Origin of the sequence: Xanthomarina sp. F1114, assembly GCF_026410255.1 — a bacterium.
Classification (GTDB): domain Bacteria; phylum Bacteroidota; class Bacteroidia; order Flavobacteriales; family Flavobacteriaceae; genus Xanthomarina.
The window spans coordinates 57,672-173,014 of record NZ_JAPMLL010000005.1; the positions used below are offsets into that span (position 1 = coordinate 57,672).

General features: G+C 32.6%; 100 protein-coding genes (2 of these 100 cut by a window edge). 38 read left to right on the forward strand and 62 right to left on the reverse strand.

All coding sequences use genetic code 11. The features are described from left to right. Positions 1-847, forward strand: the final stretch of a protein-coding gene (locus tag OS188_RS05140) for a DUF5916 domain-containing protein (RefSeq protein WP_267147758.1). Its footprint begins 1,580 nt before the window's first position; the window shows 847 of its 2,427 coding nt (coding positions 1,581-2,427); the start codon falls outside the window, past its left edge; it ends in the stop codon at positions 845-847. 59 nt (positions 848-906) lie between these two features. Next, on the forward strand, positions 907-1,569 hold the full coding sequence (locus tag OS188_RS05145; RefSeq protein ID WP_267147759.1) for an ABC transporter ATP-binding protein: 663 nt from the start codon (positions 907-909) through the stop codon (positions 1,567-1,569). A 17-nt stretch (positions 1,570-1,586) separates the two neighbouring features. Here the strand turns inward: OS188_RS05145 and OS188_RS05150 are convergent, their stop codons facing one another. Continuing rightward, complete coding sequence (locus OS188_RS05150; RefSeq protein ID WP_323370445.1) at positions 1,587-4,616, reverse strand: aminotransferase class III-fold pyridoxal phosphate-dependent enzyme; 3,030 nt, start codon at positions 4,614-4,616, stop codon at positions 1,587-1,589. Positions 4,617-4,738: 122 nt separating this feature from the next. On the opposite strand from OS188_RS05150, the gene OS188_RS05155 reads away from it, so the two are divergent. Then, positions 4,739-5,497 (forward strand): TIGR02757 family protein, encoded by a 759-nt coding sequence (locus OS188_RS05155; protein WP_267147760.1) that lies wholly within the window; start codon positions 4,739-4,741, stop codon positions 5,495-5,497. A 59-nt stretch (positions 5,498-5,556) separates the two neighbouring features. Next, positions 5,557-7,038: a S10 family peptidase gene (locus tag OS188_RS05160; protein WP_267147761.1), complete on the forward strand. Its 1,482-nt coding sequence runs from the start codon at positions 5,557-5,559 to the stop codon at positions 7,036-7,038. A gap of 130 nt (positions 7,039-7,168) precedes the next feature. Here OS188_RS05160 and OS188_RS05165 read toward each other — a convergent pair whose 3' ends face one another. After that, a complete protein-coding gene (locus tag OS188_RS05165) occupies positions 7,169-9,058 on the reverse strand; it encodes a M61 family metallopeptidase (protein WP_267147762.1) in 1,890 nt (629 codons plus the stop codon). 136 nt (positions 9,059-9,194) lie between these two features. Between OS188_RS05165 and OS188_RS05170 the strand changes: the two genes are divergently transcribed. The 5 genes from OS188_RS05170 (at position 9,195) to OS188_RS05190 (ending at position 14,526) form a co-directional block, all read left to right on the forward strand. Further along, the gene (locus OS188_RS05170; protein WP_267147763.1) at positions 9,195-10,202 is read left to right on the forward strand and encodes a glycosyltransferase family 2 protein; all 1,008 of its coding nucleotides are present in this window, start codon (positions 9,195-9,197) and stop codon (positions 10,200-10,202) included. Positions 10,203-10,367: 165 nt separating this feature from the next. After that, positions 10,368-12,290, forward strand: a complete 1,923-nt coding sequence (locus OS188_RS05175) for a BatA domain-containing protein (protein WP_267147764.1) — start codon at positions 10,368-10,370, stop codon at positions 12,288-12,290. Beyond that, positions 12,287-13,540: a dihydroorotase gene (locus tag OS188_RS05180; protein WP_267147765.1), complete on the forward strand. Its 1,254-nt coding sequence runs from the start codon at positions 12,287-12,289 to the stop codon at positions 13,538-13,540. Before OS188_RS05175 ends, OS188_RS05180 begins: the two co-directional genes overlap by 4 nt. A 4-nt stretch (positions 13,541-13,544) precedes the next feature. Continuing rightward, entirely contained in the window at positions 13,545-13,871 is a 327-nt protein-coding gene (locus OS188_RS05185; RefSeq protein ID WP_267147766.1) for a DUF4870 domain-containing protein, read from the forward strand. A gap of 13 nt (positions 13,872-13,884) precedes the next feature. Beyond that, the gene (locus OS188_RS05190) at positions 13,885-14,526 is read left to right on the forward strand and encodes an alpha/beta hydrolase (protein WP_267147767.1); all 642 of its coding nucleotides are present in this window, start codon (positions 13,885-13,887) and stop codon (positions 14,524-14,526) included. Between the two features lie 5 nt (positions 14,527-14,531). On the opposite strand, the gene OS188_RS05195 is transcribed toward OS188_RS05190, so the two are convergent. Next, positions 14,532-15,056, reverse strand: coding sequence for a hydrolase (locus OS188_RS05195; protein ID WP_267147768.1), 525 nt, complete (start codon positions 15,054-15,056; stop codon positions 14,532-14,534). Then, positions 15,056-15,817 (reverse strand): MBL fold metallo-hydrolase, encoded by a 762-nt coding sequence (locus tag OS188_RS05200; RefSeq protein WP_267147769.1) that lies wholly within the window; start codon positions 15,815-15,817, stop codon positions 15,056-15,058. The genes OS188_RS05195 and OS188_RS05200 overlap by 1 nt, the downstream gene beginning before the upstream one ends. Before the next feature lie 93 nt (positions 15,818-15,910). Here OS188_RS05200 and OS188_RS05205 point away from each other — a divergent pair, with 93 nt between their 5' ends. Beyond that, positions 15,911-17,362 carry a TonB-dependent receptor gene (locus tag OS188_RS05205; protein WP_267147770.1) on the forward strand — a complete coding sequence of 484 codons (1,452 nt, stop codon included), beginning with the start codon at positions 15,911-15,913 and terminating at the stop codon, positions 17,360-17,362. 97 nt (positions 17,363-17,459) lie between these two features. Here OS188_RS05205 and bcp read toward each other — a convergent pair whose 3' ends face one another. Beyond that, positions 17,460-17,912: a thioredoxin-dependent thiol peroxidase gene (gene bcp / locus OS188_RS05210; RefSeq protein WP_267147771.1), complete on the reverse strand. Its 453-nt coding sequence runs from the start codon at positions 17,910-17,912 to the stop codon at positions 17,460-17,462. Between the two features lie 42 nt (positions 17,913-17,954). Between bcp and OS188_RS05215 the strand changes: the two genes are divergently transcribed. Beyond that, positions 17,955-18,614: an endonuclease III domain-containing protein gene (locus OS188_RS05215; RefSeq protein ID WP_267147772.1), complete on the forward strand. Its 660-nt coding sequence runs from the start codon at positions 17,955-17,957 to the stop codon at positions 18,612-18,614. A gap of 265 nt (positions 18,615-18,879) precedes the next feature. Here the strand turns inward: OS188_RS05215 and OS188_RS05220 are convergent, their stop codons facing one another. After that, positions 18,880-19,464, reverse strand: a complete 585-nt coding sequence (locus OS188_RS05220) for an RNA polymerase sigma factor (protein WP_267147773.1) — start codon at positions 19,462-19,464, stop codon at positions 18,880-18,882. A gap of 236 nt (positions 19,465-19,700) precedes the next feature. Here OS188_RS05220 and uvrA point away from each other — a divergent pair, with 236 nt between their 5' ends. Continuing rightward, on the forward strand, positions 19,701-22,484 hold the full coding sequence (gene uvrA / locus OS188_RS05225) for an excinuclease ABC subunit UvrA (RefSeq protein ID WP_267147774.1): 2,784 nt from the start codon (positions 19,701-19,703) through the stop codon (positions 22,482-22,484). Here uvrA and OS188_RS05230 read toward each other — a convergent pair. Then, complete coding sequence (locus tag OS188_RS05230) at positions 22,481-23,548, reverse strand: DUF3667 domain-containing protein (RefSeq protein WP_267147775.1); 1,068 nt, start codon at positions 23,546-23,548, stop codon at positions 22,481-22,483. The genes uvrA and OS188_RS05230 overlap by 4 nt on opposite strands. 221 nt (positions 23,549-23,769) lie before the next feature. Between OS188_RS05230 and OS188_RS05235 the strand changes: the two genes are divergently transcribed. Then, positions 23,770-24,927 (forward strand): hypothetical protein, encoded by a 1,158-nt coding sequence (locus OS188_RS05235; protein ID WP_267147776.1) that lies wholly within the window; start codon positions 23,770-23,772, stop codon positions 24,925-24,927. A gap of 74 nt (positions 24,928-25,001) precedes the next feature. Here the strand turns inward: OS188_RS05235 and OS188_RS05240 are convergent, their stop codons facing one another. From OS188_RS05240 to OS188_RS05255, 4 genes are read right to left on the reverse strand one after another with little or no spacing between them, the layout of a single operon-like run. Next, positions 25,002-26,465 carry a lipopolysaccharide biosynthesis protein gene (locus OS188_RS05240; RefSeq protein ID WP_267147777.1) on the reverse strand — a complete coding sequence of 488 codons (1,464 nt, stop codon included), beginning with the start codon at positions 26,463-26,465 and terminating at the stop codon, positions 25,002-25,004. After that, a complete protein-coding gene (locus OS188_RS05245; protein WP_267147778.1) occupies positions 26,453-27,745 on the reverse strand; it encodes a glycosyltransferase family 4 protein in 1,293 nt (430 codons plus the stop codon). The genes OS188_RS05240 and OS188_RS05245 overlap by 13 nt, the downstream gene beginning before the upstream one ends. Before the next feature lie 29 nt (positions 27,746-27,774). Beyond that, the gene (locus OS188_RS05250) at positions 27,775-30,210 is read right to left on the reverse strand and encodes a YfhO family protein (protein ID WP_267147779.1); all 2,436 of its coding nucleotides are present in this window, start codon (positions 30,208-30,210) and stop codon (positions 27,775-27,777) included. Positions 30,211-30,239: 29 nt separating this feature from the next. Then, the gene (locus OS188_RS05255; protein WP_267147780.1) at positions 30,240-30,527 is read right to left on the reverse strand and encodes a DUF4834 family protein; all 288 of its coding nucleotides are present in this window, start codon (positions 30,525-30,527) and stop codon (positions 30,240-30,242) included. Positions 30,528-30,716: 189 nt separating this feature from the next. Here OS188_RS05255 and OS188_RS05260 point away from each other — a divergent pair, with 189 nt between their 5' ends. Beyond that, positions 30,717-31,703, forward strand: coding sequence for a transporter (locus OS188_RS05260; protein ID WP_267147781.1), 987 nt, complete (start codon positions 30,717-30,719; stop codon positions 31,701-31,703). Positions 31,704-31,721: 18 nt separating this feature from the next. Then, positions 31,722-32,843, forward strand: a complete 1,122-nt coding sequence (locus OS188_RS05265; RefSeq protein ID WP_267147782.1) for a GTP cyclohydrolase — start codon at positions 31,722-31,724, stop codon at positions 32,841-32,843. Positions 32,844-32,898: 55 nt separating this feature from the next. Here the strand turns inward: OS188_RS05265 and capB are convergent, their stop codons facing one another. The 3 genes from capB to OS188_RS05280 form a co-directional block, all read right to left on the reverse strand. Next, on the reverse strand, positions 32,899-34,158 hold the full coding sequence (capB, locus tag OS188_RS05270) for a cysteate-C-fatty acyltransferase (RefSeq protein WP_267147783.1): 1,260 nt from the start codon (positions 34,156-34,158) through the stop codon (positions 32,899-32,901). Between the two features lie 126 nt (positions 34,159-34,284). Beyond that, positions 34,285-35,331, reverse strand: coding sequence for a cysteate synthase (capA, locus tag OS188_RS05275; RefSeq protein WP_267147784.1), 1,047 nt, complete (start codon positions 35,329-35,331; stop codon positions 34,285-34,287). Between the two features lie 68 nt (positions 35,332-35,399). After that, entirely contained in the window at positions 35,400-37,460 is a 2,061-nt protein-coding gene (locus tag OS188_RS05280) for a S9 family peptidase (RefSeq protein ID WP_267147785.1), read from the reverse strand. 84 nt (positions 37,461-37,544) lie between these two features. On the opposite strand from OS188_RS05280, the gene OS188_RS05285 reads away from it, so the two are divergent. Next, positions 37,545-37,868: a YbaB/EbfC family nucleoid-associated protein gene (locus OS188_RS05285; RefSeq protein ID WP_267147786.1), complete on the forward strand. Its 324-nt coding sequence runs from the start codon at positions 37,545-37,547 to the stop codon at positions 37,866-37,868. Between the two features lie 76 nt (positions 37,869-37,944). Here the strand turns inward: OS188_RS05285 and OS188_RS05290 are convergent, their stop codons facing one another. Continuing rightward, on the reverse strand, positions 37,945-38,883 hold the full coding sequence (locus OS188_RS05290) for a hypothetical protein (RefSeq protein ID WP_267147787.1): 939 nt from the start codon (positions 38,881-38,883) through the stop codon (positions 37,945-37,947). Between the two features lie 28 nt (positions 38,884-38,911). Beyond that, on the reverse strand, positions 38,912-39,937 hold the full coding sequence (locus OS188_RS05295) for a threonine aldolase family protein (RefSeq protein WP_267147788.1): 1,026 nt from the start codon (positions 39,935-39,937) through the stop codon (positions 38,912-38,914). 95 nt (positions 39,938-40,032) lie between these two features. Here OS188_RS05295 and prfB point away from each other — a divergent pair. From prfB to OS188_RS05310, 3 genes are all read left to right on the forward strand, one after another. Next, a protein-coding gene (gene prfB, locus OS188_RS05300; RefSeq protein ID WP_267147789.1) for a peptide chain release factor 2 occupies positions 40,033-41,143 on the forward strand; the annotation gives its coding sequence in 2 pieces (ribosomal slippage) (positions 40,033-40,095 and positions 40,097-41,143; 1,110 coding nt in all). 68 nt (positions 41,144-41,211) lie between these two features. Then, entirely contained in the window at positions 41,212-41,553 is a 342-nt protein-coding gene (arsC, locus tag OS188_RS05305; RefSeq protein WP_267147790.1) for an arsenate reductase (glutaredoxin), read from the forward strand. Between the two features lie 128 nt (positions 41,554-41,681). Beyond that, positions 41,682-44,147, forward strand: coding sequence for a TonB-dependent receptor (locus OS188_RS05310; protein WP_267147791.1), 2,466 nt, complete (start codon positions 41,682-41,684; stop codon positions 44,145-44,147). Between the two features lie 219 nt (positions 44,148-44,366). Here the strand turns inward: OS188_RS05310 and OS188_RS05315 are convergent, their stop codons facing one another. Then, positions 44,367-44,546 carry a hypothetical protein gene (locus OS188_RS05315; RefSeq protein WP_267147792.1) on the reverse strand — a complete coding sequence of 60 codons (180 nt, stop codon included), beginning with the start codon at positions 44,544-44,546 and terminating at the stop codon, positions 44,367-44,369. 66 nt (positions 44,547-44,612) lie between these two features. After that, positions 44,613-45,938: an APC family permease gene (locus OS188_RS05320; protein WP_267147793.1), complete on the reverse strand. Its 1,326-nt coding sequence runs from the start codon at positions 45,936-45,938 to the stop codon at positions 44,613-44,615. Between the two features lie 172 nt (positions 45,939-46,110). On the opposite strand from OS188_RS05320, the gene fumC reads away from it, so the two are divergent. The 3 genes from fumC (at position 46,111) to hutI (ending at position 50,331) form a co-directional block, all read left to right on the forward strand. After that, entirely contained in the window at positions 46,111-47,508 is a 1,398-nt protein-coding gene (fumC, locus tag OS188_RS05325) for a class II fumarate hydratase (RefSeq protein WP_267147794.1), read from the forward strand. Between the two features lie 51 nt (positions 47,509-47,559). After that, positions 47,560-48,996 carry a T9SS type A sorting domain-containing protein gene (locus OS188_RS05330; protein WP_267147795.1) on the forward strand — a complete coding sequence of 479 codons (1,437 nt, stop codon included), beginning with the start codon at positions 47,560-47,562 and terminating at the stop codon, positions 48,994-48,996. Between the two features lie 99 nt (positions 48,997-49,095). Next, the gene (gene hutI / locus OS188_RS05335; protein WP_267147796.1) at positions 49,096-50,331 is read left to right on the forward strand and encodes an imidazolonepropionase; all 1,236 of its coding nucleotides are present in this window, start codon (positions 49,096-49,098) and stop codon (positions 50,329-50,331) included. A gap of 143 nt (positions 50,332-50,474) precedes the next feature. On the opposite strand, the gene OS188_RS05340 is transcribed toward hutI, so the two are convergent. After that, on the reverse strand, positions 50,475-51,356 hold the full coding sequence (locus tag OS188_RS05340) for a DUF8428 domain-containing protein (RefSeq protein WP_267147797.1): 882 nt from the start codon (positions 51,354-51,356) through the stop codon (positions 50,475-50,477). A gap of 88 nt (positions 51,357-51,444) precedes the next feature. Here OS188_RS05340 and OS188_RS05345 point away from each other — a divergent pair, with 88 nt between their 5' ends. Next, positions 51,445-52,467, forward strand: coding sequence for a formimidoylglutamase (locus OS188_RS05345; protein ID WP_267147798.1), 1,023 nt, complete (start codon positions 51,445-51,447; stop codon positions 52,465-52,467). After that, positions 52,457-52,921 carry a GNAT family N-acetyltransferase gene (locus OS188_RS05350; protein ID WP_267147799.1) on the forward strand — a complete coding sequence of 155 codons (465 nt, stop codon included), beginning with the start codon at positions 52,457-52,459 and terminating at the stop codon, positions 52,919-52,921. The genes OS188_RS05345 and OS188_RS05350 overlap by 11 nt, the downstream gene beginning before the upstream one ends. A 54-nt stretch (positions 52,922-52,975) precedes the next feature. On the opposite strand, the gene OS188_RS05355 is transcribed toward OS188_RS05350, so the two are convergent. Together OS188_RS05355 and aceB are read right to left on the reverse strand one after the other, a co-directional pair. Next, a complete protein-coding gene (locus OS188_RS05355) occupies positions 52,976-54,607 on the reverse strand; it encodes an isocitrate lyase (protein WP_267147800.1) in 1,632 nt (543 codons plus the stop codon). Positions 54,608-54,679: 72 nt separating this feature from the next. Further along, entirely contained in the window at positions 54,680-56,278 is a 1,599-nt protein-coding gene (gene aceB, locus OS188_RS05360; RefSeq protein ID WP_267147801.1) for a malate synthase A, read from the reverse strand. Between the two features lie 120 nt (positions 56,279-56,398). Here aceB and OS188_RS05365 point away from each other — a divergent pair, with 120 nt between their 5' ends. Continuing rightward, positions 56,399-57,874 carry a helix-turn-helix domain-containing protein gene (locus tag OS188_RS05365; protein WP_267147802.1) on the forward strand — a complete coding sequence of 492 codons (1,476 nt, stop codon included), beginning with the start codon at positions 56,399-56,401 and terminating at the stop codon, positions 57,872-57,874. Positions 57,875-58,066: 192 nt separating this feature from the next. Beyond that, positions 58,067-58,309: a hypothetical protein gene (locus OS188_RS05370; RefSeq protein ID WP_267147803.1), complete on the forward strand. Its 243-nt coding sequence runs from the start codon at positions 58,067-58,069 to the stop codon at positions 58,307-58,309. Positions 58,310-58,549: 240 nt separating this feature from the next. Here the strand turns inward: OS188_RS05370 and ettA are convergent, their stop codons facing one another. The 7 genes from ettA to OS188_RS05405 all read right to left on the reverse strand — a co-directional run bounded on the left by ettA (position 58,550) and on the right by OS188_RS05405 (position 63,224). After that, entirely contained in the window at positions 58,550-60,241 is a 1,692-nt protein-coding gene (gene ettA / locus OS188_RS05375) for an energy-dependent translational throttle protein EttA (RefSeq protein ID WP_267147804.1), read from the reverse strand. Positions 60,242-60,310: 69 nt separating this feature from the next. After that, the gene (locus OS188_RS05380; RefSeq protein ID WP_007651202.1) at positions 60,311-60,493 is read right to left on the reverse strand and encodes a CAL67264 family membrane protein; all 183 of its coding nucleotides are present in this window, start codon (positions 60,491-60,493) and stop codon (positions 60,311-60,313) included. Positions 60,494-60,593: 100 nt separating this feature from the next. Continuing rightward, positions 60,594-61,313: a pirin family protein gene (locus tag OS188_RS05385; protein WP_267147805.1), complete on the reverse strand. Its 720-nt coding sequence runs from the start codon at positions 61,311-61,313 to the stop codon at positions 60,594-60,596. Positions 61,314-61,474: 161 nt separating this feature from the next. Continuing rightward, on the reverse strand, positions 61,475-61,912 hold the full coding sequence (locus OS188_RS05390; protein WP_267147806.1) for a MarR family winged helix-turn-helix transcriptional regulator: 438 nt from the start codon (positions 61,910-61,912) through the stop codon (positions 61,475-61,477). A gap of 137 nt (positions 61,913-62,049) precedes the next feature. Continuing rightward, positions 62,050-62,334, reverse strand: a complete 285-nt coding sequence (locus OS188_RS05395) for a GNAT family N-acetyltransferase (RefSeq protein ID WP_267147807.1) — start codon at positions 62,332-62,334, stop codon at positions 62,050-62,052. A 1-nt stretch (position 62,335) separates the two neighbouring features. After that, complete coding sequence (locus tag OS188_RS05400; RefSeq protein WP_267147808.1) at positions 62,336-62,866, reverse strand: NADPH-dependent FMN reductase; 531 nt, start codon at positions 62,864-62,866, stop codon at positions 62,336-62,338. 1 nt (position 62,867) lies between these two features. Further along, complete coding sequence (locus tag OS188_RS05405) at positions 62,868-63,224, reverse strand: DoxX family protein (RefSeq protein ID WP_267147809.1); 357 nt, start codon at positions 63,222-63,224, stop codon at positions 62,868-62,870. A gap of 144 nt (positions 63,225-63,368) precedes the next feature. Here OS188_RS05405 and OS188_RS05410 point away from each other — a divergent pair, with 144 nt between their 5' ends. Beyond that, a complete protein-coding gene (locus tag OS188_RS05410; protein ID WP_267147810.1) occupies positions 63,369-64,997 on the forward strand; it encodes an acyl-CoA carboxylase subunit beta in 1,629 nt (542 codons plus the stop codon). A 169-nt stretch (positions 64,998-65,166) separates the two neighbouring features. On the opposite strand, the gene OS188_RS05415 is transcribed toward OS188_RS05410, so the two are convergent. Genes OS188_RS05415 through OS188_RS05425 form a run of 3 tightly spaced genes read right to left on the reverse strand, consistent with a single transcriptional unit; the run spans position 65,167 to position 68,285 of the window. Further along, positions 65,167-66,243, reverse strand: a complete 1,077-nt coding sequence (locus OS188_RS05415; RefSeq protein ID WP_267147811.1) for an AMP-binding protein — start codon at positions 66,241-66,243, stop codon at positions 65,167-65,169. A 5-nt stretch (positions 66,244-66,248) separates the two neighbouring features. Continuing rightward, on the reverse strand, positions 66,249-67,247 hold the full coding sequence (locus OS188_RS05420; protein WP_267147812.1) for a CPBP family intramembrane glutamic endopeptidase: 999 nt from the start codon (positions 67,245-67,247) through the stop codon (positions 66,249-66,251). 3 nt (positions 67,248-67,250) lie between these two features. Further along, a complete protein-coding gene (locus tag OS188_RS05425; protein WP_267147813.1) occupies positions 67,251-68,285 on the reverse strand; it encodes an o-succinylbenzoate synthase in 1,035 nt (344 codons plus the stop codon). A gap of 62 nt (positions 68,286-68,347) precedes the next feature. On the opposite strand from OS188_RS05425, the gene OS188_RS05430 reads away from it, so the two are divergent. Together OS188_RS05430 and OS188_RS05435 are read left to right on the forward strand one after the other, a co-directional pair. Next, entirely contained in the window at positions 68,348-69,283 is a 936-nt protein-coding gene (locus OS188_RS05430; RefSeq protein WP_267147814.1) for a sterol desaturase family protein, read from the forward strand. Further along, positions 69,280-70,071, forward strand: a complete 792-nt coding sequence (locus OS188_RS05435; protein WP_267147815.1) for an SDR family oxidoreductase — start codon at positions 69,280-69,282, stop codon at positions 70,069-70,071. Before OS188_RS05430 ends, OS188_RS05435 begins: the two co-directional genes overlap by 4 nt. A 3-nt stretch (positions 70,072-70,074) precedes the next feature. Here the strand turns inward: OS188_RS05435 and OS188_RS05440 are convergent, their stop codons facing one another. From OS188_RS05440 to OS188_RS05455, 4 genes are all read right to left on the reverse strand, one after another. Beyond that, positions 70,075-70,830 (reverse strand): GIN domain-containing protein, encoded by a 756-nt coding sequence (locus tag OS188_RS05440; protein WP_267147816.1) that lies wholly within the window; start codon positions 70,828-70,830, stop codon positions 70,075-70,077. Positions 70,831-71,010: 180 nt separating this feature from the next. Beyond that, on the reverse strand, positions 71,011-71,688 hold the full coding sequence (locus tag OS188_RS05445; protein ID WP_267147817.1) for a metal-dependent hydrolase: 678 nt from the start codon (positions 71,686-71,688) through the stop codon (positions 71,011-71,013). Positions 71,689-71,891: 203 nt separating this feature from the next. Beyond that, a complete protein-coding gene (menA, locus tag OS188_RS05450) occupies positions 71,892-72,797 on the reverse strand; it encodes a 1,4-dihydroxy-2-naphthoate octaprenyltransferase (protein ID WP_267147818.1) in 906 nt (301 codons plus the stop codon). 23 nt (positions 72,798-72,820) lie between these two features. Next, a complete protein-coding gene (locus tag OS188_RS05455) occupies positions 72,821-73,660 on the reverse strand; it encodes a 1,4-dihydroxy-2-naphthoyl-CoA synthase (protein WP_267147819.1) in 840 nt (279 codons plus the stop codon). Positions 73,661-73,793: 133 nt separating this feature from the next. Between OS188_RS05455 and OS188_RS05460 the strand changes: the two genes are divergently transcribed. Continuing rightward, complete coding sequence (locus tag OS188_RS05460) at positions 73,794-74,219, forward strand: hypothetical protein (protein WP_267147820.1); 426 nt, start codon at positions 73,794-73,796, stop codon at positions 74,217-74,219. A gap of 1 nt (position 74,220) precedes the next feature. Beyond that, positions 74,221-74,673 (forward strand): hypothetical protein, encoded by a 453-nt coding sequence (locus OS188_RS05465; RefSeq protein WP_267147821.1) that lies wholly within the window; start codon positions 74,221-74,223, stop codon positions 74,671-74,673. Here OS188_RS05465 and OS188_RS05470 read toward each other — a convergent pair. From OS188_RS05470 to OS188_RS05490, 5 genes are all read right to left on the reverse strand, one after another. Beyond that, positions 74,645-75,475, reverse strand: coding sequence for a CvfB family protein (locus OS188_RS05470; RefSeq protein WP_267147822.1), 831 nt, complete (start codon positions 75,473-75,475; stop codon positions 74,645-74,647). The two genes, OS188_RS05465 and OS188_RS05470, sit on opposite strands and share 29 nt — an antisense overlap. A gap of 92 nt (positions 75,476-75,567) precedes the next feature. Beyond that, positions 75,568-75,909: a DUF2853 family protein gene (locus OS188_RS05475; protein ID WP_267147823.1), complete on the reverse strand. Its 342-nt coding sequence runs from the start codon at positions 75,907-75,909 to the stop codon at positions 75,568-75,570. 159 nt (positions 75,910-76,068) lie between these two features. Beyond that, positions 76,069-77,829 (reverse strand): 2-succinyl-5-enolpyruvyl-6-hydroxy-3-cyclohexene-1-carboxylic-acid synthase, encoded by a 1,761-nt coding sequence (gene menD, locus OS188_RS05480; RefSeq protein WP_267147824.1) that lies wholly within the window; start codon positions 77,827-77,829, stop codon positions 76,069-76,071. Between the two features lie 50 nt (positions 77,830-77,879). Next, positions 77,880-79,019 (reverse strand): chorismate-binding protein, encoded by a 1,140-nt coding sequence (locus tag OS188_RS05485; RefSeq protein WP_267147825.1) that lies wholly within the window; start codon positions 79,017-79,019, stop codon positions 77,880-77,882. Then, a complete protein-coding gene (locus tag OS188_RS05490) occupies positions 79,019-79,444 on the reverse strand; it encodes a PaaI family thioesterase (protein WP_267147826.1) in 426 nt (141 codons plus the stop codon). Before OS188_RS05490 ends, OS188_RS05485 begins: the two co-directional genes overlap by 1 nt. Positions 79,445-79,484: 40 nt before the next feature. Between OS188_RS05490 and OS188_RS05495 the strand changes: the two genes are divergently transcribed. Beyond that, complete coding sequence (locus OS188_RS05495; protein WP_267147827.1) at positions 79,485-80,120, forward strand: alpha/beta hydrolase; 636 nt, start codon at positions 79,485-79,487, stop codon at positions 80,118-80,120. A 198-nt stretch (positions 80,121-80,318) separates the two neighbouring features. On the opposite strand, the gene OS188_RS05500 is transcribed toward OS188_RS05495, so the two are convergent. From OS188_RS05500 to dnaK, 5 genes are all read right to left on the reverse strand, one after another. Continuing rightward, positions 80,319-81,338: a TQO small subunit DoxD gene (locus OS188_RS05500; protein ID WP_267147828.1), complete on the reverse strand. Its 1,020-nt coding sequence runs from the start codon at positions 81,336-81,338 to the stop codon at positions 80,319-80,321. Positions 81,339-81,396: 58 nt separating this feature from the next. Then, positions 81,397-81,774 carry a hypothetical protein gene (locus OS188_RS05505; RefSeq protein ID WP_267147829.1) on the reverse strand — a complete coding sequence of 126 codons (378 nt, stop codon included), beginning with the start codon at positions 81,772-81,774 and terminating at the stop codon, positions 81,397-81,399. Between the two features lie 193 nt (positions 81,775-81,967). Continuing rightward, entirely contained in the window at positions 81,968-82,729 is a 762-nt protein-coding gene (locus OS188_RS05510; protein ID WP_267147830.1) for a CDP-alcohol phosphatidyltransferase family protein, read from the reverse strand. Positions 82,730-82,889: 160 nt separating this feature from the next. Next, positions 82,890-83,837: an NAD(P)H-dependent flavin oxidoreductase gene (locus OS188_RS05515; RefSeq protein ID WP_267147831.1), complete on the reverse strand. Its 948-nt coding sequence runs from the start codon at positions 83,835-83,837 to the stop codon at positions 82,890-82,892. A 257-nt stretch (positions 83,838-84,094) separates the two neighbouring features. Further along, on the reverse strand, positions 84,095-86,002 hold the full coding sequence (gene dnaK / locus OS188_RS05520; protein ID WP_267147832.1) for a molecular chaperone DnaK: 1,908 nt from the start codon (positions 86,000-86,002) through the stop codon (positions 84,095-84,097). A gap of 270 nt (positions 86,003-86,272) precedes the next feature. Between dnaK and OS188_RS05525 the strand changes: the two genes are divergently transcribed. The 4 genes from OS188_RS05525 (at position 86,273) to OS188_RS05540 (ending at position 90,604) form a co-directional block, all read left to right on the forward strand. Further along, positions 86,273-87,352, forward strand: a complete 1,080-nt coding sequence (locus OS188_RS05525) for a BamA/TamA family outer membrane protein (protein ID WP_267147833.1) — start codon at positions 86,273-86,275, stop codon at positions 87,350-87,352. A gap of 124 nt (positions 87,353-87,476) precedes the next feature. Then, positions 87,477-88,901, forward strand: coding sequence for an L-serine ammonia-lyase (locus OS188_RS05530; RefSeq protein ID WP_267147894.1), 1,425 nt, complete (start codon positions 87,477-87,479; stop codon positions 88,899-88,901). Positions 88,902-89,054: 153 nt separating this feature from the next. Beyond that, a complete protein-coding gene (gene panB, locus OS188_RS05535; RefSeq protein WP_267147834.1) occupies positions 89,055-89,873 on the forward strand; it encodes a 3-methyl-2-oxobutanoate hydroxymethyltransferase in 819 nt (272 codons plus the stop codon). A 35-nt stretch (positions 89,874-89,908) separates the two neighbouring features. After that, positions 89,909-90,604, forward strand: coding sequence for an RluA family pseudouridine synthase (locus tag OS188_RS05540; RefSeq protein WP_267147895.1), 696 nt, complete (start codon positions 89,909-89,911; stop codon positions 90,602-90,604). A gap of 86 nt (positions 90,605-90,690) precedes the next feature. Here OS188_RS05540 and OS188_RS05545 read toward each other — a convergent pair whose 3' ends face one another. The 6 genes from OS188_RS05545 to OS188_RS05570 all read right to left on the reverse strand — a co-directional run bounded on the left by OS188_RS05545 (position 90,691) and on the right by OS188_RS05570 (position 95,737). Continuing rightward, complete coding sequence (locus tag OS188_RS05545) at positions 90,691-91,518, reverse strand: sensor histidine kinase (RefSeq protein ID WP_267147835.1); 828 nt, start codon at positions 91,516-91,518, stop codon at positions 90,691-90,693. Further along, positions 91,502-92,215, reverse strand: a complete 714-nt coding sequence (locus OS188_RS05550; RefSeq protein ID WP_267147836.1) for a hypothetical protein — start codon at positions 92,213-92,215, stop codon at positions 91,502-91,504. The genes OS188_RS05545 and OS188_RS05550 overlap by 17 nt, the downstream gene beginning before the upstream one ends. 364 nt (positions 92,216-92,579) lie before the next feature. Next, complete coding sequence (locus tag OS188_RS05555) at positions 92,580-92,843, reverse strand: hypothetical protein (RefSeq protein ID WP_267147837.1); 264 nt, start codon at positions 92,841-92,843, stop codon at positions 92,580-92,582. A gap of 15 nt (positions 92,844-92,858) precedes the next feature. Beyond that, positions 92,859-93,578 carry a hypothetical protein gene (locus OS188_RS05560; protein WP_267147838.1) on the reverse strand — a complete coding sequence of 240 codons (720 nt, stop codon included), beginning with the start codon at positions 93,576-93,578 and terminating at the stop codon, positions 92,859-92,861. Between the two features lie 3 nt (positions 93,579-93,581). Next, positions 93,582-94,082 (reverse strand): hypothetical protein, encoded by a 501-nt coding sequence (locus tag OS188_RS05565; RefSeq protein ID WP_267147839.1) that lies wholly within the window; start codon positions 94,080-94,082, stop codon positions 93,582-93,584. 116 nt (positions 94,083-94,198) lie between these two features. Continuing rightward, entirely contained in the window at positions 94,199-95,737 is a 1,539-nt protein-coding gene (locus OS188_RS05570) for a YifB family Mg chelatase-like AAA ATPase (RefSeq protein ID WP_267147840.1), read from the reverse strand. Between the two features lie 147 nt (positions 95,738-95,884). On the opposite strand from OS188_RS05570, the gene OS188_RS05575 reads away from it, so the two are divergent. Further along, the gene (locus OS188_RS05575; protein ID WP_267147841.1) at positions 95,885-96,862 is read left to right on the forward strand and encodes an NAD(P)H-dependent flavin oxidoreductase; all 978 of its coding nucleotides are present in this window, start codon (positions 95,885-95,887) and stop codon (positions 96,860-96,862) included. A gap of 321 nt (positions 96,863-97,183) precedes the next feature. On the opposite strand, the gene OS188_RS05580 is transcribed toward OS188_RS05575, so the two are convergent. From OS188_RS05580 to OS188_RS05620, 9 genes are all read right to left on the reverse strand, one after another. Continuing rightward, complete coding sequence (locus OS188_RS05580) at positions 97,184-98,143, reverse strand: YheT family hydrolase (protein WP_267147842.1); 960 nt, start codon at positions 98,141-98,143, stop codon at positions 97,184-97,186. A gap of 3 nt (positions 98,144-98,146) precedes the next feature. Beyond that, a complete protein-coding gene (gene ade, locus OS188_RS05585) occupies positions 98,147-99,766 on the reverse strand; it encodes an adenine deaminase (protein ID WP_267147843.1) in 1,620 nt (539 codons plus the stop codon). A gap of 164 nt (positions 99,767-99,930) precedes the next feature. Then, complete coding sequence (locus OS188_RS05590; protein ID WP_267147844.1) at positions 99,931-100,641, reverse strand: response regulator transcription factor; 711 nt, start codon at positions 100,639-100,641, stop codon at positions 99,931-99,933. Between the two features lie 5 nt (positions 100,642-100,646). Continuing rightward, the gene (locus OS188_RS05595; protein ID WP_267147845.1) at positions 100,647-102,188 is read right to left on the reverse strand and encodes a sensor histidine kinase; all 1,542 of its coding nucleotides are present in this window, start codon (positions 102,186-102,188) and stop codon (positions 100,647-100,649) included. Between the two features lie 113 nt (positions 102,189-102,301). Further along, a complete protein-coding gene (gene coaE / locus OS188_RS05600) occupies positions 102,302-102,889 on the reverse strand; it encodes a dephospho-CoA kinase (RefSeq protein WP_267147846.1) in 588 nt (195 codons plus the stop codon). Next, positions 102,886-103,854, reverse strand: coding sequence for a YbbR-like domain-containing protein (locus OS188_RS05605; RefSeq protein ID WP_267147847.1), 969 nt, complete (start codon positions 103,852-103,854; stop codon positions 102,886-102,888). Before OS188_RS05605 ends, coaE begins: the two co-directional genes overlap by 4 nt. Next, positions 103,848-104,861 (reverse strand): glycosyltransferase family 2 protein, encoded by a 1,014-nt coding sequence (locus OS188_RS05610; protein ID WP_267147848.1) that lies wholly within the window; start codon positions 104,859-104,861, stop codon positions 103,848-103,850. The genes OS188_RS05605 and OS188_RS05610 overlap by 7 nt, the downstream gene beginning before the upstream one ends. 80 nt (positions 104,862-104,941) lie before the next feature. Continuing rightward, on the reverse strand, positions 104,942-108,043 hold the full coding sequence (locus OS188_RS05615; protein WP_267147849.1) for a fibronectin type III domain-containing protein: 3,102 nt from the start codon (positions 108,041-108,043) through the stop codon (positions 104,942-104,944). A 396-nt stretch (positions 108,044-108,439) separates the two neighbouring features. Continuing rightward, on the reverse strand, positions 108,440-111,670 hold the full coding sequence (locus OS188_RS05620) for a T9SS type A sorting domain-containing protein (RefSeq protein WP_267147850.1): 3,231 nt from the start codon (positions 111,668-111,670) through the stop codon (positions 108,440-108,442). Positions 111,671-112,069: 399 nt separating this feature from the next. Here OS188_RS05620 and OS188_RS05625 point away from each other — a divergent pair, with 399 nt between their 5' ends. Continuing rightward, positions 112,070-113,056 carry a hypothetical protein gene (locus tag OS188_RS05625; protein WP_267147851.1) on the forward strand — a complete coding sequence of 329 codons (987 nt, stop codon included), beginning with the start codon at positions 112,070-112,072 and terminating at the stop codon, positions 113,054-113,056. An 86-nt stretch (positions 113,057-113,142) separates the two neighbouring features. Here the strand turns inward: OS188_RS05625 and OS188_RS05630 are convergent, their stop codons facing one another. Further along, positions 113,143-113,964 (reverse strand): enoyl-ACP reductase FabI, encoded by an 822-nt coding sequence (locus OS188_RS05630; protein WP_267147852.1) that lies wholly within the window; start codon positions 113,962-113,964, stop codon positions 113,143-113,145. An 86-nt stretch (positions 113,965-114,050) separates the two neighbouring features. Further along, positions 114,051-115,343, reverse strand: the 3' portion of a protein-coding gene (recN, locus tag OS188_RS05635) for a DNA repair protein RecN (RefSeq protein ID WP_267147853.1). The gene runs 360 nt beyond the window's last position; the window shows 1,293 of its 1,653 coding nt (coding positions 361-1,653); its start codon lies beyond the right edge, outside the window — the gene reads right to left on this strand; it ends in the stop codon at positions 114,051-114,053.

A 115,343-nucleotide genomic window follows, 5' to 3' on the forward strand; every position in this document is an offset into this window, starting at 1 on the left:
GCTTTGGTATAACTATAACATGTTGTACAATCCAAGTAAATACACAGGAAACAACATAGGAAGCCGTATTACTCTTGAGAATAAAAATCTACTTAGTTATGGAGCCAGAATTAATTATGAGATAGGCAAGCAATACGACTATTACGAAGCGAGAACAGAAGGACGTTATTTTATTTACGAAAACTTTTTAAGTACTAGTGGATGGGTTTCATCTAATTATAACAAAACTTTTGCCTTAGATGCAGAGCTTGGAATTGAGACCATGTTTGAAGATGATCGAGACGTTTTTAATTTCGAATTTTCTCTTAGCCCTAGAATTAAAGTTAACGACAGACTGACATTAATTTATAGTTTAGACTATTTTCAGGCCATTGGAGACAGAGGATTTATTCAGGATCTTGGAACCGATATAATTTTTGGACAAAGAGATCAAAATACACTTGTTAATACCATTACCGGAAATTATAATTTTAATGTATTTCATGCCTTATCTTTATCTTTTAGAAACTATTGGAGTGTAGTTACATACAACAATCAACTATATACACTGGAAGAAAATGGACGTCTAAGTACAGACAATGGTTATACCTTAGACGATATAGGTAATCCGGATGTCAACTTTAATACATGGAATTTAGACTTTGGATATTCTTGGCAATTTGCTCCTGGCAGTACGTTAACAGCATTATATAGAAACAGTTTGTTCGATTTTTCTAATGCCTCTAGAGACACTTATTTTGATAGTGTAAACAACCTTTTTAAGCAACCCATAGATCATAATTTTTCAATTAGATTGGTTTATTATATTGATTACAACCAATTAAAAAATATTTTTACTAAGAAGTAGAGCTTATAATTGTACACAAGCACTTATTGTATTAAATTCACCACTTCTATAGTTTTTATATGATTCAAGCAAAAAACATTCACAAGTACTTTAGCGATTTACACGTTTTAAAAGGGGTAGATTTAGACATCAAAAAAGGCGAAATAGTTTCTGTTGTAGGTGCTTCGGGAGCTGGAAAAACAACGTTACTTCAAATTCTGGGTACTTTAGACAAACCGTCGTCTAAAGAAAAAAGTGATTTTGTAATAAATGGTACAAATATCAGTTCGTTAAGCGATAAAGCTTTGGCCAAATTTAGAAACGAACATATTGGGTTTATTTTTCAATTTCATCAGTTATTACCAGAGTTTACAGCTTTAGAGAATGTTTGTATTCCTGCTTATATCAAGAAAACTAAAAGATCTGATGCCGAAAAACGCGCTAAAGAATTACTTGATTTTCTAGGTCTAAAAGATAGATACGAGCATAAACCAAGCGAACTTTCTGGAGGCGAACAACAACGTGTTGCTGTTGCCAGAGCCTTAATAAATAATCCAGAGCTTATTTTTGCCGATGAACCGTCTGGAAATTTAGATAGTGAATCTGCTGAAAACTTACATCAGCTATTTTTTAAACTTCGTGACGAATTTGGTCAAACCTTTGTAATTGTTACTCACAACCAGGAATTAGCCGACATGGCAGATAGAAAACTCACCATGGTTGATGGAAAAATTATATATTAAACACTTAAAATAAGAGACTAAAACTTCATAAAATCTTCTTGAAAGATTTGCTTTAACCTAGTTAACAACTCATCTGCATTATCCATTGAAAAAACCATTGGAGGTTTAATTTTAAGCGCATTATTATCTTTTCCATCTGTACTCATTAAAATCCCATAATCTTTCATTCTATTGGCTAAATACGAGGCTTTTTCAGCCAATGGATTTTTGTTTTTATCAACCAGTTCAAAACCTAAAAACAATCCTTGCCCTCTAACATCGCCAATTATGGGAAACTTTTTTTGTAGGCTTATTAATTCTTTTTTTAAATAATTTCCGACTTTTAAAGCATTCTCTTGAAGCTTTTCATCTTTAATAACCTGCAAAACTTCTTTTCCAATAGCACAAGACACTGGATTTCCTCCAAACGTATTGAAGTATTCCATGCCATTTGCAAAAGCATTAGCAACTTCTTGTGTACAAACCACAGCAGCTAATGGGTGACCATTGCCAATAGGTTTTCCAATAGTTACAATATCTGGAATCACATCGTGTAACTGAAATCCCCAAAATGTATGTCCTACTCGGCCACAACCTGTTTGCACTTCGTCTGCAATGCAAAGTCCGCCCGCTTTTCTAACAGCTTGATAAGCTAATTTTAAATAATTTTCAGGAAGTTCCACTTGTCCGCCACAACTAATAATACTTTCACATATAAAACCCGCTAGATTTCTGTCTTTTTCATGAATATTCTCTATCTGTTCATCAATATGTTTAGCATAATTTTCAGCTGTATTTTCACCTTGATACAAACCTCTAAACATATCAGGAAGTGGCACAATATGCGTGTGTTCTGGAGCTCCCTGCCCACCTTTGCCGTCAAACTTGTACGAACTAATATCAATACAGGCATTCGTGTTACCGTGGTAGCCAATTTCCACAGCAATCATATCTTTGGCTTTGGTAAAAGCTTTAGTCATCCGCAAAGCTAATTCGTTGGCTTCACTACCCGAATTTACAAAATGCACAACAGATAATTCCTGTGGAAACGTTTCCAACAACTCTTTTGCAAAACCATTAATATTATCATGTAAATAGCGTGAATTCGTATTTAAAACAGCCATTTGTTCTTGTCCAGCTTTTACCACTCTTGGATGTTCATGCCCAACATGAGCTACATTATTTACGGTATCCAGATATCTCCTTCCAAAAACATCTATTAAGTAAACTCCTGCACCTCGTTCCATTTTTAATGGTTGTTTATAGGATAAACTCAAACTTTTTCCAAGGTGTTTTTTTCTAAAATCAAGAAGCTCTTTATTGGACTTATTTTGATGGGAATCCATACCATCATATTTAAATAGTACATTCGGATTTGGGCATAAACTACTCCATACAGACACATTATTCGGAAAAGCAACACCGGGAAAATCCTGTTGATAGTCCAACATATCTAACATGATTTGAAAATGTAAATGTGGCGACCAACTACCATTTTCATTGATATTTCCTACATAAGCCATCAAATCTCCTTTGTTGATTTTCTGTCCTTTTCTTACTAAGTTCAAAATACTTTCAGAGAGATGTCCGTACAAAGTATAAAACGGAATACCATTATCGGTTTTGTGTTCTAAGATTAAAGTTGGCCCATAATCTTTATTATTTCCATTGTTATAAATGCTATATACCTGCCCGTCAAATGGTGCATGAATAGGTGTGTTTTTATTCACCCAAAAATCTACACCCAAATGCATGGTTCTATATTCCAAGCCTGAATTTCCTTCCTTCTGATAAGCTTTGGTACTGTAAAATGGTCTGGTTTCTAAATATCCCCCAGCAAATAATGTATTTGGCTTTTCGACTTGGAGTCTGTTAATTTTAAAGGTAGTTAATTCTATATCGTTGTATTCGGTCTCATGTCCCAGCCAAGTACTTCCTACATGCATATCCAAACTAAATACCTGATTGAAGTCAAGACTAGGAAATAAATTATTTAAAGAAACATCTTGTGTTTTAGCCCAATTTAGAAAAGCTATTTCATCAGGATGTGCAGAGAAACCACAAGCTCCTCTAAAATTAAAATGAACCAGGTTTGCATCTAATTCCTGCCATCTTTTTAATACATCCCAGGCGGGTTTCTCACTAATTAACAAATAAGTGTTATCCGGTTCTTTTTGTTTGTTTAAAGCAGATTTAGTCACACTAATAATCAAACGCATAGCAACCAAATGGTATAAAAATGGGAGCTCTTCTTCCAGTAAAGAAAACTCTTTGTGATATCCAGAAACTATGGGTAAAGCAGCAGCCAACAAATCTGGTTTGCCCATTATGGCATAAGCTATGGCAACAGCTAAGTCGTTTATAGGTTGACTATAAATAGCATCTCCATAATCGATTATGGCTGTAACCGTTGGATCTATCAAATTATCTGATACCAGAATATTATTATCGTTAGCATCGTTATGGATGACGGTTTTTCGGAGTTTTTTGTAGTCTTTTTGGAAGCTCTCAAATGACTTTTGAAAGTAAGAAACAATTTCCTGTTGTTCTTTAGAAAATAGTTCTAAATACTTAAAAGTCCATTCAGATTGGGCGATATCCCAATCGAATGATCTGTGAACTTTTGAATGCTTAAAACCTTCTAAAGCCTTTGCTATTTTTCCAGCTTCCCTTCCTAAACTAAAAAGTAACTCGCCTTTTATGGGATTAACCGAAGACCATAACCTGCCATCAATCCAAGAAAGTAAACGGACATATCTGGTGTTTTCTTCAGCATCTTTTATAGAACTGATGTATTTACCATGGATATCAGGAAAAACCTTAGGTGCATTCAAATTACTATTAGAAACATAATTGAGAATTTCTTGCTGGAATTCTAAATACTCTAAATCCTCATCTGGTCTGCCTATTTTTAAAATATAGCTTTCTGTTTTGGTTTTAAGTCTGAAATTAAAATCTAATTCTCCTGGTAAACTTTTTATTTCACCTTCAAGATTATAGAGATTTTTTGCAATTTCTTTGGCTTGTTCCGGAAGTACTTTTATATGGGAATAATCGGCAGACATCATGTATATTTTATTTAAAAAATAAGAATAACGAAGTTAGTTTTTTTTAAATGAATAATTAGAACGAGATTCCTCATATTTCTAAAAATTGATTCATATTTTTATGGATTATAATACCAAAAACATTGAACAAAACAGAATTAAAAGAATTTTTAGATGCCAAGGTCATTCAATATAATCGACTAGATTTTATTGAAAGCGATCCCATTCAAATTCCACATCTTTTTAGTAAAAAAGAAGATATTGAAATTGCAGGCTTTCTCAGTGCAACCATTGCCTGGGGAAATAGAAAAAGCATTATAAACAATGCTAGTAAAATGATGGAACTACTAGATCATTCGCCGTATGAATTTGTAATAGATCACCAAGAACAAGATTTAGAAGCTTTGCTCCCATTTGTACATAGAACGTTTAATGGCACAGATTTTATCACTTTTATAAAGGCTTTACAGCATATTTACAAAAATCATGAGGGTTTGGAGGCTATTTTTTCAAGTGAAACAGATTCGTTACAAAATTCCATTCATCATTTTAAAAAGGTGTTTTTCGAAATTGAGCATTTACCAAGAACTCAAAAACATATAAGTGATCCGTTAAAGAACTCGGCTGCTAAAAGAATTAATATGTATTTAAGATGGATGGTTCGCTCGGATAATACGGGCGTAGATTTTGGGATTTGGAAGCGTATCTCTCCTTCAAAATTATCCTGTCCTCTAGATGTACATTCTGGAAACGTAGCCCGAAAACTAGGTTTATTAAAACGCAAACAAAACGATGCAAAAGCTTTAGCCGAGCTCGACAAAGCCCTGCGAAAACTAGATTCCAACGACCCTGTAAAATACGATTTTGCACTCTTTGGCTTGGGTGTTTTCGAAGGATTTTAACAATTTATAAAAATGACTTACAATAAAACAATTTATCTTTAAGCTTTTAAATAAATATTATGAAACACCTCTTTTTACTACTTGCTACATTTTCAACGAGTTTGCTTTTTTCGCAAGCCATTAAAATTCCTTTAGATACTACGGTTGTTACCAATCATACAATAGCTATTAACGGACAAAACCTGTCTTATCGAGCCACGGCTGGGACACAACCTGTATGGAACAAAAAAGGCGAACCTATTGCGACTTTATTTTATACGTATTATAAAAAAAGTAATAGTGATAAGGAAAAACGTCCCATTATTTTTTCATTCAATGGTGGTCCAGGTTCGGCATCTGCATGGATGCATATTGCCTACACAGGTCCTGTAGTATTGAATATTGATGAAGAAGGTTACCCAATTCAACCCTATGGTGTAAAAGATAATCCGCACTCTATTTTAGATGTAGCAGATATTGTTTTTATAGATCCCGTAAATACGGGATATTCAAGAATGGTTGCAGATAAAGAAGGAAAGTTACCAGATAGAAAAACATTCTTTGGAATTAATGCTGATATAAAATATCTGGCTGAATGGATGAACACTTTTGTTTCTAGAAATAACCGTTGGGAATCTCCAAAATATTTAATTGGCGAAAGCTATGGAGGTCCAAGAGTGATGGGCTTGGCAAAAGAATTACAGAACAAACAATGGATGTACTTAAATGGAGTGATTTTAGTATCGCCAGCCGATTATAAAATATATTCAACCAATCAGCCCATATATTCTGCCTTAAACTTGCCATATTTTACGGCAGCAGCTTGGCATCAAAAGGCACTTCCTAGCTCATTACAACAAAAAGATTTATTAGAGATTTTACCAGAAGTTGAAAGTTATGCCATTAATAATTTAATGCCAGCTATTGCAAAGGGTGGTTTTATTTCAGCTGAAGAAAAAGAAAGTGTTGCCGAAAAAATGAGTCTGTATTCCGGCTTGGATAAGAAAACCATTTTGGATCATAATTTAAATGTTCCAACCAGTTTTTTCTGGAAAGAATTGTTACGTGATGAAGGATTCACTATTGGTAGGTTGGATTCTCGCTATTTAGGAATTGATAAAATGACAGCAGGAAACTCTCCAGATTTTAATTCGGAATTAACGTCTTGGCTGCACTCTTTTACACCTGCAATCAATTATTATCTTCGTGAAGAGCTTAAATTTAAAACAGACATTAAATACAATATGTTTGGCGATGTCCATCCATGGGACAGACAAAATGATAATACGCGTGAAGGTTTGCGTTTAGCTATGGCTCAAAATCCATATTTAAAAGTATTGGTGCAATCTGGTTATTACGATGGAGCAACTACTTATTTTGCTGCAAAATATACCGTAGGACAAATGGATCCGAGTGGAAAAATGAAAGATAGGTTTTCTTTTAAAGCCTATAGAAGTGGCCATATGATGTATTTAAGAAAAGACGACTTAAAAACAGCAACAGAAGATATTAGACAGTTTATAAAAGATTCAGGCTCTAAAGGTAAAGCTGCTAAGTATTAGTTGTTAATTGTGTTATAATCAAAATGCAACCTGTTTTGGTTGTAATAAAAGCATAAAAAAAGCACCGAATGAAAATTAATCATTTGGTGCTTTTTTAATTTCTAAATCGTCAATCAACGATCAACAATATCTAGCCTTTTAACCAAGCTTTACGTATAGATTTTTGAGTTTCGTTTGCCTTAGGGTTTTCAACTAAAGTTTTTCCTAAAGTATACGATGTTTCAACCGTTGCTTTAATAACAACCTCTTCGCCATCTCTATTTACTTTTACTTCAATTTCTTGTCCTGGCTCCCACATAAATACTTTCTGGAAAATAGCGTTAGCACTCATGATATTAACTTCCTCACCATTTACTGCTTTAATAACATCGTTTGGTTTTACACCATTGTCATGCCAAAAACTATTCTGACTTACCAAGCTATTAAAGAAGATGCTTCCATCTGCCTGGTTTGCTCCAAAAATTAAAGCGCCGCTATTTTGTAACAGATTCGTTTCTACACGACTCTCTCCCATTTCAAGGCCTACCTTTTCAAAGAACTTATTGTAATTAATTGGAACATCTCCAACCACATGTGTATTTAAAAACTCTCCTACTGAAGGATAAGTCATTTCAGTAATTTCATCAATTAACTTGTCATCTTCAAACGGTTTGTTTTCTCCATATTTTTGAGAAAGTTGCTTCATTAATGAAAGAATTCCTCTGTTTCCATTACTTTCCTCACGCATTAATATATCGATACACATTCCAATTAAAGCACCTTTTTGGTAAACGTTGTAATACTGACTTGCATAAGGTTCATCTAAAACGTTTTCACTCATAATAGTAAAACTCATGGCGTCGTTCATTCCTGAAGCTGTTTGAATTTTTTCAGTAATCTTCGCATAAAACTCGTCTTCAGAAATTAAATTCTGATCGACTTGAAATAAAGTCGCAAAATATTCGGTTACCCCTTCGTACATCCATAAATGCTTAGAAAATGTTGGATTGTTATAATCGAAATAATGCACGTCTTCAGAATGTACGCTTAAAGGTGTTACAATATGAAAAAACTCATGTGAAACCACATCAATCATACTCTCTGCTAAAGCTTCAAACGGGATCGCTTCTGGCATTACTACAACTGTAGATGTGTGATGTTCTAGAGCACCAAAACCTTTTGGCGACTCTTCATCTCCACGAGATAAATACAAGTAAATATCATATCTAGGTGTGCTGTTAATATCTCCTAAATATGCTTTTTGAGCTTCCATCATGGTTTTCATAGTCTCTCCAATAGCTTTTGCTGTATGTACTTGGTTTGGAGAATATACACTTAAAACAATTTTTATACCTCCTACTTCAAATTCTTCTACATCAAGATTTCCATACATCATTGGGTTATCTGTAATATCAAAATATCTAGGTGCAAAATAACTTGTAGTGACCGTTTTTCCATCTTCACTCATTTTTTCAGCTACATTTTGTAAAGCTGAAGTTCTTATAAAATCTGCTGGAGCCGTAACATCTAAAGTATATTGGTTGTTTTTTAAAGAATCAAAATACCCAATAAATCCGTGTAAGTTTAAAACATAGTTATCTGGTTCAATATTTGTTCCTGCAGGCGAAAAAGGCGTATCTCCACCAATACCTCCGGTTTCTTCAACGTCGAAAGTATCGTTCACCATATATGTAATATAGTCAAGTGCTGTTGCATTGCTAATAGTCCATGAGTTTGTGTCGATTTTACTTACTGAAAGTTCGTTACCTTCGTAATCAAAGGCTTTTAAATCTTCCACATATTTTCCAAAATCGCTCACAGAATAAGTTCCTTGAACTACTTTAGGTAATCTATAAGTAACTGTTTCAGCTGTAAATCTTCCAGGATTAATAACTACCGGAACCTGATCGTTAGTTACTTTTGTTAAATCAATAGTTGTTACAATGGGTGTACTTACTGCTAAATCGGCAGAAGTTTTTGTCGATGTACCACAAGCAACGAGTAAAAAACTGATGCTAAAAATGGTTAATAATTTTTTCATTTTAATAGTTTAATGGTTTTAATTAATAGTTGTAGGTATGACGACCAAAAATACAATGTGTTACATATATATGCCTTAAGTTTTTGTTAAAATCTAATACATTAGACACTTAGAACTTTAATATTATCTTCGCCTTATGCAAAACATTTTAATAAGCATTTTAACTCCTTTTAAAAACACAAACAAGTTTTTATATGATTGTATAGAATCTATACAAAATCAGACCTATACAAATTGGGAATTACTTATTATCGATGATAGTTCTACAGATAATAGCTACCAGATAGTCCATGAGTTTACCAAACATGACAAGAGGATTAAGCTTTTAAAAAATCCAGGTGAAGGGATTATCGAAGCCCTGAGATTTGCTTTTAAAAATAGTTCTGGAACTTATATTACCAGAATGGATAGTGATGATATTATGCCTCCAAATAAATTAGAAGTACTTTTAAATAATTTACAAAAACACGGTAAAAAGCATGTGGCTACAGGCTTGGTTTCTTATTTTAGTGAAGATGGAATTAATGATGGATATAGAAATTACGAAACATGGTTAAATAAACTTACTCGAACCGGAAGTAATTATTCTGAAATCTATAAAGAATGTGTCATCCCTTCTCCGTGTTGGATGGCGCATAAGAATGATTTATTAGCTGCCGATGCTTTTAACCCAAACGATTATCCTGAAGATTACGATTTAGCCTTTAGATTCTACAAACAGCAATTAAAAGTAATTCCATGTAACCAAGTTTTACATCTTTGGCGAGACTATTGTACAAGAACTTCCAGAACCCACGAACATTATGCACAAAACTACTTTTTAGAAATAAAGTTGAAATATTTTCTGGAATTAGATTTCGATGCTTCAAAACAATTAGTTATTTGGGGAGCTGGTTTTAAAGGAAAAACCATTGCAAAATTGTTAATCGAACGTCAAGTAAAATTTATCTGGATTTGTAATAACCCAAAGAAAATTGGAAAACACATTTACGGGCAGGAATTATATAGTTATACTTATTTAACCGAATTGAAACAAACCCAATGTATTATTACTGTTGCCAATAAACAATCTCAAAAAACGATTAGATCCTTTTTTGAGAACAAGAATAAAATAGCAATGACAGATTATTTTTTCTTTTGTTAAATTTTCTATGATATAATGAGGTTATCTTATAAAAGTTAAACACAAAATTTTAAATCTAGATTTTTTTAAAGAATTTAGTGGTTTGATAACTAAATAATTTAATTTGTTGTTAAAAGGTTTTCTATTTCAGAGTAAACCTTATTTTTGTAATTAAACTAACAAGGAATGCAGTTTAAACATCCCGAACTTCTTTACGCATTATTTGCGCTGCTTATCCCGATTCTTATTCACTTATTTCAACTTAGAAAGTTTAAAAATCAAGCTTTTACAAATGTTGCATTTCTAAAAAAAGTAACTGCTCAAAGTAGAAAAAGCTCTCAAATTAAAAAATGGCTTGTTTTATGTACTAGAATGCTGGTATTTGCAGCTTTAGTTATTGCTTTTGCCCAACCATTTACTTCAAAAACAAATGCCTTAAATACTGAAAAAGAAACCGTAGTATATTTAGATAATTCTTTCAGTATGCAGGCCAAAGGCCCAGAAGGCGAATTGTTAAAAAGAGCTGTACAAGATCTTATTGAAAACCTGGATAACACAGAGAACATTTCGGTGTTTACAAATAACTATACTTTTAAAAATACAACTATTGGAGCTATAAAAAACGAATTACTACAATTAGACTACGCCTCAAATCAACTTAATTATGAAGCCGTTCTATTAAAAGGAAAAAACCTATTTAAAACAACTTCAGAGAACTTACAAGAACTCATATTGGTATCAGATTTTCAAACTAAAGAAACAGTGTTTAATCCCGTTTTAGATTCTGTAATTAGTACTAATATTGTTCAGTTAAAACCTGTCAATACGAATAACTTATCTATAGACAGTTTATATATATCGAACAAAACACCATTAAATATAGAACTTACAGCAAGCATTTCTAATCAAGGAAAAACGCTTAAAAATATTCCTGTCTCTTTATTTAATAAGCAGAATTTATTGGCAAAAACTACCATTGACATAGAAAAAAATACCACTGCTGTTTTTACTATTAATAATGAAGAAAGTATAGAAGGCTATATAATTATTGATGACGAAAATCTAACATTCGACAATACCTTGTTTTTTAGTATTAACAGAGCAAATAAAACCAAAGTCCTTTCTATAACGGAAGATGATGACCAGTTTTTAAAACGAATTTATACAGAAAAAGAGTTTCAGCTTACTTCCGAAAGTTTAAGTAAACTCAATTATAGTGATCTTGAAAATCAAAACCTCATTGTTTTAAACGAGTTAGAAAGCATACCAAATTCTTTAACAACAGCTTTAAAAGCTTTTACCAGCAAAGGTGGGTTTCTTGTAATTATTCCTTCAGAAAAAAGTGATTTACAAAGCTACAACGACTTACTATTATCTTATAATATACGTTTTAATGCATTAAACCCTTCAGAAAAGAGAGTTACTACCATCCAATATTCGCACCCACTTTATAAAGATGTGTTTAATAAAGAGGTTTCTAATTTTCAGTATCCAAAAGTTGAAAGTTATTATACACTAAATAGTTCTAATGCTAGTACACCTTTAAAGTTTGAAGATGGCAAAGCGTTCTTAACTAAAAGTGGCCAGGCTTATGTATTTTCTGCATCCTTAAAGACTAAAAATTCAAACTTTAAAAATTCTCCGTTAATTGTTCCCACACTTTATAATATTGGGAAACAGAGTTTAGAAACTTCGGCGTTGTATTATAATATTGGCGAAGAAAATAAATTTGATATTCCTATTAGCTTGCAGCAAGACGACATTTTAACCTTAAGTTTAGAGGATAATAGTTTTATTCCACAACAACAATATTTTAATAATAAAGTAAGCATTATTACTTCAGAATCACCAGCTATTGCTGGAATATACAAAGTAACCAATAAGAACAATTTTATAGAAAACATTAGTTATAATTATAAAAGAGATGAAAGTGTGTTGCAGTACCAAGATCTTTCAGGTATAAAACACATTAACTTATCTCAATCCTTACCTGATTTATTAGGAAACTTAAAAAGTGACTCGAAAATTAACGAGCTATGGAAATGGTTTGTTATTTTTGCATTAGGCTTTCTAGCCATTGAAATGCTCATCTTAAAATATTTTAAATGAACGTACTCTTAAAATCGGCCACAATTATTGATCCAAAAAGTGATTTTCATAATCAGACGGTCGATATTTTAATTGAAAAAGGCGTGATTACCGAAATTTCAAGCACACTAAAAAACACAAAAAACGTTAGAGAAATAGATTTAGATAATCTGCATGTATCTCAAGGATGGTTTGATAGTAGCGTAAGTTTTGGAGAGCCTGGTTATGAAGAACGGGAAACCCTTGATAACGGACTAAAAACGGCTGCGCTATCTGGTTTTACAGCTGTGGCATTAAATGCAAATACTTATCCAGTTATCGATTGCAATTCAGACGTGTCTTTTCTTAAATCTAAAGCTAAAAAACATGCCGTAAACCTCTTTCCTATTGGTGCTTTAACCAAAGAAAGTAAAGGTGTCGATCTGGCTGAATTATACGATATGAAAAACGCTGGAGCCATTGCTTTTGGCGACTATGAAAGACCTATAGAAAACCCGAACTTACTTAAAATAGCCCTTCAATATGCCACTAATTTTGATGGCTTAGTCCTTTCCTTTCCTCAAGAAAATAAAATCTCCGGAAAAGGTGTGATGAACGAAGAGCTAACAAGTACATCTATTGGCTTAAAAGGGAACCCGAATATGGCAGAAGAATTACAAATTGTTAGAGATTTATTTATTCTGGAATATACTGAAGGTAAACTTCATATTCCAACTATTTCTACAGCAAAATCAGTTGCTTTAATTCGTGAGGCAAAACAAAAAAAACTAAATGTAAGTTGTAGTGTTGCCATACATAATCTTGTTTTAACAGATGAAGCTTTAACAAGTTTCAATACAAACTTTAAAGTACTGCCTCCCTTACGTACTCAAGAAGACATTAATGCCTTAAGAGATGGTTTAAAAGATGGTACTATAGATATGATTACTAGCGACCACAACCCTATAGATATTGAGCATAAGAAGATAGAATTCGATTTGGCTAAATATGGAACTCTTGGTTTAGAATCTGCTTTTGGTATCTTAAATTCCCATTTTAGCACTAAAAAAACCATTGACTATTTAACCAAAGGAAAATCGAGGTTTGGAATAGATTCTCAATCCGTTAGTATTGGAAATAAAGCGGATTTAAGTTTGTTTAACCCTAAAGGAAAACAGAAATTTACAAAAGATAATATCTTATCAACCTCGAAAAATGCTATCTTTTTAGACTGCGAAACAAAAGGGAAAGTATACGGTATTATTGCTAATAATAAACTTATTTTAAATTAATAACATGACAAATCAAACCGTTCAAGAAGGAAAAACTATGGCTATAGTTTGTTATTTTACCTTTATTGGATTAATAATAGCTATTATAATGAATCTTGAAAAAAGAAATCCTTTTACTTTTTTTCATGTTAGACAGATGTTGGGTTTAATTATCATGCTTCTTTTTTCAAATTTAGTTGAAGAGTATGTAAATAGCTGGTTAGGAACCAGCTTCTGGATAATTACTTTCGTTTGCTGGATTTTTAGCATTTTTTATGCTGCAAAAGGCGAAGCAAAACCAATTCCTGTTCTTGGAGAGAAATTCCAAGAATGGTTTAAAAATATTAATTAAAAAACATAGAACATTGAGCTTATCTTATATTACCAGACCTTCTACTTTAAAAGAAAACGCACCCTTACTAATTATGTGTCATGGTTATGGAAGTGATGAAAACGATTTATTTTCCTTTGCATCAGAACTACCAGAAGAGTTATTTATTATTTCACTAAAAGCACCCTATAAATTAGAGCCTTATGGCAATGCCTGGTATGCTATTAATTTTGATGCTGAACAAAACAAATGGAGCGACGACGAGCAGGCTAAATCTTCTAGAGATTTAATTGCTAATTTTATAGATGAAGCATGTAGTAAATATCCGGTTAATAAGGACAATGTGACTATTCTAGGTTTTAGTCAAGGTACTATTCTAAGTTATGCTGTAGCTTTAACTTATCCTGAAAAAGTGAAGCAAGTTATAGCCTTAAGTGGTTATATTAATCCAAATATTATTCCAGAAGATTTTTCAGAAAAAGACTATTCACATTTAAGCTTTTATTGTTCCCACGGAAATGTAGATCAAGTGCTACCGGTAGAATGGGCTAGAAAAGCACCTAAATTCTTAGATGCTTTAAATATTGAGAATCAGTATTCTGAATTTCCTGTAGGACATGGAGTAGCTCCACAAAATTTTTATGAATTTAAAAAATGGTTAGTCGATAGAATATAACATTTTTATTGGGTTGGATATAAAAACGAATCTATCAGTTTAAAATTCAATTGTTCGTCTTCGGTAATTTCGTAATTGATTAATAATTCTCCCCAATATTTTCCATCAGAGAAATTAGCTATAATCCATTTGTGATTTAAAAGTCGGATCGAGTTTATTAGCATCTTTCCTCCGGACATAGACGCATAAGGAATTAAGGCGTGCTCTTCTCCCGGAAGCGCATTCAGTTCGTAAATTTCGTCTTTAATAAAAGGAATTAACTCTGATATATTAAAACCACGAGCTTCAAAATAAGACATAGCAGCTTCAGTTTGGTCTAGTTTAAATTCTGATAAATCTAAAATTTGATCCTCTAGATTAGAAACTTTGTCTTCAAGTACAGCAATTTCATCTTTATTACTTTCCTTAATTTCCAAGCATTTTTCATATTTCACATTATAAGCCTCCAAAATATTTTTAGAGTTTACATATTGAAAAACAACAAGTAAAAGTGTGAAAATAAACAGGTACATAAATATTTTATTCTTCATTATATAGTAATTTGTAAGTTATCGTAAGCCAAAAAAACGTTTTCTGGTAAGGTTTGTTGTACATCGTTATGAAATCCCATTAAATGACTAATATGTGTTAAATAGGCCTTTTTAGGATTTACTTTTTTTATAAAATCTAAAGCTTCTTCTAAATTAAAATGCGTGGCATGCGGCTGCTGTCTTAAAGCATTAATCACTAATACATCTAAGTTTTGTAATTTCTCAATTTCCTTATCTTCTACAGTTTTCATATCTGTTAAATAGGCAAATTTATCAAATCGGTAACCAAAAACCTGTAGGTTGTAATGCATACCATCAATTGGAACAACTTCCATGTTTGCAAGAGGAAAAGCTTCATTTTTAACCTCATTCATTATCACGCCTGGCGCACCTGGATACTTGTTTTCAGTTTCGAAAATATAATCAAATCTACGCGTCAATTCACCTAAAACGCGTTTATGAGCATACACAGGAATTGGTCCTTGTCTAAAAAAGTATGGTCTAATATCGTCTAAACCTGCTGTATGGTCAGAATGCTCGTGCGTAAAAAGTATTCCATCTATTTTATTACAAGAACTCGTTAGCATTTGCTGTCTAAAGTCTGGACCACAATCTATAACATATACGTAAGAATCCCATTCAATAAGAACGGAAACTCTTAAGCGTTTATCTTTAGAGTTTGTGCTTAAACAAACAGGATGAGTACTTCCAATAACTGGAATTCCTTGAGATGTTCCTGTACCTAAAAATGTCACTTTCAAACCTTAATATTTTGAAACAAAAATAAGGTTATTTTTTTGTTTAACCTGCTAATTAAGTACCTTTGTAGTTAAGATTTAATCCAAGAATTTAGAATGGAAATAACCCTAAAAGGAGATAAGCAATTTGATGATATTCCTTCGTTAAAGACAAAAGCCCTTCGTATAAATTTAAATGAGCATATTTATGGGACTTTCGCCGAGATTGGTGCAGGTCAAGAAACAGTAAGACATTTTTTTAGAGCTGGGGGTGCTTCTGGAACTATAGCTAAAGCTATGTCTGCATACGACAAGGATTTTAGTGATGCGATATACGGGGTTGAAAGTGATGGACGCTATGTTACCGAAGCACGTTTACGTAAAATGTTGCATCACGAAATTGGCCTAATAGAGAAACGTCTAACAAGAGATAAGCACCCTAATAAAATGTTTTTTTCTTTTGCCAATACGGTAACTACCATTGATTTTGCTAAGCAATACAAAGGTCATGGTTGGGTTGGAATTCGTTACCAAATAGATCCTACCAAAGAATATAACGAAATTATGCTGCATCTAAGGTTCAAAGAAAATGATGCTAGATTACAACAAGAAACCTTAGGAATTTTAGGAACTAATCTTATTTATGGAGCCTATTATAAATATAAAAAACCTAAAAATTTACTTCGTTATTTATACGATCATTTAGATAAAGATCAACTAGAAATTGATACTATAAATTTTTCGGGTCCTGTTTTTGAAGATGTGGACAACAGATTAATGAGTTTACAATTGGTTAAAAATGGAATGACCGATGCTGTAATGTTTTCTCCCGATGGTAACAACGTTCTACCTGCTAAAGTGTTATACAAAAAGAACATTTTAGCTTTAAGAGGAAGTTTTAGACCCGTAACCAAAGTAAACATGGATATGTTCCATAGATCTTACGACATGTTTATTAAAGAAAATAAGGTTGAAGAAGAAAGAACTCAAGTTGTTTTTGAAATTACTCTCTCTAATCTCCGTGCCGAAGGTGAAATTGATGAACAAGACTTTATGGATAGAGCGAAGTTGCTTTGTTCTTTAGGTCAAACCGTTCTAATTTCTAATTTTCAAGAGTATTACAAATTAGTAGAATATTTTTCTCAATATACTAAGAGCAGAATGGGACTTGCCATGGGAGTAAATAATCTGGTGGATATTTTTGATGAAAAATATTACCGCCATTTAAGTGGTGGAATACTAGAAGCTTTTGGAAAGTTATTTTTTAAAGACTTACGCGTTTACCTCTACCCTATGGATAATGGAGATGGTACCATTACAAATAGCGAGAATCTAAAAGTACACCCTAGAATGAAAGAATTGTACAAATTCTTTAAATATAATGGCAAGGTTATAGACATTACAGATTACGATGAAGAGATTTTAACCGTATTTTCTAGAACTGTATTTAAAATGATTAATGACGGTCAGGAAGGCTGGGAAGCCATGCTTCCTGAAGGTGTATCGAAATTAATTAAAGAGAAAAGTTTATTTGGTTGTGAAACCGAAGAACCTTTTAGAAATGAATAGGTTTTATAAAAAGTTATAAATAATAAAAGGCGACCAAATTGGTGGCCTTTTATTATTTTACTTAGAAGTATAATATTTGTTCTATTCTATAAATTATCTACTTCAATATTTGAGCTGTATGCTCTTTCGTTTTCACCTTAGAAATTACGTCTTCAATAATTCCATTTTCGTCAATAACAAAAGTTGTTCTATGGATGCCTTCATATTCTCTACCCATAAATTTTTTAGGTCCCCAAATGCCATAAGCTTCAATCACAGCTTTATCTTCGTCTGCCAATAAAGGATAAGGGAAGTTATATTTATTTTTAAAATTACTCTGTCTTTTTGCGCTGTCTGCACTAGCTCCAAGAATTTCGTATCCTGCTTTTTGAAATTTTGAATAATTATCGCTTAAATTACAAGCTTCAGCCGTACAACCTGGGGTACTTGCTTTGGGATAAAAAAACAATACCAATTTTTTTCCTTTATAATCTTTTAAAGAAATGGAGTTTCCATCTTGGTCTTTTGCAGTAAAATCTGGTGCTTTATCTCCTGGTTTCAAATTTGTCATAGTATCTTTGTTTATAATTCAATTTCTGTAAAAATACAACTTATGACCAAGCAAGAAAAGGTAGAATTCGTTATAAAAACGTTAAAGGAACTATACCCAACTATTCCGGTGCCTTTAGACCATAAAGACCCCTATACGTTATTGATTGCTGTTTTAATGTCTGCGCAAAGCACAGATGTACGTGTCAATCAAATAACTCCTAAATTATTTGCTAAAGCAGATAATCCGTACGATATGATAAAACTGAGTGTAGAGGAAATTAGAGAAATAATTAGGCCAGTAGGCTTATCTCCTATGAAAAGTAAAGGTATTTACGGACTATCTCATATTTTAATTGATAAACACAACGGACAAGTACCTAAAACTTATGAAGAATTAGAGGAATTACCAGCTGTAGGACATAAAACGGCTGCTGTGGTTTTATCTCAAGCATTTGGTATACCAGCATTTCCTGTAGATACACATATCCATAGATTAATGTATCGCTGGGGTTTTACAAACGGGAAGAATGTGGTGCAAACAGAAAAGGATGCCAAGCGCCTATTTCCTAAAGAATTATGGAACGAATTGCATCTTCAGATTATCTGGTATGGCCGTGAATATTCTCCAGCAAGAGGTTGGGATTTAGAAAAAGATATCATTACCAAAACCATTGGTAGAAAAAGTATTTTAAAAGCACACCCTCAATACAAAGCTCAATAGAATTCTAAAGTCACTAAAAGCAAAAAAGTCCTAACGACTAATTAGGACTTTTTCAAAGTTTAGTTGAGAAGCGCTTCAAACTTCATCTTATTACAATTTATAACACTTAAAGCCTTTGAATAATCAAGAAGAAACTTTATAGTTTCGTCTTTTGGGTTTAGATCAAGTTGCGTTTGGGGATTTTTTTTAGAGTAAAGTTTTGCCATTTATAATATTTTAATTGGTTCATTTACAATCTAAAACGTAACAGTCTGATTAATATTGTTTAATTGGTTAAAATTATATTATGCTTGTCAATTATTTTTCTCATATTAATTAATGCGTAACGCATTCTTCCCAATGCTGTATTGATACTAACACCAGTTTTATCGGAAATCTCCTTAAAACTCATATCATTATACATACGCATTACCAAAACTTCTTTTTGATCGGCTGGAAGTTCTTCAATTAGCTTTCTAACATCAGATTCTACCTGCATTTTAATCAAAGTTCGTTCGGCATCTAAAGCTGTATCACTCAAAACAGAAAAAATATTGAAATCGCCAGAATTGCTAAATTTCGGCATTCTATTATTTCGTCTAAAATGATCTATTACCAAATTATGAGAAATACGCATGACCCAGGGTAAAAATTTACCTTCTTCGTTATATTTTCCTCTTTTTAAGGTTTTAATAACCTTAATAAAGGTGTCTTGAAAAATATCTTCAGCAATATCTTTATCTAAAACTTTGGAATAAATAAAACTATAAATTCGTTGTTTGTGTCTCTTTATTAAAACCTCTAACGCAGGCTCTTCGCCTTTAATGTAGTTACTAACTAATGTAGCGTCTGTGATAAGTTCGTTTTGCATAATCATTACTTTGCACACAAAGTCTCCTTTATGTTCGGGGTTAAAAACTGATTTAAAGTAATTTTATGCTATAGGCTAGACAAGTGATTTTAAGATTAGTAAGTTCCAAATATAACAACATTCTTTGTTCTTTTACAAATTAATTAACAATAATTCAAAAAAAACATTCGATAAGATTCTATTTTCTTGGATGATTTACTTATAGTATCTTTGCATTATTATCGCCTATACAACTTATGACACTAAACATTTCCGAAGTAAATCCGAAAGATAACATCATTATAAAAGATGCCAGTCTGCACAATTTAAAACATATTGATGTTGTAATTCCCAGAAATAAATTAGTTGTTATTACAGGTTTATCGGGCTCTGGGAAATCTAGTTTAGCTTTCGATACACTTTATGCCGAAGGACAACGTAGATATGTGGAAAGTTTGTCTAGTTATGCCAGACAGTTCTTAGGGAGACTCAACAAACCTAAGGTTGAATACATAAAAGGTATTGCTCCTGCAATTGCTATTGAGCAAAAGGTAAACTCTACCAATCCGCGCTCTACAGTTGGAACTTCTACAGAAATATATGATTATCTAAAACTCCTATTTGCCAGAATTGGAAAAACCTATTCTCCAAAATCTGGAAATGAAGTTAAAAAAGATACGGTTGCAGATGTTCTAAATTATATTAAAACTTTTGATGAGGGTGAAAAACTCCTGCTCCTCGCTCCTATTTATTTAGAAGAAGGTCGAACTATGGAGGATAAACTAAAAGTCCTTCAGCAACAGGGTTATGCCAGAATTAAAGTTGATGATAAGGTTCAAAGAATTGAAGAAGTAAAAAGCATTTCTATAACTGAACCGGTTTATTTAGTGGTTGATAGAATAATTACTAAAAACGAAGAAGATTTTTATAACCGTTTGGCAGATGCTATTCAAACTTCATTTTTTGAAGGGAAAGGTGAATGTTATGTAGAGTCTTTAAAAGATAATAAGCAACGATCTTTTAGCAATAAATTTGAATTGGATGGCATGGATTTCTTGGAACCTAATGTACATTTATTCAGTTTTAATAATCCGTATGGCGCCTGTCCAAAATGTGAAGGTTACGGAGATATTATTGGTATAGATGAAGATTTAGTTATTCCAAACACGGCTTTATCTGTTTATGAAAATGCCATTTTTGCGTGGCGAGGCGAAAGTATGAGTTGGTATCGAGATCAATTGGTAAACAACTCGCATAAATTCGATTTTCCCATTCACAAACCCTTTTTTCAATTAAATAATGAGCAAAAGCAACTTATTTGGGATGGCAATAAGTACTTTGAAGGTTTGAATTCTTTTTTCGCCGAATTAGAGTCCAAAGCGTATAAAATACAAAACCGTGTGATGCTTTCCCGTTACAGAGGAAAAACCAAATGTAAGGCATGTGGAGGAAAACGTTTAAGGCCAGAAGCAGACTATATAAAGATTGCCGATGCTACTATTACCGATTTAGTAGATTTGCCCTTAGATAAATTATCTGCTTTTTTTAAAAATTTAGAATTAAACAAATACGATCTAAAAATTGCCAACCGCCTACTTAAAGAAATAAACAACCGTTTGTTATTTTTAGAAAATGTAGGTTTAAATTATCTGACTTTAAACCGAAAATCAAATACACTTTCTGGAGGTGAAAGTCAGAGAATTAACTTAGCAACTTCTCTTGGAAGTAGTTTGGTTGGCTCTATGTATATTCTAGACGAACCTAGTATTGGTTTGCATCCAAAAGACACCGAAAGGTTGATTGGCGTATTAAAATCTCTTAGAGACTTAGGCAATACGGTGATTGTGGTGGAGCACGACGAAGATATTATGAAAGAAGCCGACGAGGTTATTGATATTGGCCCGGAAGCAGGAACTCTTGGTGGCGAAGTTGTTGCCACCGGAACATTTAAAGATATTCTGGCTTCAAACTCTTTAACTGCTCAGTATTTAAATGGTAAACTTGAGATTAAAGTTCCTGAAAAACGAAGAACTTCTAAATATCAAGTAAATATTCTTGGCGCTAGAGAGAACAACTTAAAAAATATAGATGTTACCATTCCGCTTGGAATGCTTACCGTTATTACTGGAGTTTCCGGAAGTGGAAAAAGTACTTTAGTTAAGAAAATACTATATCCAGCACTTCAAAAACAACTCACAGATTTTGGAGATAAACCCGGGCAGTTTTCAGAATTAACTGGAAACTTTAGCAATATTAAACAGATTGAGTTTGTAGATCAAAACCCTATCGGTCGTTCGTCTCGTTCCAATCCAGTTACATATATAAAGGCCTACGACGATATTCGTGCCTTATATGCCAGTCAGAAATTGAGTAAGATTAGAAACTATCAATCCAAGCATTTTTCTTTTAATGTGGATGGTGGACGTTGTGAAACTTGTAAAGGTGAAGGCGAAGTAACCATCGAAATGCAATTCATGGCAGATGTGCATTTAACCTGTGAAACCTGTAACGGAAAACGTTTTAAAAAAGAAGTTCTAGAAGTTACATTTAATGAGAAAAATATTGATGACATTCTAAATCTGACCATTGATGATGCCATTAACTTTTTTGAAAAGTCTGAGCAAACTAAGATTAAAGGCAAATTACAACCATTACAAGATGTAGGTTTAGGTTATGTTACCTTAGGTCAAAGCTCATCTACCCTTTCGGGTGGAGAAGCACAACGTATAAAATTAGCATCATTTCTAGGAAAAGGAAGCAAGAGCGATAATACTTTGTTTATTTTTGATGAACCAACAACGGGATTACATTTTCACGACATTCAAAAACTCTTAAAATCTTTTAATGCCTTAATAGAGAAAGGACATTCAATTTTAGTGGTAGAACACAATTTGGAATTGATAAAATGTGCCGACTATATTATCGATTTAGGTCCTGAAGGTGGTGAATATGGTGGTCACTTAGTGGCTTCAGGAACACCTGAAGAAATTGTTGCCAATAAAAAATCTATTACCGGTTCATATTTAAAAGAAAAACTCTAATAAAACATAAAGGCGAAAAATGCCACTCCTACAGCAACTAAGCTAACTATAGGAAAAAACAAAAGTGTTATCAGGCTACATTTAAAATAGCTTTTTAACCAACTTTGTTTGTAAAAACGTTTAAGGGCAATAAATAGATATATAAATATGGATAATACGATTATTGTATCTATCCAATCAGGAATATCTACAATTAGATTTATCCCAACAATTAAACTAAATACAGTAAATATAAAGGCGAAAAAGTAAAAGCTAAACACCAGATGATGTGCATAGCGCCCACTTTTTCTATAAAATAGCTTTAATAATAAAGCAAATAGTGGCAAAACAAAGAACATGGCAATGGGTACGGTATCATAAAAAGTTTGTAGAATACTTCCTCCCTGTTTAGACTTCAGAAACTTCAAAGCTTGTGCATATAAACGTTTTTTAAACGCACTATCGGTTTCTTCCAAACCCATGGAAGTTAAAATCTCTTTATCTGGAGCGTTTATTTTTATTAAGGAATCTACTTCTGTACCAGCAAAACTAATGTCATTTTTTTTAGAATTAAAATTTTTATCTGAAACTAATGAGTCTATTTGCTTTTCGGTCATTCCAGAAAATACAGCCGTTTTTTTAAGAGCAATCCTCGCTTCTTCTCTATCTAAAGAATCTTTTAATTTAAAAGCTAAAGCTTCTTCTTCTGAAAGCGAATTTATATCAACATGTTCTTCAAAAGCACTAGCAAGACCTTTATCCATATCACTTGCTTGTTCATTGGCTTTAAACGAAAACAAAAAGAAAAAAACAATAGCAACAAACAGATACATCTGTGCTGGATGTAGATATAATAAACGTTTACCTTCTATAAACTTCCTTGCTAAATATCCAGGTTTTATTAATAAAGGAATAAAACTTTTAAAAAAACGCGCATCGAAAGAAAAGTAATTACTTATTGTATTATAAAATAAAACACCTAAGGTTAGCTCATCTTTGTCTTTCTGACCACAATGAGGACAGAATTTAAAATCGCTATCAAAAGAGTTTTCACAATTTTTGCAAATAGTTTGGTTGGTTGACATTACTTTTAAAATTGGTTCTATAAATGTATAAAAAAGAGAGTATTTATTACTTTTTTAAATATAATTTAATAGATATGCGCTTGTTAAGAGTTATAACTTTTAAACAAAACAAAATCTAAGCAACTTATTAACAAGGTTTTACGTATAAATAATTCTAAAAATCAGATTTTGGCATGTTGTTTGTTTTATACTTGACACGTTTCATTTAAAATCTAACAATTATGAAAAAATTTATGTTTTTAATAACAGCTTTAGTCCTGGGTGGGCTAACTGTTAGCGCATCAACTACCAACAAACCAAGTTCTATTGATAATACAACAGCTTTGAGAGGTTATGGTAATTCTTTCATATTTGTTGAAAATGGAGTTGAGTTCTCGATATTCCCAGATGGACAGTTCGATTTTTATATGCCATCTTACGGTCCAAATGTAAGTGTTTATAGTCCTGGAATAAGTATCAGTTTTAACTCTGGATACAATTATAATCCGTTTTTACAATACGATGAATTCGGAGCCATTATTCAAGTGGAACACGTACCAGTTTATTACGATTATTATGGTCGTGTAAATCAAATTGGAAATGTGTTTATTAATTATAACAGTTTTGGAAACGTATCGAGAATTGGAGGACTATATATTCACTACAACTCTTATAGAAGATATGCTTACTATACCGGGTATATCAATGCGTTTAATCCGTACTACGTTTACAGACCTTGGCATGGATATTACCGGGTTCCAGCTTACAACCACTGCGTTGTTTACCACAGACCTTATAGACAATATTACACGCCTATTAGATATAATTACAACAGACCTTATACAAACAATTACAGACGTTCTACTGCTGTTGCAACAAGACGAGGTAATACAATTAAGAGAAGAACTGAGTTAGCTACTAGACCAACTCAAGCAAATAACACTCCTAGACGAGATGTTGGAAGTACAAAACCTAGAACTAAGAATCAACTTACTGCGCAACCTAGAAATACTGAGAACAGTGTAAGGCCACGTACTGGTTCTCAAGCTAATTTACCTAGATATAATAATCAGGTAGCACCAAAGCCTAGAACCGCAACAAATATGGTTAGACCAGGAAAAGATTTAAGTAATAACACACCTAAATCCAACAATCAGGTAGCGCCAAAACCTAGGACCATTACTAACACTGTAAGACCTAGAACTAATTCTCAAATGAATTCTCCTAGGTCTAAAAGCCCAACAGTTTCAAAGCCTAGGACTCAAACTAGAGGAAATTCAGCAAGACCTGAGTTTAAACAGAATGTAGCTAGCAGAAAACCAAAGCAAGTAAATAATCGTACATACAGTAAAGATCGCAATAAGAATCAAATGGCTTCAAATAATAGAAGCAGAAGATAATTAGATTTTGGTTGGTTAGTTGGAAAGTCCTGCAAGTAGTTTGCCTCAAAGCAACTTTGTGGGATTTTCCTTTTTTACTTTTTATAGATTCTAAAAATCTTATTTAATAAAGTAGAAATATCATCAGATAAATTAAGTGTATAAACCAAAGCTCCATAACTAATGGTAATAAGTGTACTTTTTAGAGCAATATTTACTATAGGATGAAATGGAAAATCCCAAAAATAAAACACGCCTAAACCTACTAATAACAGTACAATAACTTTTACTGTATTAACAGAAAAAGGAAGCATTCTGAATTTAACATACACAAACATTATTTTTGAAATATTATAAAATAAAATAGCAATAAATGTAGCAAAGGCGGCTCCATTAATTCCGTAAATAGGAATAAATACTATATTTAAAACCACTGTTAAAACAGCTAATAAAACTCCTAAAACAAGAACCATTCGATAATAATCGCTATTAAAAAGAATGGCATTATTATTCCCCAACAAACTATCTAACAGCTTTGTAATTCCAATTATAAAAACAACTATCAACCCATCCACATAGTTTTCATTAATTAATTTATATAGTTCGTTAATATTTAAAATAATTATAAGAAATATAAACGCCGAAATTATGAATAAGGTTAAGGAGCTTTTTTTATAAAGAATCTTTAATTCTGTTTTATTTTTTTCGTTTAATAACTTAGCAGTTAATGGGTTTACAATTTGATGCATAGACCTATATGGCACACCAATTACTGTAGCAATATAAATAGCTACACCATAGTAAGCTACGTTTTCAATGGCTTCGTAGCGATTAATCATAAATTTATCTATTTCTAGAATGACGTTCGCTACAGAACCTGCAATAATTATTAAAGTGGTGTATTTTAAAATTGCGTTAAGATTCGGAATTCTTCCAAATTTTAACTTTGGAAAACGAAGACTAAAAGCATATAACTTCATCACAACCAATCGAAGTATATAAGCGCCAACAATACAATTAATAAACTGATCTACTGTTAGATAATCAGCATATAATAATAGCAACAAAATGGTTGTGCAGACTCTATGAAATACTTCTTTCATAAAGTTACCAAATACCGTTTGCATTTGAACTTTAGACCAAGCATAAAAAACTTCAAAATATGCAAAGCTAATGGCTGTAATATAGATAAGCCAAACATAATCTGCTACAATAATATTGTCTCCAGCTAACCAGGAACTGATAAAGGAAAATGCAAAGTATCCTATTAGTCCAAAGGGTATAATTACCAATAAAGGTAAAAATAACATTAGGGTTAAAAAGCTATTTTGAGATTGTTTTGTTTTAAAAGAAGAGTAGAATTTTATAATAGTATTATGAACTCCAAAAGCCATAAGTGGCATCATAATATTAGCTGTTGAAAGTAAATAACCTACCAAACCGAAGTATTCATCACTTAAAAAAGAAGTATATAGAAATAGCACATTTATAGCTCCAATTCCAAAGCCTAAATAAGTAACAAGTGTATTTTTTATCGATTGATTTACTACAATTCCCATAAAATCAATTTAGATAAAGATTCGGTTAAAGCTTTTCGACTATACTTTTGTAATCCAATAGCATGAGATTTTAAATTTCCTTCTTGATATGATTTATAAAAAATTAAGAGGGTCCTTTTTATGGCATCGTGATCTTGATAATTAAAATAGGATCCTGTATTGGTTTCTTTTATAATAGTTTCAATATCTGAATCTTTTGGACCAATAGCTAAAATAGGTCTGTTAGAAACCATATACTCAAACAGTTTCCCAGGAATAATACATTTTGTTTCCTCAGAATCTATTTCAATTAACAATAAAACTTGAGATTTTTTTTGAAATTCAATCGCCTTATTATGTGTTACATAACTATGATTATTTATATAAGAACTTAAACCATATAATTTTAAAGATTCTAATACATCTGCACTAACTGAACCTATAAAATGAAGTTCTAAATCTTTAGCAAAATCTGCATGCTCCTCTATAAGTTCTTTTAAAACTTGCCAGAGTACTTCTGGGTTTCGTTTAGACAATAAAGAACCAATATGGGCTAAAGTAAACTTTTTATCGAGTGGTGGATTCCCAACCGAGTTTCTATCGTAACCATTAGTAATTACCAAAATGGGCTTGTCTGTAATATTTGAAAACTCCTTTTTTGTTACTTCGCTAGTCACTATAATTTGATTGGCCTTTTGAAGAACTTCTTTTTCTAACGCCTTGTGTTTCTGTTTAGCGTAGTTAGTCAGTTTTAATTGTTTATGATATCCTATAGTTGTCCAAGGATCTCTAAAATCTGCTATCCATTTAACTCCTGAACTTTTTTGTAATTCGAGCCCAATAAGATGCAAACTATGTGGAGGTCCTGTTGTAATAACAGTATCTATATTATAATCTGATATATAGGTATCCAAATATCTAAATGAAGGCTTTACCCAACTCTTTCTGGCATCTGGAATAAAAAAGTTTCCGCGTACAAAAAGCAGTAATTTATCTATAGTTGATTGTTGTTTTTCCTTTGGAATAATCCCTTTACTTATAGTCTTGGACTTGGATTTAGATAAAAATCCTGCAAATCTATAAGGTTCTTTTATGGGTTGTTTTAGGATAGTAATATTATCTGAAACTTCCGCTAAAAGAGTTTCATCTATAATAGGATAACTGGGATTTGATGGTACATATACAACTGGTTCTATACCAAATTCTGGTAAATATTTCACAAACTTCAACCAACGTTGCACTCCTGGACCTCCAGCTGGTGGCCAATAGTACGCGATTATAAGAACCTTGGTTTTAGTCATTTTTACAGTCGTAAAGTCTTAGAAAGAGTTTAAGCTTTATCTTCCTTCTTAAAATTATAAAACAAACCTCCAATAAGCAATAAAACAAATACTATAGAGCTTGCCAAAGCAATATTACTACCGGTTTTAATAACCTGTGGTTCGAATTTAAATTCTATGTCATGATTTCCTGCAGGAATATGCATCCCTCGTAAAACGTAATCTACACGTGTATGTGGACTTAATTGTCCATCTATATAAGCATTCCAACCATCTTTATAATAAATTTCCGAAAACACAGCAAAACCATCAACAGCACTAGAAGATTTATATTTTATGTAATTAGGCTTATAGGTTTCAACTTTAATCGTAGCTGTAGTATCTATCATAATATCTTCCTTTAAGAAAGAAGCATATTCATTATCAGACATCATAACCGCTACTTTTTTAGTATCTAAACTATCAAGAGCTTTTATTTCTTCGTTTGCCGAGTTAACAAACCTAATATTTTCAACAAACCACGCATTTCCATTGGCATCTGGATTGGTGTAAGGAAACGGCTTTCCTTCTTCATCTTCGGCAATAATATACTTGGTATTCAACATGTTTAACACGTCGATATTATTTTTTGAAATATAGAAATCATACAATTCATCATAACGCTTTAATTTGGCTGCATGATAACCCGATAAAGAATTGTAAAAATAAGAAGCTTTCGCCGGAGCTCTAGAAACCAAATCGAAGACTCTAAAGTTTTCAGGATCTTGCATGATGACTTTATCAACTTCAGTAGCTTGATACGGTTTATTCATTCTAATTGATGGCACAAAAGAATCGTTGTTAACATAGCGTCTATCTACGCCAACTAAGTCGATTAAAATAAAAACGGCAAAGGCTAAAATAACCTTGGTTTCTGAAAGTTTCTTTTTCAAAAACAAAAAGATGGTTCCGGCAGATAGAAGTACTAAAACTAAGGTTCTAAACGTATCTGCCGTAAAAAAGGCTTTTCTATCTGCAATTAAGGCGTCCATAAATTGTTGTCCAAAATTCTGACGATAGTAACCATCGCTTCCTCCAACAAAATTAAATAAGGTAGATTTAAATACTAAGAAAACTACAGCCAACCCAGCCGTTATAATCACCGTATATTTTAAGGCTTTTAGTTTTTCTTCTTCTTTATTAAAATTATTAAAAAGCTTTACAAGTCCGAAAATAGCTAAAACAGGAATACATAATTCTAAAATGACCTGAATGGAACTTACAGCTCTAAATTTATTGTAAAATGGTACGTAATCTATAAAAAAGTCTGTTATAAACTTAAATGGCTGACTGTCTCCATAAGATAAAATTAAGGATAATAAACTCCCTCCTACAAGCCACCATTTTAAACGGCCTTTTACTAAAAACAGCGCAAATACAAATAAGAAAATTACGACTGCTCCTATATAAGCTGGAGCTTCCACAATAGTTTGTTTCCCCCAATACGTTGGTGTTTGTTTGGTATATTCTCTGGCTTCCAATGGCGGAACCCCTTGCTTTAAAAAGAACTGGTAAGACTCCGAATCCTTTCCAACATCTTCATGACTGCCACCTCCCATAAATCTAGGAATATACAAATTGAAGGTCTCTAATATGCCATAACTATATTCTGTAATATAATCTCTATCAAGACCTGTAGTAATTTCTTTAGGAGAACCATCTGCATTTATGGTTAATTCACTAGGTCCTCTGGTACTTTCTTTGGCGTACTCTTGAGTTGCTAAAATATTTGTTGCGTTAAGTCCGATAGCTAATAAAACCGCTAAAGACAAAACTCCAACAGCTTTAAAGAAATGAGGTAATTCTTGCTTTTTATATGCATCTACTAAATAAGCTAGACCTAAAATTAGCACTAAAAACAACAAGTAATAAGTCATTTGAAAATGATTGGCCACTAATTCTAAAGCCATGGCAACGGCGGTAAGTAAAAACCCAAAAACATAACGTTTTCTAAAGGTTAATAAAATTCCACTTAAAACCAAAGGCATATAAGCAATAGCATGCGCTTTACTATTATGTCCAACTCCCAGTATAATAATTAAATAAGTAGAGAAACCAAAGGCAAGTGCCCCAAGTGCTGCTAATTTATAATCTACTTTTAAAACTAATAATAGAATATAAAAACCTATAAAATAAAGAAAAAGATAATCTGCTGGTCTAGGTAAAAATCGGAGTGTTAAATCCAACTTTTTAATATAATTATTGGGATAATGCGCTCCTAGTTGATAAGTTGGCATGCCACCAAACGCACTATTTGTCCAATAAGTTTCTTCTCCTGTGGCTTGTTTAAAATCCTTTTGTTGCTTAGACATGCCAATATAATGCACAATGTCGCTTTGATAAATAGATTTTCCTTGAAGTACAGGGCTAAAATAAGTTAAGGAAATAATCACGAATCCTATAAAAACAAGGATGTGAGGGAGAAATTTTTTAAATGAAATAGACATGAAAATATGTTATACTATGAAAGCGAAAATTAATCAATTTCTTCGTAATCTACATATTCTCCTACATTTTTATTTGAAGTTGTTCTTTGAGGTGCTTTATCTATAGATACTTCGCCCTCTTTATTTTTTTCTTGCGTAGTTTGTTTAGGCTGTTGATATTGCCCAAACTGCCCGCCAAAACGCTCTTCTGCCTTTTTTGCAACATATTTCATTAATAAAGGCGCAAATAATCGGGATAATATTTTTATTCCATAATAAATTAATAGAATAATTAAAACAACCCTTAAAACGCCCGTTATAGATGCATACTGTAGCATAGATATAATTTTATACAAAAATACGAATCTCCTGATTTAAAAACTGAAATAATTACTTAAAAAAAATATAAAATCTATATATTTGATTCCATCTAAATAGCATAAAACACATATTTTATGTTATTACCATAAGAATCTATAAAAGAGATTGTTATAAAATTAAAAGCTCCAACAAAATATCTTTTACATATGAAACTCTTAAAAACCTATGTATTCCTTTTAGCTTTTGCTTTTACCATAAATGGTTATTCGCAATACACCGAAGTAATTAATTCTAACAGACCTGGCGTATCTCAAAGTGCTTTCTCAGTAGGAACTAACGTCGTTCAATTTGAAGCTGGACCTTATATGCTAAATGAAAAACATCAGCTTCTTGATAGAGATGATAAAAGTTTTGGTGCCGATTTTGCCGTAAGATATGGTTTGTTATGGCCACAATTAGAGCTAAATTTAGAAGGAACTTTTCAATCCACTAAAAGAGAGTATACAAATACAGTTCCAAACGAAAGTAAATTTAGCGATTTTAAAACCTTAACCATTGGTGCTAAGTACTTAGTTTACGATCCTTTTAAAAATGCAGAAGAAGAAAAACCAAATTTATACAGTTGGAAAGCCAACAATAAATTTAAATGGAAATACTTAATTCCTGCTGTTGCAGTTTATGCGGGTGCTAATTTTGACACTAAAGACAACCCTTTTACAGCTGCCGGTATTGAAGGATTTAGTCCGAAAATTATGATTTCTACACAAAATAACTTTTCTGGCGGTTGGGTATTTGTTATGAACTTTATTAAAGACAGAATAGGCACTGACCAATCTGACTTTTCTTTTATTTTAACTCTTACCAAGTCTATAGCAGATCAATGGGCCGTTTTTGCCGAATCTGAAAATATTAGTAGCGACTTTTATGCAGATAATCTTATTCGTTTTGGAACGGCTTATTTATGGACCAGAAACCTTCAGGTAGATGCTGCGGCTACTTTTAACACTAAAGACACACCTTCTGTATTTGGAGTTGCTATTGGAGCTTCTTATCGATTAGACTTTCATAAAGACAAAGAAGAGAAAGATGGCACCTCAGCAAAAGAAGAAATTGAAAGAAGAGAAAATAAAGCTCGTGGAGAGAAGAAAAATAATAGAAAAAAAGAAGATATAGATTTTGACTCTGATCTTTAAATTGATGTTGTTGTACCTATGATTACACTTAAAGAAGTAAAAAACAAAAAGGAATTAAAAACATTCGTAACCTTTCCTTTTCAATTATATAAGAATTCAAAATATTGGGTACCTCCTATTATTTCTGATGAAATGGCAACTCTTAGCTCGGATAAAAACCCTGCATTTCTACACGCCGATGCTCAGTTTTTCCTAGCTTATAAAAATGATAAAATAGTTGGACGTGTTGCTGCCATTCTAAATTGGGCAGAAATTAAGACACAAGGTGTTAAAAAGATGCGTTTTGGATGGTTTGATACTATAGATGATATTTCTGTAACTAAAGCTTTGTTAGATAAGGTTAGCGAAATAGGAAAGACAAATAATCTAGAATTTGTTGAAGGCCCTGTAGGTTTCTCAAATTTAGATAAAAATGGAGCTTTAACTTTTGGGTTTGATCATATCGGAACAATGGCAACTTGGTATAACCACCCGTATTATATTACACATTTTGAAGAACTAGGATATCTTCCTGAGAAAGAATACATAGAGAGCAAATTTCCTTTTAATACTATTCCTGTAGAACGTTTTAAAAGAGTAAATGAAATTATTACCAAACGTTTTAAGTTAAAACCTAGTCAATTTACTAAAACAAAACAAGTGGTTCCGCATATAGATAGTATGTTCGATTTGTTTAATAAATCTTACGCCAAGCTGCCCACATTTGTACCTGTAACCGACGAACAGAGGGATTACTTTAAGCAAAAATTTATCAATTTTATCAATCCAGAATACATCAAGTTTGTTTTTGATGAAAATGATAATATGGTAGCCTTTGCAATTGTTTTACCATCATTCTCTCATGCGCTCCAAGAAGTAAATGGGAAATTATTTCCTTTTGGATTTTTAAAATTATTAAAAGCAAAAAAACATAGTAAAACTGTATTATTTTATTTAATTGGTGTGGAGCCACACTACCACAACAAAGGAGTAACAGCTATAATTTTTAATGAATTTTATAAAACTCTGAAAAAGCAAAATATAGAAACCTGTATCAGACTACCAGAATTAGTAGACAATCTGGCTTCACAGCAAATTTGGAAGGATTTTGATTGTGAAATTATCAAACGACGAAAAACCTTCAAAAAGAAATTGAAATAAAAAAAATCCGATGGTGTTCAGCTATCGGATTTTTTAATATAAACTAAGGTTTATTTTATTTATCTACGGATGCAGTAACAGAAGCAGAAAGCCTCTTATACGTTCCATTTACTAATCTCTCTCTAATTGCTTCAAAAGCATCTAAAGTTTCGGTAACATCGTCTAAAGTATGTGTTGCCGTAGGAATTAAACGCAATAAGATTAATCCTTTAGGAATTACTGGATAAACAACGATAGAACAGAAAATACCATGATTTTCTCTTAAGTCTCTTACTAAAGCCATAGCTTCAGGAATACTACCTTCCAGGTAAACAGGTGTTACACAACTTTGAGTGGTACCAATATCGAAACCTCTTTCTCTAAGTCCAGATTGTAAAGCATTGGTGTTTTCCCAAAGTTTATTTTTTAATTCTGGCATAGTTTTAAGCATATCTAAACGCTTTAAAGCTCCAACAACCAATTGCATTTGCAAAGATTTTGCAAACATTTGCGAACGCAAATTATATTTTAAATAGTCAATTATTTCTTGGTCGGCTGCAATAAATGCTCCTGTACTTGCTAAAGATTTAGCAAAGGTTGCAAAATACACATCAATACCATCTTGAACACCTTGCTCCTCACCTGCACCTGCTCCAGTTTTACCTAAAACACCAAATCCATGAGCGTCGTCCACTAAAAATCTAAAGTTGTATTTTTTCTTTAACTCAACTATTTCTTTTAAGCGTCCTTGTTCTCCTCGCATTCCAAACACACCTTCAGAAATTACTAAAATTCCTCCTCCAGTTTGTTCGGCCATTTTAGTAGCTCTTTCTAAGTTTTTTTCTAAACTTTCAATGTTATTATGTTTATAGGTGAAACGTTTCCCCATATGTAAACGAACTCCGTCAATAATACATGCATGAGCGTCTACATCATAAACTATAATATCATCTTTTCCTACTAAGGCATCAATAGTAGAAACCATTCCTTGGTATCCAAAATTCAACAAATAAGCCGATTCTTTACTTACAAATGCTGCTAATTCTTGTTGTAATTTCTCGTGTAACTCTGTGTGTCCAGACATCATTCTAGCTCCCATTGGATAAGCAGAACCGTATGCAACTCCTGCTTCTGCATCTACCTTCCTAACCTCTGGGTGATTTGCTAAACCTAAATAATCATTGATGCTCCAAGTAATTACATCCTTCCCTTGAAACTTCATTCTGTTCGAGATTTGACCCTCCAACTTAGGAAATACAAAATATCCTTCGGCCTGAGAAGCCCATTTTCCTAATGGTCCTTTATCTCTGTAAATTTTATCGAATAAGTCTTTCATATAAGCTATTAATCATGATTTTAAAGTGCAAAATTAGAGTTTTTAATGCTCAATACATAATCTTTTTTCACACTCTTGTTAACAAAAACATGTTACTAAAATTAGTAACATGCTTCAATATTGTAGTTATTTAATATATTGTATACTTTCTGTTGCTTCTTCGGGTTCATGTAGATGGTCAAAAAAGCCTTGCTCGTTCATCCAAGCATCATTATATATTTTACTCATATATCTAGATCCATGGTCTGGAAAAACAACAACAATATTAGAATCCTCATCAAAGCATTCTTCTTCATTTAATTGTTTTACAGCCTGTAAAGCTGCTCCAGAAGTATACCCAACAAATAGACCTTCCGTACTAGCTATTTCTCTTGCTGTATGAGCGCTCTCTTCGTCGGTAACTTTTACAAACTCGTCTATAACATCAAAATTTGTGGCTGTAGGAATTAAATTTTTCCCTAAACCTTCAATTCTATATGGATAAATTTCTTTTTCGTCGAATTCATGAGTTTCGTGATATTTCTTAATCACAGAACCATAAGCATCAACGCCAATAATCTTAATATTTGGATTTTGCTCTTTTAAGTATTTTCCAATTCCTGAAATTGTACCTCCAGTTCCACTACAAGCTATTAAATGTGTAATTTTACCTTCAGTTTGATTCCAAATTTCTGGACCTGTAGAATGGTAATGTGCATCTATATTTAATTCGTTGAAATACTGATTAATATATACAGATCCTTCAGTTTCTTCATGTAAACGTTTTGCTACTTCATAATAAGATCTTGGGTCGTCTGCTTTAACGTGAGCAGGACAAACATATACTTGCGCTCCCATAGATTTTAACATATCTATTTTATCTGGCGAAGACTTAGAACTAACAGCAAGAATACATTTATATCCTTTTACAATACTAACCATAGCTATACTAAAACCTGTGTTACCAGAAGTTGTTTCAACTATAGTATCTCCCGGTTTTAAAATACCTTTACGTTCTGCTTCTTCTATAATATAAAGTGCAATTCGATCTTTTGAAGAATGTCCTGGATTAAAAGCTTCTACTTTAGCAAAGTAGTTTCCTTTTAATGAAGAAGTTATTTTATTTAGTTTAATTAGTGGTGTATTTCCAACTAACTCTAAAACATTATTAAAAACTTGTTTATTTTTTTCCATACATTATATTTTACGGAAGCTAAAAATATAGCAACCAAAAACCTTGCAAAAATACATAATTTTTTTTACTAACAATGGATTCCTTCCAAATCCAATATAAAAGCATACTCTAAAGCGACCTCTTTTAAGCTTTCAAAACGTCCAGAAGCCCCGCCATGACCCGTTTCCATATCTGTATGTAGCAATAATTTATTTGTATCTGTTTTAAGCTCTCTAAGTCTTGCTACCCATTTTGCTGGCTCCCAATATTGAACCTGAGAATCGTGCAAACCAGTTGTTACTAGCATATTAGGATAATCCTGATTTTTAATATTATCGTATGGCGAATAAGATTTTATATAATTGTAATACTCTTTGTTGTTTGGGTTACCCCACTCGTCATACTCTCCTGTAGTTAAAGGAATCGTGTCGTCCAACATAGTTGTTAACACATCTACAAACGGAACAATGGCTAAAACGCCTTTATATAATTCAGGATTTAAATTAACAATAACCCCCATTAAAAGTCCTCCAGCTGAACCACCATAGGCATAAAGCTGTTTATTTGAAGTATAATTATTTGAAATTAAATGTTTGGAGCAATCTATATAATCGTAAAATGTGTTCATTTTTGATAAAAGCTTTCCATTCTCGTACCAATCGCGACCTAAATACTCTCCTCCTCTAATATGCGCAATAGCATAAACGAAACCTCTATCTAATAAACTTAATCTAACTGTTGAAAAATACGGATCGATGGTCGACCCATAAGAACCGTATGCATAAAGCAACAAGGGATTTCCTGTTTCTTTTTTTAAATCTTTTCTATAAACTAAAGAAACAGGTATTTGCTCCCCATCTCGAGCCGTTACCCAAATACGTTCTGAAGAATAATTCTCCTTTTTAAAACCTTTATCTAAAACTATCTGCTCCTTCTTTACATCGTGCTCTTTAGTCTTAAAATTATAATCTATAACAGAACTTGGGGTGGTTAAAGAATTATAAGAATAGCGCAGATACTCGCTATCAAAATCCGGATTATTTCCTGTGTAGGCTGTATATGTTTCACTCTCAAAAGGAATGTAGTAATCTTCTTTTCCATTCCAACTAATAACTCGGAGTTTATTTAAACCTTGTTCCCTCTCATTAACAACTAAATAATCTTTAAAGATTTCAATATCTTCTAATAGAACGTCTTTTCTATGCGCCAATAAATCTTGCCAAAACTTACTTTCAGTTTCAGTTTCCTTTGTCTTTTGAAGTTTAAAATTTGTTGCCTCACCTTTGTTGGTTAGAATATAAAAATGGTCGTTATAATGCTCTATGGAATATTCCACACCTCTTTCTCTCTTGCTAAAGACCTTAAAATCGCTATTTGGAGAATCGGCATTTAAAATTCTGTATTCCGAAGTAAGCGTACTTGAAGAGCCAATTATAATATATTTTCTAGATTTTGTTTTATACACATAGGTATTAAATGTTTCATCGGTTTCATGAAATACTTCTACGTCTTCCGCAACTTTAGTATGTAGTTTATGTTTAAATACTTTATACGAACGTAAGGTGACTTCATCTTTACGCGCATAAAAAAGCGTTGAATTATCATTTGCCCATGTAATACTTCCGGTAGAGTTTAATATCTCTTCTGAATAAATTTCACCGGTAATTAAGTTTTTAATTTGAATTTTATACTGTCTTCTACTAACTGTATCTGTAGAAAAAGCAGCCAGTGTATTATCAGGGCTTATAGAAATGCTCCCTAAGCTAAAATAAGTATGCTCTTTTGCCATTTCGTTACAGTCGAATAACAGCTCTTCTGGAGCATCTAAAGTTTCTTTTTTTCTGGAATAAATAGGATAGTCCTTTCCTTTTTCAAATCTGATTAAATACCAGTAGCCATTAAATTTATATGGAACGGATTGATCGTCTTCCTTAATTCTTGCCTTCATTTCCTCAAACAATTCTTCTTGAAGCTTTTCAGTATGTTTCATTATACTTTTTGTATAATCGTTTTCGGCACGCAGATAATTTAAAACTTCTTGATTTTCTCTATCGTTTAACCAATAGAATTCGTCCATACGAACATCATTATGCGCTTCAAGTTTTTTAGGAATCTTTTTAGCCTTTGGTGGAAATAAATTGTTTTTCAAAAGTGAAGATTTTTTACTGAATTATTGACGCCAAAAATATGAAAATTAAATAGCTTTGCAGTCTAATTACTAAATTATAAAATTATGTTTGGAGATCTCATGGGAATGATGGGTAAACTGAAAGAAACTCAGAAAAAAGTTGAAGAAACAAAAAAACGTTTAGACACGGTTTTAGTCGATGAAAAAAGTAACGATGATAAGCTAAAAGTTACTTTAACTGCCAACAGAACTATTAAATCTATTAGTATTGACGACAGCTTATTGCAGGATAAAGAAGAATTAGAAGATTACCTAGTTTTAACTTTAAATAAAGCCATTGCAAAAGCGAACCAAATCAACGAAACAGAATTAGCGGCAGTTGCAAAAGATGGCATGCCTAATATTCCAGGTATGGATATGTTTAAATAGGCATGAGGGGATTAGGTGTTAGGGAATTGTCTCAGATTACAGTCGTAGAATTTTTTTAAGATTAAAAATGAAGCTTTTACTTATATCCAAACTTTAATCTAATACCATATTTTTTCTCAATTTCAGATTTCATTTTATCTGTTTGGATAGAACATATTCCAAATTTAGCGCGATCTGTATTCACTTTTTTAAAATCTGTCGATTGTTTACCAAACGAAAAATTAAATTGATAATCGTTGAGTTTTGTCCACGTTTTGCCGCTTACTCGGTATAAAATAGAAACCTTGCCTTTTTGAAAGGCATAAATTATTGCAAACTCTCTGGGATGCATAGCTCCAGATTTTATAGCGGCTACTAATTTTTCTTCTGTTAAATCACTTATAGGATAATCATAATGTAAAAGTGTAACGGTTACTTTAGCGTTGTCTAAATCGCAGTCGTTTATTTTTGAAGCATCATCTGAATTATCAATACCTATGATATTTTCGCCTGGATATGCGTTTTTATCAAGACCTTCTTTAATTTTATAAAAGTTCGAGTAAACAATCCTTTTATATTTCTTACTCCTTTTATTATCTTGTTCTTTTTGAAAGTTTCTATGAAATGCTTTTGATGCGCCAATGCTTATTTTTGATTGGTATTCCATATATAAATCAGGAAATAGTGTTTCTAACTTCTGCCAATTAAAATCGTTTAATTTCTCATTAAAAATCGGAATCTCTTTTAAACATTTAATTTTTACTCCATGTTTAAAAGCTTCTTGTATCCAATCTAGAGCTTTCGATTTGTTATTGTTAATTAGGGAAATTTGAGAAGCAATAATATAATCCTTTGCAAATGCAGGTTTATAATTATTTAGTAATTCATTTAATTGCTTTTCAGCTTTAATAAAATCTTCGTTAACTATAAGCTCTTCAACTTTATTAAATTCTTGATGATATATTAAAAAGTCTGTTTCACTAAATTTATTTTGAAAGCATAAAAAAGTCAAGCAAATTAATAAATTACGAATCATCTGTTTTAGCTTTTAGTTAAACGTGAAATTACAATCTCATGTTTTTCAAAAATATCAAAAAGTGATTATGCATGTCATTAGTATAATCTAAATGCGTCACTATTCTTAACTTACCTTGCCCCATACTACTTATACGAATATTATTATTCTCAAGTGTTTTAAGGAAATTGGAATCGTTTAATTGATCTTGTAGTTCAAAAATTACAATATTAGTCTCCACAGGCTCCACCTTTTTAACAAAGAATAGTTTGCTTAACACGGTTTCAATTTCTTTGGCTTTTTTATGATCTTCGGCCAAGCGTTCTATATTGTTATCTAAAGCATAAATTCCTGCTGCTGCTAAATAACCAACCTGCCTCATACCTCCACCTAGAATTTTTCTAATTCTAATAGCGTTTTCCATAATAGCCTCATCGCCAATTAAAACGGAACCAATTGGACAACCAAGACCTTTACTTAAACACACAGAAATTGTATCGAAAACTTTCCCATAATCTTTGGCAGTTTCATTTTTTGCCACCAAAGCATTCCAAATTCTTGCTCCATCTAAGTGAAAGCCGAGATTATGTGTATTACAAACTGTTCTTATTTTTTTTAATTCTTCAAAATCCCAGCATGCGCCACCTCCTCTATTTGTTGTGTTTTCTATTTCCACCAAAGAAGTTAAAGGACTGTGGTAAAAATCTGGCGGATTAATAGCTTCAATAACCTGTTCTGCAGTAAACATGCCACGGCTCCCATTTATTAACTTACATGAAACGCCACTATTAAAAGAGGCGCCTCCACCTTCGTAATTATAAATATGTGCGTCTTTATCGCATATAACTTGGTCTCCTGGTTGGGTATGTAATTTTATAGCTGTTTGGTTAGCCATAGTTCCCGATGGAAAAAACAAGGCTTTTGGTTTTCCAAACATCTTAGCTAATCGTTCCTCTAGAGCGTTGACTGTTGGGTCTTCTTTATAAACATCGTCACCAACCTGAGTATACATCATAGAATCCAACATCTTTTTTGTTGGTTTAGTAACCGTATCGCTTCTTAAATCTATTTTCATTATTTAAGTATTAGAGTATAAAACTATAAAATTAAATCAAGTAATATTTTATCTGCCAGTTTTAAATTTTACTTTTGTAAAAACTACAATATAGAATGATTACTTCCGATCAAATAAAAGATCTTAATACACGTCTAAGTTCGCTTAGACAATATCTTTGACATAGATGCCAAACTAATTGAAATTCAAAACGAAGAAGAACAAACTTTTGCACCTACTTTCTGGGATGATTCTACAGCTGCCGAGCTTGTAATGAAATCTATTAGAAATAAGAAAAAATGGGTTGAAGATTACCAAAAGGCAGTCACTTTAGTTGAAGAGCTTGAAATTATTTACGAATTCTATAAAGAAGACGAATCTACTCTAGAAGATCTAGAAAACAGCTTTAATAAAGCAATAAATCTAATTGAAGATTTAGAGTTTAAAAACATGCTCTCCGAAGAAGGAGATAGTTTAAGTGCAGTGCTTCAAATTACTGCTGGGGCTGGTGGTACTGAGAGTTGCGACTGGGCAAGTATGCTTATGCGTATGTATTTAATGTATGCCGAAAACAGTGGATTTAAAGTAAAGGAACTTAACCATCAAGAAGGTGATGTTGCCGGAATAAAAACAGTAACTTTAGAAATTGAAGGCGATTATGCCTTTGGTTGGTTAAAGGGCGAAAATGGTGTACATAGATTAGTTCGTATCTCTCCATTTGATAGCAATGCAAAACGCCATACTAGTTTTGCCTCGGTTTATGTTTACCCTTTAGTTGATGATACGATAGAAATTGATATAAATCCAGCCGATATTGAAATAACCACAGCTCGTTCTGGTGGTGCTGGAGGACAAAATGTCAATAAAGTAGAAACAAAAGTAAATCTGGTTCATAAACCTTCAGGAATTCATATTCAATGTTCAGAAACACGTTCGCAACACGATAACAGATCTAGAGCTATGCAAATGCTTAAATCTCAATTATATGAAATTGAACTCAATAAACAATTGGCACAACGTCAAGATATTGAAGCAGATAAAATGAAGATTGAATGGGGAAGTCAGATTAGAAATTATGTGATGCATCCTTATAAATTGGTTAAAGATGTACGATCTGGAAAAGAAACTGGAAATGTCGATGACGTTATGGATGGAGATATAGTTCCCTTTTTAAAAGCCTATTTAATGATGATGGGACAAAAAACTGAAGACACAAATCAATTGTAAACAATAACTTATTTTTCGTTTTAACAAAAATATAAAACAAAGATTCCCGCTTTCTCGGGAAAATAATTATGATTAAAATTTATCACAATCCACGTTGCAGCAAATCCAGAAGCGGACTTGAAATAGTTGAAAAATCTGGAAAAGAATTCGAGGTAATTCCTTATTTAAAAAATCCGCTTACAAAAGAAGAGTTAAAAGAGGTGGTAAAACTTTTAAATATTTCTGCAGACGCTTTAATTAGAAAAAACGAAGCAGATTGGAAAAACAACTTTAGAGGTAAAGATTTAACAGAAGATCAACTTATAGAGGCCATGATAGCGTTTCCAAAACTTATAGAAAGACCCATAGTCGTTAATGGTAAAAAAGCGGTTATAGGAAGACCTCCTGAAAAAATCTCAGAAATTCTTTAAATTCTTTAAATTCTTTAAAAAGTTTCAAATTACTAGAAATTTGGAGCTTTTTTTATTTAACAAACATTTAACCAAACACAACTAAACCAAATTCTATTTTTGCAGTCATATATTGCAAAAATACAACCATGAATAAACTTTTATTAGCTTCTTTTATTATTATTACTTCCATTTTTACTGCCCAAGCACAAAAAGATGTAGTTATTACTGGAAAAGTTCTCGAACAAAACACAGGTCAACCTTTAGAATATGCAACAGTTGCATTCTTTAGTAAAGCCGAAAACAGAATAATAACTGGTGGTATTACCAGCGAAAACGGAGAATTCAGTATTCCTGTAGCACCTGGTACTTACGATGTTTCTATTGAATTTATTTCGTTTAAGAAACAAATTATCCCAAATCAAACACTTTCAAAAAGCCAGAATATTGGAATTATTCGTTTAGAAGCTGATACCCAAGCTTTAGATGAAATAGAAATTATTGCCGAAAAAACAACTGTCGATATCAAATTAGACAAGAAAATATACAGTGTTGGACAAGACCTTACGGTTCGCGGTGGAAACGTAAGTGATGTTCTAGACAACATTCCATCTGTATCTGTAGATGTAGAAGGAAATGTAGCCTTAAGAGGTAACGAAAACGTGAAAATTTTAATAAACGGTAAGCCTTCAGGCTTGGTTGGAATTAATTCGACAGATGCTTTACGTCAATTACCTGCAGAATCCATAGAACGCGTAGAGGTTATTACTTCCCCATCTGCAAGATACGAAGCAGAAGGAACTGCTGGAATCTTAAATATTATATTAAGAAGAAGTAAATTACAAGGGTTTAACGGAGCAATAACAGCAAATGTTGGTCATCCAACGTCTGCCGGAATTTCTGGTAATATAAATTATAGAACTGGTAATGTTAATATCTTTAATACAACCAGTTATGACTATAGAGAGGTACCAGGTAATTCGTCCTCTTATACACAATACTTTAATGTAAAAGAAGATGATTTTGGGAATCTTATTGATTATCCTGACACCTATTTAGACGAAAGTAATGAGTACGATAGAGTTAGAAAAGGATTAAGTACAAATTTTGGTGTAGAATGGTATATTACAGATTCTGCTTCGTTAACTGGTGCTGTTTCTTATAGAGATGGTGATAACGAAAGGAATACAACAAATACTTTAATTCAGTTAGATGAGAATCAACAATTTATTTCACAAAACAACCGTTTTGATCCTGAACAGGAAGATGATAAAGTATTACAATACTCTTTAAACTTCAATAAAAACTTTGATGATAGTGGTCATAAATTAACCATGGATTTTCAATATGAGGATAATACAGAAGATGAATATTCTAAAGTATTACTTGAAGGAGTAAACACAGAGAAAGTTGCTACTCTTGAAGACCAAAGTCGTGTTTTATTACAAGCCGATTATGTTTTACCCATTGGTGAAAATAGTCAATTTGAATTTGGATATCGAGGAAACTTTAAAGACCAAGATACAGACTACACAGTTGAACTTCTTGATTTTGATACCAATCAATTTGTTGTTAACGACTCGTTAACCAACTTTATGAATTACCGTGAATACGTCAATGCTGCATACACACAATTTGGTAGTAAAATAGGTAGTAAATTTTCATATTTATTAGGTCTAAGATATGAAAGCACACGTGTTACTATAGACCAACCAACAAGTGGAGATTATAGTAGAAATAATTATACAGGCTTATTTCCTACAGTAAACTTAAGTTATGAGTTTAGTGATGAAGAAAATGTAACTCTGGGTTATAGCCGAAGACTTAGACGTCCGTGGCCTTTCTTTCTAAATCCATTCCCTTCACGTTCTAGTGTAACCAATGTTTTTAGAGGAAATCCAGAATTAGCTCCTAGTTACTCAGGACTATTTGATTTAGGGTATTATAAGAAATTTGGTAAAGTATCTTTAAACACATCTGCTTATTACCAACATGCAACAGATGTATTTAATTTTGTAAGTTATGATACAGGAGTTCCTGTTGACGTGAATGGTCAAGAGTTTACAATTATTGAACGTACACCAATTAACCTAGCTGAAGAAGACAGATACGGATTTGAATTTACAGTAATTTATAGACCTATTCCAAAATGGAATATTAATGCAAACTTCAATATTTATCAACAATCTTTAACTGGAGAGGCTCCAAACGGATTGTCGTTAGACAATAAAAGTACGAGTTGGTTTGCTAGGTTAAACAGTAAATATACTCTACCAGGAAAAGTAGATTGGCAGACTAGTTTAAACTATAGAGGTCCATCTGAAGATGCTCAAAACAAAAGAGATGGTAATTTCTCTGCAAACATGGCATTTAGTAAAGATATCTTTAACGAAAACGCTTCAATAGCCTTGAATATTAGTGATTTGTTTAATTCTAGAAAACGTATTATGGAAACAACTACTCCAACGTTTCATGGCAATTCAGAGTTTCAATGGAGAGAAAGAAGTATTAACCTATCGTTTACATATAGATTCAATCAACAAAAACAACGTCAACATCGTCAACAAAGAAATAACAATGGCGGTGGCGGAAGTGATATGGAGTTTGAAGGATAAGACTTTAGAAGAAAAAATAATATAAATTAAAAGAGCTATCTGTTACGGGTAGCTCTTTTATTATGTGTTATACTTATGAAGAATTACATACCTTGTAGAATTTACAGTTAAATTTAGTTCTAAATAAGATTATTTTTGATAAATATAAAGTTCGAACAAAAAAAAACGTCTAAAAATTTCTTTTTAGACGTTTTTTATATATTATAAAAGTAAAGCTAATTAACTATTTAATTCGCGTTTTGCTTTCTTTTCTTCTTTCATCTCTTTCATACGTTCCATTAATGCTCCTCCAACCCAATAAGGGATTACAAAAGTCATTAAAAAAATCATCAACCAAAAACCAATAGTTAATATGGTTAAAAATGCTAAAAATCCTAAATACTGGTCAAAATCGAACATAATAAAAATCTTTTTTATATAATAAGACAAATATACATGAAATGATGATTTTAAACAATAGCAAGTTTAAGATTTATTAACATTCTTATTAAGATTTTTTCTAGCCTCCTGTTTCTTAAAAAGATACTCCATAACAAAACAACTAATTATAATGCTCAAAATAACAATTACCCCTACCATATTAGAGTTAAACTGCTGAATTATTAAAGTAACAAAAGCAACAGAACACATAAAAAAACCCAGCAGAGGAATTATCTTCTTTGCTTTTACTTTTTTAGACAATTTAAAAGCCACATAATTTACAATTGCAAAAATGAGTAGAAACCCTGCGCTTCCAGCTGTAGAAATACTTTCAAGCTTTAAAACATTTGCTATTAATAAAGTTAATACGGCAGTAATCATCAAACCTATTGGTTGGTTCCATAATTGACTTGTTAAATGGTGAGGTAATTCATCATCCTCGGCTAATTCAAAACTAACCCGGCTACCTCCATAAAGTGAAGCATTAATAGCTGAGAAGGTAGAAATTAAGGCAGCTATGGTAATTATAGTAAATCCAATTTTTCCCAACATCGGTTTAGCTGCTTCGGCCAGAACATAATCTTCGGCTTTAGCTATTTCCTTAAATGGTAAAGAGCCAACTGTTACTATGGCAATTACAACATATAAAAATACCACAAACCACACAGAGTAATTATAAGCCTTTGGTATGTTTTTATCAGGATTTACAATATCGGGTGCTGCATTAGCTATTAGTTCAAAACCTTCATAAGCCACAAAAATTACCATACCTCCAGTTAACAATAACAATGGGCTTTCCCAATTAGATATAGCCAATTGTTCTGTATTTGGATTCCCAAACAAGCCATAAACTCCAACCAGAACAAAACCTAACAAAATAATCAACTTTATCACCACCGCATAGGCTTCTATTTTGCTAACTACCTCTACACTATAATAATTGATAATTGTTGCTAAAATAATAATACCTGATAAGTAAATATGAAAATCTATTGAAGCATCTCCTGTTAAACTAAATAAATTTGGAGCATAAGATCCAAAAGCAGAAGCATAAAGGGATAGCATAATAATATAGCTTACCCATAATAAATTATTGATGGCTCCACTAAAAACAGTTTTTCCAAAACCTTGATTGATAAATTTTACGGTTCCACCACGATCTGGAAATGCTAAGGAAAGTTTAGAATAGCTGTAAGCCGTTAAACTAGCTATTATTCCAGCAAAGAAAAAAGCAATTGGCGTACCTCCTTGAGCTAAAGAAACAGCTAAGCCAAGAACTGCAAAAATACCTCCTCCTACCATGCCACCAATTCCAATAGACATAGCTTCTAACAAGCTAATTTTATCTTTAATTTTAGATGAGTTTCCCATTTATTAGAGTTGTTAGTTTAAAATAAAAGTATTGTATTTTAACTCTGAATCAAAAAACTAAGACTATTTTATTTAAAATATGAAGACTGCTTTCTTACAAATAACCAACTAAGTACTAACTAAATTAGGTATAAAATCGTAATTTTGTAATTCATTAAATATTTTACAAATCATGACTTTTAGAATAGAAAAAGATACTATGGGCGAGGTTAAGGTACCAGCCGATAAACTTTGGGGAGCACAAACAGAACGCTCTAGAAATAACTTTAAAATTGGAGCTCATGCTTCAATGCCTTTAGAAATAATTTATGGCTTTGCTTATTTAAAAAAAGCAGCTGCATTTACTAACTGCGAATTAGGTGTACTTTCTGAAGAAAAACGTGACTTAATAGCACAAGTATGTGAGGAAATTTTAGAAGGAAAGCACGATGATCAATTTCCATTAGTTATCTGGCAAACTGGTTCTGGAACTCAAAGCAACATGAATGTCAACGAGGTGGTAGCAAACAGAGCGCATCAAATTGTTGGTAAGGTTATTGGCGAAGGAGAAAAAACCATTCAGCCTAATGATGATGTTAATAAGTCGCAATCTTCAAATGACACCTTTCCGACAGGAATGCACATTGCAGCTTACAAAAAAATTGTAGAAACTACGATTCCTGGAATTATAAAATTAAGAAATACACTTCATAATAAATCACTTGAATTTAAAAATGTTGTAAAAATTGGAAGAACCCATTTAATGGATGCAACGCCTTTAACTTTAGGTCAGGAATTTTCTGGATATGTATCTCAATTAGATCATGGTTTAAGAGCTTTAGAAAACACACTTCCACATTTAGCAGAACTAGCTTTAGGAGGAACTGCCGTTGGAACTGGATTAAACACTCCAGATGGCTATGATGTTTTGGTTGCAGAGTACATTGCAAAATTTACAAACCTTCCTTTTATAACTGCCGAAAACAAATTTGAAGCCCTAGCTGCTCATGATGCTTTTGTAGAAACACATGGAGCCTTAAAGCAACTTGCTGTTTCTTTAAATAAAATTGCAAACGATATTAGAATGATGGCTTCTGGACCACGTTCTGGAATTGGTGAAATAATTATTCCAGCTAATGAGCCAGGAAGTTCCATTATGCCAGGAAAAGTAAATCCAACACAATGTGAAGCCTTAACCATGGTTTGTGCACAAGTAATGGGGAACGATGTAGCGGTTACTGTTGGTGGTACTCAAGGTCAATATGAACTTAATGTTTTTAAACCAATGATGGCTGCAAACTTACTTCAATCTGCTCAATTAATAGGAGACGCCTGTGTGAGCTTTGAAGAGCATTGTGCTGAAGGTATAGAGCCAAACTATCAGGTTATTGAACAATTATTAAACAATTCTTTAATGTTGGTTACTGCTTTAAACACCAAAATAGGTTATTATAAAGCTGCCGAAATAGCAAATACAGCACATAAAAATGGAACTACTTTAAAAGAAGAAGCTATAAATTTAGGTTATGTATCTGCAGAAGACTATGACGAATGGGTAAAACCAGAAAATATGGTTGGAAAAATAAAGTAGTTTTTAAATAAAATGAAATCAATATATTAGCACTAACTAATCAATTAAATTATGAAAAAACTTATACTCTTTATGGGGCTATCCTTTTACATTGGAAATTCGATAGCTCAAACTACCTTTACAAAAAGTATTATTGACCCAAGTACAAGTGCAAAGCCATATGCCGTTTCTACTTCAGATTTTAACAATGATGGTTTTTTAGACATAGCCATAGGAACATACAATGGAAGTCAAGTTATCTGGTATAAAAATAATGGCGACACTACTTTCGCCTCTGGAATTGCGCTTACTGCCACAGGAGCAAATGCACTATCTTATATTGAAAGTATAACAACAGCTGATTTAAATGGTGATGGCCATAATGATATTTTAGCAACTGGTTCATACAACGATAATTTGGTTTGGTTTGAGAACAATGGGGACGAAACCTTTCAATCTGCTGTATTAATAGCAACAGGAATTGCCGGAGCCGGCGCCGTAAAAGTCGCTAATATTGATAACGACCCTGATGGCAACTTAGATATTATTGTTACTGCATATACATCTAATTCTGTAGTCTACTTTTTAGGAAATGGCGATGGCACTTTTGATAGTGTACGCACTTTGGCGCAAGGAGCTTCTGGTAGTGGACCAGCAACCTTTGACGTTGCGGACTTTGATGGAGATGGGGATTTAGATGTAGTTGTTGGCTTTACTGGAAATGGAGACATTAAACTATACGATAATAAGTTTGTTCCAGATGGACTTGATGGTTCTGGAAATGTACCGTTTGAAGTTTATACAAACAATGTAGATTCTGCAAATGGATGGTTATGGTCAGTTATTTTTGGAGATATCAATAACGATGGAAATCTAGAAATTGTAAAATCAGATTCTGAACCAACAGGAGGTAATCCAACTATTTCGTGGTTTACAAACGATACAAGCGGTACAGAAACAGCTTTTACTAGAACAATAGTTTCAACTAGCTTTCCACATGGAGGAGCTATAACTGTTGCAGATTTAAATAATGATGGCTACAACGATTTACTTGTTGGAAACAGTTATGCCAGTGGGGTTGACCTAATTTGGTTTGAAGGTAATGAATCCGGAAGTTTAGGCAGTGAAAATGTTATTGACGATTCAACGGGTTCTATTTTTTCAATGGTTGCCGAAGACATGGATAATGATGGCGACATAGATATTACAGGAATTAGTTATCTTCAAAACAGTTTATTTACTTTTATAAATAACACTCCTACCATAGGTATTACAGAATTTACTAACAACGGACTTAGTATATACCCAAACCCAACCTCAAACAAAATTCACTTTAAAGGATTAAATTCAGAATCTGAAAATGTATCTGTTTATGATGTTTTAGGAAAATTAGTACTAAGTAATACATTAATTTCTAATGAACCTTTAGACGTTTCAAAACTTCAAAAAGGTGTTTATATTTTAAAGTTGGAGAACGCTAATACAAGCTACAAATTTGTAAAAGAATAATTCTATTACAACTAATAAACTACGAAAACGCCATCATTTTATTGATGGCGTTTTTTATTATTAGAAAAAATTACGGAACTTTGAAAAAAACATAATATTTTGTCACTACTCATAAAAAACATCAAAGAATTACTTCAAGTTAGAGATTCAAACATTTCTGTAATAAAAGGAAAGGAAATGAAAATACTACCAAGTATTAAAAATGCCTACCTTTTAATTGATCACGATACTATTGTGGATTATGGATCTATGGACGACATCCTGGATCTAACTGCAGAAGAAGAAATTGATGCTTCAGGAAAAATAGTATTACCTACCTGGTGCGATTCTCATACACATATAGTTTACGCTGGAAACAGAGAACAGGAGTTTGTAGATAGAATCAATGGTTTAAGTTATGAAGACATAGCTAATCGTGGAGGTGGAATTTTAAACTCTGCCGAAAAACTTCAAAACACCAGCGAAGAAGAACTCTATACTCAATCTGCCCATCGTTTAAGAAACGTTATAAAATTAGGGACAGGAGCCATTGAAATAAAATCTGGATATGGATTAACTGTAGAAGCAGAACTAAAAATGTTACGAGTTATAAAAAGACTTAAAAAAGAATTTCCTGTAAAAGTTAGAGCCACTTTGCTGGCTGCACATGCGGTTCCTAAAGAGTTTAAAAATAATAAATCTGGATTTGTAGATTTAGTGGTAAACAAAATGATTCCTGAAGTTGCCAAAGAAAAGCTGGCAACTTATATTGATGTGTTTTGCGAAAAAGGTTATTTCGACTTAGAAGATACCGAGCGTATTTTAAAAGCAGGTTTAGAACATGGCTTAGTACCAAAAATTCATGTTAATCAATTTAATGCCTTTGGAGGTATTGGCGTAGGTGTTAAATATCAAGCTCTTTCTGTAGATCATCTGGAAGAATTAAATCAAAACGATATTGAAGCTTTAAAAGGGAGTCAAACCATGCCTGTTGCTTTACCATCTTGCTCTTATTTTTTAAGCATTCCTTATACAAAGGGAAGAGAACTTATAGATGCCGGACTACCATTGGCTTTGGCAACAGATTATAACCCAGGTTCTACACCAAGTGGTAATATGAATTTTGTAATAAGTACTGCGTGTATTAAAATGAAACTTACTCCAGAAGAAGCTATAAATGCAGCTACTCTAAATGGTGCTTATGCTATGGGAATAGAAAATATGTATGGAAGTATTACTAAAGGAAAAAAAGCGAATCTTATTATTACAAAAGAAGTTCCTAGCTACGGTTTTCTACCTTATGCATTTGGAGACAACCATATAGATCAAGTAATAATAAATGGGCAAATTATATAAAAATCATATATATTCTAATCCAGACATATCTAATTAACTTCTAAATTTGAGAGTAACTTAATCCCATAAAAAAACCCGAAAGCCTAAACTTTCGGGTTCTTGTCATTATTAGCTCTATGGATATTGACTAATTATAACAATTTTTATTTTAAAGTGAATTCTGAAGTTGATACTAAATCTTTTTCATTAAATACATTTACAGTATAACGTCCTTTTTCAAATCCATCTTCTCTAGGATTTACAAACTCACAGATATTTAAGTTAGCATTTTCGTAATTAAATTTACTTACCAAACTGTAATTAAGTGTTTTTTCACCAAACTGAATTTGCTCATTAACACCTAGAGTATTATTATTCGGATCGATAACCTGTACATATAATTCTTGATCCCCAGCTTCTGCTAAAGCATTTTTAGCCACTGTATAACAAACTCTAATTTTGTCCGAACGTCGTGCTCTTTCAGTAGGAATTAATTTCCCTGAAGATCTTTCAATAACTCCAAATCCTTTTAAACCAACAGTTGTTAGAGCAGCTGCATTTTCAACAACATCTGCTAAAGCTGTGTTTTGTACCATCAAAGAATCTGTAAAACTAGTACGCTCTTCCAATCTCACTCTTGTACTATCTAAAGATGTAGCCAATAAAGAGTTTTCAATTTTTAATTTGTCATTTTCAGTTAATAGAACGTCCATTTCCTTTTGAAGCGATAAATATTTCGATTTATATCTCCATAAACTTTTTACATTTGTTTCAGAAATCTGTAAAGAATCCATTAACCCTTGAATACGTGCCTTCGCTTCAACTAAATTTTCATTTGCAACCTCGTTATCAGCTATAACTATATCGTACTGCTTAGCCATATTGCTAAGATCTTTCATTACTAACTCCTTTTCTTGGATTAACTGAGCCTCTGTTTCTTTCTTTTCTTTTAAAAGACCAAACGAGTAAAATGCTGCTCCTAAAAACAACACTACAGCAATACCTAATGCTACTTTTAAACCTGTATTATTAGTTTTATTTTCCATTTTTGTTTAAGTTTCTTATTATTAAATTAGTTTTAGTTTAAATTATTTAAAAAATGTAATTTTAGCTTCTTAAATAGTTAATTTCAATATGGACAACAATCTTACTTTATTCAACGCTAGCAAATTAAAACAGCTCCTAAATAAAAGACCGGGTGAATCCAAATTTGGGGAACAGATAAAAACCCTTAACGACATTTCTAATATATACGAAGATCTTAAAACTTTAGACGTCGAATATGTTATTCTCGGCCTCCCAGAAGATGTAGGTGTATTCGCCAACTACGGAAATACGGGGACTTCAACCGCTTGGGGGGCAGCCATTAAAATTTTGTTAAATATACAAAGTAATACGTTTACACATGCAAATAAAGTATTGATTTTAGGGCATCTTAATTTCGAAAAAGTAATGAGTAAATTATCTAAACTCAATCAAACCAAAACGAAAGATATCCAGAAAGCAAGAAAATTAGTTGCTAAAATAGATACTGAAGTTTCTAATGTTATTTATCAGATTGTAAAAGCAGGCAAAAAGCCAATTATTATTGGAGGTGGACATAATAATGCTTATGGAAATATAAAAGGAACTTCCTTAGCTTTAAATTCACGTATAAATGTGGTTAATTTTGATGCACATACAGATTTTAGAAAAGAAGAAGGCAGACATAGTGGAAATGGCTTTAAATACGCTTATTCTGAAGGATTCTTAAAAAAGTATTTTGTCTTTGGACTTCATAAAAATTACACTTCTAAAGATATTTTTAAAGCTCTTGATGAAAATAAGAACTTAGACTACAATACTTTTGAAGCAATAAAAGTTAGAAAAGAAATTAATTTAAAAAATGAAATGCTGCGAGCTCGTGATCATGTTTCTGAAAACTCTTTCGGAATTGAAATTGATTGCGATGCCATTCAAAACATACCCAGTAGCGCCATGACTCCAAGTGGTTTTTCTGTAAATGAAACCAGGCAATTTGTTTCATATTTTGGCGCTGATAAAAATGCTGCTTATTTACACATTTGCGAAGCTGCACCAACCACAGAAACAGAAACTCAAGTTGGAAAATTAATTACTTATTTAATAACCGATTTTATTAGAGCTAATGCAAATTGAAATTATTCCCTTTAATAAAATCTATTCTAAAGATTTTTACATTTTAAATATCGAATGGCTAAAAAAATATTTTTATGTAGAACCCTTTGATGAAGAAGTTTTAAGTAATCCCGAGAAATATATCATTGATAAAGGAGGGTTTATATTTTTTGTCTTATTAAACAATCAAGCCATAGGTACTGTGGCTTTAATGCCAATTCAAGAAAAAGGTACTTTTGAACTCACAAAAATGGCTGTTTCGCCAAAATATCGCGGACAAAATATAGGACAAAAATTGATGCAGCACTGTTTAGATTTTGCAAAAGAACAGGAGTTTAAAAGGCTTCTCCTCTATTCTAGTACAAAATTAGAAAATGCCATTTATATTTATAGAAAGTTTGGGTTTGTTGAAGTTCCTGTTGAAGAAAATTGTACTTATGCTCGATGTGATATTAAAATGGAATATCCTTTATAAAAAAAAAAGACGTTTCAAATTAATGAAACGTCTTTTTTTTACTCCATTCAGTCTTTAAGCAACCACACTTAATGTCTCTTTAACTTTAGTGGTCTCTGTATTTATCTCAAATTGATTGGAAGTGTTTTTTTCACCTCCTGCCTTTAAAGCTTTATCTCCAGTAAAAAATGTTTTATGAGCATCCCCTAAATCTGAACCTGCCATGCGTTGGTGTTTAACACAAGCAACACCTTTCCGGATTTCTTGTCTTTGAACTCCTTGCACATAAGCTAACATCCCTTTATCTCCAAAGTATCCTTCGGTAAGATTATTCATATCTAATGCTGTGGTATGATACGTTGGCAAGGTTATTAAATGGTGAAAAATACCTGCATCTCTTGCGCCATCTGTTTGAAATGTTCTAATTTTTTCGTCTGCCAAAATGCAAAGTTCTGAGTTGTCATACTTCGCATCCATTAAATTATTTTTATCGTAGTTGGATACATCTTTTCCTTGTTCTAACATCTCATCATAAACTTGATTTCGGAAGTTTAATGTCCAATTAAAAGAAGGTGAATTATTGTAAACCAATTTAGCATTTGGAGCAACTTTTTTAATTCTGTTCACCATATGTGCAATTTGCTTCACATTTGGAGTAGGTGTTTCAATCCATAAAAGATCGGCTCCATTTTGAAGACTGGTAATACAATCCAACACCACCCGATCAATATTCGATCCGTTTTTAAATTTATATAAACCATTGGCTAGCCTTACTGGTCTTACCAATTTACCTTCTCTTTTAAGAAGAACATCGTCTTCTTTAGCCTGACCAATAGTAATTTCTTCAGCTTCAACAAAAGCTAAATACTGAGAAGCTAAGTCGCCAGGTTCCTGACTTACCGGCAATTTCTGAGTTAAACCAGCACCTTCAGAGTCTGTTCTAGCCACTATAACTCCGTCTTCTACTCCCAGCTCTAAAAAAGCATATCTAATGGCATTTAATTTGGCAATATAATCTTCGTGAGGTACAGTTACTTTCCCATCTTGATGACCACATTGCTTGGCATCGGATACTTGATTTTCAATCTGAATAGCACAAGCGCCAGCTTCAATCATTTTTTTACTCAGTAAATACGTGGCTTCTTCATTTCCAAAACCAGCATCTATATCTGCAATAATAGGAACTATATGAGTTTCATAATTATCAATTTGATCTTGTACATCTTCTCCATTTTCCAGCCTTTTAAACAAATCGTTTAATTCAATAGCATCTGCCTGACGTAAAAAATCGTAAATCTCTTTTATTAACGCTGGTACAGCTGTTTTTTCGTGCATTGATTGATCTGGTAAAGGACCAAATTCCGAACGTAATGCAGCTACCATCCACCCTGAAAGATACAAATACTTTTTAGCAGTTGTTTTATGATGCTTTTTAACGGCTATCATTTTTTGTTGAGCCACAAAACCATGCCAACAACCTAAAGACTGTGTATACTTAGATGAATCTGCATCATACTCCGCCATGTCTTTTCTCATGATGGCTGCTGTGTATTTAGCGATGTCTATTCCTGTTTTAAATTGGTTTTGAGTAAGCATTCTAGCTGCATTTTCCGGACTTATGGAATTCCATGATGTGCCATACTTTTCTTTGAGATTTCTTACGGTCTGCAAGGCAGAACTGTAATTTGTTTGTGCTAAATTTTTCATACTTTTGCTTTAGGTTATTATTTATTAATAATTGAATCCTGTTGAGTGTTCGCGCATTCGCAGGATTTTTTTTTATAGATATTGATAAGCTGATTCTGTTAAAAATTCTTCAAACCTATCCGACAAAACTAACTTATCAAATAGTTTTATAGCTAAGTCGAATTTGGTGTTTTCAATATTTTGCTCACCAACTTCTTTTATAATTTTTTCAACTTCTTCATCAAAAATGAACATATAAAGTTCTATATTAAATTTTCTACCATCTTCCAGAATCACTTCATTTTTAAGCCATTGCCAAATTTGAGTTCGTGATATTTCAGCCGTTGCAGCATCTTCCATTAAATTATATAAGGCAACCGCACCATAACCACGCAACCAAGCTTCCAAATATAGAATGGCCACATTAATATTTTTTCTAATTCCATCTTCTGTTACCGTTCCAATTGGTAATTCAAGTAAATCTTCTTTAGAAACTTTTACATCTTCTTTCTTTATATGAATTTGATTTTTGGTAGGCATATATTTATCAAACTCTTGTAAAGCAATGTTAATCAAAGCGGGATGAGCAACCCAAGTACCATCATGCCCATTCTTAACTTCTCGCTCTTTGTCTGCTCTCACTTTTTCTAAGGCAATAATATTTGCATACTCATCATTTTTAATAGGAATTTGTGCCGCCATCCCTCCTATGGCATGAATGCCTCTTTTATGGCAACGCTGTATTACTAATTTAGAATAAGCATCCATAAAAGGAGATGTCATAGTAACCTGGTCTCTAGTGGGAACAGTAAAATTGGCGTGATTTCTAAACTTTTTGATATATGAAAAAATATAATCCCATCTTCCACAGTTTAATCCTACAATATGATTTTTCAACTCGTATATAATTTCATCTAACTGAAAACTAGCAGTTATAGTTTCAACCAAAACAGTTGCTTTAAACGTTCCTTTTGAAACATTTAAATAGTCTTGAGCAAATTCAAAAACCATATTCCACCAACGCGCTTCCAGGTAATGTTCTAATTTTGGAAGATAGAAATACGGAGCTGTATCATTTTCTAATAGTGTTTTCGTGTTATGAAACACATATAAACCAAAGTCCAATAAGCTAGCAGAAACTTGCTTATCGCCAACCAAAAGGTGTTTATCATTTAAATGTAAGCCTCTTGGACGAACCAATAAAACAGCAGGATCTGAATGTAAATGATACTCTTTTTTATTTTTTTTATTGATAAAAGAAATCGTCTTTCTATTGGCGTCTATCAGGTTTTGCTGGCCTTCCATAATATTCTGCCAAGAAGGCGCTGTACTATCTTCAAAATCTGCCATAAAGGTTTTTGCTCCAGAATTTAAAGCGTTAATTACCATTTTTCTATCTACTGGCCCGGTTATTTCCACTCTTCTATCTAACAAATCTTTTGGAATAGAGCCTGCAACCCAATTAGATTCTCTAATTTCTTTAGTTTCTAATGGAAAATCCGGGAAAACACCTTTATCGAAGTTTAGCTGTTGTTGCTTTCTTGCCTCTAATAAATCTAACCTGCTTTTATTAAACTTATCGTGTAAAGCCAAAATGAACTCTTGAGCTTCTTCTGATAAAATTTCCGGATAAAAATTAGTTACTTGATTTGAGAATTGAAGTTTAGACTTACTTAATACTGTGTTTTCCATGTTGTTATTGTTTTCTGTTTACAATGATAAAACAAACATTTTAAAAAAACAAGCGAACGTTCGCTAAAAATAAATATTCGCAAAAACAATAAGTTCGCAAAAAAACTTATCTTTGCTTATATGGAGGAAGAATATATTAAGCTTATTTTTGGTTTAAAGTTAAAGCAGAAGCGGACTGAGAAGAATTTATCTCTTTTTGGTTTATCTAAACTTTCAGGCTTATCAAAATCTTATTTAAATGAAATAGAAAAAGGAAAAAAATATCCAAAACCTGATAAAATAGCAATTTTATCAGAGAAGTTGGATGTTCCTTACGATCAAATGGTTTCTTTAAAATTAGATAAAAACTTAGCTCCAATTGGAGACGTACTTCAGTCTAAAATCCTCAAGGAAATCCCTCTTGAACTCTTCGGAATAAAAGAAAGCAACCTTATTGATATTATTTCGAACGCACCAGCAAAAGTGAATGCATTTATAAGTACCATTATTGAAATAGCACAAAACTACAACTTTAGTCGCGAGAGTTTTTATTTGGCTTCTGTCCGTTCTTTTCAGGAAGCAAATAACAATTATTTTGAGGACATAGAACAAAGTGTTATTAAATTTTCGAAAGCTTATCAAGTAGATTTAACCAAGCCCATTTCGTCTAAAGAATTAGAAGACATATTGGTTGAAGAGTATGGTTACACCTTAAATGAAACAGAATTAAATAAGCATCATGCCTTAGATAATTTACGATCGGTATTTGTACCTAAAACAAAAACATTATTACTCGCAAGTAACATAGACGATGCTCAGAAAGCCTTCATATTTGCCAAAGAAATTGCTTATAATTATTTAGAATTTAAAGAACGTTTATATACCTTTTCTTGGATAAAATTTGAGAATTTCGATCAAGTACTGAACAATTTTTATGCTTCCTATTTTGCTGGAGCCTTACTATTACCACGAGCTATTATTACAGAAAAGCTAAATCAATTATTCAGTAAAAAAGCGTTTGATGAGAAATTTTTTCTAGATATCATTAACTCTTTTAATGCTTCTCCGGAATCGTTTTATCAGCGCTTAACAAATATTTTACCCAAAGATTTCAATATTCAAAATCTATTCTTTTTACGCTTTACACATCGTTCTGGAACAGAAAGGTTTCATCTTAAAAAAGAGTTGCATTTATCGCATCAGCATTCCCCACATGCCAACGAAACTAATGAGCATTATTGTAGACGCTGGATATCTTTAAAGGTTTTAAAAGACATCAGTAAAAGCAATAAAGAACATATATTCGATATGCAAATTTCTAATTATCCTGATGATAATATAGATTATCTAGTCTTATCGTCTGCAACCAGAGATCCTTTTAGAGAAGAACATTTTAGAAGTATTAGTGTAGGCCTATTAATTGACAAACAACTAAAAAGAAAATTACGTTTTCTAGAATCTCCAAAAATAAAAAGTTCACAAGTTGGAGTTACTTGCGAGCGTTGTGCCATTTCTAATTGCGAAGTAAGACAAGCACCTGCTATTAGATTAGAAAACAAAGCTAAAAACAAACAAATTGAATCAATAGTTGACGAATTAAAAAATAAATTTGGTTAATTTTAAAAGGTACTATTTTCTTACAATTATTTTAGTCTTTGAAAAGCCCAAATTCTTTTGTACTTATAGAAAGCACGAATATTAAGTGAGTATTTAAAATACAAAATTAAACTCTTAGACTTTTAATAACTAGTTGTTTAGTTAATAAAATTGTTTATATTTGATTAGCTATTAACCAAATCGAGTACCTACATGTTAGAATTTGCACTATTTCCCAAAGTTCTGTTTGTGTCTTTATTAGAACAAACTAGTATTGTTACAGCCTTATTTATAACTGTTGTATTCTTTTTAATTTTATTAATTTTAGGATGGAGAAAGTCCTATTTATTAAAAAAAGAAAGCGATAAATTAAATAAAACATTTTCATTAGATTCGGACGAAAACAAAAAATCATATAGAGATTTTACTGAAGGGCATCTATATGATAATAACTAATATAGCAGTATTCGTCTATCCCCCGTATTTTTAATATTGTGTATAAGTCTTAACTTTTATTCCTAAAAAACTTCTTTACACGCTACCACTAAAAAAGCAATGGCTTAAAGCCAATAAGGAGTATGATAAAAAAAATAATTCTGGACATTTATAGGACAACAGCTATAAAAATCTGACAAATATATTAACTAAAAAGCCTCGAAAAATCGAGGCTTTTTTAATACTATTCTTTCAAAAAAGTTATCTAACTAACTTTCTGTATTTAATTCGTTTTGGCATTAAATCGCCACCAAGACGTTGTTTTTTATTTTCTTCGTAATCACTAAAGCTACCTTCAAAGAAGTAAACTTCAGAGTTTCCTTCAAAAGCCAAAATATGGGTACAAATTCTATCTAAAAACCATCTGTCGTGAGAAATTACTACGGCACAACCAGCAAAATTTTCTAAACCTTCTTCCAAAGCTCTTAAGGTGTTTACATCCAAATCGTTTGTTGGCTCATCCAAAAGCAATACGTTTCCTTCTTCTTTAAGAGTCATTGCTAAATGCAGCCTGTTTCTTTCTCCTCCAGATAACATATTTACCTTTTTATTCTGCTCGCTACCACTAAAGTTGAAACGACTTAAATAAGCACGAGAATTCACCTGCTTCCCACCCATCATTATCAACTCTTGCTCATCGCTAAAGTTTTGCCAGATCGTTTTTTCAGGATCAATATTAGAATGTGACTGATCTACATAAGCAATTTTAGCAGTTTCACCCACTTTAAATTCGCCTTTGTCTGGGGTTTCTTCTCCCATAATCATTCTAAAAATAGTTGTTTTACCGGCTCCGTTTGGACCAATAATTCCAACTATCCCCGCTTGTGGTAAATTGAAGTTTAAGTTATCGTATAACAATTTATCGTCGTAACCTTTACTTACCCCAATAGCTTCAATGACATTGGTTCCCAAACGCGGGCCATTAGGAATATAGATTTCTAGTTTTTCGTCTAACTGTTTTTGGTCCTGACTTAATAATTTATCGTAATTCTTTAAACGTGCTTTCTGCTTGGTTTGTCTACCTTTAGCTCCTTGTTTAACCCACTCTAACTCTCGCTCTAAGGTTTTCTGACGTTTAGAGGCTGCTTTCCCTTCTTGCGCCATACGCTTAGATTTCTGGTCTAGCCATGAAGAGTAATTTCCTTTCCAAGGAATACCTTCTCCTCTATCTAATTCTAAAATCCATCCTGCAACATTATCTAAGAAATATCTATCGTGTGTTACCGCAATTACAGTTCCTTTATATTGTGCTAAATGATGCTCTAACCAATGTACAGATTCGGCATCCAAGTGGTTGGTAGGCTCATCTAATAATAAAACATCAGGTTCTTGTAATAACAATCTACATAAGGCTACACGACGTTTTTCACCTCCTGAAAGCACACTAATTTTCTTATCGCCATCTGGAGTTCTTAACGCATCCATGGCTATCTCTAATTTGGTATCTAACTCCCAAGCATCTGAAGCATCAATCTGATCTTGCAAAACAGCTTGTCTGTTCATTAATTTCTCCATTTTATCTGGATCGCTATAAACTTCTTCCAAACCAAACATATCGTTAATTTTATTGTACTCTTCAAGAATAGCAACCGTTTCTGCTGCTCCTTCTTTTACAATTTCCATAACGGTTTTATCGTTGTCTAGTTGTGGCTCTTGCTCAAGATAACCCACGGTATAACCTGGAGAAAAAACGACATCGCCTTGATAATTTTTATCAATACCTGCAATAATTTTTAATAAAGTAGATTTACCAGAACCGTTAAGTCCTAAAATTCCAATTTTTGCACCATAAAAGAAACTTAAATAAATGTTCTTTAATACAGGTGTATTTGCACTCTGATAGGTTTTGGTTAAACCAGACATCGAGAAAATTACTTTTTTATCGTCGCTCATTTTTATAAATAAGTTTAAATTGTTAAATGAATATTGAAAATGTGGCTCTAATTGCCAACTGAATACTAATTACACTCTTCCTTTAAGTGCATTAAAAACCCAGGCTACGGCAAAAAACCCAATTCCTACAGCAGCAAACCCCCATCCTGCAACATCATCATATCTAAATGCTCCTAAAGCAATTAATGCTAATCCTACAAAAATCATAATCCAAGTTGCCCAAGCTAAAACGGTATTTTTATTCATTGCCATTATATCTGTAAATTTATTGTTAGTAGAAATGCAAATATCGGGATTTAAAACTATAAAAGCACTCCTAAAGATGCTTTTTCATAATTTGAAGGTTGAGTCATTATTTCATAGGAACTTCTATCAAGAGTAAGCCTGAATCATCATTTGCTGTAACCGAGAAAGTTTCTGTTTCTGAAATTCCTATGGCATCCCGGGCTTCTAGGATGGTATTTTCAATAGTCACCTCTCCAAAAATATTCATAATATAAACACCATGAACGTCACTTTTTAGAGTATAACTGAAATTCTTATCTCTATCTAAATCAATCCTTGAAATTATGGCATCTTGATGAATTTTTAAGCTACCTTCATGAGATTCATCAATAGAAGTGACTAATATTTGAAGTTTATTTTTTCTATCTGTTTCTAGAAATGATTTCTGCCCATAACGTGGTTCCACATTATGTTTATTAGGAATAATCCAAATCTGAAACAAACTCAAATGCTTTTCTATTGAGCCATTAATCTCAGAATGTTGTACACCAGTTCCGGCGCTCATAACCTGCACTTCGCTAGGAAGGACTTGTTGCCAATCTTGATGCATATTATCCCGATGTTTTAACACACCACTTAATGGAATTGTAATAATCTCCATATTTTCATGTGGATGAGTTCCGAAACCCATTTTTGGAGCTACAACATCGTCGTTTAAAACACGTAAAGCTCCAAATTGCATTTTATCTTTATCGAAATAATTAGCAAAACTAAACGAATGGTTTGCTTGAAGCCATCCGTGATTTGCAAAACCTCTATCTACTGCTTTATGTAATACTATTTTCATCTTTAATCCCCACAAAAGTGGCTCTCTCTTATTTAAGTTATTTATTATTCTCAGCCATATTTAATCTGGGCTAAGTGTAAAATTTAAAGGTTGTTTTTTTGCAGTTATGAAGACTTGTTTTTTTATCACCTTTTAATATTTCTGTTTTAACTAGAATGAATTCATCTCATTTTATCTAACAAATCACTTAATTGCTCTGCTTCGTCTTCTGTGATGTTTTTTAATAAATCCTTATTAAAATCAACTGAAATTGATTCTATAAGCTGCTTGCCTCTGTTTGTTAATTTAATAAAAACCACACGTCTATCATCTGCACATGGAAAGCGTTCAATAAAATCTTTCGCGATTAACTTATCCATTAACCTTGTTGTATTTGGCGAACGATCAATCATGCGTTCTTTAATAGTTTGCACTTTTAATGCTTTACCTGCTCCATTCAATATTCGTAAAACATTATATTGCTGAGGAGAAATTCCGAAGGGTTTAAAAAAGTCGTTCTGAAAACTAGAAATCCAATTGGCAGTATATAATATATTAATCAAAGCCTTCACTTTGGCACTGTCAAATTTTGAATTGATATCTTTAGATAAATCTCCCATATTTAAAAATAATTTACAAAAAGTTTAATTACGTCTAAAATATGACTAGATAACTGATATTTGGAATCTTGAGCATAACTTATACTTGCACACGCAATCATAAATATTAACAAAAAATTCTTGATTTTCATTTTAGTTTATTTTATAACATCTTGATATTCATCTTTTTTCTTCTCCAAAATAGCTTTGGCGTAAGAACAAGTAGGAGCAGCTTTTAAATTGTTCTTTCTCATAAAACTGACCGCCTCATCTATAAGCTTATATCCCATTCCTTGACCCTTTAATGCCTCTTTTACTTCTGTATGGTCTATATCGATGGTGTTATCATCAATATATTTATAAGTCATTTCTGCTTCTTCCTTTTGGTCTATTTCAATAAAAAACTTACCATTTTTACCGTTATCTATATGTTTAATTTCCATATTAAATTGATTTTTTAAATAATTCTACTTGTTGTTTTAATTCCCTATCAAGATTTGCATCTGTTATTTTACCATCAGAAAAGTTGGTTTCAAAAAGTGGTAATGAAAAATCTGCAACTATCTGAGCATTGTGTTTGGGGAATCTATCTTTTGCCATAGCCAAAACAGATAATCCTCCTCTTCCTCCTGTAGATGTAGCCATCAGTAACATTGGTTTGCCAAAAAATAATTTTCCTTCTTTTCGAGACATCCAATCAAATAAATTTTTAAAAACAGAAGAGTATGCACCATTGTGCTCTGCCAATGAAATTATAATACCGTCTGCACTTTTTATTGCTTCCAATAGTTTTTTAGCATTCTCGGGAAATCCAATCTTGGCCTCCAGATCTACTCCAAATAACGGAACATCAAAATCGTTTAAATCTAAAACTTTGGCTTCTACATTATCTACTAAAGAAGAAGCGTATGTTACCAATTGTTTATTTATAGATTGTTTGCTGTTACTACCTGCAAATGCAATAATTTTTTTCATATTAAGCTTGCGTTTTTTTGTTAAAAATATAAGAGACAATTAATAAAACTAATGCTAATAATGCCGATATATGCTCCCCATCATTAATCATAAAATGTGCAAAAAAGGCTAAAATAAATGCAAAAAAGAAACCTGCATAAGCCCATTCTTTTATAATATTAAAATTTGGATTCCAAATAACAAATATGCCTACCAACTTAATAACAGCATATGGGTAAATAATATAAGTTGGGTAACCAAAGCTCGTAAACATTTGTGCTACTTCTTCATAATTAAAAAAGTACATTCCGGCTGAAAATAATATCAATACAGTTAAAAGACCAGTTGCTACGTAATAGATAATCTTATTCTTTTTCATAATTCTATTTTAGTTTAGAGTTGCAAATGTACATAAAACATCTATATATTCCTAGGAAACTAATTCCATGTAAAGTTATTTAACAAAATATTCGCTTTTAAACCATGTTCTTCTTTTGTAAATTCGTGGCAAATAATTATTTCTATGGATATCAACTTCAACAAAAACGAAGATTATAATAAGCTTTTAGTTTCAGATTTAAAAAAGCGTTTTGCTCAAGTAAAACTTGGTGGCGGCGAAAAAAATATTGAAAAACATCATGCAAAAGGCAAAATGACTGCTAGAGAACGCATAGATTATCTTTTAGACGCTAAAAGAGATAGCATAGAAATAGCTGCTTTTGCCGGAGAAGATATGTACGAAGAACATGGTGGCTGCCCTTCTGGAGGTGTAGTTGTTAAAATTGGATACATTAAAGGAAAACAATGTATGGTTGTGGCTAACGATGCCACAGTAAAAGCTGGTGCCTGGTTTCCAATTACCGGAAAGAAGAATTTACGTGCTCAGGAAATAGCTATAGAGAACAGATTGCCAATTATATATTTAGTTGATTCTGCTGGTGTGTATTTACCAATGCAAGACGAAATTTTTCCAGATAAAGAACATTTCGGACGTATTTTTAGAAATAATGCCATTATGAGCAGTTTAGGAATTACACAAATTGCTGCTGTTATGGGAAGTTGTGTAGCTGGTGGTGCTTATTTACCAATTATGAGCGACGAAGCCATGATAGTTGATAAAACAGGAAGTATCTTTTTAGCAGGAAGTTATTTGGTTAAAGCTGCCATTGGTGAAACTATCGACAATGAAACTCTTGGAGGTGCTACAACACATTGTGAAATTTCTGGTGTTACAGACTATAAAGCAAAAGACGATAAAGATGCTTTAGATAGAATTAAAAGTGTAGTTGATAAAATTGGCGATTTTGATAAAGCAGGTTATAACAGAGCCGATGCTAAGAAACCAAAGGAAAAGCAAGAAGATATTTACGGAATTTTACCTAAATCGAGAGCAGATCAATATGATATGTATGAAATTATCAAACGTTTAGTTGATAATTCTGAGTTCGATGAATATAAAGCTGGATACGGAAAGACCATAATTACAGCCTATGCCAGAATTGATGGTTGGGCTGTTGGTATTGTAGCAAATCAGAGAAAATTAGTGAAAACCAAAAAAGGCGAAATGCAGTTTGGGGGTGTTATTTATAACGATAGCGCAGATAAAGCCACGAGGTTTATTGCTAATTGTAATCAGAAGAAAATTCCTTTAGTCTTTTTACAGGATGTTACTGGTTTTATGGTTGGATCTAAAAGTGAACATGGTGGAATTATTAAAGATGGTGCCAAAATGGTAAATGCTGTAAGTAATTCTGTGGTGCCAAAATTTACCATTATATTAGGAAATAGCTATGGCGCAGGAAACTATGCCATGTGTGGAAAAGCTTACGATCCAAGATTGATTGTAGCATGGCCAAGTGCCGAATTGGCTGTAATGAGCGGAAATTCTGCAGCAAAAGTATTATTACAAATTGAAACAGCTTCTCTTAAAAAGAAAGGCGAAGTCATTACTAAAGAGAAAGAAGAAGAGTTATTTAATAAAATTAAAGATAGATACGACAAGCAGGTGTCTCCTTATTATGCGGCTTCCAGAATCTGGACAGATGCTATTATAGATCCTTTAGATACTAGAAAATGGATTAGTATGGGAATTGAAGCAGCCAACCACGCTCCTATTGAAAAAAAGTTTAACTTAGGAGTTATTCAAGTTTAAATTATTTCGTTTTTTGAATATTAGCAACGGATTATCTAAAACCTTAGAAGTGATTTAATTAGGAGAATTTTCTTTTAAACCCTTGTAACTTTCAAGGTTTTTTGTTTTCTATTACATTTTATGAATATGAAAACATCTAACAGATTAATAGTTATAAAATAAGCATAATTTAGTTATTAATGGCAGCTATTGTTTGTAAACGCTGAATTTTACCAGATGTGGTTTCACTAAATTTCGAAACTGTGTAGATTTTCTTTGGTTTTTCGTATGCATCTAAGTCTTTAAAAACTGTGTTCGATAAGTCATTCTTAACCGCTTCCAAAACAAGAATTAGTTTCTCACCAAGTTTGTCATCTTCTTCCGAAGCTATAAAAAACCTATTTGAAATTTTTCCTTTTAATTTTTCCTCTATCTGCTCAGGAAAGAACTTAATACCACCGGAATTTATCACATTATCAAATCTTCCTAACCATTCAAAAGTTTTTTCTGAATGTAGCTTTACTACATCATTGGTGGTAATTTTTTCTTTAGAAAGTTTTGGTGCTTCAATAACTAAGCATTCTCTTTCATCTTGAGAAATATGAATACTTGGTAATACTTCATAATAAGTATTAGAAACACTTTCCGAATTAGTAAAGTTGTTTAATTTTTTTATGGCAATATGCGTGATAGTTTCAGTCATGCCATAAGTTGCGTATACCTTAGTCTGCAAAGGCTGAAGTTGATCTATAAGCTCAGACGACATGGGGGCTCCACCAACAATAAGCGTTTTTATATGAGTTAGTTTTTTTAAATTCTGCTGCACTTGCATGGGAATCATAGCAGCAAAATGGTAGTGTTTCTTAGAACTAAAATTTAAAGTAGTTCCCGGTTCAATAACATCTACTTGTAAGCCTAAAATAATGGCTCTAACCAACATCATTTTCCCAGCAATAAATTGCGTAGGTAAACAATGTAAAGCTCTATCTTTTGGTTTTAAACCAAAATAATTTCCTGTAGCTATGGCAGAATATACCATGGCTTGCTTTTTAATTTTAATGATTTTTGGTTTCCCTGTTGTTCCAGATGTTTTAGATTTTATATAATCTTTTGCATCCAACCAATCGGCTAAAAAATCGCCTAATGCCTTTTCTGAGGGACTTCCTTCTTTAATAAAGCTGTACGCAACTTCCTTTAACTCATCGCGATTATAGGACTTATTATTTAACTTAAAGTGATTGTGGACTTTATCGTAAGTAGGAATCATAAGTATTAATCTATGTTATTGTTTTCTTCAATGATAGAGTCTTCAATTCCTATTTCTGAAATAAGAGATTCTTTTAATGGAGCTTCAACGGGACCAACTAATTTATCTTTCCAATTAGACCAGTTATATTTTTTTGAAAAAATAAACAACAACAGAGGAAACACAATAAAAACAGGCACAAAGATTTCAGAGAAAGCAGCTGTAGTTGGTTCAGACATATCTTTTAAAACCGAATGTGTTTGGAATGCCGTCCAATCTGCCGTAACCAGTAAAGCCGTAAACAAGTTATTTGCAGCATGAAAACCAAGCGCAAGCTCCATTCCTTCGTCCATTAAAGTCATTATTCCCAAAAACAAACCTGTTCCTATATAATAGACCATAATAACATTTCCTAATTTGTCTACTTCAGGATTTGCAATATGTAACATTCCAAAAACAACAGACGTAGTAAGTAATGGCACCCATTTATTTTTTGCTAAAACACCAATTCCTTGCATTAAATAACCTCTAAATAGATATTCTTCAAAACTTGTTTGTAAAGGAACTAATACAACGGCTATAACACATAAAATAATAAATGGCTGCATTTTAAAATTTACTACATAATCTTCCGGAGTTAAATAGTAATCAAGAAAAATAAATCCAGAGCTTACCACACCCCAAAGTATAAAGGCAAACCAGATACGTTTCCAATCTATTTTACTCCTGGCTGTAGTTAAGGATGTAATACTTTGTTTATGAAGAAGTCTTACTACCAAAAACAATCCAACTAACCCAAAAGCAAAAGAGAGTAGCATTAAAAATAGATTTAAATTTGGCTCCAACATGGTCATCATTTTCGTTTCATCCAAACCAAAAACACTTTCACCATCGTTCATGGCTTTCATAAAAACAGCCACTGTAAACGGAATTTGTCCGATTACCACAGCAATAACAATTAAAACTATTCCAACTAAATATCTCCACCAATCGTGTAAGACGTTAAAAGCTTGAGCTATATACATAGGTTATAAATTAAAATTCCAGTTTTCATTTTTTTGGTACTGCAATGTACCATTTTTTACATTTAAAGGCGAAGCAAAATTATTAGTAAATAAACTCCCTGTTCCAAGTCCTTGAGGCATAGCACTGTTTAGGGTATAAGTCCATTGTGCAATCGCATTTAAGCCCACATTACTCTCTAAAGCGCTTGTAATCCACCAACCTATATTTTGTTTTTCGGATAAATCAATCCAATCTTTACTTCCTGAAAAACCACCAACCAAACTTGGTTTTAAAATAATATATTGAGGGTTTATTGTTTCAAGTAAGGTTGTCTTTTTTTCTTTTGAAAAAACACCAATTAACTCTTCGTCTAAAGCAATTGGTAAAGGTGTTTTTTCACACAAACTAGCCATATCTTCAATTTGACCTTGTTTTATAGGTTGTTCTATAGAATGAATATCTAATTCTGAAAGTAGTTTTAGTTTTTCTAAAGCTTCTTCAACTAAGAATGCACCATTAGCATCTACACGTAATTCGATGTCTTTTGGAGAGAACTCTTTTCTTATGGATTTTAAAAGATTAAATTCCGTTTGAAAATCGATAGCGCCAATTTTCATTTTAATACATGAAAACCCAGCTTCAATTTTTTCTTTAATTTGTTGTTTCATGAAGGCTTCGCTTCCCATCCAAATCAAGCCGTTAATAGAAATGGCATCTTTACTTTGAGTAAATTCTGATGGAAATATCTCGAAAGGATCTTTACTATTAAGAGAAGCAAATGCCGTTTCAAGTCCTAATTGAATGCTTGGAAACTTATAAAGTTCATCCAATAAAACAGGTAATCCTAAATGAATATTTAAACAGGTCCATTTTAAAATATCTTCGTAATGTGGTACATCGTCTACACTCAATCCTCTAAATAAACCACATTCTCCAACACCAGTTTTTCCGTCTTTTTCAAGAATTATAAACCAAGTTTCCTTAGTTTTTAAAATCCCTCTAGACGTACCACTGGCTTGTTTAAAATTTAAAATATAATTCTGGTAATTTGCTTTCATAGTTAGTTTCAAAAATACTCAAAATATTTTGTACATTAGACTTCAATATATATTAAATAGTCATGCCAGAATTTCCAAATCTTATTTATTTTGCCATTCCATTTTTTATAGTTTCCATGCTTCTGGAATTGTTTATTACAACCAGACAAAAAATTAAAACTTACGAAACTAAAGATGCCTTTACATCTATTGCCATGGGCTTGGGTAATGTTGCTATTAATTTAGTTAGCAAAGGTTTGGTTTTATTGGCTTTCTTTTTTGTGTATGAAAACTTTAGATTATTCACTATTCCATTGGCTTGGTGGAGTGTTATTTTGTTATTTTTTGTAGACGATTTATCTTATTATTGGTTCCACAGAGTTTCTCATGAATGTAGACTTTTTTGGGCTTCGCATGTGGTGCATCATTCCTCAGAACATTATAATTTAAGTACGGCCTTAAGACAAACTTGGTCTGGTGGTTTTTATTCCTTTGTGTTTTGGTTATGGTTGCCTTTACTTGGGTTTCATCCAGCCATGATTTTATTGCAAATGTCTATAAGTCTGTTATATCAATTCTGGATTCATACCGAAACCATTAACAAACTACCAAAATGGTTTGAAGCTGTAATGAATACGCCTTCTCACCACAGAGTACACCATGGAAGTAACCCTATTTATTTGGATAGAAACCACGCAGGAATCCTAATTATCTGGGATAAACTTTTTGGAACTTTCCAAGCTGAATTAGATGACGAAAAAGTTATTTATGGATTGGTAGAAAACATCCATACGTATAACCCAATTAAAGTTGCTTATTTAGAATGGTATCATATGTTAAAAGATGTGTTTTCTGGAAAAAAATCTATTTCTAACCGGATTAAATATTTAGTAAAACCTCCAGGTTGGAAACATGATGGAACTGGAAAATCGAGTGATGATTTGAGAAAAGAATGGCTTGATGCCGGTTTAAAGTCACCGTCTCAGTTTTCAGTTGATAATAAAAATGAGATTGTATGACCCTTAATGAAAAAGTAATTTGGATTACCGGAGCTTCAAGTGGCATTGGCAAAAGTTTAGCTATAACACTTTCTAATGAGAATTGTAAACTGATACTTTCTGCTCGAAGAAAAGCTGAATTAGAAAAAGTAAAAGCATTATGCAAGCAACCTGAAAATATAGCTGTTTTAACATTAGACTTAGCAGAAACAGAAACGCATGCTTCTATTGCTGGAGATGCAATTTCTTTATTCGGTAAAATAGATATCCTTATTAATAATGGAGGAATTAGTCAACGTTCTCCCATAATTGATACAGATATAGCTGTAGACAGAAAACTAATGGAAGTAGATTATTTGGGAACTGTAGCTTTAAGCAAAGCTCTTTTACCTCATTTTGTAGCTAATAAAACCGGACATTATGTTGTTGTTTCCAGCCTTATGGGAAAGTTTAGTTCCCCCTTACGGTCAGCCTATTGCGGAGCAAAACATGCTTTACATGGATTTTTTGACGCTTTAAGGTTAGAGCATAGTGCAGATAATATAAAAGTAACCATGATTTGTCCGGGATTTGTAAATACCGACGTAGCCAGAAATGCATTAACTTCAGATGGAAGCAAACAAATACATCAAGACACAATGACCGAAAACGGATTAAACGTAGATGTATTCACTAAAAAAATGATACAAGCTATACGTAAAGAGAAATTTGAAGCCTATATTGGAAAAAAGGAGGTTTTAGGGGTATATTTAAAACGTTTTTTTCCTAAGTTACTACATAAGCTAGTACTAAAAAGCAAGGTTACCTAAACTTTAATTTAGTTTTACAATCTCTACTTCTCCAATAGAAATTCCACTATCCAATCTAGCGTTACCTTTATAAGTTACAGTCGGTTCTCCATAAGATACTATCTTTAACCTATCAGATACATTAAACTGAAAACTACCATCTCCGTATGCTGTAATTTTGGTGGATTTACTTTGTGCATCTAAAGTGTTGACATTAGATTCACCATAAGCAGTTATCTTTTGGTTCACAACAGTTCCTTTTTCAATTTTGAAAAAACTCTCACCATAAATAGTTACTTTCAGATCTTTTAATTCAACATCATTCATATAAACCTGAGATTCACCATAAATATTTAGTGTCATTCTATCTGAATTAACAGGACTATCAAATACTATTCTTTCTTCGCCACGCAAAGAAAAACTAACAGCCTTTTTATAGACTACAATAACTTTCACTACAGTACCTTTATATAATGGTACAGTTCTGTTTTTCGAGCTTTTCTCAATATCCTTTTTTGTTGTGTATTCTGCTCCGTCTAAATATAATTGTAAGGTGTGCTTTTTAACTTCCACATGAAACTTTTCTAAAGGCTCGCTAATATGTTCTATTATAACCTCTTCCTTTTCACCTGTTTTAAAAGTAACCTCAATATGAGGACTAACAATTACCTTATTAAAGCTATTGACAGCAATATTCCTATTTTGGGAAAATACAGTTGTTGAAAACAATAATAAAGTAATTGCTAAAACTTTGATAGACATCTTGTATAATAAATTCATGAGATATGTTTTTGTAAGGTTATATAGTATAGATAATCTTTTTTCTTAACTGTTACAGTTGAATTGCTTTCTTTTATTACAGTGGGGTAATTTACACAGTTATCTCAAGGTTAAAAACCTGCTTATCATTCACTATACATCATATCTTTTTGAAGCTATAATTATAAGATTTTGAAAAAATTAAAGTTCGATACTCTCCCCTATTTCTAATAGCATTAAATCTTTATTTTTATCGAAGAATTTACGTTTAGCCTCTTCATGGTCTATTTCTATATAGCCAAACGTATCAAAGTGATAACCAAGAATTTTATCGCATTCTATAAAATTACTAGCGAGGATAGCATCATTTACTCCCATGGTAAAATTATCTCCAATTGGTAGAATAGCCAGATCTAATTTAGTTTGCATAGGGATTAATTTCATATCCATTGTCAAGGCGGTATCACCTGCTATATAAATATTTTTACGTTCGCCTTCAATTACAAAACCTCCTGGTTGTCCGCCATAACTCCCATCTGGAAAAGAAGATGTATGAATGGCATTAACAAACTTTACATTTCCAAATTCAAAATCCCAACTCCCTCCATGATTCATAGGGTGACCTTCAAAACCTTTATTTTGAAAGTGTGTTACCACTTCAAAGTTAGATACAATTACAGCATCTGTACGTTTAGCAATGGCTTCAACATCCAAAATATGATCTTGATGTGCATGAGTTAATAAAATATAGTCTGCTTTTAAAGACTCTAAATCTATATGCGACGCTTTTTCATTAGCCGAAATAAATGGATCAACTAAAATATGAACGTCATTAACTTCAATTCCTAAACTAGCGTGACCGTAAAAAGTAATTTTCATTTTGAGAGATTTTAATAGATTGAAACTGGAATTTACAAAAAAACTCAAACAAATTTTAGTAATTTGCTTGAGTTTTTCAATCCCCAAAATATGAAGCTATTTAATATGCTTCAAAATATTGATAATAGAGTATCAATACAATAAATATAAAACATATTAATCTGAATTACAACTAATTACCTTGTTTTATTATATTTAGTTCATTATAATAAATGACCAATTGCTAACAAAACGCTTAAAGCAAAAGTAGATAAAGCCAATTTTTTTAACTCAGGATCTAACAGTTTTGGTTCTGTATTGTTCTTTACAACAATTAAATGTTTAATTAAAGGAATATAAGCTATAAAAAATATTAGGTTGAAAACAGATGTGTAGTAAAGAATTCCAAAAAGTGCAGATAATACAATAGCAGAACCCACCAAAAAATAATGATAGATTTTACCATTCTCGAACCCCATTTTAACAATTAGGGTGTTTTTATTAGCATTTCTATCGGAATTAATATCACGTAAATTATTTAAATTTAATACTGCAACACTAAGCAAACCAATAGTAAAAGCTGGAAGGAAAACGACATGATCTAATTGTTTTGAAAATAAAATATAACCTCCAATAACACTAACAAGTCCAAAAAACACAAATACAAACAAGTCTCCTAATCCTCTATATCCATAAGCATTACTTCCAACGGTATACTTTATAGCGGCATAAATAGACACCAGACCAATCCCGAAAAATAACAAGCCTAAAAGGAAATGTTTTGATCCAAAAGCAGATAGAATTAATAGAAGAGCCAAGCCGATAGTTATAAGAATGTTTATTTTTATAGCATCAAGCATTTTTTCTGGAGTGATTTCTCCACTTTGTATGGCGCGTTGTGGTCCAATACGTTCGTGATTATCTGTTCCTTTAATACCATCTCCATAATCGTTTGCCAGGTTAGATAATATTTGTAAGCTTAAAGTGGTTAAAAGAGCTAAAACGAATATCGACCAATTAAAAAAGCCATTGTATTCTGCTAGACTAGCAGCTACAATAATTCCTGAAATAGACAATGGAAGTGTTCTTAACCTAAAGGCAGACAACCAGGTTTTATATTTTTTTGACATAAATACGTTTAAAGTCTATAGATTTAAGGAATCCATTTTTTTGGAAAGTTAGGTTTGCGTTTTTCTAAAAAGGCATCACGCCCTTCTTTCGCCTCGTCTGTCATATATGCTAAGCGAGTTGCCTCTCCTGCAAATACCTGCTGGCCTACCATTCCATCGTCTGTTAGATTCATAGCAAATTTTAACATTTTTATAGATGTTGGAGATTTAGCTAAAATTTCCTGAGCCCAATTATAAGCTGTACTTTCTAACTCTTCATGAGGTATTACAGCGTTTACCATGCCCATCTCGTAAGCTTCCTGAGCTGAATAATTTCTTCCTAAGAAAAAGATTTCACGGGCTTTTTTCTGTCCTACCATTTTTGCTAAATAGGCCGAGCCATAACCCCCATCGAAACTTGTAACATCAGCATCTGTTTGTTTAAAAATAGCATGTTCTTTACTGGCTAGAGTTAAATCGCAAACTACGTGTAAACTGTGCCCTCCTCCAACTGCCCATCCTGGAACCACTGCAATTACGGCTTTTGGCATAAACCTAATAAGTCGTTGTACTTCCAAAATATTCAACCTGTGGTAGCCATCATCCCCCACATAACCTTGATGTCCTCTTGCTTTTTGATCGCCTCCAGAACAGAAGGAATATACACCGTCTTTGGTGGAAGGACCTTCAGCAGAAAGTAAAACAACACCTATGCTTACATCTTCACTGGCATCGTAAAAAGCGTCGTATAATTCTTTAGTAGTTTTTGGTCTAAATGCGTTTCGAACATCTGGCCTATTAAAAGCTATTCTAGCCACTCCATTACATTTCTTATAGGTAATATCTTCGTACTCTTTGGCTACAACCCAATCAATATCCTTCATAAATTTAGTTTTAATTTAAAGCATCAAAAATAAGTATTTTCGAGCAATTTTAACCAACCTTATATTTTTTATGGTGTCGTACCTTCTAATTATCATCTACATTTTATAACTTGCCCCCAAATTACAAAAGATTATGAAGGTTGTAAATTCGTCTATTACACATTTGATAGAAGATACTATCGCTTCTAAAATAGGTGATTTTTATTTCTTTAAAGATTTTATTATTGCAGAGTTTAAAGAAGAAAGTCATGTTTCTTTTGCTCAATTTGAAGATATTATGGAAATGGGTAAAGAAAAATATAATTCTAAACCCGTTGGTTTTATTTCAAATAGAATTAACTCTTATTCGGTTAATCTTATTGATATGTTCGAGAATTCTAATTTTTCAAATTATTTATCTGCTTATGCTATTGTTTCTTACAGTGAAGTGACAACAAAAGTATTAGATCTAGAAGATCATTATTTTTCCATTCCCAGAAAGCGCTTTAATAATTTAATAGAAGCAGCAAACTGGATTCAAGATGAACTAGAAATTAAAAAAAACGACAACAAAAAATAATATGGCCATCTCAATTCGTGAATCTCATCTTTCACATCGCATAATAAAAACCTATGAACTTAAGGTTGGGACTTTCTATTTTTTTGAAGATTTTATTGTGGTAGAATACGCCAAAGATACTCTTGTTTCTTTTAGTGCCATACAACCTATTATGGCTAAGAGAAATAAATACTTTCCCAATAACAGACCATTTGGGCTAATTGTAAACAAAATTAATCCTTATAATACAGTACCATCTGATGCTGTAAAACTTGAAAAAGAAGTTCCAAATCTAGTTGCTACAGCCGTAGTAGGCTATAACTGTAGTCAAACAATACATTTCGATTTAGAAAATTATTTTTTCAAAAAAATTAATCGTAAATTATTTAATTCTTTAGAACAAGCTGATACATGGCTTAGTGAGATATTTAAAACGGAACAGCTGGTTATATCAAATAAATCCCATCTTCTTTAATTTCTATAAGTCTTTGTTTATATAAAGTTCCAACAGCCTTCTTAAAGCTTTTTTTACTCATCTGAAGAATTTGCTTAATATCTTCAGGGTTAGACTTATCTGTTAGTTTTAGATACCCACTATTATCACGAAGTTCTATCATAATAGCATCGGCATTAGGTTCAATGTTTCTATAACCTATTTGGCCTAAAACAACATCGATTTTATTATCAGGTCTAATTTTCTTGATATAACCTTTTAAACGATCGCCTACACTAAGATCTTGGAAAATATCATCTTTAAAAATAAGGCCTAAATGTTTTTTATTAATAATAACATTCATACCTAAATCTGAAGGATGAGAGACAATTAAATCCACTTCTTCAAACTCTTTAACAGTAAGCTCTTTATTATCTAAAAACTGATTAGTTTTACTAGAAGCCACTAATCTGTTAGTCTTTTCATCTAAAAAACAATAGACAAAATACCAGCCTCCTTTTTTCATTTTAAAAGCTTGCTCTCCAAAAGGACAAAACAGTTCCTTAAGCATACCCCAATCTAAAAAGGCACCATGTTCTGTAACAGCATTACATCTTAATAAAGCAAAATCGCCTTTTTTGATATAAGGTTTATCTGTTACTGCAACTAAGCGTTCCTCATTATCTAAATAGACAAAAACCTCTATTTTTTCCCAAATTATAAACGATTCTGGTACATATCTATTTGGTAGTAATATTTCGTTTCCTTCATTATCTGCCAAATAAATTCCTTGTTCAGATTCTCGAATTATTTCTAAGGTATTGTATTCTCCTAAATTTATCATGCTACAAAGGTAATAATATTCGTTATTAGAAATAAAAAAAGCGTTACTATTCCACAAATAGAAAAGTAACGCTTAAATGCTATTTAAACAGTCTATTTATAAACTGATTCTTTTTTAAAATGTTTGGTTAATAAATAATAAACTACTGCTCTATATTTATTTCTATTAGATTGTCCGTATTGGTCCAATACGGCTTGAATTCCTTTATCCAAATCTGGACTATCTTTTAAACCTAGTTTTTTTATTAAAAAATTATTTTTTACAGTAGCTAATTCTGAAGGATCTGTTCCAGAAACTGTTGATGCATCTGCATTATAAATTGATGGTCCACAACCAATGGTGACTTTTGTTAGTAAGTCCATATCTGGATTAACACCACATTTGTCTTTTAAATCTGCTGCATACTTTACAATTAAGTCGTCTCTTTTTCCCATGTTAAATTTAATTTTGAGATTAATAATAAATAGATTTTAAATATAATCATTATTAATATAATTTGACAGCATAATCCATTGATATTTTCTTAATATTTTAATTTTTTATTGTTTTAATATTAAAAAACAGATTAAACTAAAAATATGTGTTCTTTCTATTTATTTTATAAATTTAAAATAATCTAATAACACTTGATCATTGATAGTTCTTGGCGTAAAAATCTCTAATACTCTTGGCTGATCAGATTCGTTAAAAAATGTTTTTAATAGAGTTTTTAATTGTTTCTCATTGGAGGCTGATACATAATCTAACTCGTACATTTTACAAAGGTGTTTTGCCGAGAGCTTGTGTGTGGTCTCAAAATAAGTATCAAATTTTTTATTGTCTTTATGTCCTGGGAGAATTCTAAAAATTCCTCCTCCTTGATTATTTATAATAATAATTCTAAAGTTATTAGGAATATAGTTGTTCCACAAAGCATTGCTGTCGTAAAAGAAACTTAAGTCGCCAGTAATTAAAACAGTAGGCTTTTTATGAGCCTTAGAACACCCAATAGCTGTACTTGTACTTCCATCTATTCCGCTTGTACCACGGTTACAAAAAACTGGGATATTTTTATTTAAGTCGAAAAGTTGAGAATATCTAATGGCTGAGCTATTCCCTAATTGTAAAACCAGTTGCTCTGGTAAGTTATTTATAACAATATCAAAAACCTTAAAATCGGAAAAAGGAATGTTTTCTACATATTCTTTATGCTTTTCTTTTCTCTTTGCCCTTATTTCATTCCAATACGAACTATAATCGCTTTTTACAAAATGAGTTAGTCTAGGTAATAAAGAATTAAAAAACTGATTTGGCGTAGCTTCTATATGTTTATCTAAACAGAAAAATGTATCATTTGCAGATTTTTTATCAATATGCCAATGATGTTTTGGTTGAAATTTACGCAAGAAACCTTTTATTTTCTTTGAAACAATCAATCCTCCAAAAGTTACTAAAATATCTGGTTGTAAGTCTTTAAACTCCTCTTCAGTTAATGGCGCAATCAACTTATCAATACTATTAAAAAACTGTTTGTTATGAATGTTAGAAGTAGTCTCTGTTAACACTATAACACTAGTATCTTTAGCTAATTCGTCCAGAATTTTCTGTTCCACTTGGTCCGGTTTATTGGCTCCAACCAAAATCATTTTTTTAGGATAGCTATTCCAATCGTCGTAACATTCTTGAATAAAGAAATCGTCAATTTTTTTCTTTTTTACTTCAACATCAATAACTTTTGGGTTGGCTATGGGAGTCTCTGTAGTTTCATACAAAGGTTCTTCAAAAGGAATATTAATATGAACGGGACCATTTGATAAAACAGCTCTATTAATGGCCGTATTAATTTTGGTTTCATTTTCCTCATCCAATTCTTGCTTAACTCCAAGCATGCGTTCCAGTTTATTTTCTATCGATCTAATAATTGCTGGCTCAGACTCGTTTAGATTTTTAGGTGCATGTTCAAAATTCAGTCTTAGATTGGCCGAAAACAATATATGATTGGCAAATACGTCTTTCTGATTGATGGTTTGTCCATCTCCAATCCCCACTAAATATCTAGGTCTGTCTGCCGATAAAACTACTAGAGGAATATTGCTGTAAAAAGCTTCTGAAATTGCTGGATAATAATTCAACAAAGCACTTCCAGAGGTACAAACTAGTGCTACAGGGCTTTCTATTTGTTGGGCAATACCTAAGGCAAAAAACCCGGCACAACGCTCGTCTACAATACTGTAGCAAGTAAAATACGGGTCGTTAGTAAACCCAATAGTTAAGGGTGCATTTCTACTTCCTGGAGAAATTACAATATGTTGAATGTTTTTGGCTTTGCACAACTGAATAACAGTTTGAGCCAGAGGGATTTTTGAATATAGCATCTTAGAAAAAATCTGACTGTAAATGTAATAAATAGCCCAGCGAAATAAAACTATTGTAATACCTTTTTCATCACTAAAGATTTGGCTCTAGTTTCTTGCCATTCTGCTTCAGGGTTAGAATCTTTAGTAATACCTCCTCCTACGTAAATTAATGCATTTCCATCTAATATTTGCATACAACGCAGATTTACAAATAGGCTGGAGACCTTCCTTATAGAAGCATATGCATTATTTTCAACATTACGTCTATTGGTGTTTCTAGAGGTTTTTTGTTTTAAATTTAATTCCCCTAAAAACCCTGTATAAAATTCTCTATTATAATTTTCTTCTTTTATAATAAATTGCTTTGCTTCTTCTTTTGGCATTCCACAAACCGCTGGAGTTGGATGTAATTGATTAAGTAATTCTTTAAAACTAGAGTTCTTGAAATTTAAAATTCCAGAAATATTAGTTTGCAAATGAAGCAAATTACCTGCTTTAACTGTTTTAACATCTGAAGTATGAACGTTTTCTGTAGCTCCTTCTAGGTTCTGCAAAATAAAATCTGTGACAAATTGTTGCTCTTCTTTTTCTTTGTTTTGCCAAAGAACATCTTCTGTGCCCTCAAATTTCTGTGTTCCGGCCAATGCCATCGTTTTAAAACGGGAGCCTTCTGTGGCAATTAAACTTTCTGGTGTAGCACCAAGCCATAATCCTATTTTTGGATGATACCAACAGTACACAAAAGCCGTTGGGTAGTTTTGAAGTAAACTCTTTAAAGTGTCTAATGGGTTTACATCCTTAAGACCTACTTTTTCGCATCTTGATAAAACAACTTTTTGAAATAACTTCTCCTCTATAACATCAATTCCCTTTTGAACCAATTCTATATGATATTTATGAGCGGCTTCAGTATTTTGAGCTGCTTCTACTCCCGCATTTACTCGGCTTTGTTTAGTAAATAGGTTTAAATTTACAGAACCGCAAGTTATAGTTAGAGAATCTTTAACAGGAATTAAAACAGAAAGCTTGGTTGAATCAAAAGGAGCAAAAACAAAACCCTCTTCTGAATAGTCTTTAATTGTATATAATTTATTTGTTTCTTGAAGCATGGCTTTTACCTCAGCTTCTTTAGGTTTTCTATATACTACAAAGGGCAACTGTTCTATTAATTGCTGTTGAATATTTTGAAAAAATTCGTCGGAGATCATTATTTCTTTTTTGGAAGTGAAATAGTTGATAATCTACAAACAGAAATTAGGTTATCGTTATCGTCCGTTACTCTAATATCTATTAATTGAGTGGTTCTACCTTTGTGTAAAAACGTAGCTTTAGCGTATACATAACCTTCTGTTACACTTTTTAAATGATTCGCAGTAATTTCCAATCCGCGCACAAATTTATTTTCTATATCTATAAATATATGCGATGCAAAACTACCAACACTTTCTGCAAGGGCAGCCGTTGCGCCTCCATGCAAAACACCGTCTGGCTGATAAACTCTGGAATTAACCGGCATTCGAGCTACTAGAAAATCGGAACCATAATCGACCATTTCAATATTTAAAGTTTCCATTAAGGTGTTTTTACTGGCTGCATTGGCTTTTGCTAGCACACTTTCTTTAGATAATTGCATAGAAAATTGTATTTTTAAAATCGAAATGTAAAAGTACAAAATGAATTTAGAAGAAAGACAAATATCATACACAACTACCAATAGTTATTCTACGTTAAACAGCCTAACAGATAAAACAAAAAACGTTTGGTTTGTTTGTCATGGAATGGGCTTTTTAAGTCGCTATTTTTTAAGATACTTTACCGGCTTAAACGCTGAAGAAAACTATATAATTGCTCCGCAAGCGCAAAGCAAATATTACTTACCACCCAAGTTAAAACATGTGGGCTCTAGTTGGTTAACTAAAGAAAACACGCTTAGAGAAACAGAGAATATTATGAATTACTTTGATGCTGTTTTTGAAGCTGAAAACATTCCAAAAGATAAAAATTTAATTGTGTTAGGTTATTCTCAAGGAGTAAGTGTTGCATTGAGATATGTGGCGAAAAGAAAATTGAATTGTGAACAATTAGTCATGCATTCTGGAGGAATCCCGATAGAGTTAGAGCCTGAAAATTTCGATTTTTTAAACGCTAAAGTTTCTATAATATATGGAACAGAAGATCCATATCTAGATGAAAAACGCATGATCCAAGAAATAAATAGAGGTAAAAAACTGTTTGGAAAGGACATAAATATTATTTCTTTTGAAGGAAAACATGAAGTGAATATAGAGCTTATTAAGGTTTTAGTTTAAAAACCATGGACACGTCTTATATAGCAAACAGACATTCAAAACTTCTGTTATGAGATTTGAGTAATGATTAGGATTTCCAGATAGCGGCTAAAAAAACTTTATATCTCTTCTCTTGAAAATATTTATACCATTAAAAAATTAAACTTCCCTGCCAAACTCATGGTCTTTCAGGGAAGTTTTCTTTATAAAAAAGAGATCCTATTTTTCAATTTGAATCTCCCATTCTGCGCCACTAATATCTATAAGTTTTAGCTTGTAAGTTTCGTTTTTTGCATATTTCATCCCTTCTAAATTCATAGATAGAATAGCTTTAGCCCCCAACGGAATAATTAAACTGTGTTTTCCTGGCTTCACTTTAGCTATATAATAATTACTAATATTGTCTAAATTGAACTTAGAAAGATCTGCTCCATTTTTATTCAAAACTATATTTCCATTACTGTCTAATAACTGAATACCAATTAAGAACGAACCATAAACATCTGCTCCCTCTACTCTAAAAACTTCAAACTCTAAAGTATTATTTTTTATAGAAGCATCACTTAGTTCCACTTTAGGTTTTACAGATTTATTATGAAGAGTTCCAAAAACACCTCCATGGAAATACTGATTGGTATAAAGAGTTAGAGCAAATATAGCCAAGGCACCAACTAAAACAATTTGCTTTAAATTTCTTATTGGTAAGACTCCGGAACCTAGAAAAGAGAACCATTTGGTTTCTGTAAATTTATATTTTCTATCCATGAAGAACTTATCCATAGAGTAATATCCGCTTCCACTTAAGAATAAAGCAAAACCACTAGCTATTCCTAAAACTCCAATTTGCCATTCGTCTAAACAGGTAGTTCCAATCCACCCAGAACCTAATAAAATTCCCATGGCTAAAAAGAATACACCAATACTCATTAAGCGGGTAAAGAATCCGAACATGATGAGAAGTCCTACAATTCCTTCTATAATAGTAAAAGCAACCATGTTCCACCATAAAACATCTGGATTAGACACCAAATATTCAATAAGTGGTTTAATTCCTAAGGCATTAGGCAGGAAGTGATTGAATTTTTCGCCAATATATCCGGCTTCTTCAGGGTTGAGTTTGTTTTCTAAAACTAATCTGCGCCAGAACGCAGAAAAATAAGTCCATCCAATAACTAATCTGATAGACAATGTAAAAAGTCCAGTCATATTAAACGACTGTTTATCTGTAAATTGTTTCATTAAAATTGATATTTATATAAAGTAATATTGATGATTAAAAATGTATAGCGAAAAAAAACTAAGCTAAATCGAGTTTTAATCTACTGTATAAAATATACAATGGTCTACCTATGTCTGGAGAGGCATTAGATGACTTTATTTGGTTTACTTCTCCAAAAACAGTCGAAAATAAAAAAGGATTACTTATTGAAACTGTACGTAAATCTAAATCAACAGTTTTTTGAGTTTGAACTGTTTCAACTTGATTAAAGATTAGACTATTACAAGAGTTCTCTTGAGAAAATGAAACTCTTGTTTTGTTTAGAGGACGTTGGTACTCAAAATTGAAAAGCACAGAACCAGATTCTTTTACAGAACAAGGTGTTAAAGAAAATAGTACCACTAGAAGTATAATGGAATTTCTTAAAAATTTAATATGTGGATTTGTATTTTTCATCAATTGCGCGCAAACATACTGCTTTTTGCACTATAGACTAAAAATAAACACTTAACAATTAGTTAAAGTATAAGAGGTTAAAATGCTAGTGTTTTAAAAGACTTACACTATAGATAATACAAGACTTAATAATGTTGTTTTACATTCATTCTATAGAATGTATAGAAACAGAAAATTCTACCTATAATGTATCTTACAGTATTTTTCTAATTCCTATAAAGACAAAAATCAGTAAGGAATAAAATATAAAAAAAGGAATTATATCATCTTTAAGTCCAGAAACCAACATGATACTAATTACTAATAATTGGAATCCAAGACCAAAAGTGGATACTAATGTCATCAACCAATTTGGAAAGTTTTTGCTTTTGGCAGCACTTCTATCCAGCCTATAAATTATTTTATCAAATCCACCATAAAGAATTTTATACAGACCAAAAAGGATGTTTACATGCTTTTGTTTTTCTCCAGGTAAAGCCATTGGAACTTCATTTTCAAAAACTCTACTTGTTGTATCTCCGTTATGTTTATTTCTTAAAATAGTGTAGTAATAATTATATAATGTGCCTTGAAGTTGAATTCCAAAAACCGCCAAAATCGTGGTTAGAATATTCGAATCTGTAATATGCCATAGTGCCAGAAAAATAAAGATATTTAATATAATGTCTGAAACAGAATCAAAATAACGCCCTGTATATGAAGGTGTTTTTTTTATTCGTGCCAATTCTCCGTCTGCTGCATCTAAAACCGATTTGAGAATTAAGAAAAAACCAGCTAACCAAAACTGATTATTGAAAATACAAACAATGGCAATAATGCCCGAAATAATAAAAGAAACAGTAACCTGAATGGGGGATACAGAAGTGTTTTTGATAGAATTTGCTATAATTTTGGCAGGAATTCTTCCGTAGTCTGAAAGATCTATAAACTTATGCTCCTTGGGTAATTTAGACATTTTGGGCTTTTCTATACAGCATTTTATAATGTCTTAGTTTCCTAAACATCAATTGAATTCTAAAAGATGTAAAGATACGATTTATAAGAGCATCTTCTTTTTAAATATTTTGGATCTTTGTAATTAGCGCAGACAAATTATCACAGCGCCTTTAAGGGAACTATTTAATCAGGTTTTCGACTATATCTTTTGTTGGCAGAATAGCATTAGTATACTCAATGCTTGGGCCAGCAACCCACACAGTTTTGTAGGTAGCTTGAGTAGCAGCCTTGGTAGTGGCATTCATTCCTATAGAAAAACGAATCATTTTAACCCATTTTTTAAGTTTTTTATTCTTATTTAAAATAGATTCTAATTTAGATTCCTTGGTTCCAATTTTTTGAACATAAGGAGTATTAATAACTGTACAAGGCGTTCCAGAAATACGCTGAGTCATAACAATATCTTTGGCTCCATAATCTACACAAGCTTGCTTATATTCGTCTGTAACTCCTGCTTCGATAGAGGCAATAAACGGACTTCCAACAGAAACCCCAGCTGCTCCATAACTAAGCATTTTATCAATATCTGCTTTACAGCCTACACCTCCAGCCGAAATAACTGGAATAGAAATATTTTTAGTTAATAGCTCTATTAATTCTTGAGGAGAAAAATCGCCTCTATGACCTCCAGCTTCATTGTTTACGGCTATAGCTGCATCTGCACCTAAGCTTTCTACTTTTTTAGCAAACTTTAAGTCGGTAACATCACAAAAGACCTTAATTCCCACAGCATGCGCCTGATTGATAGTTTCTTCAGGGCTTCCTAAAGATGTGATAATAAAGTCGCAACCCTCTTCGCATAGTACGCGAAGTTGCTCTTTGTATTTTAAATTGGATTTATTTACAATTAAATTATACCCAAAAGATCCACCTTCTACTTTTGCAGCTTTTAATTCTTTTATAGAGGCTCTCAAATCGTCTAAGGTTCTATAATTTAAAGCTGGAATACAACCGGCAATTCCACCTTTCATGGCTTCAATAACCATTGCTGTATTGGATACCAGAAACATTGGAGCTTGAATAATTGGGTGTTTTATGTTTAGTAATTCTGTGAGTTTAGTCTGCATTAGATTTGATGTGTTTTTATAACTTAAATTAGTGCCAATTTGTAAATATTGTCTTTTTTCAAGTTTAGGACACAAATATAAACAATTTATTATGCATGCATAACATATTTAAAGAATCTTAATTACATAATAAACAAAAAAACGCAACCAAATAAATGATTGCGTTTGTTATATATGTGTTCAGTCGTATAAGATCCTTCGCCTTAGCTCAGGATAAGCAATTCACACAATTTTGTTCGACAAAATTGGTTCTCTGCTTACTTCACTTCTTCGAAATCTACGTCTTCTACGTCGCTTCCTTCGTTAGAATCATTGCTTTCTGCATTTGCATCAGGTCCTGCTTCTGCTCCACCTTGCGCATCTGCTTGAGCTTTGTACATCTCTTCGCTAGCTACTTTCCAAGCTTCGTTAATTTTCTCTAAAGCTGGATCGATAACTGCTATATCTTTAGTTTCGAATGCTTTTTTCAATTCCTCTAAAGCTTCTTCAATTGGTTTCTTTTTATCATCAGATAATTTATCACCAAATTCTTTTAGCTGACTTTCAGTTTGGAAAATCATAGCATCTGCAGCATTCAATTTATCTGCTTTTTCTTTAGCTACTTTATCTGCTTCAGCATTTGCTTCGGCATCTTGTTTCATCTTTTGGATTTCTTCTTCAGTTAAACCAGAAGATGCTTCAATTCTAATATCTTGTGTTTTATTAGTAGCTTTATCTGTAGCCGTTACATGAATAATTCCATTTGCATCAATATCGAATGTTACTTCAATTTGAGGAGTTCCTCTTTTTGCTGGTGGAATACCATCTAAATGGAAGCGTCCAATAGTTTTATTGTCGGCCGCCATAGCTCTTTCTCCCTGTAATACATGGATTTCAACAGATGGTTGATTGTCTGCAGCTGTAGAGAACACTTGACTTTTCTTTGTTGGAATAGTTGTGTTAGCTTCAATAAGCTTTGTCATTACATTACCCATAGTTTCAATTCCTAAAGATAAAGGTGTAACATCTAATAACAATACATCTTTAACATCTCCAGATAAAACACCACCTTGGATTCCTGCACCTAAAGATACAACCTCATCTGGGTTTACACCTTTACTTGGAGCTTTTCCAAAGAATGATTCAACAGCATTTTGTACTGCTGGAATACGTGTAGAACCACCTACTAAAATTACTTGGTCAATATCATTTTTAGATAAACCAGCTGCTTTTAAAGCAGACTCACATGGAGCAATAGTACGTTTAACTAAATCGTCAATTAATTGTTCAAATTTAGCACGAGTTAACGTACGCACTAAGTGTTTTGGTCCTGATGCTGTAGCTGTAACGTATGGTAAATTGATTTCTGTTTGAGCAGAAGATGATAATTCAATCTTTGCTTTTTCAGCTGCTTCTTTTAAACGTTGTAAAGCCATTGGGTCTTTACGTAAGTCTATATCTTCTTCAGCTTTAAACTCGTCTGCTAACCAATCAATTACTTTTTGGTCTACATCGTCACCACCTAAATGTGTATCACCTTCTGTAGAAAGCACCTCAAAAACGCCATCTCCTAATTCTAGGATAGAAACGTCATGTGTTCCTCCACCAAAATCGAATACAACTATTTTTTGGTCTGTTCCTTTTTTATCTAAACCGTAAGCCAAAGCTGCAGCTGTTGGTTCGTTAATAATTCTTCTTACTTTTAAACCTGCAATTTCTCCAGCTTCTTTAGTTGCTTGACGCTGACTATCATTAAAATAAGCAGGTACTGTAATAACAGCTTCAGAAACTGTTGCTCCTAAGTAATCTTCAGCTGTTTTCTTCATTTTTTGAAGAATCATTGCTGATAATTCTTGTGGAGTGTATAAACGTCCGTCAATATCAACTCTTGGCGTATCGTTTTCACCTTTTACTACTTTGTAAGGCACTCTTCCTGCTTCTGTATTAGACTCAGAAAATTTGTTACCCATAAAACGTTTAATAGAAGAAACCGTTTTTGTAGGGTTTGTTACTGCCTGACGTTTTGCAGGATCACCAACTTTAATCTCGCCTCCTTCTACAAAAGCAATAACAGATGGTGTTGTGCGTTTTCCTTCTGCGTTAGGAATTACAACAGGCTCATTACCTTCCATAACAGAAACACATGAGTTTGTTGTTCCTAAATCGATTCCAATAATTTTACTCATAATCTTTATTTGTTTTTATTTATCCGGATCAATATTCAATAATATAGATTTACGGAAACTTTATGTTCATTTTAATTTCGAGTTGTTTATTTCAATCATTATGCCAACAATTTTACACTGACAAGCTGTCATAAATTTAAAAGCCAATTCTCAAGACCCAAGACTATACTGCTAAAATTTAAAAACTGTCAGAGTCCAAAAATTATTGGAAAAACATTTAAAAACATAAAAATGATAGTATATTAACCCTATATTTATAATTAATACCCTATGAAAAAATATTTACTCGGTTTTCTCCTTTTTTCATTTTGCCTAATTAATGGTTATTCTCAACAGCAGAAAACAAACAGTACTAAACCATCGGACACTTTAAAACAAAAGAAAGTCGATTTTTCTCTGATGCCTTTTCTAAGCTATAACAGAAATTTAGAACTCATGATTGGAGCTATTCCAATGCTTATGTATAAGTTAGACTCTAAAGATGCTATTTCACCCAAATCTTTATCGGGTTTATCTGCTGTTTATACAACTAATGGTTCCTATTTTATTTCTCTTTTCAATAAATTCTTTTATAAAGAAGACTCATGGCGGGGTAAGTTCTTTGTGCTTACCGGCGACAATAATTCACAGTTTTACGTGAACGACCTTGAAGTCCCAGGCTTTTATGACTATGCCACCAAAATAACAGTTGTAAGTGTGGGTGTACAAAGAAAAATTATAGATCATTTATATGGAGGATTAACTTATACTTATGCACATTATAAAACCGATTATGAAGATGAAATACAACCTGAAAATATCACCCAAACAAATGCCATTGAGTTAAATGTATTATACGATACAAGAGATGCTTTCTATTACCCCATGAATGGAACAAAAACCTCTTTACGTTATATCGCTTTCCCAACATGGTTTGGAAACGATGCAAATGCAAATAAAATATTATCTGAATACAACAAATATATACCTATGAAAAATGGAAAAGATGTTATTGCTGCAAGGTTTTCGGGAAAATTTGGCTTAGGAGAGATCGCTTTCCAACAGCAGGTAACAATTGGATCTAAGGATATTCGAGGTTATTCTGAAGGAAAGTATCGTGGAGATGGCTTAATGGCTTTACAAGGAGAATACCGTTATAATTTTAATAATAAAATGGGGCTTGTTGGATTTGCAGGAGTTGCAACAATCTATGGATCAGACACTGAAGATTTTAATTGGAAAGCCTACCCTGGAGCTGGAGTTGGATATCGCTACCGAGCTTTTAAAGCAGTTAAATTCAATATTGGATTAGATGCAGCGGTAGGAAAAGACGATTGGGGTATCTACTTTAGAATTGGAGAAGCTTTTTAAAATAGAAACCTAAAAAAACACTTGCAAACTAAGCAATACTATTTCTTAATAATAGGGACCTTATCTCTTAATTTCAACAGAAAGTTCTCGTATATTTGTAATCATTTTAAAACGATTAAGTATGTTGGAATGTATTTCGGTTTTCGATATGTTAAAAATAGGAGTTGGGCCATCCAGCTCTCACACATTAGGTCCATGGCGTGCTGCAGAACGTTGGATTGAAGAGCTTAAAGCTGCAAATAAATTTGACAAAGTAGAGCAAATATCTGTAGACCTATACGGTTCTCTATCTCTTACAGGAAAAGGTCATGCTACAGACTATGCTGTTATGCTCGGTTTGAGTGGTGGCGACCCAGAAACTATACAAATAGATTCTATAGAAGGAATTATAAGTTCTATTAAAGAAAACAAAATTTTACAGTTTAATAATGAAAAGCAAGTTTCTTTTAATCCAGAAACCAATATAATATTTAACCGAAAATTTCTGCCTTATCATGCTAACGGTTTAAGTTTTACCGCAACTATAGATGGTAAAAAATTAAAATCGACTTTTTACTCAATCGGAGGAGGTTTTGTGGTAAAAGAAGAACGAAAAAATTCGAAAAAAAATAAAGAGATATTACTAAACACCTTTCCCTATCCTATTGTAAAAGGAACTGAACTTTTAGCCTATTGTTCTGAGTTAAACTTACCAATTTCTAGCGTAGTTCTTGAAAATGAAAAGTCATTGAGAAATGAAGATAATATAGATTTTGAATTGCAACGAGTGTGGACTACTATGTTGGAATGCATGTATACTGGCTGTCATACCGAAGGCAACCTTCCGGGCGGGCTTAATGTGAGACGTCGTGCTTTTGATATGCATAAAAACTTAATAGGAGACTCCCCATATTCTAATCCTCAAGAATGGTTGGAAGCTATTAGAAAAACAGAAGTTAAATTTAGACAAATCCTTAAATGGGTTAGTTGCTTTGCTTTAAGTGTTAACGAGGTAAATGCAGCTTTAGGCCGTGTAGTTACAGCTCCTACAAATGGGAGTGCTGGAGTAATTCCTTCTGTACTTATGTATTATATGGTTATAGAAAATCATAAAGCCAATTTTGAAGAAATAAAACGTTTTTTATTAGTAGCTGGAGAAATTGGAAGTATCTTTAAGAAAAATGCTACTATTTCTGCTGCAATGGGAGGTTGTCAGGCCGAAATTGGTGTATCTTCTGCCATGGCTGCTGGTGCCCTATGCGAATTATTAGGTGGTTCTCCAGATCAAGTATTGGTTGCTGCAGAAATTGCTATGGAACATCACTTGGGATTAACCTGTGATCCTATTGGTGGACTGGTGCAAATTCCTTGTATTGAAAGAAACTCTATGGGTGCAATAAAAGCTATTAATGCAGCAGAGTTAGCTTTAGATACAGATCCTGCCAATGTAAAAGTACCATTTGACAAAGTGGTTTCTACCATGTGGGAAACAGCTAAAGATATGAGCTCTAAATATAAAGAAACAAGTGAAGGTGGATTAGCAGTAGGAGTAAATATTCCAGATTGTTAAACCTGTTAAACTCTATAAAAGAGAAAACTAAAGTAGCCTGTAGTAAATAATGCTGTTTTATACCGGGATTAGCTACTTTTTTAGCGTGCCTCTCTTCGAAACTATCAATTATTTACTATTTTTACATCCATTTAAAATATCAAACCATATAGCATGTCTGTAGCAAAAAAAGAGTACAAAAGAATTACCGTAAAAACCTTAGTTGATATGAAAGCTAATGGTGAAAAAATATCCATGCTTACAGCATACGATTATACCATGGCCAAGATTGTAGATGGCTCTGGAGTAGATGTAATCCTGGTTGGAGACTCTGCAAGTAATGTAATGGCTGGACATGAAACCACCTTGCCTATTACTTTAGATCAAATGATATATCACGCCTCTTCAGTTGTAAGAGCTGTAGAACGCGCATTAGTAGTAGTAGATTTACCTTTTGGAAGTTACCAAAGCGACCCTAAAGAAGCTTTGCGTTCCGCTATTAGAATTATGAAAGAATCTGGTGGTCATGCTGTAAAATTAGAAGGTGGAAAAGAAGTAAAAGAATCTATAAAACGTATTCTCAATGCAGGAATTCCTGTAATGGGACATTTAGGATTAACACCTCAATCCATCTATAAATTCGGAACTTATACTGTAAGAGCAAAAGAAGAAGAAGAAGCTATCCGTTTAAAACAAGATGCGCTTATGCTTGAAAAAGCTGGTTGTTTTGCTATTGTATTAGAAAAAATACCAGCTAAACTAGCTCAAGAAGTAGCAGAAAGTGTTTCCATTCCTGTAATAGGAATTGGTGCTGGACACGGTGTGGACGGACAAGTATTGGTTTTACATGATATGATTGGAATGACTCATGAGTTTCATCCACGTTTTTTAAGACGTTATATGAATTTATATGAAGACATGACTAATGCTATCTCCCAATATGTGGATGATGTGAAGTCTAAGGACTTTCCTAATGATGAAGAGCAGTATTAGTAGCTAGAAAAAATCTCTAATAATTCGTGAAATCTGTGTCTAAAGTACTGTCAACAAAAGAAAACCTTCAAGTTCTATACGAAGACAATCACATTATTATAGTTAATAAACGTGCTGGAGATATTGTTCAAGGCGATAAAACTGGAGATAAACCTTTAAGCGATGTTGTTAAAGAGTTTATTAAAGACAAATACAACAAACCTGGGAACGTCTATCTTGGAGTGGTACACAGATTAGACAGGCCAACCTCCGGCATAGTTATGTTTGCTAAAACTAGTAAAGCATTGCCAAGACTCAATAAAATGTTTGTTAATAAAGAAACAAGCAAAACGTATTGGGCACTAGTAAAACATGAACCTCCCAAAAAACAGGACACCTTAATCCATTGGTTACGAAAGAATCCGAAAAACAACAAATCTACTGCATTCCCTAATGAAGTTCCTGATGGTAAAAAAGCCATTCTACATTACCAGGTTATTAAAGAATTAGATAATTATTTTCTGTTAGAAGTTAATTTAGAAACAGGTAGACATCATCAAATACGGGTACAATTATCAAATATCGGGTGCTCGATTAAAGGAGATTTAAAATATGGGTTTAATAGAAGTAATAAAGATGCGAGTATTAGTTTACATGCCAGAAACCTGCAGTTTATTCATCCTGTTTCAAAAGAAAATATAGATGTAACTGCTCCCCTACCTAAAGATCCTGTTTGGGATGCTTGCCTATAGATAATACGATATAAAAATTTCACCAAGAGGTTGTCTCTAACGGGACAAAACCACGGAATAATACCTTTAATTAAAAAACTATATTTTTAATTCTTGGAAGCAAAAGGATATTCAATAGTTAGTTTTACTCCTTCATTGGGTTTTGAATATAAATCGAATTTAGCATCAATTAGCTCTGCTCTACTTTTCATATTAATAAGCCCTGAACCCTTTTCAGTTAATTCACTATCAAAGCCTTTCCCATCATCTGTCGCAACAATAAGCAGTTGATTATCTGAAAAATCCAATTCAATTTTCAAGTTTTTAGCCTCGGAATATTTAACAGAATTTGAAAAGAACTCTTGCAGAATTCGGAATAAAATAATTTCATGTTTTTTATTTGTTAACGACCGTTTAGTTCCTTTAATCTGCAATTCGGCAGAAGCAAATTTCATTCGTTTTAATCTATCTAATTCGTTAGTAATAGATTTTTCAAAACCAATATTTAAAATAACATCGTTGTTTAAAGATTTGGAAAGAGATCGTACTTCCTTTAAACTTTCTTTTATGGTTCCGGTTGTAAGGTCTAAAGTCTCTTTCATATCTTCAGGAACCTTTGTTGCTAACATATTTAATTGCATACTGGCAAAAGCTAATAATTGTCCTACGTTATCATGTAATTCCCACCCAATATGTTTTAATGTTTGCTCTTGAATTTCGGTTTGCGTTAAGGCAATTTCCTCGTCGAAAGCTTGTTGTTGCTTTATTTTGTCTAATAATAGTTTATTCTTTCGTTTCTGAAAAACAACAAAGAAAATAACAACCAAGGAGGTAACTATTAAGAGAACCCCAATCATATAAATTAATAAGTAGCGTTCAGCAGAAGTAGAAACTGTTGGTTGAGTTTGTAAAAAAAGACTAATTAATTGAATCATTTTTCGGTTTTAGTACTATTAGAACAACGGTAAAAGAGAGGTACATAAATATCTTGGCATACAGCATAATCATCCATTTTAATTCAGCCTGAACTGGGTCTGTATCTGCATTCCCACAAACAAAGTGTACTAATGGCATAGTGACGAATAACCAAATTAAGAGTATGGCGCTTATATAAAAGTTAATATCTTTATTAAACTCTAAAACATTATTGCTTTGCAACATTTCATATAAATAAAAGATTGCGGAAAGCATAATTAGAGACATATGTCCAATTCTAATTATTTTAAATGTACCATTGAAAAACTGTGAAAAATTGAAAGCAATACTAGCCAAGGAAATTATTAGAAATAAAAATACGGCATATTTAAGAATTGACCTTAAAAATTCTATTTTTAGTACTTTCCTGTAATACCAGACTATAAAAACAGCGGACCCAATATACCACGTTAAATTAACCCACCAAAAGTTAAATTTGATTTGAGTGTTCTCTATGAGATGAAACAAACCAAAATAATTTAAAACCCATCCATAAAACCCAAACAGCTCTGCAACAAAGACATAAAATAAAAAGTATATAAAATATTTTACTACTGTATGCTTATAATCCTTAAGCACTAAAAGTCCAGTAATAGCAGCTATGAATACAACTGCTAGATTAATATTTACGTAATTGCTAAGTAAAAAATCCTTCACTTTTAAAACATTTAATAGGTAAAATAATAATTTTCAATTTAATACAAATAATTAAAAGAATGAATAAAACATAATACTTCCAATGTACCAAAATATTGTATAAACCCAATAATTTTTCCTAAAAACTGTTTTGTCAATTATCAGTTTTAATTCACTTAAAGACTCATATTTAGATAAAAGTAATGGATAATATGCAATTAATTCAATCAAAACAACATACCCAAGAAACAAAATCCAATATTTAGTGGAAGTGTTTTTATATTTTTTATATAAAATAAATCCCGTAATGGCTGAAACAAAATAAGGCCCTTAGTAATAAAACTATAATAGGTAATTATAAAATCATTCATTCCTTCAATAAATTTTATTGAGGATACTTAGCTGATGGAGGTATTCCGGGATCTCCTTCATTTAACCCACCTCCTCCAGAAATATCTCCTCCAGGTGGCAACATATTAATTAAGGTACTGTTTCCTTGAGATATGTTCTCTACGCCTGTTGGCACTAAAAGCATGGTGGTGTAACCAACTTCTCTGTCAGTTGGATAAGCGCCTAAATACACTCTTACGCCATCCATTATGTAACCTAACTCTTTAGATTCGTTTTCAGCATAATTTTTAAATTTCATAGTCTTATTTTATAATTAGATTTCTTGTTCTGGATCACACAAAATTAATGCTAAAGAAAATGTTGAATACATAAATAAGTTTGAAAATAAATACACATTACTTCTTAAATTTAAATAACCAATATCGTAAGCAGAAAAATATGCTTCATAAAATAATAGTGTGGTTATAATTAACCACCATAAAAACATAGTTATGCTAACTATTGAATTTAAAGATTTATAAAATACCAATATTTTATCACTATTGAGGATTTCAATAAAATACAATGAAATGCAATTTAGAATGACTAAAGCCCCAAAAATATTGACAAACTTTAATAGTGAATTAAAGAATGCATCTACATTTTGGCTAATATAAATAATAGAACTTGCTAAAAATATCAAACAAATATATTTTACAATTTTCTTAAAGGTTCTATTTTTTAGTATCACGTAATAATAATAAGACATAAATAAAACACTTCCAATATTCCAAAAGATTGTGAACCACCAAAAATTTCTACTAAAATAGGTACCTTTCAAGTAGTTTCCTAAACCATGAAGCTCTTCAATTTCTATAACATAAGATGGATAACTCCCTATAAAATCAACTAAAGCAACATAAACTAAATAATATATAAAAATTTTGCTGTTATAATTCCTATATTTTTTATAAAACATAATACCTATAACAGCACACACAACTAAAATTAAATCATTTAATTGTGAGCCATAATTATATATAAAATCTAACATGATTTATTGTGGGTAATTAGCTGGTGGTGGCATTCCGGGCTGTCCTCCATTTAAACCTCCTCCAGGAATATCACCACCTCCAGGTGGCAACATATTAATTAAGGTACTGTTTCCTTGAGATATGTTCTCTACGCCTGTTGGCACTAAAAACATGGTGGTGTAACCAACTTCTCTGTCAGTTGGATAAGCGCCTAAATACACTCTTACGCCATCCATAGTATAACCTAGTTCTTTAGATTCGTTTTCGGCATAGTTTAAATAATCTCTCATATCCTTTAAAGACCACCAAGCAGATCGGTTGTCTGGACGCCTAACAATAGAGTCGCTAATTAAAGCATGTCTTTTATCAAAAGCTGCATCTAAGACTCTGGCTTCTTCTGAAGTTATCAGTCCTTTTGGCGCTACAATTGTTACTTGTGTTTTAGTTTCACAGTTTGAAAAAAAATAATAAGTGACCAAAGCACCAATAATAACTCCTAAAATTAATAGACTTAATTTTTTCATGATCAAAATGATTGATTAATAGATTCTAAATGTATTAAAAAGATTGAAAATTCTTTCAATAATTGTTAATAAAATCATATTCTTTCAATCTTATAAAATTCCAGTTTTTTCAGAAACTAACCCAACCAACCTTCTCTATCAAGACTTCTGTACTGTATAGCTTCGCTAATATGAGCTCCTTGAATGTCTTTACTTGCTTCCAAGTCGGCAATAGTTCTAGATACTTTTAAAATACGGTCGTAAGCTCTTGCCGAAAGGTTTAAGCGTTCCATGGCTGTTTTTAGCAACTGCATAGAAGCCTCATCTAGCAAACAGAATTTTCTAATCTGCTTTGTGTTCATTTGCGCATTATAATGTACTTTATCTGAATCCTCAAAACGTTTAGTCTGTATGATTCTTGCTGCAGTAACACGTTTTCTAATTTCAATGGACGATTCGCTTTTTCTAGTATCAGAAAGTTTTTCAAATGGTACCGGAGTCACTTCTATATGAATATCTATTCTATCTAATAAAGGTCCTGAAACCTTGCTTAAATAGCGTTGCATTTCGGCTGGAGATGAAGTTATTGGAGAGTCTGGATCGTTAAAATAACCGCTCGGACTTGGATTCATACTGGCAACCAACATAAACGATGACGGATAAGTAACTGTAAATTTTGCTCTGGAAATGGTAACTTCTCTATCTTCTAATGGCTGGCGCATCACTTCCAGAACATCGCGTTTAAATTCTGGTAATTCGTCTAAAAATAAAACTCCATTGTGAGATAATGAAATTTCACCAGGTTGTGGGTAGCTCCCTCCTCCTACTAAGGCAACGTTTGATATGGTATGATGTGGACTTCTAAAGGGACGTTGTGCCATAAGCCCCGTGCTATCTTTAACACGTCCGGCAACCGAATGTATTTTTGTAGTTTCTAAAGCCTCATGCAAAGTCATAGGTGGTAAAATACTTGGCAAACGTTTGGCCAACATTGTTTTTCCTGCACCTGGTGGCCCAATTAAAATAATATTATGCCCACCGGCAGCTGCTATTTCCATACAGCGCTTTATAGATTCTTGTCCCTTAACATCGGAAAAATCAAACTCCGGAAAATTCAAGCTCTTATTAAACTCTTCTTCTACATTAATAATGGTTTGTTCTAACGGCTCTCCTTTATCAAAATACTCAATCACTTGTTGAATATTCTCAACGCCATATACCTTCAATCCAGAAACAATACCAGCTTCTTTTGCATTTTGAATTGGTAGAATAAACCCATTAAACCCTTCCTCCTTGGCTTTTATAGCAATGGGCAAAGCTCCTTTAATAGGTTGCAAAGAACCATCTAAAGACAATTCTCCCATAATAAGAAAGTCTTCCAGGTTTTCAGCTTGAATTTGATTGGTTGCTGCCAGAATTCCCATCGCTAAAGTAAGGTCGTATGCAGAACCTTCTTTGCGTAAATCGGCCGGAGACATATTTATAATAATCTTCTTAACGGGAATTCTAAAACCGTTGTTCTGCAAAGCTGCTGCAATTCTATAGTTACTTTCCTTAATAGCGTTGTCTGGTAAGCCCACCAAGTGATACCCTACACCAGTGTCTACGTTAACCTCCACAACTATTGTAGAAGCTTCAACTCCAAAAACTGCGGATCCAAAAACTTTTTTAAGCATAATTGAATGGTTTCTTTAAATGTAAGCCAAATAAAACAATTATTGAAATATGAAAGTACTGATTAAAACAAACTCCGTTATTATCTGGAAATAAATCTTTTCAAACAAAAGTTAAGATTGGTATCTTTGCATTTAAAGCTAATAAAAATGAACAATCCTTCTTTTATAAAAGAGTTAAGTATACCTGCAATTGCTGCTCCCATGTTTTTAATTTCTGGACCACAATTGGTTATTGAGTGTTGTAAAAATGGAATTGTAGGCACTTTTCCTGCTTTAAACCAAAGAACGAGTGAAGGTTTTGAAGCTTGGTTGATAGAAATTAAAACAGCTCTCTCTAATTTTGAAAAAGAAACAGGAAAAAAAGCAGCTCCTTTTGGTGTAAATTTGATTGTTCATAATACAAACCCTCGTTTACAAGCGGATTTAGAATTATGTATTAAGCACAAAGTTCCTATTATTATTACGTCTTTGGGTGCTGTTTCAGAATTGGTTGACGCTATACACAGTTATGGCGGCTTGGTGTTTCATGATATTATTAAAAAACGCCACGCTGAAAAAGCTACTGAAGCAGGTGTTGACGGGTTAATACTTGTATCGGCAGGTGCTGGTGGGCATGCCGGAACCATAAACCCCATGCCATTAGTTGCCGAAATTAAAAGTTTTTTCAAGAAAACTATCATTCTTGCTGGAACAATAAGTACAGGCCGTGATATTGCTTCTGCTTTGCAAATGGGAGCTGATTTGGCCTATATGGGAACTCGGTTTATTAATACTATAGAAAGCAAAGCGCCCAAAGAATACAGAGAAATGATTATTGAAACTGGAGCAAGCGATATTGTTTATACTGCTGCCATTTCTGGCGTTGCTGCCAACTTTTTAGGTCCTAGTATAAAAGCTATGGGAATTACCGAAGAGATGCTTAAAAGAAAAAAGAAAATCGATTTTGGTGAAGAATTAACAGCGCATAAAGACGATGCTAAAGCTTGGTCTACTATTTGGTCTGCCGGACAAGGTGTCACCAATATTCATGATGTACCAAAAGTTTCTGAATTAGTATCTGAGCTCAAAAAAGATTTTATATCTGCTATTGAAGAACAGGCAAAATACTTGGAAGCTTATAAGTAATCTATTAACTTTATTTTATCTACTTAACACAGATTATACAAGGTTAATCTAAAAATTTTTTTATGACATTTAAACAAATAAAACCTTAGTCACCTTACATAAATAGAATTCAGAATTTTTCGTCAAAAAAATTGCAGGTTACACCATATCCACAACCCCTTTAAACACTTATAAATAGGGAGCTACAAGAGGTTCACTCGTAGATACTCCGTATCAAAGCCATACAAACCCTATATCAAAGCCGTATAAACCTTATGGTTAGGGTGTCAAAAAAAGTATTGCAACTAGTAAAGCTATACAACCTTGCACCAGTACTCAAAATCAAACTTTCTTGACAAACTCCAAAGCCCGTTTTTCATTATAATAAAAACCTCCAGATTGAAAAAAACCTACATGGCCTCCATGATTTGGCATTTCCAAAAAAAGATTTGGATTGTTTTTAGCTTCTTTTACAGGATAACATTCAGCTGATAAAAACGAATCGTTTAGAGCATTAATAAGCAAGGTTGGAGTTTTGATGTTGGTTAGAAATTGCAAGCTACTACTCTGCTTATAATAATCTTGAGCATTCTTAAAACCATGAGCTTTAGAGGTGTACAAGTTATCAAAATCATAAAGAGTTTTAATAGAACTAATGTCGGCCTCGTTTATTTCATTTCTGTGCTGTTGTGCCTTTAAATACAACTTTGTTTTTAAGTTCTTTTTAAATGTATCATGAAAAACTCTATTTTTAACAGTGTGCAATTCTTTAGCAGACCCAGCTAAATAACAAGGCACAGAAACGGCGATACCTGCTTTAATCTGTTCTGGAATATTTTGAGTTTCCCCTAAATATTTTAAAGTAACATTGCCTCCTAAGCTAAAGCCCTTAATATAAATTTGAGAGTATTTAGTGGAATTTAAAACATGTTGAATAACCTGTTCTAAATCTTCGGTTTCTCCGGAATGATAGGAACGGAAGGCCATATTATCTTCCCCACTACATCCACGAAAATTAATTGAAACGGCATCAATATGGTTTTGATTAAATATTTTAGCGGTTCCAATCATGTAATGTCTTTGTGCATTGCCTTCCAAACCATGAAGAATAATAATGAGTTTATCTGTTTTTGTATCTGAAAAACTCCAATCTAAATCCATAAAGTCGCCATCAGATAAGGTGATGCGTTCTCTTTTTTGAACCAAACCATTAACTTTTCTGAATAAACCAGAATACACAGTTGATATAAATCCGTTTCTGAAAAAAATCGGAGCTTTATAAGTAGATTCTATAACAGGCATTCTCTATACTTCTAGATTTGTAAATTTGAATGTATTTCCATCAAACAAGCCTTTATCGCTTAATTTTAAAGATGGAATTACCAATAAAGCCATAAAACTCAAAGTCATATAAGGTGCATGTAATGTGCTTCCCAATTGTTTTGCCATCTGGTCTAATTCGGCATACTGTTTTCCAATGGTTTCGGCATCTTGGTCACTCATAATACCTGCAACTGGAAGTGCCACGACCTTAGAATCTTTATCAGAAACAGCACAAATACCACCTTTATTTTCAATAAGCAAATTAACAGCTTTACAGATTGCTTCGTCACTAACTCCTACTGCAATAATATTATGAGAATCGTGACCAACAGAACTTGCAATGGCTCCTTCTTTTAATCCAAAATTCTTTATAAAAGCAATGGCTGGTTTCTGATTTTGATATCTGTTAACAACGGTCATTTTTAAAACATCTTTTTCAATATTTGAAACTATATTTCCGTTTTGCAACAGACTTTCTTCAATAAGCTCGTTGGTAACCAACTGACCTTCTAAAGCTTCAATAACTCTAATCTCTTTCGCAGAAGATTCAAATTTAAAATCAGAAACTTCTTTTTTATCTGTATGAAAGTTGTTTAAAATTTTAAATGGTATGGAATTAATTTTTGAAACACCTTTATCAAATACCAATTCCCCATTAATATAGGTTTGAAGAGTTTCAAAATCTTTTAAATCTTTCACAACAATACAATCTGCAGCATCACCAATTTGCAATAAACCAACATCTAAATTATAGTGTTTTACAGGATTTACACAAGCTGCTTGCAAGACTTTAAAAACATCCATACCTTTATTTACAGCTCTTTTACAGAGATTATTTATATGGTGCAGCAGTAAATCGTCTGGATGCTTATCGTCGCTACAAAACATGATATTTTCAAAATACTCAGGAAGCAAATCGATAAGGGCTTCAAAATTTTTGGCAGCTGAGCCTTGTCTAATTAGAACTTTCATCCCTTTTTGAAGCTTTTCTAGGCCTTCTTCAAAAGTAAAACACTCGTGATCTGTACTAATTCCTGCTTGAATGTATTTGGTAACATCATCACCTCGTAAACCTGGTGCATGTCCATCTACTGGCTTGTTGTAATGTTTGGCCCATGCTATTTTTTTTAAAACTTCTTCGTCATCAAATAAAACACCTGGATAATTCATCATTTCGGCTAGATACTTAATGTCAGGATTTGCCATTAACGCTTTAATTCCATCAGAATCAATTACAGCTCCGGCCGATTCGAAATTTGTAGCTGGCACGCAAGAAGGCGCTCCAAAATTGAATTTAAAAGGGGTTTCTTTTCCGTTATTTATCATGAATTCAACACCTTCAATCCCCAAGACATTAGCTATTTCATGTGGATCTGAAACGGTTGCAACGGTTCCATGCTTCACCGCAATTCTAGCAAATTCACTTGGAACCAACATGGAGCTTTCTATATGAATATGAGCGTCTACAAACCCAGGTAGAATATATTGGTCTTCGTGATGCTCTTTTTCCTCTATATTAAAAATCCTCCCATCTTTAATGGTAATTTCACCTTTAAAAATACGACGATTAAGAATATCCACTATCTGACCTTGAAGAATCATTTTTATTGATTTTTTAAATTTTTATAAATATAGAAAACAAGCTGTCTAATAAAAATCGAACTACAAAAATTTTATTGGTATTAGAATACTTATTATTTTAGAAATTGGCAAAAAAAAGACTGCCTTCTTAGACAGTCTTTCTTTCTATAATTCTATTTTGGCGACTATGCATTTTGGTTAACTACCAATCTAAACCCTTCTCCGTGAATATTTAAAATTTCAACATTTTCGTCTAATTTTAAGTACTTTCTCAATTTAGCAATATACACGTCCATACTTCTTGATGTAAAGTAATTATCGTCTCTCCAAATTTTAGTTAAGGCCAATTCTCTTGGCATTAAATCGTTTTCATGTAAGGCTAACAAACGCAGCAATTCATTTTCTTTAGGAGATAATTTAACTTGTTCTCCTCCATCAAAAACTAAGAAACGCAATTTCGAGTTTAGGTCAAACTTTCCTATTTTAAACTCAAACTGCTTGCTGTCTGCTACTGTTTCTGTGGCTTTACGCTGCATAATGGCTTTTATTTTCATTAATAAAACCTCACTATCAAACGGTTTGTTTAAATAATCGTCTGCACCTACTTTATACCCTTTTAAAACGTCTTCTTTCATGGCTTTAGCTGTCAGGAATACAATAGGTACATCTGTATTTTTCTCTCTAATTTCTTTAGCTAAAGTAAATCCATCTTTATAAGGCATCATGACGTCTAAGATACATAAATCGAAGTCGTCTTTCTTGAACTTTTCAAAGCCTTCCATTCCATTTTTGGCATGGGTTACTTCATAATCGTTCATGGTTAAATAATCTTTAAGGATGGTTCCAAAATTTGGATCATCTTCAACTAATAGTATTTTCTTTTGTTGTTCATTCATAGCTTTTACGATATTAATGGAAGTTTAATAATAAACAAACTTCCCTTGTCCTTTTCACTTTCAACTGATATATGACCTTGATGGTCTTCTACAATTCGTTTAACATAGGCTAAACCTAATCCATGACCTTTTACATCATGCCTGTCCCCCGTGTGTTCTCTATAAAATTTTTCGAAAACACGTTTTTGCGCAGCTTTCCCCATTCCACTGCCTTGATCTTTTATTTTAATAATTATATTAGTTCCTACATTTTCAGTAGAAACATGAATTATTGGTGCTCTGGATTCTGGGGTATACTTTATAGCGTTATCCAGAATATTTACAATAACATTTGTAAAATGTGTTTCGTTTGCTAATACCATAGAATTTGTTGCAGCCAGATCTACATGAATTTCACCGTTTTTATCTTCTACAATTAACTCTACATGTGTTAGCGCATCTTCTATTAAGTCGTGCATTATAACACGTTCCTTACTAATATTTAGTTCGTTTTTTTCAAGTTTAGATATTCTTAATACATTTTCTACTTGCGCGTGCATGCGCTTATTTTCATCTTTTATCATTCCCAGATAACGCAGCACCTTTTCTTTATCATCAATAATTTTAGGATTTCTAATAGCATCTAAAGCTAAATTTATTGTAGCAATAGGAGTTTTAAACTCGTGCGTCATGTTATTAATAAAATCCGTTTTTATTTCCGAAATTTTACGTTGCTTTATTAATTGCATCAAGGCACTTGCATAAGCAATAATGATAATAGAGGTGAAAATTATTGAAAGCAAAGTCATTCTAATAATAGACGACTGTACAAACGTATTTCTCTTTGGAAAATTAACTAGTAATCTATAATTACTTATATCGTTTTTATTTTGAAAAATTGGAACACTAAAAGTAGATTCCGTTAATAATTCAAAATCGTCCGATTGAATTTTAGTTGCTAAATCGTTACTATAAATAGCAAATTGAAAATCTATATCGATATTATCTTCTAATAATTTCAATTTTAAAAGTCTATTTATTTCAGCTCTGCTTACACGTTTATGAATAGGAACTCGGTAAGATAAATCCTCGTATGCTGTGTCGTAAAATATTTCGACACCTTTTGAGAGTTTACCAAATTCGAACATCATGGCATCTAAATTCAAATTAGAATTAGATTCTAATGCATTTCCCTTTAAAATTTTCGTTTCTCTATCGCTCAGTACCTTTTTTATATTAATACTATCTAAGCCTATGTCAAAGATCGATGAAGACAATTTATAATTCTCTTCTAAAATACTGTTTCTATAAATTAATTTTTCGTTGGAGCCTCTTCCTTCTTCTTTTAAATATAATTGTCGAAATGCCATGGTATCAGGTTTAACACCTTGGTCTAAAAGATCTTGGAATTTTAACACATAATCTTTAAACTCTGTATCTTCTATTTTTTTAGAAGTAAAACTCAGAGCCTTTTTTACATTAAACGTAAATTGGTCTTCCTCGTTTTTAAGAGAGTTGTTAATATAATAAGCTTGAACGAAAATAATACCTACTAACGATAAACTCATTAATAGTATCAGTATAACGAATAACTTTTTGCTCATCGTCCAAAATTAACATTTTAACATTTACTTTACTTAGCATTTAACCTTACATTAACAAAAATGTTAAAATTTGAATTTTATGCTATTAAGTTAACGATTTTATCGTGAGTAAGTTGCACTTGTTGTTGGGTTTCTTTCAAATCTTTATTCACAATTACAAAATGAGATTTCTCTATTTTGGCTTCATCACTCCATTGGTTGTTTATAATGGCTTGAATTTTTTCTACAGTAGTATCATCTCTCTTTAATAAACGCTCCATTCTTAAGTCTAAAGGAGCGGTTACCGTTATAATATAATCGCAACTGGTATATGCACCATTTTCAAAAAGAATGGCAGATTCTTTTAAAACATAAGGTGCATTTTGTTTGCTAACCCACGTTTTAAAATGTAATGCTACCTCTGGATGAACAATGGCATTCATTTTTTTTAAACTCTCTTCACTATTAAAAATTATATCTGCAAGAAAAGGTCTATTTAAAGTATTGTCTTTATAAGCGTTATCTCCAAATAGATCGATAAGTTTTTTTCTAATAACTTCTGAAGTATTCATAAGCTGTTTGGCTTCGTTATCTGCAATATATATCGGAATTCCTAAAGCATTGAATTGCTTGGCAACTGTTGTTTTTCCACTTCCTACTCCTCCTGTTAAACCAATTATTTTCATTCTATAATTATAAATTCTATATGTTCTTGAGACAATTTAATATGCTTTACATTCTTAGGTTTCTGAGATAATTCCGGAATTAAAAAATCAGATCCATCTTCCAGTTTATTATAATCGCAAACAATTTCAAAATCGGTGGCTTGAACATTGTTATAATTAGACAAACTTGTGTAATAAGTTACATAAACTTTTTTAGGAAAGTACTTAATTGTAAGGTTTTTTGGGATGTTTATAACTGAGACTGGAACTTTTAAATGCCCTTCGGTAAATTTTTCGACTGTTCCGTGGATAGCGACCTTAGAAAGAGAGAAGCTTAGATTTCCATTTTCATTTTTAGGTAGTTTCAAATTAACTACCTGATCAATATTAGACTTTATATCTTTTATCTGAATAGAATCTGTCTCAATCGTAGTTATTTCAGAAACCAAAATATCTGGACCAATTATTTTTATTGAGTCCGGCACTATTTTTATGGAATCTAGCAAATCGAATCCTTTATTAAAGTGAAAATCCCCTTTTAATTTAACAGGAACTTTTTTAACTGTATTTACGTCGTATCTAAACCTGAGTGTATCTGGTGTAATACTTACAATTTCTTCACTTTTAGAAAACTGTTCGTTTAAGTCGGAAAATCCTTGGTGTTTATTCCAAACATAAAACTCTTTATTTTTGGTAATATGTTTCCCGAAGTCTATATTAATTTCTGGTTTTTTAAAATAATATTTAAGAAGATTAAAGCCTTGACTCTTTAAGGTAATATGAAGTTTTTGTGAATTATTATTTAATACCAAATGCTTTTCCGGAATACCTGTTTTTTTTATGTTAAAAGTGATGGTATTAGTAAAGGTGTTGGATAGTTTTAAAAGCAAAAGCACAATAAAAGAGAACAAAACAAATAAAATAAACACATTTATTTTTTTATTTTTTACTGAGGCTAATATTTTAGTTCTAATTTTTTCTAGCATGTTGTTTTAAAGAATAAGTCTGGAAATATATTATCTGGTGTCTTATTTATAAAATTTATTAAAATTGTTGACTTTAAAAACCCAAAACCATAACCAAAAAATTGAATAACAATTGCATAAAGTGACAACAAGGCTATTTTTAAACTCTTAGTACTATATAAGGCCATTATAAAAGCCACCAGAAAATACAGAGCATATAATATCAACGGAATTTTAATAGCAGTAAAAACAGCTAAAAACGTGGCTACAATAAAACCTAAAACAAATCCTGATGGAAACCAATAAGTTATTTTCTTTGTTTCGGGGTGCCATTTATTTAAAATAGGTCTAACCAATCCAAATTTATTTACTTGTTTATAGAATTTAGACCAAGAAATACGGCGTTTATGATACACATATGCTTCTGGAATTAGCTTTGTTTTATACCCAAGATTCCATAATCTAATGGACAAATCTGGATCTTCGCCTGGATGAATTTCCCCAAAACCTTTAGATTTATTAAAAGCCTCTATAGAAAGTCCCATATTAAAACTTCTAGGCTGAAAGGTATTCACACTTTTTTTATTTCCTCTTATTCCTCCTGTTGTAATCATTGACGTCATTGAGAAATTTATAGCTTTTTGGATGTCTGAAAAAGAATCATGCGAGGCATCTGGACCTCCAAAACAATGCACAAAATTTGAATTTAAGCTTTTTTCAACTTCCTCTAAATAGTGTGGTGGCAAAATACAATCGCTATCTAAAATAATATAATAGTTGCCTTTTGCTTGTTTCATACCAAAGTTTCTTGAGTCTCCCGGGCCCGAATTACTTTTTTTGAAATATGCTATATTCAACTTTTGATTATAGGATTCAACTATTTTTTCAGATGTAATAGATGAGCCATCTTCAATAATTACTACCTCAAAATCTAAAGTTGTATCTAATTTTGTAAAACTATCTAACAGCTCTTGTATTTCGTCTGGACGATTATAAACGGGAATTATAAATGAAAACTGTAATTGCATATAACAAATGTAGCTAAACCAATAAATAAAAGCCACTCGAATGAGTGGCTTTTTAAAATAAAATTAGACTTAGCTAAACTTTATTTTTTTATGACTTTTATTGTTTTAGTGGCATTTTCAATAGTTACTTTAACAAAATAAGTACCAGATTGAAGATTTGACATATCGACATCCATATTCGCTGAATTAGAAGCCGTACGTAGCACTTCTTGACCTAATAAGTTAAACACTTCTACACTTTGAATGGTCTGAACACTTCTTAAGTTTAAAATATTGTCTACTGGGTTCGGGTAGTATTTAAAACTTAACAATTCTGATTCTTCAATACTCAATGCTTCATCAATAGAAATATTATCTAGGTGTAAATAAAATTGATTAGCATCTGAATATGCCTGAAAACCAATATAGTATACTCCTGTTGTTGCTGGTGTAAAGTTTTGAGACTCGCTCATAGGTGCACTGTTAACAACGCTTGGATAATCTGCAATAATGTTTGTCATTGATGCAGAATCTCTATCTGTACCATAAGCTACCTTTAAAGCCTCTGGAAAAGTAGTACCAGTACCTCCATAATCGTAAGTTATGGTATAAGTTTCTCCTCCAGTTAAATTAACCCCTCGAGTAAAAAACCAAGAGTTAGCAGCGTTCGATGTATCCCACTTATATCTTAAATGGTTTGGAGTAAATCCATAGCTTGTAACAGAAACTACTTCCCATTGAGTAGAACCAGCTCCTTCATTAATAATAGAAGTACAATCTGGTGTTGCTGTCGATTCTTGAAAATCCACAGTATAAGGAACGTTTACAGCATCGCATGTAGTTATAAAATTGAAAGGGCCTGTCCAAGAAGAATAATCTCCACTACCACAATTAGCTCTTACATAAAACGCATAATTATTCGCAGCTACTAAACCGCTTTGTGAGTAAGGGTTTGAAACGTCCGTAACAGTTGGATTTCCTGTTGCTGTTTCTCCAGCTGTTATATCTATAAACTCGATATCCCATAAAGTTTCACTGCCTCCAGGGTTCCAATTTAAATCAGCAGAATTTGTTGTTACGTTTGAAACTGATAATGCGGATGGAGCTAAACATGTAGGAGTAGCTTCCCAGACTACATCATCAATTAAAAGACTATTTGCTGGAGAGCCCGTGTGTCTAAAAGCTGGGTAATTGGAATATGTTCCTGCAGGAGGAACTACTGTATGTTCAGTATATGTTAAAGATGAAGCTGTTATTGATTCAATGGCTACAAAAGAATCTGCATCTATAGGATTCACTAAATATCCAAATTCTACTACTCCATTTGAAGAAAAATTACCTCTCAAATTAAATCTTAGCCAATGTGAACCATCTCCTAAATTAGACACTGGTTGCATAGCAACAACTGCCATATTTGTAGCTGAATTACTGTACAAGTATAATGTATTAGGTGCAGTATTTGCCGATGTAGTTTGAGTATTTACTGAACCAGTAGTACCTACTTTCTCCCAACAGTTTGGTAGCTCGGGAGAAGTTACTCCATCAAAATTTTCTGAGAATTCTGTTACAAGATCACATGAAGTAGCAAAATTGTAAGGTCCTGACCAAGTACTTAGTTCTCCACCTCCACAATTTGATCTCACATAAAACTGATAATCATTAGCTGCTGTTAAACCAGTTTGAGTATATGGGTTTGCCACATCTGTTGATGTTGCGTTTCCTGTAACCGATCCTCCTGCTGTTATATCTACTAATTCTATATCCCAGGTAGTTTCACTTCCACCAGGAGTCCAGCCAAAGTCTGCAGAGTTTGGAGTAATATTAGAAACTACTAAATTAGAAGGCTCAACACAAGAAGGAACCTCTCTAACTTGAACTTCATCTAAATAAATATAAGCATCTCCACCACCGTAATTACTTGTACCTACAAATTTAACCAACACATTGTTTGAAATATTAGATGAAATATCATAGGATACTGGAGTCCATTCAGCTTGATCCGTTAAGCCATTGGCAATAGAAGTATAAGTTGCTCCTCCATCGGATGATACTAGAACTTCAAAATTACCTCCCGTTGGGTTTTTATAATAAAACTTTAATTGCAAAGAAGGTAACGCAGAAGCATCAAAAGTAGGTGTAATTAATTCTGACGTCAATCCACTACTATTAAAATAAGAGTTAAATCTCATGCCTCTTCCTGAAAAACCAGTCTCATAGCTAGTAAAATGGTAGCTTTCAATTGTTGTTGTTCCTTGAACAGACCAGCATGCTGGTTGTCCAGAGGTAATCCCTTCAAAAGACTCTAAATAAGGATAAGCAGTAACGTTTTCACATAGAGTTGTAAAAGCAATAGGACCATTCCAACTACTCAATTCTCCCCCACCACAATCTGCTTGGACGTAGTATTCAAAATCAGTACCACTAGCAAGTCCTGTTTTTATATATGGATTACCTACTCCTGAGTCTGTTGCTACACCTGATGGAGGTGTACCAGCCGGTACTATTTCAACATTATACAATGAGGCACTTCCATTTTCTGTCCAAGATAATTCTGCCTGAGATGTTGTAATTGCTGTTGCTGCTAAATCTGTTGGAAACGGACAAGCTTGTGTAATACCACCGAAAACAATATTAGATCTATAACCTCTAAAACTCCCCTCTGTTGGAGAGGTTGGATCAGGATCTGAACTATCACTATAAGCAACTAAAGTCATATTGGAACTCGTATCTGTAGACTGCCAATAAATGGAACAGTTATATCCAGGTTCGTTTTCATGAACACCAACAATTAAATTATCAGTCCCATTATAAGTAAAAGGTGTGTCTAGTGTTAAATTAAGCCAATTTCCGACAGCTGGAAAAGAGACCGTTCCTGAATAAGCTTGCGTCATATTGGTCAAGTCTTCCCAATCTGTGGTACTTGCATATTCCGATTTAGACGAATGCCCCATATAAATAGTCCATGCTGTACTTTCAGAGGTAGATGTAGCTGTAATATCATCCAAATAAAAAGAGATAGATGTAATATCTCCAGAAGCATTAATTTCTGAAGCCAAAAATATTTGTTGACTATAAGAATAGCCATAGCAACTATAAACTGGCAGATTATTTGTTGTATTGGTACTAACACCAACCTGTACTTGCGAAAAGTTCGCTTGAGTTATTGCAAAAAGAAATGCAAATAACAAAGTAATTTTTTTCATAATAAATTTGATTTTAGTTAATTCTATTAAAAATATTGATTTATAACAATTAAAACCTTGTTTACCTAAACTAATCGACTAAAGGAGTTTTTATGCGCTTAAATACCTATTTAAATCTATTATTTTAAACATATTATTTGATTTTTAACCTTTTTGGGTGTTTATCCGTAATTATGGAAACTAGATTGGTTATAAAATCATTAACTATTAACATTATACGTATTTATTTTGTAAAGAGTTTCTTAGGTACATTTTTATGCCGTAGACAACTAAAACGATGAATGCTTGGAAAAGGATTTTAATAATTAGTTGAAATTGAATTCCGAAAACACTGTTAAAGCAAAAACCCAGACTTAAAGTCTGGGTTTTCAAATAGTTTAATTTCTAATTCGCTTATTAGTTCTTAATTATGCGAATAGTTTCTGTATTATTATCAACTGTTACTTTTACAAAATAAGCACCTGATTTTAAATTAGACATATCTACATCGCTATTAACAGTATTAGGAGCCGTACGTAGTACTTCTTGACCTAACATGTTGTATATAGCAACGTTTTGAATTTCCTTTTGTCCTATTAATTTTAATGTATTTTTAACAGGGTTCGGGAAATAGCTAAACAAGTTATCTGCGCTATAATCTTGAATGCCAATCGTTGGGCAATTAAGACTAATGGTGTGTGTTCCTGTTGTTGAACTCGAACTACTGTAGTGCGCGATATACACGTAGTATGTCTCTCCATCAACCGAATTAGCAATAGTATATGTTTCAGTACCTGTTGAGGAATCAATACAAGCCACATTAGTAAGTGTTCCACAAGTGCCACTAGCAATAGCTAACTTATGGTCGAAATCTGCAGAAACTTCAATATCCATATCACCGCCATAGCCTGTAAAGGAATACCAAACACCATAATCGGCCATAGAACAACCACTATCTTCTGGTGTACCGGCAGAACTTGTGCTATAACCAGAAACAGAATCTCCACATTGTAAAGCTGTTGCGGTAGCGCAAGTTTGGTTAGCTGGTGGTGGTGGTGGTGTTCCTACACAAATATCGAAAGTTGTTGTAGCTCCACTAGAACCAGAATATGTATAAACTTGTACTAAATACGTAGTACCAATAGTTAAGCCAGTTAAATTTGCCGTATCAGGATCACTACATAAAATTGGTGTTCCTAAAGAACCACATCCTGGTGTAGCATCATAAAAAACCATATACATATCTGTAGGGCTTCCAGCTTTATTTGTTAATGATACGCGATGTGATGTAGCTGTAGCTGTAAAACTATACCAAACATCATTATTTGGAGTTCCGTAGCAAGTTCCATCATCTTGACCAGAATCTGTAGCACCTGCAACGGTACCAGAAGTAACTACCGCACAAGAATAATCAGCATTAACGGTTAGTGCTTCAGCTCCTGAACATTCATCGTTTGCTGGAGGACAAGCAGTTTGAGTTTGATTTGGACTTGTAACAGCGCAGTTAGCGTTATCGTCTGGAGTCGCTGTAATAACAACATCTGTTCCATTGGCATAAGGTCCAAAAGTTAACATTGTTATATTGTTTGCAATCTGTGCAGGGTTCCCTTGATCATCCACAATACTTAATGATGCTGATGTTCCCATATCTGTAACATCCACAAGGACATTAAAATCTCCTCCTGGATTACCACAAATATTATCCACACTGAAGTTCATAGTGGCTGGGGTACAACTTAAATAATATCCACATAAATCAAATGTTCCTATTTGGTCATTACTATAATCCCAAACTCTCAAGTAATAAGTATCACTTACCGTAAGACCTGTATATGTTTTTGGCCAAGAGTTTCCACAAGTTCCAACTTCGGTTAAAGAGCCTGGCGTTCCAGAGTAAAGCACACCAGAAACAGAAGTTAACACTGATATATTGGATACATTCAAAGCTAAATCGGATGCAGGAGCAGTGATTTGATACCATAAATCACCATTTCCGGGAGAAGGATTCCATTGGCTAGAACAACTTGGAGCAACTTCTCCAGAATCATTCGTAGCTTCATTAGAGATTCCAACTATGGTATTTGCACCACAAGCAGTACCTTCATCTAAAGTCAAAACAATTGCTCCATTTGGAGTATCGTTAGCTGGAGGCGCTATAGCCGTAAAGTTAACTGGCCCAGCCCATGTACTCAATCCATCGGTATCGCAATTTGATTGCACATAAAAATCGTAACTATTTCCAGCTGTTAAACCAGTAGCTGTATCTGTTGTAACTCCAGCTGTTGTAGCCCCCATAGAAACAGGAGTATCTACATCTGGATCTTCACCAACATTCATTACTGCCCAATTGTAACCAGAAGTTGCATTAGCCTCAGCATCCCAAGAAACAGTTGCAGAAACATCTCCTGAAAGAACGGTAACAGATAAATTAGTAGCTTCAAGACATGTTGGCGCTGCATTTACAACACTATTCATAATAAATGAAGTTGTCCCTTGAATCCAATCTGTTATAACAATATAATAAGTAGTTCCTGCTGTTAAAGCAGGAGTAGATAACATAATATCTGCACTAGAACTTCCGTTTGTATAAGAAGCGATACAATTTGGTGCTGAATCTGGACAGTTATCTAAAACAAAAACACCATAATAAGAATTCGTAAAATCTGTAACGGTTAGATCTAGAGTTTCACCCGTTTCAACCGCTGTGTACTCAAACCAGTATTCAAGGTCATTATAACTAGCACTACAAGGGTTAACATTTGGTGCTGTATTACTATCTGAAAAACTTCCCTCACCAGTGGTTGTAGCACCTGCTTGTGGCGTGCCAGGTGTTAAGACCATCGCATTTTCACATACTGCTCCAGGTAGTGTACAACCTGATTCAAAATCTCCTAAAGAGAAGTCACAGGCTGCATCTGAGTGTTCAACAGATAATGTTACCGTATCTCCAATAGTGTATGGGCCAGCTGTTACTGTTCCTGCTACAATAGGAAAAGATCCTCCTAAACCATCTGTAACATTTGTACCATCGCCAACTGTAGAAACTACTACGTCAACGCTAAATTGACTATTTCCACAATCATCAACAACTGTTGAGCTATCCACAACTGCTGGAACACATGTTGGAGCTGGTGATACAACCACATCGTCTAATACAACTGCATACCCCCAAACACTCGTACCAGAAAACCTTATTTGAGTTGTTGCGGTTGTAGTGTAAGCATCTAATAGGTAAGATTCATCAGTAGGACTACTTATACTCGTAGTAAAATGCTCAATGGTAGACCATGAACCTCCACCATCTGTTGAAATCTCTACCAACAATGTATTTTGGTCTGAACCCCATGCTAATTGGGAGTGAACAAACGTCAGTATAAAACCTCCAGCAGATAAATCCATAGAAGGAGTCACCAATGAAGTTGTTGAAGCTGTGTAACTACCTCTATAAAAAGTTGCAGAAGTTGATCCATTAATCGGACAAGTTTGGCCACCTAATCCAGCCCCACAAGCAGCCCAAGAAATAGCTTCAGCATCTTGAACTTCAGTAAATGCACCAGGTACACCTCCTTCAAAATTTTCCGAAAACTGCGCATAACCTTGCCAACAAAAGGCAAGCATAGCAATTAATAAAATCGTAATTTTTTTCATATTAAATAATTGATTTATTGATTAAGCTCTAAAAATATTGATAATAATTAGTTAAGGAAGTGTTAATGTGGTAAAATCGATAAAATACGTTTTATACAGTTAAAATACATGTTGTTGGAAGTTTTAGATGTAAAAAACAGAATCAAAGACTTATTATTAGGCCTGTTTGTTTTAAATTTTAATTTTATTACCAAGTCGTAGCTAATTATTTAGCATAATAGTAAGTTCTGCCACAATTAATAGAACAAAAAACTATTATTACTAAGGAAGTAAGAGCTAACTCTTTACTAAGTAAACCTATACATAATTAATCCATTAATACCCTGAAGTTATTATAATAAGAGGTAACAAAAATAGGGTTATTTGGATATAAAGACAGAAAACTTAAATAATACAATTATGAAAACTAAAATTTTACTACTAAGCTTTATCATTACTGTACTAAATAGCTGTGATTCTTCTTCAGACCCTATTACACCAGTCGTGGTTCCAAATACGTTTAATCATTTATATATTGAAACTCAAAACATTGGAAATTTTGAATGTAATACCTGGGATTTTAATGAAGATTTTGGGACTTCTCCTGCGGGATACAAAAGAACCGATGTCTTGCTTCCTGCAACTTTTGGTACAAGTTTAAAAATGACACAATCTTCTGCCTATTCTAAAGTTGCTATTCAAGGTGCTAACCGTTATGTAGTTTCTTCGGGAGACAGAGTTCTTGTATATGATGTATCTTCTGCAACAACTACTGCTCCTTTGGAGTTCTCCATTCCCCATATAAATGCTATGAGATTTATAGATGACCGTTTCTTTATGGTGGTTAATTACGAGTTAAAAGAATATGATGTGATGACCATGACGCCTATTACCACATTTAATCCCATACAGCTTTTACCTACAGCAGGATGCTCTAATATGACCTCTAATGGCGATTTCTTATATATTATTGCTAGCCATAAGTTTTATAAAATTGATACCTCTGGCTCTGGATCTCTCGTTGTTAATTACCCAAAGCAACTATCTCTAACAAATTTAAGCGGATTAGAATACGTTAATAACCCGAATCCAGCATCGCCATGTCATGATACCTTTTATTTAATTAGAGAAGATGCTACTTCTAAACAGCTTATAAAACTCGATGAAGATACAGGGCAAGAAACTGTAGTTTCAGATTTAACAAATACCTTTGTTTCTAATGGAAGTAAAATTTCGACTGTACTCGATTATACTACAGAATACTATTATATCTATAGTTTAAACTCTCACGTTTTAAATACCTCTACAGTAACAGCAATCGATTTAACTCCTAGCTCTGGCGTGGTTACACCAGTATCGGTTAACACTGTTCCTGGCTACTACTTTGGAGTACAATTAAAGGATTAATTTATTTTATTATTTACTTTAAAAAACACGAGGTCGACTAAATAAATTTTAGACAACCTCGTGTTTTATGTTATAAAACAAAGAGCTTATTCGGTTCCTTTTACAAAAGCTTCCATAACTTCATTACTTACTCCCATATTACTAAAACCACCATCGTGGTATAAGTTTTGTAAAGTTACCATTTTTGTTAAATCGCTAAACATAGCTACCGTATAATTAGCACAATCTAAGGCAGTTGCATTTCCTAGAGGCGACATTTTATCAGCATAGGCAATAAAACCATCAAATCCTTTTACCCCACTTCCAGCTGTTGTTGGAGTTGGAGATTGCGAAATAGTATTAACACGAACTGTTTTTTCTTTTCCAAAGAAATATCCAAAACTTCTAGCAACACTTTCTAAATAAGCCTTATTATCTGCCATATCGTTATAATCTGGAAATACACGTTGAGATGCCATATAAGTTAAGGCAATAATGCTTCCCCATTTATTCATGGCGTCCTTTTTGTATAAAGTTTGCATCACCTTATGAAAAGACATAGCTGAAATATCTGTTCCTTTTTGAGTCCAATCGTAATTTTGATCTGTGTACGAGTTTCCTTTTCTCACGTTAATAGACATTCCAATAGAATGTAAAACGAAATCTAATTTACCTCCTAAAATTTCTACTGCCTCATCGACTAACTTTTCTAAGTCTTCCAATGAAGTGGCATCTGCAGGAATAATTTGTGAACCAGTTTTCTCGGCTAATGCGTTTATTTGCCCCATTCTTAAAGCTACTGGTGCATTTGTTAAAACAAAGGTTCCTCCTTCTTCATGAACACGTTCTGCTGTTTTCCAAGCTATAGAGTTTTCGTCGAGTGCTCCAAATATAATTCCTCTTTTTCCTTTCAATAAGTTATTAGACATAGTGCTAGTTATTTTTGTTTAGTGTTACGTTTTTATAGTAGTCAAAGTTAATAAAACTTTCACCTATATTCTTAAGTATTATTTTTTTAATTAAGCAATTGCTTGGCATGAGCTAAGGCAGAACTTGAAACTTCTGTTCCACCAAGCATCTGCGCTAATTCTACCAAACGTTCGTCGTAGTTTAACTCCTTCAAGTTTGATATAGTAAAATTGTCCACATCTTCTTTATACACTTTAAAATGTGTATGACCTTTAGCTGCAATTTGTGGAATATGAGTAATAGCAAATACTTGCATATATTGACTCATATCTAACATAATCATTCCCATTTTATTAGTGATTTCGCCAGAAACACCAGAATCAATTTCATCAAACATAATAGTAGGTAATTGTTTGTATTTAGACAGAATAGATTTTATGGCCAGCATAATTCTAGAAAGTTCCCCACCAGAAGCTGCTTTTTTAAGCTCGTTAAACTGCCCGCCTTTATTGGCTGTAAATAAAAACGACAATTCGTCTTTTCCATTAGCTAAATACACATTACTTGAGTTTAAAGAAATTTCAAACCTGGCATTTGGCATCCCTAATGTGCTTAAAATTTGTTCTAATTGCTTTGTTAACTTCGGAATAGCTTTTAGTCGGTTATCATGAAGTTTCTTAGCATGTTTACTCAAAAGGTTCTCTTCAGTTTTTAACTCTTCCTCCTTTTTCAGAATATTTTGGTCTAAATTTTCTGTATCTGAAACTTTTAAAGCAAGATTATCTTTTATTTCTATTAATTCTGAAACCGAAGATACCAAGTGTTTTTTTAATAGATTATTCAATAATAACAATTTAGTATTTACCTTCTCCAAACGTTCTGGATCTGCATCTAGCTGGTCTTGAAGTTTGTCGATTTCCGTAAAAACATCATCTAATTCAATAAAACTACTTTCAATTCTTTCAGCAATACTTTCATATTTACTAGAGAAAGAACTTATTTTTGTGAAATTTGTTTTTAATTGTTTTAATAAGAATAAAACACCTATTTCCTCTTCGTTCATAACCTGAGATGCATGTAAAAGAGATTCTTTTATCTCTTCTACATTGCTTAAGGTTTCAAATTCTTCCTCCAGCATAACCAATTCATCTTCTATAAGGTTTGCTTCGGTTAATTCCTTTAATAAAAACGAATTGTAATCGTATTCCTTAAGAGCTTCTGCTTTAGAACTCAACAAAGCTTCTAACTCTTTATTACGTGCTTTATATTGTTTTAGCTGGAGCGCATAAGTCTCTAACAACTCTTTATTGTTTGCTAAAGCATCGATAATTTCAAACTGAAAAGAATCGTCTACCAACTGAAGTGTTTCGTGCTGAGAATGAATATCTATCAGTTTTTC

Bases quoted from the DNA above. Each gene is read 5' to 3' on its own strand.
- OS188_RS05145 (WP_267147759.1), top strand. From the start codon at position 907: ATGATTCAAGCAAAAAACATTCACAAGTACTTTAGCGATTTACACGTT.
- OS188_RS05150 (WP_323370445.1), bottom strand. From the start codon at position 4,616: ATGATGTCTGCCGATTATTCCCATATAAAAGTACTTCCGGAACAAGCC.
- OS188_RS05160 (WP_267147761.1), top strand. From the start codon at position 5,557: ATGAAACACCTCTTTTTACTACTTGCTACATTTTCAACGAGTTTGCTT.
- OS188_RS05165 (WP_267147762.1), bottom strand. From the start codon at position 9,058: ATGAAAAAATTATTAACCATTTTTAGCATCAGTTTTTTACTCGTTGCT.
- OS188_RS05170 (WP_267147763.1), top strand. From the start codon at position 9,195: ATGCAAAACATTTTAATAAGCATTTTAACTCCTTTTAAAAACACAAAC.
- OS188_RS05175 (WP_267147764.1), top strand. From the start codon at position 10,368: ATGCAGTTTAAACATCCCGAACTTCTTTACGCATTATTTGCGCTGCTT.
- OS188_RS05180 (WP_267147765.1), top strand. From the start codon at position 12,287: ATGAACGTACTCTTAAAATCGGCCACAATTATTGATCCAAAAAGTGAT.
- OS188_RS05185 (WP_267147766.1), top strand. From the start codon at position 13,545: ATGACAAATCAAACCGTTCAAGAAGGAAAAACTATGGCTATAGTTTGT.
- OS188_RS05195 (WP_267147768.1), bottom strand. From the start codon at position 15,056: ATGAAGAATAAAATATTTATGTACCTGTTTATTTTCACACTTTTACTT.
- OS188_RS05205 (WP_267147770.1), top strand. From the start codon at position 15,911: ATGGAAATAACCCTAAAAGGAGATAAGCAATTTGATGATATTCCTTCG.
- bcp (WP_267147771.1), bottom strand. From the start codon at position 17,912: ATGACAAATTTGAAACCAGGAGATAAAGCACCAGATTTTACTGCAAAA.
- OS188_RS05215 (WP_267147772.1), top strand. From the start codon at position 17,955: ATGACCAAGCAAGAAAAGGTAGAATTCGTTATAAAAACGTTAAAGGAA.
- OS188_RS05220 (WP_267147773.1), bottom strand. From the start codon at position 19,464: ATGCAAAACGAACTTATCACAGACGCTACATTAGTTAGTAACTACATT.
- uvrA (WP_267147774.1), top strand. From the start codon at position 19,701: ATGACACTAAACATTTCCGAAGTAAATCCGAAAGATAACATCATTATA.
- OS188_RS05230 (WP_267147775.1), bottom strand. From the start codon at position 23,548: ATGTCAACCAACCAAACTATTTGCAAAAATTGTGAAAACTCTTTTGAT.
- OS188_RS05235 (WP_267147776.1), top strand. From the start codon at position 23,770: ATGAAAAAATTTATGTTTTTAATAACAGCTTTAGTCCTGGGTGGGCTA.
- OS188_RS05240 (WP_267147777.1), bottom strand. From the start codon at position 26,465: ATGGGAATTGTAGTAAATCAATCGATAAAAAATACACTTGTTACTTAT.
- OS188_RS05245 (WP_267147778.1), bottom strand. From the start codon at position 27,745: ATGACTAAAACCAAGGTTCTTATAATCGCGTACTATTGGCCACCAGCT.
- OS188_RS05250 (WP_267147779.1), bottom strand. From the start codon at position 30,210: ATGTCTATTTCATTTAAAAAATTTCTCCCTCACATCCTTGTTTTTATA.
- OS188_RS05255 (WP_267147780.1), bottom strand. From the start codon at position 30,527: ATGCTACAGTATGCATCTATAACGGGCGTTTTAAGGGTTGTTTTAATT.
- OS188_RS05260 (WP_267147781.1), top strand. From the start codon at position 30,717: ATGAAACTCTTAAAAACCTATGTATTCCTTTTAGCTTTTGCTTTTACC.
- OS188_RS05265 (WP_267147782.1), top strand. From the start codon at position 31,722: ATGATTACACTTAAAGAAGTAAAAAACAAAAAGGAATTAAAAACATTC.
- capB (WP_267147783.1), bottom strand. From the start codon at position 34,158: ATGAAAGACTTATTCGATAAAATTTACAGAGATAAAGGACCATTAGGA.
- capA (WP_267147784.1), bottom strand. From the start codon at position 35,331: ATGGAAAAAAATAAACAAGTTTTTAATAATGTTTTAGAGTTAGTTGGA.
- OS188_RS05285 (WP_267147786.1), top strand. From the start codon at position 37,545: ATGTTTGGAGATCTCATGGGAATGATGGGTAAACTGAAAGAAACTCAG.
- OS188_RS05290 (WP_267147787.1), bottom strand. From the start codon at position 38,883: ATGATTCGTAATTTATTAATTTGCTTGACTTTTTTATGCTTTCAAAAT.
- OS188_RS05295 (WP_267147788.1), bottom strand. From the start codon at position 39,937: ATGAAAATAGATTTAAGAAGCGATACGGTTACTAAACCAACAAAAAAG.
- arsC (WP_267147790.1), top strand. From the start codon at position 41,212: ATGATTAAAATTTATCACAATCCACGTTGCAGCAAATCCAGAAGCGGA.
- OS188_RS05310 (WP_267147791.1), top strand. From the start codon at position 41,682: ATGAATAAACTTTTATTAGCTTCTTTTATTATTATTACTTCCATTTTT.
- OS188_RS05315 (WP_267147792.1), bottom strand. From the start codon at position 44,546: ATGTTCGATTTTGACCAGTATTTAGGATTTTTAGCATTTTTAACCATA.
- OS188_RS05320 (WP_267147793.1), bottom strand. From the start codon at position 45,938: ATGGGAAACTCATCTAAAATTAAAGATAAAATTAGCTTGTTAGAAGCT.
- fumC (WP_267147794.1), top strand. From the start codon at position 46,111: ATGACTTTTAGAATAGAAAAAGATACTATGGGCGAGGTTAAGGTACCA.
- OS188_RS05330 (WP_267147795.1), top strand. From the start codon at position 47,560: ATGAAAAAACTTATACTCTTTATGGGGCTATCCTTTTACATTGGAAAT.
- OS188_RS05340 (WP_267147797.1), bottom strand. From the start codon at position 51,356: ATGGAAAATAAAACTAATAATACAGGTTTAAAAGTAGCATTAGGTATT.
- OS188_RS05345 (WP_267147798.1), top strand. From the start codon at position 51,445: ATGGACAACAATCTTACTTTATTCAACGCTAGCAAATTAAAACAGCTC.
- OS188_RS05350 (WP_267147799.1), top strand. From the start codon at position 52,457: ATGCAAATTGAAATTATTCCCTTTAATAAAATCTATTCTAAAGATTTT.
- OS188_RS05355 (WP_267147800.1), bottom strand. From the start codon at position 54,607: ATGAAAAATTTAGCACAAACAAATTACAGTTCTGCCTTGCAGACCGTA.
- aceB (WP_267147801.1), bottom strand. From the start codon at position 56,278: ATGGAAAACACAGTATTAAGTAAGTCTAAACTTCAATTCTCAAATCAA.
- OS188_RS05365 (WP_267147802.1), top strand. From the start codon at position 56,399: ATGGAGGAAGAATATATTAAGCTTATTTTTGGTTTAAAGTTAAAGCAG.
- OS188_RS05370 (WP_267147803.1), top strand. From the start codon at position 58,067: ATGTTAGAATTTGCACTATTTCCCAAAGTTCTGTTTGTGTCTTTATTA.
- ettA (WP_267147804.1), bottom strand. From the start codon at position 60,241: ATGAGCGACGATAAAAAAGTAATTTTCTCGATGTCTGGTTTAACCAAA.
- OS188_RS05380 (WP_007651202.1), bottom strand. From the start codon at position 60,493: ATGGCAATGAATAAAAATACCGTTTTAGCTTGGGCAACTTGGATTATG.
- OS188_RS05385 (WP_267147805.1), bottom strand. From the start codon at position 61,313: ATGAAAATAGTATTACATAAAGCAGTAGATAGAGGTTTTGCAAATCAC.
- OS188_RS05390 (WP_267147806.1), bottom strand. From the start codon at position 61,912: ATGGGAGATTTATCTAAAGATATCAATTCAAAATTTGACAGTGCCAAA.
- OS188_RS05395 (WP_267147807.1), bottom strand. From the start codon at position 62,334: ATGGAAATTAAACATATAGATAACGGTAAAAATGGTAAGTTTTTTATT.
- OS188_RS05400 (WP_267147808.1), bottom strand. From the start codon at position 62,866: ATGAAAAAAATTATTGCATTTGCAGGTAGTAACAGCAAACAATCTATA.
- OS188_RS05405 (WP_267147809.1), bottom strand. From the start codon at position 63,224: ATGAAAAAGAATAAGATTATCTATTACGTAGCAACTGGTCTTTTAACT.
- OS188_RS05410 (WP_267147810.1), top strand. From the start codon at position 63,369: ATGGATATCAACTTCAACAAAAACGAAGATTATAATAAGCTTTTAGTT.
- OS188_RS05415 (WP_267147811.1), bottom strand. From the start codon at position 66,243: ATGATTCCTACTTACGATAAAGTCCACAATCACTTTAAGTTAAATAAT.
- OS188_RS05420 (WP_267147812.1), bottom strand. From the start codon at position 67,247: ATGTATATAGCTCAAGCTTTTAACGTCTTACACGATTGGTGGAGATAT.
- OS188_RS05425 (WP_267147813.1), bottom strand. From the start codon at position 68,285: ATGAAAGCAAATTACCAGAATTATATTTTAAATTTTAAACAAGCCAGT.
- OS188_RS05430 (WP_267147814.1), top strand. From the start codon at position 68,348: ATGCCAGAATTTCCAAATCTTATTTATTTTGCCATTCCATTTTTTATA.
- OS188_RS05435 (WP_267147815.1), top strand. From the start codon at position 69,280: ATGACCCTTAATGAAAAAGTAATTTGGATTACCGGAGCTTCAAGTGGC.
- OS188_RS05440 (WP_267147816.1), bottom strand. From the start codon at position 70,830: ATGAATTTATTATACAAGATGTCTATCAAAGTTTTAGCAATTACTTTA.
- OS188_RS05445 (WP_267147817.1), bottom strand. From the start codon at position 71,688: ATGAAAATTACTTTTTACGGTCACGCTAGTTTAGGAATTGAAGTTAAT.
- menA (WP_267147818.1), bottom strand. From the start codon at position 72,797: ATGTCAAAAAAATATAAAACCTGGTTGTCTGCCTTTAGGTTAAGAACA.
- OS188_RS05455 (WP_267147819.1), bottom strand. From the start codon at position 73,660: ATGAAGGATATTGATTGGGTTGTAGCCAAAGAGTACGAAGATATTACC.
- OS188_RS05460 (WP_267147820.1), top strand. From the start codon at position 73,794: ATGAAGGTTGTAAATTCGTCTATTACACATTTGATAGAAGATACTATC.
- OS188_RS05465 (WP_267147821.1), top strand. From the start codon at position 74,221: ATGGCCATCTCAATTCGTGAATCTCATCTTTCACATCGCATAATAAAA.
- OS188_RS05470 (WP_267147822.1), bottom strand. From the start codon at position 75,475: ATGATAAATTTAGGAGAATACAATACCTTAGAAATAATTCGAGAATCT.
- OS188_RS05475 (WP_267147823.1), bottom strand. From the start codon at position 75,909: ATGGGAAAAAGAGACGACTTAATTGTAAAGTATGCAGCAGATTTAAAA.
- menD (WP_267147824.1), bottom strand. From the start codon at position 77,829: ATGCTATATTCAAAAATCCCTCTGGCTCAAACTGTTATTCAGTTGTGC.
- OS188_RS05485 (WP_267147825.1), bottom strand. From the start codon at position 79,019: ATGATCTCCGACGAATTTTTTCAAAATATTCAACAGCAATTAATAGAA.
- OS188_RS05490 (WP_267147826.1), bottom strand. From the start codon at position 79,444: ATGCAATTATCTAAAGAAAGTGTGCTAGCAAAAGCCAATGCAGCCAGT.
- OS188_RS05495 (WP_267147827.1), top strand. From the start codon at position 79,485: ATGAATTTAGAAGAAAGACAAATATCATACACAACTACCAATAGTTAT.
- OS188_RS05500 (WP_267147828.1), bottom strand. From the start codon at position 81,338: ATGAAACAATTTACAGATAAACAGTCGTTTAATATGACTGGACTTTTT.
- OS188_RS05505 (WP_267147829.1), bottom strand. From the start codon at position 81,774: ATGAAAAATACAAATCCACATATTAAATTTTTAAGAAATTCCATTATA.
- OS188_RS05510 (WP_267147830.1), bottom strand. From the start codon at position 82,729: ATGTCTAAATTACCCAAGGAGCATAAGTTTATAGATCTTTCAGACTAC.
- OS188_RS05515 (WP_267147831.1), bottom strand. From the start codon at position 83,837: ATGCAGACTAAACTCACAGAATTACTAAACATAAAACACCCAATTATT.
- dnaK (WP_267147832.1), bottom strand. From the start codon at position 86,002: ATGAGTAAAATTATTGGAATCGATTTAGGAACAACAAACTCATGTGTT.
- OS188_RS05525 (WP_267147833.1), top strand. From the start codon at position 86,273: ATGAAAAAATATTTACTCGGTTTTCTCCTTTTTTCATTTTGCCTAATT.
- panB (WP_267147834.1), top strand. From the start codon at position 89,055: ATGTCTGTAGCAAAAAAAGAGTACAAAAGAATTACCGTAAAAACCTTA.
- OS188_RS05545 (WP_267147835.1), bottom strand. From the start codon at position 91,518: ATGATTCAATTAATTAGTCTTTTTTTACAAACTCAACCAACAGTTTCT.
- OS188_RS05555 (WP_267147837.1), bottom strand. From the start codon at position 92,843: ATGAAATTTAAAAATTATGCTGAAAACGAATCTAAAGAGTTAGGTTAC.
- OS188_RS05560 (WP_267147838.1), bottom strand. From the start codon at position 93,578: ATGTTAGATTTTATATATAATTATGGCTCACAATTAAATGATTTAATT.
- OS188_RS05565 (WP_267147839.1), bottom strand. From the start codon at position 94,082: ATGAAAAAATTAAGTCTATTAATTTTAGGAGTTATTATTGGTGCTTTG.
- OS188_RS05570 (WP_267147840.1), bottom strand. From the start codon at position 95,737: ATGCTTAAAAAAGTTTTTGGATCCGCAGTTTTTGGAGTTGAAGCTTCT.
- OS188_RS05575 (WP_267147841.1), top strand. From the start codon at position 95,885: ATGAACAATCCTTCTTTTATAAAAGAGTTAAGTATACCTGCAATTGCT.
- OS188_RS05580 (WP_267147842.1), bottom strand. From the start codon at position 98,143: ATGCCTGTTATAGAATCTACTTATAAAGCTCCGATTTTTTTCAGAAAC.
- ade (WP_267147843.1), bottom strand. From the start codon at position 99,766: ATGATTCTTCAAGGTCAGATAGTGGATATTCTTAATCGTCGTATTTTT.
- OS188_RS05590 (WP_267147844.1), bottom strand. From the start codon at position 100,641: ATGAATGAACAACAAAAGAAAATACTATTAGTTGAAGATGATCCAAAT.
- OS188_RS05595 (WP_267147845.1), bottom strand. From the start codon at position 102,188: ATGAGTTTATCGTTAGTAGGTATTATTTTCGTTCAAGCTTATTATATT.
- coaE (WP_267147846.1), bottom strand. From the start codon at position 102,889: ATGAAAATAATTGGTTTAACAGGAGGAGTAGGAAGTGGAAAAACAACA.
- OS188_RS05605 (WP_267147847.1), bottom strand. From the start codon at position 103,854: ATGCTAGAAAAAATTAGAACTAAAATATTAGCCTCAGTAAAAAATAAA.
- OS188_RS05610 (WP_267147848.1), bottom strand. From the start codon at position 104,861: ATGCAATTACAGTTTTCATTTATAATTCCCGTTTATAATCGTCCAGAC.
- OS188_RS05615 (WP_267147849.1), bottom strand. From the start codon at position 108,043: ATGAAAAAAATTACTTTGTTATTTGCATTTCTTTTTGCAATAACTCAA.
- OS188_RS05620 (WP_267147850.1), bottom strand. From the start codon at position 111,670: ATGAAAAAAATTACGATTTTATTAATTGCTATGCTTGCCTTTTGTTGG.
- OS188_RS05625 (WP_267147851.1), top strand. From the start codon at position 112,070: ATGAAAACTAAAATTTTACTACTAAGCTTTATCATTACTGTACTAAAT.
- OS188_RS05630 (WP_267147852.1), bottom strand. From the start codon at position 113,964: ATGTCTAATAACTTATTGAAAGGAAAAAGAGGAATTATATTTGGAGCA.